This window comes from Massilia sp. ZL223, from assembly GCF_018119395.1.
In the GTDB taxonomy this organism is placed as follows: Bacteria; Pseudomonadota; Gammaproteobacteria; order Burkholderiales; family Burkholderiaceae_D; genus Telluria.
On sequence record NZ_JAGPWD010000005.1, the window covers coordinates 113,364 to 227,416 of the forward strand.

The following is a 114,053-nucleotide window of genomic DNA, read 5'->3' on the forward strand; positions in this document are numbered from 1 at the left end:
TGCATATAAGAAACTCTTTTTTCTTAAAAGAATGCACTTTTATACATACGGGTGATATTCTGTAGGAAGTATCCTACAGAAGCTCCCATGCCAACTCGTCTTGCCTCCCTCGTCGCCAGCGCGGCCGTTTCGTCTACACGAACCAGGCTGACCGCATTCGCCCTGATCGCAGCGGCGGGCGGCGTGGCGTTCTACGCGGCGCCGGCCCGGCAGGCCGCCGTCCAGCCGGCGGCGCAGCAGGCGAGGCCCGCTGTCCTGCCGTTGGCAGCCGCGCCCGTGACCGAGCAGGCGCCCGAGCAGCCCGCAGCGGCGCCGCGCCGGATCTATCCGTATTCCATCGTGCCCGGCGGCGTGGCCGACCGCGCCGAGCTGGCGCAGGCGATCAAGGCCGACAAGGTGGTCGCCGATCACTACGCCGGCTTCGACGTCGACAAGGCGCGTCCGGTGACGGTCGCCAAGCCGCGCGCCGTCTACGTGTCCTACCGCAAGGACGACAAGGTGTACTGGACGAAGAAGAAGCTGATGCTGGCGGAAGGCGAAACCCTGCTGACCGACGGCGTCGACGAGCTGCGCGCGCGCTGCGCGAACCGGATTTCCGATACGCCGATGCTGCCGGTGTCGGCCGACGAGCCGAGGCAGGTGGAGTTCGATTCATCCATCGAGGAAGGCAGCATCGTGAACACCTCGGCGGAAGTCATCGAGGACGAGGGCTTCGACGGCCAGCCTTACCAGCTCAAGACCTTCGCGAGCATCGCCGGCGAAGCGCCTTCCGACGCCACGCGGACGCCTGGCGACCGCTTCCGGTTCTCGCGCATGGGCCAGTGGGAAGGCAGTCCGCTGATGTTCTCGACCTCGCAGCTGAGCACGAGCAGCAGGTCGGAAACCTCGTCCGCGCCTCCGGTCGACACGTCACGCTCCACGACCTCGCCCGAACCCTCGGCCCCGCCAGTGTCCACTGAGGCCGAGCCAGGCCTGCCGAAGCCCGAGCAGCCCCAGGAAGACCCGTCGCCCTTCATTCCCGCGCCGCCGCTGTTGCAGCCAGAGCAGCCCGAGCTGCCCTACGGCGGCGACGAGACCCGCCTGGCCGACGTGCCGGAACCGTCGACCCTGTGGCTCGGCAGCCTGGCCGGCGCGGCCATGTTCCTGCGCCGCCGGACGCGTCGCAGCGCGCGCAGGGACTGATCAGGTCTCGAGGGCCCCGCTGCGCTCCAGGCGCTTGTAGTAGACCAGCGACCACGCTGCCGGCAGCAGCACGGATCCGATCAGCACCGCCAAGCAAGCGGGAGTCGGTACCGGCGCGAGCAGCAGGAGAAGGGAAAGCGCGGCGCCGATGACCATCGAGCGCGCCGCGAGGCGATGGGTCGCATACCAGACACGTTCGCTCGCCAGCGTCCAGGGCGTGCGGATGCCGAGCCAGAAGTTGCGCCTCACCTTGCCCATCACATTGCCGGTCAGCGCGAAGAACAGCGCGATGCCCGACAGCAGCACACGGTCGACCGCCAGGTTGCCGCTGTGCGCCGCCCAGGCCTGCACGCACTGCAGGAAGGCGAGCAGGCCCACTATCGACAGGCAGGTGTAGCCGTAGGTCGGCAGGAAGTCCTCGATCGAGAAGCGCTTGGGCGACAAGGCGGGCAGGGCGTACCACCACACGGCGATCAGCACCGCCATCGCCGCGCTGTGCCCGAAGATCGCCGCGCGCGGCGCATAGCCATCGACCTCGCCCTGCGCGTTCCAGTGCATCGGGATCTGCTGCGGCAGCTCGGGGTAGAGCCAGGCGCAGAATCCCAGCGCGGCAAGCATGACGAGGATGGACGGCAGCAGATAGGGCTTCTTCATCGCGGGTCTCCTTTGGCGCCTTGCGCCAGGTCCAGGGTCCAGGCCAGCACATCTTCCAGCACGGTCGTGTTCAGCGCATACCAGATGGTCTGGCCTTCACGCCGGCTGGTGATCAGGCCGGCCGCTTTCAGCACGGCGAAATGGTGCGACATGGTCGGCTTGGTCATGTCGAAGCGCGCCGCCACGTCGCCCGCGCTCATCTCTTCGTGACGCAGCAGGCGCAGGATCTCGCGCCGGGTCGGGTCGGCGATGGCCTTGAAGACGTCGTTGAGCGGCACGGTCATTCGATGAATATCTAATTAGATGATTGTCTAAATGCTGCGTGCGTGGAAGCGGAATGTCAAGCTGGTCCTTGGCTTTATCCTTATATGCGCGATATACTGAACGTATATGAATCATATATTGGGTGGCCATGGGCATCGTTAACATCGAAGACGAGCTGCACGATCAGCTGCGCAAGGCGACCAAGGTGTCCTGCCGCTCGATCAACGCGCAGGCGGCGTTCTGGATCCGGATCGGCATGCTGTGCGAGACCAATCCAACCCTGAGCTTCAACGAGATCATCCAGCGCGAGCTGCAGTCCGCAGGGGTCTCGGTGCCGCCGCTGGCGGTGAGCGAGCCATGACCAAGCAGCCTCACGAGCTGGCCCTGATGGCCGAAGCCGGGCGGCTGCTGGCCTCCGTCTTCGGGCTGCTGGACCGCACCACGCTGGCCGGCATGTCGACGCTCGCCGTCAACGACATGGTCGAGCGCTACATCGTCGACGAGCTGAAGGCGCGGCCGGCAAGCAAGGGGCAATATGGCTATGCCTTCGCCCTGAATTCGTCGGTGAACGAGGTGGTCTGCCACGGGGTGCCGTCGGCATCCGAGGTGCTGCGCGAGGGCGACATCGTCAATCTCGACATCACGCTGGAGAAGAACGGCTACATCGCCGATTCGAGCAAGACCTATCTCATCGGCGAAGTCGACCTGGCCGCGAAGAAGCTGGTGCAGGCCACCTACGAGGCCATGTGGAAGGGGATTCGCGCCGTGCGTCCCGGGGCGCGGCTGGGCGACATCGGCTGGGCGATCGAACGCCATGCCAGGCGCAATGGTTATTCCGTGGTGCGCGATTACTGCGGCCACGGCATCGGCCGCGAGATGCACGAGGAGCCGCAGGTGCTCCACTTCGGCAAGCCGGGGACAGGCCTGCCGCTGCGTGAAGGGATGGTGTTCACGATCGAACCGATGCTCAATCGGGGCGGGCGCAGCGTGAAGACCGAGGCGGATGGGTGGACCGTGGTGACGCGGGATGGCTCGCTGTCGGCGCAGTTCGAGCATACGGTTGCCGTGACGGCGAGTGGGGTGTCGGTGCTGACCTTGCGGCCCGATGAAGCGGGCATGACAGGCGCGAGGCGGCCTGTAGCCTAGTGAGCGACACGCGTCGAATGGTCCGCTGTCGAGGTAGGGCTGACTTCATGCCTGCTCAATCAACGCCGAATATGCCAACCAGTACCGCTTCGTTTTCTGAGAGGACTTCTTTCGCCAACTCTACAGCGGTGTGATCCATGAGTGCCCTATGCTGCTTTTTCGGGTGGAGTCAGCCTTCGGCCGCGTGACAGACCGCTTCGATGCTGCTTCCACCTGGCGCTTCGACCTCATGGATCAGCTCCAGGAGGTCGGTGACGCCGATATCGACATCCGCTTGGGTCAACAGGGTGCTGGCCTGGCCCCGATGGTGGGTCTGATGGTTAAAAAGGTGCAGGAGCAGGCTTCCAAAACGCTTCTGAAAGCGCAGCCCGCGTGAATTCTGGTACGTCAGCACTTGATCGAGATCCGATGGGCGCAATTCTTCCGCCAGGGCGGTGATGATCTTGTCCAGTCGCGTGCGATGCGCCTGCAGTTGCGGCAGGCTGTCGCCGTAAGACTGCGTCAGGCTGGTAGGCACAGGCAGGCCGCGGAGCGAATCCAGCGCGCGAAATCGAGAGGGATGCAGGGCGAAGCGGCTCAGCCAGATCGTATCTCCGACGATGAGATGGTTCATGGTCCCGAGAAGCGAGCCGAAAAACGCCTTTCGATCGCTACGCAGTTCTTCAGGAGAGAGCTTCGTTGCAGCGTCGTACAGCCTGCGATTCATGGTCTCGTTGTACTGCGCGAGCAGAACGACATCTACACAGTTGGGCATGCGTTTTTCCTTCTTATATAAGCCGTCAGCGTCCTCGGAAAACCCAGGTCACGAGGCGTGACACACGGCTTCGATATTGTGCCCATCCGGTCCGATGACGAAGGCCGCGTAATACGCGCCGCTGTACTGCGGGCGCAAACCGGGGGCGCCGTTGTCCTTGCCGCCTGCCTCCAGCGCAGCGCGATAGAAGGCATCGACCTGGCCGCGCGTCTCGGCCGCGAATGCCAGGTGAAGGTGGGCCGGCTTTTCATCGGTCTGAAACAGGATGAACGAAGCCGGTCCCTGCGCGCACAGTTCGATGCCGTAACGCGGTTCTCCTTCCGCCCCCGCCGTGACGCCCAGCGGCGCGAGCGCCTTCATGAAGAACGCTTTGCTTGCTGCAAAGTCGCTGACACCGATCTTGACGTGGTCGAACATTCACTCTCCTCAGGCCGTAAAGGAATATGACGCGTAGTGTACGACGGTATTTCCGGTCACCCAAGTGGCAGCGGCGTATCGGTGCGCTTGAGCGTGCGCAGCACGAAACTCGACTTGCTGTGCCGGATGCCCGGAATCTTGTACAGCCTTTCGCGCAGCAGGCGTTCATAGTCGCGCGTGTCCTTCACCGCGATGCGTACGAAGTAATCGTAGTCGCCCGAAATCAGGCTGGCCTCCAGCACCTCCGGGATCGACTCCAGCGCGCGGCCGAATTCGTACAGGGTCTCTTCGCTGTGGCTGTCCAGCGTGACCTGGACGATCACGGTGTCGTGGTAGCCGAGGTGGGCCAGGTCGACCTTCACCGTATAGCCCTGCAGCAGGCCGGTGTCGGTCATCCGTTTGATCCGGTTCCAGCACGAAGTGGTGGACAGTCCCACCGTCGCGCTGATCTCCTGTAGCGGTGTGCGCGAGTCCTTCAGCAGGATGGCGAGGATCGCGCGATCGGCCGCATCGAAAATTTTTCTATCATTGTCCTGATACATGGAAAACCTTTCAGGGTTGAGTGCCAAATGACGCAAGATTATGAAGCACTTTCAGCTCCAATGTGAATACCATTTGCTCATGGATACCTTCGCACCCCCACCAGCGGCCGCTGCCGCCTCTGCTCTTCCCGTCATGACCGGCGCCGGCCTGCTGCTCGACCTGCTGGTCCGCGCCGGCGTCGACACCGTCTTCGGCTATCCCGGCGGCGCCGTGCTGCCCCTGTACGACGCCCTCCAGCAGGACCGCCGCCTGCGCCACGTGCTGGTGCGCCACGAGCAGGCCGCGGTCCACGCCGCCGAAGGCTATGCCCGCAGCACCGGGCGGCTGGGCGTGGTCTTCGTCACCTCGGGCCCGGGCATGGCCAACACCACCTCGGGCCTGCTCGACGCCCTGAGCGATTCGATCCCGATCCTGTGCATCAGCGGCCAGGTGCAGACCGCCTCGATCGGCACCGACGCCTTCCAGGAATGCGACGCGCTGGGCATCTCGCGCGCCGTCACCCGCTGGAATGCGCAGGTACGCAGCGTCGCCGAGATCGCGCCCACCGTGCTGCGCGCGATCCGCGAAGCCACGGGCGGGCGGCCCGGACCGGTGCTGGTGGACCTGCCCAAAGACATCCAGGCGCAGCCGGTGACGGCGCACGAGCATACAGACGCGCCGGCACCGGCGCGCGCGCCGGTCTGCACGACTTCGCTGGACCAGGCCGCGGCTCTGATCCGCGCCGCGCGCCGCCCGGTCTTCTACGGGGGCGGTGGCCTGGTCAATTCCGGGGACCAGGCCTGCGCGGCCTTCGCCCAGCTGGTGCGCCTGAAGAACGCGCCCTGCACCCTGACCCTGCTGGGGCTCGGCGCCTTTCCCGCTTCCAGCCCGCAGTGGCTGGGCATGCTGGGCATGCACGGCACGCTGGAGGCCAACCTGGCCATGCACGAAGCCGACCTGGTGATCTGCGCCGGCGCGCGCTTCGACGACCGCGTCACGGGCAAGCTGGCGCACTTCTGCCCGCAGGCGCAGGTGATCCACGTCGACATCGATCCCGGCTCGATCGGCAAGGTGGTGCGGACCGACGTCCGCCTGGTGGGCGATTGCGGAGAGGTGCTGGGCGAGCTGGCGCGCCGCCTGGAGCGCCTGGCGCCGGACCCGGGACTCACCTTGCCGTGGTGGCGCCGCATCGCCGAGTGGCGCCGCGCGCACTGCCTGGCCTTCGGCGGGCAGGGCGAGTCCATCGTGCCGCAGCGCCTGATGCAAGCCCTGGCCGGGCCGCTGGCGTCGAGGAATGCGATCGTGTCGACCGACGTCGGCCAGCACCAGATGTGGGCGGCCCAGCACCTGCGGTTCGAGGCGCCGCGCCGCTGGCTGACCTCGGGCGGGGCGGGGACGATGGGCTATGGCCTGCCGGCCGCCATCGGCGCGCAGATCGCGCATCCCGAGGCCCTGGTGGCCTGCATCAGCGGCGACGCCTCGATCCTGATGAACATCCAGGAGCTGGCCACGGCGGTCCAGCACCGCTGCCCGGTGAAGGTCATCTTGTCCAACAACGGCTGCATGGGCATGGTGCGCCAGTGGCAGGAATTGCACCACGGCGCGCGCTACAGCCACAGCTATTCGGAAGCCTTGCCCGACTTCGTCGCGCTGGCGCGCGCCTTCGGCTGGCAGGCGCGCCGTGTCGAGCGCGCGAGTGAACTGGAGGGGGCGGTCGCCGAGTGCCTGGATTCCAGCGGCCCGTTCTTCCTGGACGTCGTCGTCGAGCAGGCGGAGAACTGCTTCCCCATGATCCCGGCCGGCTGCGGCCACCATCAGATCATGCTGGACAAGGATCGCTGGTACGACGAAGCCTCATAGCCGCGGGCGACCGACGCGGCCGACCGGGAAATCACTGCGCGGCCTCAAAGTCGAAAGCGATTGCGCGAACCCGAAGCCGGGCGTAATGTTCTTATGCTGAGTTGTCATCCGTCCAACCTGAAAGAGACCTTGAAGGAGCTAGCTATGACTGCAGGCAGCACGACCAAACCGATGGAAGAGGGCATGCACACCGTGACGGCGCACCTGGTGTGTGAGCGCGCCGTCGACGCAATCGATTTCTTTGTGCGCGCCTTCGGCGCCGAAGAAGTGATGCGGCTGCCCGACCCCGAGGGCAAGCTGGCCCACGCGGCGGTGCGCATTGGCGATTCGATGGTGATGCTGATGGATGAATACCCGAACTGGGACGCGCGTGGTCCCAAGTCGCTCGGCGGCACGTCGGTGACCCTGCACCTGTCGGTCCCTGACGTGGACAGCGCCTTCAGGCGCGCGATCGAGGCCGGGGCCGTATCGCGCATGGAGCCGGCCGACATGTTCTGGGGCGACCGCTACGGCGTGGTCGAGGACCCCTTCGGCCACCGCTGGTCGATGGCCACCCACATCCGCGACGTTCCGCCGGAGGAAATGCAGAAGGCCATGCGGCAGCAGAACTGTCCCGACGCCTGAAGCGGCCCCGGCAGGACGCCGGCGGTCCCGCTATCATGGCGGTTTCTCACCACTAGAGGGACTGTCCATGAACGCGAATCTCCATCCGCAGCTCGAGCAGGTGCTGCGTATCGCCGCTTTCGACGATGCCGGCCAGGGCGGCAACCCGGCCGGTGTCTGGATCGGCGCGTCGCTGCCTCCGGCTGCCGAGATGCAGGCCCTGGCCCATGCAGTGGGCTTCTCGGAAACCGCCTTCGCCGCGCGCGAAGGCGAGGGCTGGCGCGTGCGCTATTTTTCGCCCGAGTCCGAAGTGCCGTTCTGCGGCCACGCCACCATCGCGCTGGGCGCGGCCCTGGCGCGCCAGGGCGGCGACGGCCGCTTCGCGCTGCAGCTGAATGCGGCCGCGATCACGGTCGAGGGGCATTGCGAAGCCAGGGGCGAGGGCGAGGGCGAGGGTGGGCGCATGTTCGCAGCCCTGCAATCGCCGCCCACGCGTTCGCGTCCGGCGCCAGAGGCGATGCTGGAGCAGGCCCTGGCCCTGTTCGGCTACTCGCGGGCCGATCTCGATCCGCGCCTTCCTCCCGCGCTGGCGCACGGCGGGGCCGATCACCTGGTGCTGGCCCTGAACAGCCGTGCGCGCCTGGCGGCCATGGCCTACGACCTGCAGGCCGGCCGCGCCTTCATGCTCGAACACGGCCTGGTGACCGTGGTGCTGGCCTGGGCGGAAACCGCGCAGCTGTTCCACACACGTAATCCTTTCGCGTCGGGCGGCGTGTACGAAGACGCCGCCACCGGCGCCGGCACGGCCGCGCTGGCCGGCTATCTGCGCGACCTGGGCTGGCCACACGGCGGGCGCATCGATGTCGTGCAAGGCGAGGACATGGGCATGCGCTCGCGCCTGCGAGCAGAGTTCGGTCCGGAGCAGGGCGGGTCGATCCGCGTGTCCGGCTCGGCGCGAATGATGTAGCTATGTTAGGTGGCGCACAGAAGTTTTGCGTTAAATCAAATAGGGGGATAAAAGCACGCCTGCTCAGCAGTTAGATTAATGTATGCCGGATTGATAATTTGAACCAGACAAGTTTTGTTTCATTTAATCAATTAGGAGTACCGTCATGGAGCTGTTCCCTGCAGCCGTCTTCAACCCACCGAAAGCCTCCCGTGCACGCACCGCGCGCGAAGCGGCTGCGGGACGCATCATCGAACGCCTGCCGTTCACCGTCCGCCGCGTGGAGACCGAGGCGGACCTGCTCAAGGCGGTGCAGATCCGCCACGCCGCCTATGCGCGCCACGTTCCGGACTTCGCCCGCACCCTGGCCGAGCCGGAGGCGGCCGATTACGAGGACGACACCATCGTGCTGCTGGCCGAGTCCAAGCTCGACGGTTCTCCGCTCGGCAGCACCCGCATCCGCACCAATCTCTACCGTCCGCTGGGCGTCGAGGAATCGATCGTCCTGCCCGACTGGCTGCAAGGCAAGCGCCTGGTCGAGGCGACCCGCCTCGGCATCGACGAAGGCCGGGTCGGCCGCATGGTCAAGATTGCACTGATCAAGGCCTGCTTCATGTATTGCGAAGACAACGCCATTGACTATTCGGTCGCAACCGGCCGCCCGCCGGTGGATCGCCAATACGAGCAAATGATGTTCGTCGATGTGTTCCCGGAGCAGGGTCCGGTCCCGCTGCGCCACGTCGGCAATATCCCGCATCGCATCATGGCCTTCGAGATCGCGACCTTCGAAGAACGCTGGACCCAGGCGCGCCATCCGATGTTGAATTTCTTCTTCAACACCCATCATCCGGACATCGACATCGGACCGAGCGCGCCGCCGCCGGCCCTGGCCCTGCCTGGCCGCTTTGATACTGAACGCCCGTCCGAACGTTGTGAATTGGCAGTCGCATGAGGTAATTAGACCCCGTCAGGGTATTTATTGCATGACGGCATCAAATTTACGCTGTATCCTTGCGCCTTGAGCCGCCGCGGCGACGCGGTGGCGATTTGTTCGCACTGATACCGCTTATGCCCAATTCCACACCCAAGCTCCGTACTTCTCTGCCGGCGGCCGCGCACGCGGCCGTGGAGCTGGTGTTGAAGCTGTTCGGGTACTACCTGATCCCGATCGGCATCGGCATCGTTTCGCTGATCGCGCTGATCTTCTTCCATGACGAGTACCGTGTCGCCGGCGAAGTGCCGCTGGCGATGCACGTGAGCGTGCAGGACGACACGCGGCAGCTCACGCCGGCCGAGGCCCTGGCCCGCACCGCGCCGCAACCGCTGATCAATACCCACGAAACCCACTTGTCCGAAGCGCCGGTCTGGTTCGCCTTCGAACCGATGCCGCGCAGCGGCGAACAAGTGATCGAATTCCCTTCGCGCCACTCGCTCGACGTCGCCTGCTGGGACGGCGCCACCCTGGCGCCGCTGGGCAGCGCCTCCCGTGCCGGCGCCGCCGGCGCCGTCGAGGCGGCCAAGGCCGGCTTCGTGCTGCGCGCCAGCCCGCTGCCGCGCCAGCTGCTGTGCCGTTCCGGTCTGTCCGGCCCGGCCCGCCTGTCGGTCCTGCAATGGCCGGCCGAGCAGTTCGACAAATCGGTCGAGCAATACCATCGCAAGTCGGGCCTGCTCGACGGCGGCATGATCGTGCTGGCGCTGTTCGTCCTGATCACCGCCCTGATCAACCGCCAGCCGCTGTACGTGCTGTTCGCCGGCTGGCTGATCCTGAACCTGCGCGTCGGCGCGCTGTCGGCCGGCTGGGACATCCAGTGGCTGGGCCAGACCATCCCTTCCGACTGGCTGCTGCGCAGCCGCTCGGTGACCATCACCCTGTACGGCATCGCCACGCTCACCCTGTACCAGGCGCTGCTGAAGGACCACCTGGCCGAGATGCGCTATGTGCTGCCGATGCGCGTCATGCAATGGCTGTGCATGCCGATGCTGGCCGCCGCCATCTTGCTGCCTTACCGCATGTACCTGCCGCTGATGTGGGTGATCGTGGTGTGCTGCTTCGCCATGATGACGATTGGCCTGTTCAAGATCATCGTCGAGTCGCGCAACCGCGTCGCCGCCTGGTTCGCGGCCTCGTTCGCGCTGACCTTCCTGGCCTCGATGGCGGAAGTCGCCGCCGCGGCCCTGGGCCTGCGCGAGCTGCTGGGCATCATCAACAGCGTCACCGCCGCCCTGGCCTCCAGCCTGCTGGCCGCGCTGGCGGTGGCGGAGCAGATGCGCAGCGAAACCGAAAAGCGCCAGGAAGCCCAGGAAGAGCTGGAGCATGCCTACAAGGCAATGCCGGTGGGCTTGTTCACGCTCGACATGTACGGCCACTTCCTGAGCGTCAACCCGGCGCTGCAGAAGATGCTCGGCATCCACGCCTTCGTGGCCGGGCGTACCGCCTGGCGCCAGTTCTTTACCGAAAGCAGCTGGACCGAGCTGCACGAGCAGGTGCATGCCAAGGCCGAGGCCGAGATGGAACTCACCAGCCGCGACGGCAGCCAGCGCTTCCTGGTCAGCGCCACCCTGGCGCGCTCGCGCATCGAAGGCGTGCTGCAGGACACGACCGAAAAGCACAAGGCCACCGAACAGCTGCGCTTCATGGCCGACAACGATCCGCTGACCAAGGTCTACAACCGGCGCGGCCTCGAAAAGGAATTCGTGGCCGCCGCCGCCAGCCTGGCCGTGGGCCGCCCGATGGCGCTGGCCTACGTCGACCTCGACCGCTTCAAGCTGATCAACGACCTGTTCGGCCACGCCGCCGGCGACGAAGTGCTGCGCCAGGTGTGCGAGCGCATCGGCACCATGCTGGCCGGCGGCCAGCAGATCGGCCGCGTGGGCGGCGACGAATTCGTGATCGTGATGCCGGAGACGGCGATCCCGCTCGCATCCATCATCTGCCGCGGCATCGTCGATCGCCTGGGCAACACGCCCTACCGGGTGGGCGACAAGGCTTTCCATGTGCGCGGCTCGGTCGGCCTGATCGAAGTGGTGCCGGACATGGCCATGAAGGATGCGGTCTCGACCGCGGACCGCGCCTGCCGCGAAGCCAAGACCGGCGCCGGCGACGGCCTGGTGGTGTACGAGCGCGGGGCCGACGCCTTCCGCCAGCGCGCCGCCGAGCTCGACCTGGTGGCGCGCCTGTCGGGTCCGAACGCGACCGACAACCTGCTGCTGGAAATGCAGCCGATCATGTCGCTCAAGCACCCGGAAGAGTCGCTGAATTTCGAAGTGCTGCTGCGCATGCGCGAGCCGGACGGCCGCGTGGTGCCGGCCGGCCCGGTGATCGCCGCGGCCGAGAAGAGCGGACGCGCCAGCGTCATCGACCGCTGGGTGCTGTCGACCACCCTGGCCTGGATCGCCGAGCATGCCGACCAGCTGTGCAACACGCGCTTCGTCTGCATGAACTTGTCGGGCGCCTCGCTCAACGACGAGCGTTTCGTCCAGGACACCTTCGACATCCTGGGCCGCTATGTGCACGTGGCGAGCCGCCTGTGCCTGGAGATCACGGAAAGCGTGGCCCTGCACGACCTGGACAACACGCGCCGCTTCATCGACCAGGCGCGCAACTTCGGCGTCAAGGTGGCGCTGGACGACTTCGGCGCGGGCTACACCTCCTTCTCCTACCTGAAGGAACTGCCGGCCGACGTGCTCAAGATCGACGGCAACTTCATCGTCAACATCAACGCGCATCCGGCCAACGTGGCGATTGTCGAGGCGATCGTGAGCCTGGCGGTGAACCTGGGCATGAAGACGATTGCCGAGTGGGCCGAGGACGCGGCCACGGTGCAGACCCTGCACGAGATCGGCGTCGATTACGTCCAGGGCTGGGTGGTGGCGCGTTCGCAGCCGCCGGAGCGCATCCTAGAGGCCAGGTCGTCGGCCAGCTTCATCAAGGATGAGGATTTGCTGGAACTGCTGCGCGAACTGGCGGCGCCGGCGGTGCCGCATCTGGCGAGCGTGACGCGGTTGCACTAAGTACTGTCGATCAGCAGCAAGAAATTGGCGAGCCAGACGCCAGGCTCACAAATGCGGTCACTGAAGCAGCACTGCCGTTACGTGCCGTGTCGTTCAGTGCATTGAAGCGATACATATTTCGCCTTACACAGCTCGTAAGCGCCGTTTTTCGTCACATTCAGCACCTGGATGTGGCGTAGCACCGCCATACGTTGCGATGCACATGAGCATTATTCAGCTGTCGAAGTGGCGCGCATGCAGGGACGCTTCATTGCTGCTGTCGCGCGCTGGTCGCATAGTCCACGATGACGGTATTCGGCTGGGCCGCCTGCACGTAGTCGAAGGTCTAACGTCGCTGCCGCTGAGCGATGTTCGTTCGGCCCAGTTCTGCACCTCGATTGAGCCGCCGACGCACTCGGCTAGCTGTATCAGATGTACCTGTTTCAATATATCCAGCACCTCACGCAAGCATGATTACATATTGGTAGGTGAGCTAGCTGGTAGCAGTGCTAGACTGTAGATAGGGTTGCCGGCAGGATTTTGCTGACGTCAGGGCGGATGGCGAGTCATGTCGCTGGCTATAAACCCGCACTCGAACAGAGCAGCAACTTTTTCCACAGCCGGCGCCCCTGTGATCGCTCGAATTGACGATCAGGCTGAGCTCCTTGATGAGCACCCGTTCGAACTGTGGCAGGAACTAGTGCTCAAAAGATTACTAACATCACTCAATACGCTCTCGCATATGCCTTTCCTACATTGGCCGGCGTCAAGCAGCGTCTTTAAATAATCTATCTTCAGTCGAGTGATTCGCTTGCGCGATTGTGCTGCGCTTTATCAAGCCCAGGCGGTATCTGTGCAGCATCTTTTCAAACGACCAATGGAATAGTTGCCGAGTTTCATCGAGTGGGCGGCGGTAACGCTCCAGCGGCGTGAAAAAGAACTCCACAACTGTTCCGGCGCGATATGAGAGTTTTCCAATTTTCGATGTAATTTGCTCCGCCCGGTTAGCTATACGATACAACACGTGGTCTATCCACTTCCACGCTGGCGGATGGGTTTTCGTGTATTCGCCAAAGGCTTTTAAAGAGGCTGGGCCTAAGTACCAGTCCAGACCTTTTTTTCCGAAGGACCTGCTCATGACCTGTTTCTTTTGTCCAAAGCTTAGACGGTTTACGCCGGCTTCCTCAGCAATTCTCCTGCAGATGGGACGGTCGTAGATACCTCCCACAGTCCATGAAGCCATTTCCTCGCTGCGTGAAATGGCGGCAATTGACTTGTGTGCGCGACAGCCAAAGAAAGGAACAGCAACATGTATAAAACCTACACGCAGTCTGAACTCTTCGAGATCTGCACCACTCGGATCGCCGCGAATAATCTGATTGGAGGTTTTCTTTAAGTTTCTGTCCCATACTTTGTCGCCATGAAATCCTGAAATGAATAGGCGATTAGTGAGAATGGATTCCATTGGGGCAAAGAAGCAGTCTTCTCCGCCGGTTCCCAAAGCGAAAAACTCCCACTCCGTACCCAAAGTCTTATAAGCAACTCGAGAGTATTCGGTGATGCTTAGGCCAAGTTGTGAAGCGATTGCCGTGCCACTGTCGACGGACGGATCTGTTGACTCGGGATCAATCATGGTGAACGCATCTTGGCATCCTACTTCCTTTGCCAATACAGCACACGCAACCGAGTCATAACCTTTAGAGATGGAGACGAGGGGACTAAATTTTTTTGCTCTGCTCGGCAGATTTGCATTGCGAATAAGGCTAGCAAGACCATGACTCAAAAACTGACGATAATCCGAAAAATCCGCAAAAACAGGTGCCTGTTTTTTTGCCATAATCCCGATATTCAGGTTTTTTGTAACTTTCAAATTGCAGTGAAAGTAGAATTTGACCTGTAGTCCGCTCTCCAAGGGAATGAACTTTTTAGACTTGTTCAATCCTTTGATAACTGATGAGATGTCTTCCTGGTAATAGGCGAAGTCGTTACGGATTGCTTCGCCAGAAGCTGCGATAATAAATGCCATCGAATTCGAAATCCAAAGACTATTATCTTTTTTAATGGCGCATAGGCGTCCGATTGTGTTGCTCGAACAGGCTAGGAATAACGCATCCTCACAGGTGCTGGCTCCGGTCGCTGCGCATATATCTGCGGAAAGCATCGCGGCAGGCGTCAGCTCGCCATTCCAGCAGCCTTCGAAGAAGAAGTCATCGAAGCGCTCGACCGCTCTCCCGTGCCAAACCGTTACTTCAGACTGCCCCGCTTCAACTTTTAGACACCACGCCATTGCCGGGAGGGTATTAACTTCCTCAAAGACAAATTTCATTCAAGCTCCACTCGAAAACTATTGAAGCAAGCATTTAGTAATTACAAATCAATCGATTCGTAACTAACGCCGCTCCCAATAAGCTCTTACTCATGTAACGCGTTACGTAAGAATAGTCCTACATATAATACCCAAATCTTTCAATTATGCAATAAGTATATTTAAAGTGTAACTTTTTCGCTACATTTTTTAGAACTAAACGCTAGGTGTGGCGCGTCATCTAGCGACGTGGTTTCCGCAGATTTGGCAGGGTACTCAAGGGAAACGTGGAGGGGCGGGTTTTGTCACAGCCAGTATGCAAGCTCACTTGGTGTTGAGCTGTGAGGACGATTGAAACGGCTTTTTACAACGACATGTCGCCCTTACGGGAGCGTATTGATAGAAGACGACAGAAGAATAGTGTTCAACCGTGATATTTGTAGTAAGGCTTGGATGAGCAATCCCGCCGAACGCTATAAGACGTTGTCCGCACGATCGGGAACGGCCCGGTTTATTCCAAGTCGTAAGGGCGCACTTGGCGCGGCTGCACTAGACGCTAGCGGTGTGCGGCGTGTTATCTACGCCGTCTCCCTGAGCAAGGGCTGTGGCCAAGTTCATGCTCAACTGCAGAAAATGCAAGTTTAGGTCCGATCCTTCGCTGGAACGATGGGCTGATGCAGAGGTACTAACGTGGAGGCGTAATAGCGCTCTCTGGATTACATCCCTCACGCCTGCATTGCAGAAAGTAGCCTACTCAATGCAGCGCAACCACCGTCGACTTGATGCTGCTATCCATCAGCAAGAACTGCGCACGCGCCTCCTTCAAGGTGGCAACATCACGCTGCATCGGCTTCGCCTTGTCGCGCTGCGGCGCCTTGCGCACGGCAGGGCGCGGCGGCGGCACGCTGGCGCGCTCGACGGTGAGCGGGTAGGGCTGGACGGTCGCGTCGCCCTCGGCAGCCGGCATCTTCGCCATCCGTACCGTGGTCGTGCCTTCGCCGCAAGGCTGGTCGGTGAGAGTCACGTGGCCGGTGCTGTCGATGCACTTGACGATCTCGGCTCCAGCGAAGGCCGCGGGTGCGGATGCCGCGGCCGCGGCGATCAGGCTGAGTTGGCACAGAAAACGCTTCATGGTCGGCTCCTTCTTGTGAGCCTTGATTCTGCGCGCCGGTCCCGGCTGCTTCTGTTCGTTGACTCACCGTGTGCGCGGTTTGCTTTTTTACAAGCGCCAAGTGCTTCGCTACAATGCAGGGCGACCCCTCTGACAAGGATGCTTCCATGAATCTGTTTTCGCTCCCCACTTACGATGATGTCGTCCAGGCCGCCGGCCGCATTGCCGGGGCCGCCAACCTCACGCCGGTGCTGACCTCGCGCACCGTCAACGAGGAGTTCGGCGCCCAGGTGTATTTCAAGTGCGAGAACATGCAGCGCATGGGCGCCTTCAAGTTCCGCGGCGCCTACAACGCGCTGTCGCGCTTCAGCCCGGTGCAGCGCAAAGCCGGCGTGGTCGCCTTCTCCTCGGGCAACCACGCGCAGGCGGTGGCCTTGTCCGCACGCCTGCTGGGCATGCCAGCCACCATCGTGATGCCGCATGACGCCCCGGCGGCCAAGGTCGCGGCCACCAAGGGCTATGGCGGCAATGTCGTGTTCTACGACCGCTATACCGAGGACCGCGAGCAGATCGGGCGCGAGCTGGCCGAGAAGCATGGCCTGACCTTGGTGCCGCCCTACGACCACGCGGACGTGATCGCGGGGCAGGGCACGGCGGCCAAGGAGCTGTTCGAGGAAACGGGCCCGCTGGATGCCTTCTTCGTGTGCCTGGGCGGCGGCGGGCTGCTGTCCGGCTCGGCCCTGGCCACGCGCGCGCTGGCGCCGAATTGCGATCTGTACGGCGTGGAGCCGGAGGCGGGGAACGATGGGCAGCAGTCCTTCCGTTCGGGCGAGATCGTGCATATCGATACTCCCAAGACCATTGCGGACGGGGCGCAGACGCAGCACCTGGGCAAGCTGACCTTCCCGATCATCCAGCGGGATGTGGATGACATCCTGACGGTGTCGGATGATGAGCTGGTGCAGTGCATGCGCTTCTTCGCGGAGCGCATGAAGATCGTGGTGGAGCCGACCGGGTGCCTGGGGTTCGCGGCGGCGCGGCGGATGAAGGAGAGCTTGAAAGGGAAGCGGGTCGGGATTCTGGTTAGTGGGGGGAATATTGATTTGGCGAGGTTTGCTGGGTTGATTGCTTGAGCAGGTGGCGGCGGTGCGAACTTGGGTCCCGGCGCAGGCCGGGACCCAAGTTTTGCGTGAGTAGCCGTCAGCCTTCGAGCTCACCCACCAAAATCAGCGACACAGGCTTTCCACTCTCCGGATGCACCGGCTCGCGCATCTCGACGATCCGCAATCCGTGAGCGGCGAATAAAGTCACCCAACTGCCCACCGTCCTGAAGTACCACGGCGGCGCATCCTTGAATTCACTGCTGAACCCCGCCCAGCTCCCCTCGCGCCAGCCATCCACATACGGCTGCTCCCCGCAGGCCGCCAGCGGATGCACCGTTTGCACGATCAGCGCGCCGCCCTTGCGCAGATAGCTCGGCGCCGCCCGGAACAAGCCCTCGACGGCTTCTTTCCCGATCAGCGAGAAATTGCAGACCGCCACATCGGCCGCTAGCGCCAGCCGCCCCTGCGCGATCTCCTCGTAGGACATCACCCGGAACTCCCCGCCGCCGGCTTCGCGCGCCGACTCGACCAGTCCGGGAATCGCATCTACGCCCACCATCTCGACTTCCGGCAGCGCCCGCACCAGCCAGCCTTCGCCGCAGCCCAGGTCGACGCCGGACCGCGGCCGGCGCGCCCGTACCGTGTCCACGATGGCCGCATTGGTCACCAGCACGCGCGAGGCGATCTCGCCGCCGCGCACCGCGCCGACCCAGGGATCGGCATTGTGCGACCACGCATCCAGCACCTGGGCGTCGGATCGGATAGTCATGGTCAGCCCGCCAGCGGCAGTCCGATCTGCAGCAGCAGGCCGCCTTCGTCGCGGTTGCGCACCGTCAGCTGGGCGTTGTGGCGGGTCAGCACGCGTTCGACGATGGCCAGTCCCAGGCCGGCGCCGTTGGCCTGGCCGCGCGCGGTGTCGAGGCGGGTGAAGGGCTTGAGCAGCTGCGCGATCTGGTCTTCCGGCACGCCCACGCCGTGGTCGCAGATGTCGACTACCGCGCAGCGGCCATGGGCGGTCGATTTCACGCGCAGCAGGATCGTGATCTCGGTGTAGTCCGCGCCCGGCGTCTTGCCGTAGCGGCGCGCGTTCTCGATGATGTTGTTGACCACGCGCCGCAGGTCGGTCGCGTTGCCCAGCACGTGCACGCCCGGCATCAGGTCGGTCTTCACGCGCAGGTCGCGGATGCGCGCCGCCTCGCGGCCCACGTCGGCCAGCATCTCCGACAGGTTCACGGACACGAAGGTGGAGGCGTCGGTCGGCTTGGCGTAGTCGAGGAACTGGCCGATGATGGCGTCCATCTGGTTGATGTCCGACTGCATGCCTTCGCGCGCGTCCTGCGACAGGTTGGCCATCTCGACCTCGAGCTGCATGCGCGCCAGCGGGGTGCGCAGGTCGTGCGAGATGCCGGCCAGGATCACGGCGCGGTCCTTTTCGACCTGGGCCAGGTCCTCGACCATCTGGTTGAAGCTGCGGTTGGCCTCGATGATCTCCTGCGAGCCTTTCTCGGGCAGCGGGGTGGGATGCTCGCCCTTGGCGATGGCGCGCGCGGCCGCCGTCAGGCGCGCCAGCGGCAGGTTCACCAGGCTGGAGATCAGGGCCGCGCCCACCAGCGACAGCAGGCCGACCAGGGTCGCCCAGCCCAGCCACTGCACGCGGGTCAGGCCGGCCAGGCGCTCGCGCTCCAGCATCAGCCAGTACTTGTCGTCCTCGATGGTAAAGCTGATCCAGAAGCCCGCCACGCCGTTCACGCGGCTCGAAAAGCGGGTGTCCTTGCCCAGCTTCTCGCGCACCTTGGCGGCGATCTCGGGCATCAGGGGATTGCTGGGCGGCGGCTCGACCACGTCGCTGTCCTCGAGCGTGAAGATGCGGATGCCTTCGTTCGAGACCAGCTCGAACAGCAGCTCGCGGCGCAGGTCCGGCGCAGAGTGGGTGAGGGCGGCCTTGGTGATGGTCACCACCGACACCACCAGCTCGGCGGTCTGCTCCACCTGCGGGCCGCGCTGGTAGACGTTGAGCATGCCGATCCACGAGCCCATCGACAGGGCCGTGAGCACCGACAGCAGGAAGAAGGTCCGCCAGAACAGGCCGCTCTTGTACCAGGCGAAGCGCGCCGCCCGGCGCGCCGCCGAGAATGGTGCGAACACTAGCGCGGCTGCCCTTCCGGAATGAACACGTAACCCAGGCCCCACACGGTCTGGATGTACAGCGGGCTCGAAGGATCAGGCTCGATCAGCTTGCGCAGACGCGAGATCTGCACGTCGAGCGAGCGGTCGAAGACTTCGTATTCGCGGCCGCGCGCCAGTTCCATCAGCTTCTCACGCGACAGCGGCTGGCGCGCATGGCGCGCGAACACCTTGAGCACCGAGAATTCGCCGGTGGTCAGCGGCACGGTCTCGCCGTTCTTCTTGAGGGTGCGGGTGCCCAGGTCGAGCACGAAGTCGCCGAACTCGAAGGTCTGCGGAGTCTCGCTCGGCGCGCCCGGGATCTCGTCCGGGCCCTTGCGGCGCAGGACCGCGCCGATGCGGGCCACCAGTTCGCGCGGATTGAAGGGCTTGGGCAGGTAGTCGTCCGCGCCCATCTCCAGGCCGACGATGCGGTCCACGTCCTCGCCCTTGGCGGTCAGCATGATGATCGGGGTCTGGTCGCCCGCGCCGCGCAGGCGGCGGCAGATCGACAGGCCGTCCTCGCCCGGCAGCATCAGGTCCAGGACCAGCAGGTCGTAGCGCTCGCGCAGCCACAGCTTGTTCATGGCCGGCGCGCTCTCCGCCGTGACCACCTGGAATCCCTGTTCGGTCAGGTAGCGGCGCAGCAGGTCGCGCAGGCGCACGTCGTCGTCGACGACCATGATCTTCGCGGAATGGCCGCCTTGCGCGCCCGGGGCCGCGCTGTTTCCGGTATTCGAAGTCGATGCACTCATTTGGCTTCCAAATTTGTCAGGAGAATGTCGCTATGGTAACGTCTTATGCCTAGGCATTTCGACAACATGCCTCATCCATTACAATGTGTTACAAACTTTACCCAATCAGGCTTACACCTCGGACGGTATGCACCTACACTGGCGGCAAGTGGTCATCACAGCTTATCTGTTTATAAGGCATCACGGAAGAGGAACACCCATGAAAGAAGCGCTCAACAAGACCCAAGCAGTAGCCGGCGGCAAAGGCCGTCTGGTCCGGCTCGTGCGCCACGGTGTGCTCGCCTGTGTGCTGGCTGGTGTCGGCGCCGGTGCGCTGGCCCAGAGCTACGACCGCGGCGCCCAGCGCCAGGAAGCCCAGCAGTACCGCGAGCGTTTCCAGATGCAGGGACAGGATCTGCGCGGCTTCGACGACCGCCAGCGCGCCTACGACGAAGCACGCCAGCGCGCCTTCGAAGACCAGCAGCGCCGCCAGATGCAGATGGACCGCGACCAGCGCGAGCCGCGCGGCGAGCGCCGCATGACGCCGGACGAGCGCAGCGACCTGCGCCGCCAGATCAACGAGGCGCGCAAGGACCTCTACCCCAACGCCCAGCGCCGTTGAACGTAGCAACGCTTCCGTGATCGATACGGCGCCTTCGGGCGCCGTTGTCGTTTACGCTATCGCCCGGCCGGTTTCATTCCAAAATTTCTTTACAGAAAGTTAGTTGCTATATATTTATTTATTATGCACAACGTGTTACGCTAGCCGTCGCTTTACCTTGGCGTCGATACCGATGCCGGCTTCCCTGAGTTGACTGGAGCGTGAACGTGACCGATCCCGCCGCACACCTTGCTGCGCCTGCCGCTGCGCCCGCACCCCGTTTTGCGGGAACCGGACCGGAACACTGCATCGCCAAACGTGCCGACGGCGTCTATGCCGATCCCCAAGTCCTGGGCACGACCCTGGTGGCCGCGATCGACGGCATCCTGCTCGCCAACAATTATTTTCTCGGGCTCGATTATCCGGTCCTGATCAAGGCCTTGTACGGCCACGGTCCCGAGCTGCCGCGCGATGCGCAGGGGCGGGCGCTGGTCCGGATCGCCGACGACATCGTGCCCTTCGACCCGGTACGCCGCGCCCTGTACCGGGCCGTCAAGATCTCGGACGGCGAAGCCGGCTATTACTTCGAGCCGGTGTTCCTGCCGGACGAAGAGGGCAAGGAGGCGCCGACCCGGCTGAGCGTGGACGAGTTCATCGCCGACATGTGGATGAAGGGTATCCGCTTCGGCATCGACGCCGACGCGATCGCCGAGGCCATCGACACCGGCGCGGCCGGCCGCATCGCGGTGGCGCGCCGTCTCGATCCGCGCCCCGGCATCGATGCGCGCGTGGTCGAGGTGTCCAGCGACCTGCACCGCAGCGACGCGCCGCGCCAGCTCGCCAACGGCAAGCTCGACCTGATGAGCTTCCAGAACCGCTTCCCGCAGATCCGCCAGGGCGAGCGCCTGCTGCAAAAGCTGCCGCGCGAAGCGGGCGAGCCGGGCTTCGACCTGTCCGGCATTCCGCTGGCGCCGGACCTGCCCAAGGACCTCGAGCTCGGCGCCTATGCGGGACCGGGCACCAAAGTCGAGCAGATGCTTGACGGCGAATTCCTGGTGGCGCAGCAGGACGGCTTCCTGAATGTCGATCCCAAGACCAGCCGCATCGCGGTGGACGACAAGATCGTCAGCCATGACGGCGTCAGCGCCAAGACCACGGGCAACCTGAACCTGACGGGCGACTACGAGGAATTTGGCGAGGTGCAGGAGCAGCGCATCCTGGAGGGCGAGGGCATCACCGTGCACGCCGACGTGTTCGGGCATGTGGTCTCGCGCGGCGGCGCGATTGTCCTGAACCGCAACCTGGTGGGCGGCAGCGCGCGCAACGCGGGCGGCTCGATCACGGTGCAGGGCGTGGCCTCGCGCGCCGTGATCCAGACCGCGAACGGCGAAGTGCGCATGACGCGCGCCGAGAACTGCATCATCTCCGGCACGCGGGTGGTGGTGGAACAGGCGATCAACTGCGAGATCCTGGCCGAGGAAGTCGAGGTGGAAGTCGCCGAGGGCAGCGCCATCGGCGGCCTCAAGGTGACGATCGGACGCGCCGGTCCGCGCCGCCAGAACGAGATGCTGGTGTTCGTGCTGCGGCCCGACTGCAGCCGCTTCACCGACGCCATGGCCCAGATCCGCGAGCGCGTCGGGGAGTTCGGCGAACTTGCGAGCCGCCGGCGCGCCGAGATCGAGGCACTCGGCGCGCGCGCCGACATGCGCAAGTACCTGCAGCTGGCGCCGCGCATCCGCAAGGGCGAACTGGTGCTCACCGCCGACCAGCAGACGCAGTTCGCCCGGCTGTCGCAAGCCGTGCTGCCGGCGCTGCGCGAGCTGGGCAAGCTGACGCAGGAACTCAAGTCGCTTGAGGCCGAGCAGCAGGGCGGCATGGCGATCCTGGCCCAGCTGGAAGCCCAGCGCAGCGCGCGTGCGGGCGCCTCCAGCGTCGCCGTGGGGCAGCTGGACGGCGACGTGCAGGTGCGTGCGCTGCCCTATGAACCCGACGCGGGCAGCGTGCACGACCTGCCGGCGCGCGACGTCAAGGCGCGCCTGCGCGAGTCGGTCGGCGCCGAGATCCTGTTCGCCGGTTCGAGCGGCGAGTACCGCTGGGACCATACGGCAGCCGAAGCCAGCGCATAGCGACGGGAACACTTGACTGCAGTCAACGGGTCAAGGGCGGTGCGGCCTTAGCATGGAGGTCGCTTCAAGAATCGCCGAAAGGACCGCCATGTATGCACATACCTCTGTGACGCCGCAGGAATTCCTGAGTTTCACCTTGGGTGGCCTCGAGTATGGGCTCGATTGCGCCAAGGTCCAGGAGCTCAAGCCGCTCAAGTCGCTCGAGCGCTTTGCCGCCGACGGCGAGATCATCGGCGGCGTCGCGCTCTCGCGCGGCGTGATCCTGCCGGTGGTGGACCTGCGAGCGGCCTTCGCGCCGGGCGTGGGAGCGCCGCATCCCGATACCGACGTCATGATCGTGCGCCTGGCATCCTGCCTGGCGGGGCTGGTGGTGGAGCAGGTCAAGGAGGTGGTGCAGCTGGCGCCGTCGCAGATCGTGCCGCTGCCGGGGGCGCATCATGCCGATTACCTGATCGGGATGGGGGTGCTGCAGGAGCGGCGGCTGGTGCTGGTGGATATCGACCGGCTCATGTCGCTGGCGCCGAAGCAGCCGAAGCGGGCTGCCTGACGGACATTTGGCCAAGGTGTGAACAAGCGAGGATTTTTGGGGGCGGATTAGCGTTAAGCTGGCGGCACCCTTGATTCCCTATGGATGCCACACATGTTCCGCTCCGGCCCGCTCGTTCTCCTTCCGCTCGTCCTCTCCCTGCTGTCCTTGCCGGCCCTCGGCCAGGCCGAGACCCCGTATCCGAATACCGCCACGTTCGGCGTGCCGTTCTCCGAGGACGAGGCGTGGTACCGGCAATGCAAGCGCGTCGAGCATCGCGGCGCGACCGATGCGGGCGCGAGGGCGGCTGGTGCGGCGCAGTGCGAGGCCAGTGGCTTGTATTACGACGCGCGCAGCCAGGCCAGGGCCTCGGCGGCGCAGTGGCAGGCGGTACGCGAGTGCGCGCTGGCCAGTGGCGACAGGCCGGTCCTGATGATGCTGTATGCGAATGGCTTTGGCGTGGAGCGCGACCTCGACGTCGCCATGCATTACGCTTGCAGCCTCGATTTTTCCGCCAAGGCCGAGATGGAAGCGCGCATCGCCCATCTGGCGTCCATGCGGCCCGGCAGCCCGGTATTCGACCAGTGCGACGATATCACCAGCGGCCACATGGGGACGATCTGCGCGGACATCCGCGAAACGCAGGCCGGCCGCGTGCGCGATGCCCGCCTGGCGCAAATGGTGCGCCAGCTTCCCAAGGCTGCGCGCGACCGGTTCGAAGCGCTGCGGACAGCCGCCGAGCGCTATGCCGGCGCCGGCTCCGCCGAAACCGACATGCAAGGCACCGCGGCGCCAGGTCTCGCCATTGCGCGCCACGGCAGGCTGCGCGAGCAATTCATGCAGGCGGCGCTGGATGCCGCCGCGGGCAAGCTGCCGCCATCGTCGGCGGAGCAGGTGGCGCAACTGGACCGTGAACTGAACCGGGTCTACGGGGAAGTCATGGCGCTGCCCTCGTCGCAGGCGGAGCAGCCGGAGCGGATTGGCGAATCGACCATCAGCCGTGCGGACGTGCGCGAAGCCGAGCGCCGCTGGATCGCCTACCGGAATGCTTTCCTGGCGTTCGGCGCGCAGCGCTCGAGTGGCTCGGATATCCACGCCATCCACGCGCACTTGCTGCGCCAGCGTATCGAGGCATTGCGGCGTATCGCGCGCTACCGGTAGCGTACGCAGCGGCTAGAATGTCGGCATGCCCAAAAAGTCTCCCATCTTTCCCGGTCCCCGAACCGCGCGCGGCGCCGTGCTGGCGGTGCTGCTGTCCAATGCCGACCAGGCGGGCGCCGAGCCGCTGCGCGGGCGCGTGACCCTGGCGGCGATCGTCAGGGCGCTCAAGCGCAAGTACAACTGGCCGATCGAGACGACCAGTTTTCCGTCGAATGCGGTGGATGGAAGGGCGACTTGGGCGACGGTGTATAGCTTGCCGCCGGAGGTGATCGCGGCGGCGATGGATGCGCGTGGGAGGGATTGGTTGAGGAGTGCCCAAGCAAGTAAAGTTTAATCGGTCTCCTCACCACGTCGTTCCGGGACTCGGCGTCCCCCTCGGCCGGAACGACGGTGTGTTTAGGCTGCCAATCCTTCAAGCTGTTCCTGCAGCTCCAGCCATTCCATCTCCAGCTGCTCCAGGTCGCGCGTCGCAAACGCCTGGTCCGCCACCAGGGTCTTGAGCTTGTCCTTGTTCTCCGCCTCGTAAATCACCGGATCGAGCAGCTGGGCGTCGATTTCCGCCTTCTTCGCATTCAGCTTCGCCATCTGTTCTTCCAGCCGCTTGATGCGGTTCTCGATCGGCTTGCGCAGGGCGGCCAGGCGCTGGCGCTCCCCGGCTTCGAGGCGCTTCTGCTCCTTGCGGTCGGCCGGCGCGGCGGCAGGCGCCGATGCGGCCGCAGCGGCTTTGGCCTGGCTCGGCGCCGGCAAGGTGTCGGTACCTTTTCCCAGCTTGGTCTGGAACAGCCATTCCTTGTAGTCGTCCAGGTCGCCGTCAAAGGGCTGCAGCTTGCCGTCGGCGACGATGATGAACTCTTCGGTGGTGGCGCGCAGCAGGTGGCGGTCGTGGGAGACCAGCACCAGGGTGCCCTCGAACTGCGCCAGCGCCATGGTCAGCGCCTCGCGGGTTTCCAGATCCAGGTGGTTGGTCGGTTCGTCCAGCAGCAGCAGGTTGGGGCGCTGCCACACGATCAGGGCCAGCGCCAGGCGCGCCTTTTCGCCGCCCGAGAAGGGCGCGATCTTGCTGGTCACCATGTCGCCCGGGAAGTTGAAGCTGCCCAGGAAGTTGCGCAGCTCCTGCTCGCGCACATTCGGCGCGATCTTCATCAGGTGCCACAGGGGCGATTCGTCGTGGCGCAGCATTTCCACCTGGTGCTGGGCGAAGTAGCCGATCGACAGGCCCTTGCCGAGCGTGGCGGTGCCGTTCAGGGGCGCCAGCTCGCCGGCGATGGTCTTCACCAGGGTGGATTTACCGGCGCCGTTCACGCCCAGCAGGCCGATGCGCTGGCCGATCTGCAGCGAAAAGTTCACGCGGTGCACGATGGTCTTGCCGTCCACCCGGTCGCCGTGGGCGTCGAGGATGGGATAGCCGGCGTCCACGTCTTCCATCACCAGCAGCGGATTGGGGGCCGACAGCGGCTCGCGGAATTCGAAGGAGAACTCCGCGGCGGCGCGCAGCGGGGCCAGTTCTTCCATCTTGGCCAGCGCCTTCATGCGGCTCTGGGCCTGGCGCGCCTTGGTGGCCTTGGCCTTGAAGCGGTCCACGAAGGATTGCAGGTGGGCGCGGGTGCGCTGCTGCTTCTCGTAGGCGGCGGCGGCCAGCACCAGGTGGGCGGCGCGCTGGCGCTCGAAGCTCGAATAGTTGCCGCCATAGCGCTTCAGCTTGCGCTCGTCGATGTGCACGATCACGTTCACGATCTCGTCGAGGAAATCGCGGTCGTGCGAGATGATGATCAGGGTGCCGGGATAGCGCTTGAGCCAGTCCTCGAGCCAGATGATGGCGTCCAGGTCCAGGTGGTTGGTCGGTTCGTCCAGCAGCAGCAGGTCGGAAGGGCACATCAGCGCCTGCGCCAGGTTCAGGCGCATGCGCCAGCCGCCCGAGAAGCTGGCCACCGGCTGCTGCATCTGCTCCAGCGAGAAGCCCAGGCCGATCAGCAGCTGCTCGGCGCGCGACTGCACCGTGTAGGCGTCGGCGTCGGCCAGCGCGCCGTGGATCTCGCCCAGGCGCATGCCGTGGGTGTCGAGGTCCGGGTGGGCTTCCAGCTCTTCGAGTTCGGCCTGCAAACGGCGCAGGTTGACGTCGCCGTCGATCGCGTATTCCAGCGCCGGGCGGTCGAGCGCCGGGGTCTCCTGGGCCACGTAGGCCATGCGCCACTTGGCCGGGAAGTCGATCGCGCCCTGGTCCGGATGCAGCTCGCCGCGCAGCATGGCGAACAGGCTCGATTTGCCGGCGCCGTTGGCGCCGATCAAGCCGATCTTGTCGCCGGGGTTGAGGGTCAGGTCGGCGTCCTCGAGCAGCGGCTTGGTGCCGCGCATCAGGCTGACATTCTGGAATCGGATCATGACGGTACGGGAGGAAGCAGTGAGCGAAGAAGCGGTGGACGCGCGCCGCGGGACGGCGCGCGGAGGGGATGATTACTGTGCGTTCTGCAGCTGTTCGGCGGTCAGGAGGAACACGGCGTCGTCGCCGGTGCTGGTGGTCAGCCAGGTCAGGCCCAGGTCGCCGAAGGCGGCTTCGGCGTATTCGCGCTCGTTGCCGATTTCGACGATCAGGAATCCTTCCGGGGTCAGGCGCTCTGCCGCGCCGGAGACGATCTTGCGCACCAGGTCCATGCCGTCTTCGCCGCCCGCCAGCGCGATCTGCGGCTCGCGCAGGTATTCCGGCGGCAGCTTGCGCATCGAGTCCGAATTCACGTAGGGCGGGTTGGTGACGATGACGTCGTACTTCTTGAAGGGCACGTTCTCGTACAGGTCCGATTCGATCGGGTTGACGCGGCCTTCCAGCTTGTACTCGCGGATGTTGTGCTCGGCCACGGCCAGCGCATCCTTCGAGATGTCGACCGCGTCCACGACCGCATTCGGGAAGGCGTCGGCCATCATGATCGCCAGGCAGCCGCTGCCCGTGCACAGTTCCAGCACGTTCTCGACGCCGTCCGGATCGACGATCCAGGGGCTGAACTGCTGCGGAATCAGTTCGGCGATGAAGGAGCGCGGCACCAGCACGCGCTCGTCGACGTAGAAGTTATAGCTGCCCAGCCAGGCTTCCTTGGTGATGTAGGCGGCCGGCACACGCTCGGTGACGCGGCGCTCGATCACGGACAGCACCTGCAGCACTTCTTCCTGGAGCAGCTTGGCGTCCAGGAAGGGCTCGAGCTTGTCCAGCGGGAGCTTGAGGGTGTGCAGGATCAGGTAGGCGGCTTCGTCGAGGGCCTCGGCGCTGCCGTGGCCGAAGAACAGCTTGGCGCCGTTGAAGCGGGTGACGGCATAGCGCAGCAGGTCGCGCGGCGTGCTGAAGGAGGTCGTAGTCATGGCCTTGTTCTCGTGTTGGTGGGCTCAGGCAGCCAGCAGGCGTTCCAGCGTACGGCGGTAGATGTTCTTCAGGGGATCGATGTAGCGCATTTCGATGTGCTCGTCGATCTTGTGAATGCTGGCGTTCGGTGGGCCGAATTCTATCACCTGGGGGCAGATCCGGGCGATGAAGCGCCCGTCCGAGGTGCCGCCGGTGGTCGACAATTCGGTCTGCACGCCCAGTTCGTCGCGGATCGCGTCGCACAGCGTGTCCGACAGGGTGCCTTTCGGGGTCAGGAAAGGCTGGCCGGACAGGGTCCATTCCAGGTCGTAGTCCAGGCCGTGGCGGTCGAGGATGGCGTGCACGCGCGCTTCCAGGCCGTCGGCGGTGCTGGCGGTGGAGAAGCGGAAGTTGAAGTCCAGGGTCATGTGGCCCGGAATCACGTTGGTGGCGCCGGTGCCGGACTGGATATTCGAGATCTGCCAGCTGGTGGGGGCGTAGTATTCGTTGCCTTCGTCCCAGACTTCGGCGGCCAGTTCCGCCAGCGCCGGCGCGGCCTGGTGGATCGGGTTGCGCGCCAGGTGCGGGTAGGCGATGTGGCCCTGCACGCCCTTGATGACCAGGTGGCCGGACAGCGAGCCGCGGCGGCCGTTCTTGATCATGTCGCCCAGCACGTGGGCGGAGGTCGGCTCGCCGACCAGGCAATAGTCGAGCGTTTCGCCGCGCTCTTCCAGGCGCTCGCAGACGACCACGGTGCCGTCCACGGCCGGGCCTTCCTCGTCGCTGGTGATCAGGAAGGCGATCGAACCCTTGTGGTCTGGGTGCGCGACAACAAATTCTTCACAGGCAACGACCATGGCGGCGATCGAAGTCTTCATGTCCGAGGCGCCGCGGCCGTAGAGCTTGCCGTCGCGGCGGGTCGGTGCGAAAGGCTGCGAATGCCACTGGTCGAGCGGGCCGGCGGGGACCACGTCGGTGTGGCCGGCGAACACGAAGACGGGCGATTCGGTGCCCTTGCGGGCCCACAGGTTGGTCACGCCGTTCGATTCGATGGTCTCGCAGCGGAAGCCCAGCGGCGCCAGCAGCTCGATCAGGCGCTGCTGGCAGCCCTTGTCGTGCGGGGTGATCGAATCGAGGGCGATCAGCTCTTCGGTGAGGAGCAGGGTGCGCGAGGCTTTCATCATGCGTTCCCGAAGATGGCGCGGTACTGGTCGGCGGAGAAGCCGACGTTCAGCGGGCCGGCGCCTTCCAGGACCGGGCGCTTGATCACGGACGGGTTCTCCAGCATCAATTCAAGAGCGCTGGCCTTGTCGACGATCTGGGCCTTGCGCTCGTCGCTCAGGTTACGCCAGGTCATGCCCTTGCGGTTGACCAGGGTTTCCCAATCGAGCTGTTCCAGCCAGCCGTTCACCAGTTCACGGCTCAAGCCCTGCTTCTTGAAGTCGTGGAAGCTGAAGTCGTGGCCGTTGTCGGCCAGCCAGGTGCGGGCTTTCTTGACGGTGTCGCAGTTGGGAATGCCGTAGAGGGTGGTTTTCATGAGCGTAAATCGTTGCGTCCGCGCGGGCGCGCAGGATGATTGAATTTTGGAAACGCGGGAGGATAGCACAAGCTCCGCATTGGGAGATTGTACACAGGGATGGTTTTGGGAGGCGGTACGGTGGAGGGGGCGGGTGTGCGGGCGAACTTGGATTCCAGCCCGCGTCGGAACGACGTCCAAACGTAGCAGGCAGCCACCGCATTCGTCAGTCCGCTCTCCCTGCATGTCGTTCCGGCGACGGCCGGAACCCAAGTTCCTTGCCCAGCCGGCGGTCTGTTTCATCGAAGACGACAGCGTGAACTGGATGAAATGACACCTGTTGAGGTGTTTATTCAGAACTAGCAGCTCACCGTGCCAACACTGTCGCCCGTCCGCAGATCGATACCGATCCAGCAGCGATAAGGTCCTTCTTTGCTAGCCTTGTCCCGGACACTATACGAACAATAAACCCCTTTTTTGTCTCGAACGCGATCACCTTTCTCACCAGAGCAGCTCTCTGGCAAGTCGGGACCGATAGCATCGAACATTTCTTTTGCTGGGGGGCCATCCACCACAATAGATAGCTTACGGTCGCGAACCGTGGCAGGCTGACGATCTGCCAGCGAGCCCCCGTGAATCAGATAAATTGCTCCAGGAATCGATTTCCATCCATGAATTGGTTCAGCCGCAAGCGCCGGCGAAAGTGCGCTCGCACCAATCAGTCCCGCGGACAGCAAAGTAGCGGTACATAGCTTCAGCATGAGTCAGCCTCGCAGTTTCAGGTGGAAGTGGTCGTCGTGACGAACGGCTCTCCTTGCAAACACGATGTCCGGGTCGTTGAAAAACACAGTAACGACCGGCGCGAATGTTCTGAACAGATCGATCAGCTGTGCCGTACCTTCCTTGTCGTATTGCGATTCCCACCAGCGGACCGGTTGTTCGAGTCCGTCCTTGCGCAAGGGCCGGATGTCCACTTCAAGACCGCTGCGATGCGATTCATGGTCCGGCGTCCAAACACCATTTGCGAGACTGATGTCACCAATTCCGAAGCGCCGTTTGTCACGTGCCTGCCACTGCAAGGCGACGCGCAGAATGGCGGTCATCATGATCGGATGAGCATATTGGTACGCGCCTCGCGCAGGCCGCCCGAGGAGATTGCCATAAACATAATAGCCGGAATCTGCAGGTGCTTGCGGGAGCAGGAAAAAGCCCCGGGCGTCCTGAGGTGGGGCGGAACTCGGTTGTTGACAGCCATGACGACCCTCCGTTGATGACGGTGAGTCGCAATTGTTGTCGAGCTTAATGTGACGGCAGTTGCCAGCCGTCAAAACAGGGGGCTGCGCATCCTCAAGCGGAGGGTGCGCAGACTGCCATTCGGTCGAGGAGCTCAGGAGTTCAGCGTAAATTCCGTAAACGACGCCTCCTGCGTCTCCGCAGGCTTGTTCTGCTCATCCTGCTGCGCCTGGCTCTCCGGCCCATTGTTGAGCAGCCAGAGCAGATTGGTCGCCGAATCCGCATTCGCCAGCGCCTCGTCCTGCGTCACCAGCCCTTCGCGCACCAGGCGGAACAGGGCGGTCTCGAAGGACTGCGAGCCCGGCGACAGGCTCTTGTCCATCGCTTCCTTGATCTGGCTGATCTCGCCTTTCTCGATCAGGTCGCCGATGTAGCGGGTATTGAGCATGACTTCGACCGCCGCCTGGCGCTGACCGCCGGCGGCCGACTTGACCAGGCGCTGCGAGACGATGGCCTTGACGCTCGACGCCAGGTCCTGCAGGAGAGCAGGGCGGTTCTCGATCGGATAGAAGCTGATGATACGGTTTAGCGCGTTGTAGCTGTTGTTGGCGTGCAGGGTGGCCAGCACCAGGTGCCCAGATTGAGCGTAGGCGAGGGCGGCCGCCATCGTCTCGCGGTCGCGGATCTCGCCGATCAGGATGCAGTCCGGCGCCTGGCGCATCGAGTTCTTCAGCGCAGTATAAAAACTGGTGGCGTCGCTGCCGATCTCGCGCTGGTTGACGATCGATTTCTTGTTCTTGAACAGGTATTCGATCGGGTCTTCGAGCGTGAGGATGTGGCCGGTGCGCTGTTCGTTGCGGTGGTCCAGCATGGAGGCGATCGTGGTCGACTTGCCGGAGCCGGTGGCGCCGACCACCAGCAGCAGGCCGCGCTTTTCCATGATCAGCTCGGACAGCACGGGCGGCAGGCCCAGTTCGCCCAGCGGCGGGATGTTGGCAGGCACGAAGCGGAACACGGCCGAGATCGAGCCGCGCTGGCGGAAGGCCGACAGGCGGAAGCGGCCCAGGTTGGGCACCGACACGCCCATGTTCAATTCGTTCTCGCGTTCGAGTTCGGCCATCTGCTCGGGAGAGGCGATCTCGGACAGGAGAGAGTGGATGTTCTCGGGTTCGAGACGATGCTGGTTGATCGGGATGAGGTTTCCGTTGATCTTGATGTGGACCGGCGAATTCACCGCGAAGAACATGTCGGACGCGTTCTTCTCCTTCATCAATTGGAACAGGCGTTCCATGGCCATGGCATCGTCTCCAGCGTTATGGTGTTTTAAAGCCGGTTGAACGCGTGGACGGGGGACCCGTCCACCCTACGGCGCATCAGGTAGGGTGGACGGCTTGTCCGTCCACGCGTTCAACCATCCGATGCAATGCCGCGGAATCAGTCGCCGCGCAGCAGCTCGTTGATGCCGGTCTTGGCGCGGGTCTGCGCGTCGACGCGCTTGACGATCACGGCGCAGTACAGGCTGTACTTGCCGTCGGCGGACGGCAGGCTGCCCGAGACCACGACCGAACCCGAGGGCACGCGGCCGTAGGTGACTTCGCCGGTTTCGCGGTTGTAGATCTTGGTCGACTGGCCGATGTACACGCCCATCGAGATCACCGAGTTCTCTTCCACGATCACGCCTTCGACGATTTCCGAGCGCGCGCCGATGAAGCAGTTGTCTTCGATGATGGTCGGGTTGGCCTGCATCGGCTCCAGCACGCCGCCGATGCCCACGCCGCCCGACAGGTGCACGTTCTTGCCGATCTGGGCGCAGGAGCCGACGGTGGCCCAGGTGTCGACCATCGCGCCTTCGTCGACGTAGGCGCCGATGTTGACGTAGGACGGCATCAGCACGACGTTCTTGCCGATGAAGCTGCCGCGGCGGGCGACGGCCGGCGGCACCACGCGGAAGCCGCCCTTGGCGAAGTCTTCGGCGGTGTAGTCGGCGAACTTGGTCGGGACCTTGTCGTAGAACTGCATGCCTCCGCCCGCCGGGACCTGCACGTTGTTTTCGAGGCGGAAGGACAGCAGCACGGCTTTCTTGATCCACTGGTTGACGACCCAGCTGCCGGTGTCCTTCTGCGCCACGCGCAGGCTGCCGTTGTCGAGGCCGGCGAGGACGTGGGCGACGGCGTCGCGCACTTCGGCGCTGGCGTTCGACGGGCTGATCTCCGCGCGCTGTTCCCACGCGGTCTCGATGATGTTCTGGAGTTGTTGAGTCATGATGCTGGTCTGTTTTGGAGGAGGGGGGATTCAGGAAAGGCTCTTGCAGAACTGGACGATGCGGTTCGCGGCTTCCAGCCCTTCGTCGACGCCGGCCACGAGGGCCATGCGGATACGGTTGCGGCCCGGGTTGGCGCCGTGCGCTTCGCGCGCGAGATAGCTGCCCGGCAGGACCGTGACATTATAGTCGGCGTACAGACGGCGTGCGAACTCGGTGTCCGACAAACCGCTTCGGCGCACGTCGGCCCACAGGTAGAAGCCGGCGTCGGGCAGCTCGACGTCCATCACTTCCTTGAGCAGCGGTGTGATGAGCTGGAACTTTTCCTTGTACAGCGTGCGGTTGTCCTGCACGTGGTGCTCGTCGTTCCAGGCCGCGATCGAAGCCGCCTGCACCGGCGGCGACATCGCGCCGCCGCAGTAGGTGCGGTAGAGCAGGAACTTCTTCATCGCTTGCGGGTCGCCCGCCACGAAGCCCGAGCGCATGCCCGGCACGTTGGAACGCTTCGACAGGCTCGAGAAGACGATCAGGTTGGCGTAGGGACGCTCGCCCTCGCTGCGGCCGAGCTGGTGGGCCGCTTCCAGCGCGCCCAGCGGCGGCGTCGAGCCGCAGTAGATCTCGGAATAGCACTCGTCCGCCGCGATCAGGAAGTTCCAGCGGTCGGCGAGCTCGAACAGCTGGCGCCAGTCGTCCAGCGTAAGCGTGGCGCCGGTCGGATTGCCCGGCGAGCACACGTAGAGCAGCTGCACGCGCGGCCAGACCTCGTCCGGCACGCTGGCGTAGTCGCAGGCGAAGTTGCGCGCCGGTTCCGAGTTGACGAACCAGGGCTCGGCGCCGGCCAGGTAGGCCGCGCCTTCGTAGATCTGGTAGAAGGGGTTCGGGCACATCACCAACGCGTTCGGCTTGCTGCCGTCGATCATGCACTGGGCGATGGCGAACAGCGCTTCACGCGAACCGTTCACCGGCAGCACCATGGTCGCCGGGTCCAGGGCCGGCACGCCGTAGCGGCGTTCCAGCCAGCCGGCGATCGCCGTGCGCAGCGGCTCGCCGCCGTGGGTGCTCGGGTAGCTCGACAGACCCGACATCGCATGCATCAGGGCTTTTTCGATGAAGGCCGGCGTCGGATGCTTCGGTTCGCCGATGCCGAGGCTGATCGGCGCATACGCCGGGTTCGGGGTAACGCCGGCAAACAGCTGGCGCAGTTTTTCGAACGGGTAGGGATGGAGTTTGTCGAGATGGGGATTCACGGCTTTATCCAATTGGTGCTTTGCAATAATCTTTTGATTATAACCGTGTTGAACAGCCGGGGTTGGACACTTCCTGAAAGCGTCTGCGGCCTGGGGCAAACGGAAAAACGGCCTGGTCGGTTACCCGACCAGGCCGGCGCTGCGTCAGCTAGAACCAGTCGATGACGAGTGTCTAGTTGGGTAGCAGTCCTGTCGAAGTCACGCTTAGTTGTTGCAGCCCATCGTGGCAATGCGGTCGTAAGCCGCCTTCGCCCTGACCAGGCCATAGCCATATTTGTCGTCGCGGCCTTCGGTGCCGAGATCTTCCGCCGACTTGACGAGCGTATTGCGGATCTGGGCAGCGTTACAATACGGGAAGTAGCTCCAGACCAAGGCGGCCACGGCTGCGGCGTGCGGCGTCGCCATCGAGGTGCCATTGAAGTAGGAGTAATTGCCGACCTTGACCGACAGGTTCGCCATCTGGCCAAGCTGTGCGAGCATCGCTGCGCCTTCCGCCTGCGATGCCGCGACCGAAGGGATCGTCGTGACGGTATCGCCCAGGGTTGGGCTCAGGCTGCCTGCCACGTTGTTGTACAGGATGGCTCCCACGCCGCCGCTGGCCTGGCAATTCGCAACCTTGACGCCGAAAGCCAGGCCCGCACCGCGCGAAATCAGGCAGATCTTGCCCGCCATCGCAGGATTGACCGCGCCGCCGAAGCCGAAGTCGGCCAATGGCGCATTCGCCGCCCCGCGTGGCGAGCCGGTGACCGAACCTACTTCATATGTGCTTGCGCCCACAGTCAGCGAGGATACCAGCGCGGTGCCCATTGGCACGGTCGAGAGAACGCGCACGCCGGGCGCCGACAGTTCGACCTTCGGATTGTAGTTCGAGAACGTTGCCCAGTTCTTGCTGCTGTCGAGCGCACCGACAGAGACGACGCTCTGGTAGCCTGCAGGCCAGCGCGGTGCGGTGGTGCCGGCATTGCTGGACGCGGCAAACGACAGGATGCCCTTGGCCGCAAGCGCGTCGAACACCGCCTGCTCGGTATCGCTCGGTTCCGGGCCGCTCAGCGACATGCTGATGATGTTCGCACCAGCGTCGGCGCAGCGGTTGGCGGCGTCGGCCAGCTCGGACGAATAGGCCCAGCCGTCGGCGCCGAAGACTTTGACGATATGCAGTTTCAGCTGGCGATTGGGGATGACGCCCACCACGCCGACGCCGTTGTTGTTGACCGCAGCAATGGTGCCGGCGACGTGGGTGCCATGGCCGTTCTCGTCGGTGTGCCACCAGCCGGTGCCGGAATCGTATTCGCCGGTGACCACGCCATTGTTGTTCAGGTCCTCATGGCTGCGGTCGTAGCCCGAGTCGATAATGCAGATCTTGCGGTTGCCGGCCTTGGCTCCGCCATTCGGCAACTGGTCCGCCTGCGTCATCGTGATGCCGTAGGGGATGACCTGCCCCAGGTAATAGCTCTTTCCGGACGCCGGGTTCGCCGCAGCGCTGAGTTCGGTCGAGCTCTCATAGCCGGCTTTCATTTCCATCGACGGCAGATAGCGTGGCGGATCGGCCTCGACATACGAAACGTTCTTGTCGGCGCGCAGTGTTTCGACCTGGTCCGCGGCGACTTCGACCGACATCGCGTTCATCCCGTGGATCTTGCGCTTGACGTTACCCCGTGCGCGAACGACCGCGGCACTGACATTATTGTCCGCGCCTGCTTTGAAGCCGACGATATAGCGGGTTTGCGGTGCGGCGCTCGCAGTACTGGAAGCCAGGCTGAGCGCGGCAACCGAGCACAGCATTGCGAGGGCGCTCATCGGCAGCGCGGTAGTGTGACGATTCATGTATGTCCCCAATTTTGTATGGATGAAAAGGCAACTGGATATCGCGCCAGTCATTGCACGCCTGGTAAGCATGCCGGGCTCAGCGCTAACCGATCCTATGTGCATACATGTGGCATCGTCAACAACATTGTTGGCCGTTTTGGAATGACGAGTTTGAAAGCGACACTTATGCAAAGCGATTGACAACAAGTTTTATTCGGGTTACGCCTGCGAGCAGATGGCGCAGCGTGTCGAGCGGGATGGATGCTGGGGTTAGGGATTCACGGCTGGTCCACTTGGTGCATTGAAGTTACCTTTCGATGAACGCCGTGCTGAAACGCCGGGCCACATGCGGCCTGGACCTCACTCGTATAGATGTGCGGTAACATGAACGCAGAAATTCCTGGAGTTTTTCCGCCATGCCGATCCAGTATGCGCGCAGCCTCGCGGGGCACGACCGCACCCCATCCGCCAACCACCACCTGGGCGTGGCGCTCGCGTTCGTCGCGGGCGCGATCAACGCCGGCGGCTTTCTTGCCGTCGGCCAGTACACCTCGCATGTAACGGGCATCGTGTCCGGCGTGGCCGATCACCTGGTGCTGGGCGAGGTGATGTTGGCAATGGCCGGACTGGGCGCCGTGCTCAGCTTCCTGCTGGGGGCGGCCTGCACCGCGGTCATGATCAACTACGTGCGGCGCCGCGGACTGCGTTGCGAGTACGCGCTGCCGCTGCTGGCCGAAGCGGTGCTGCTGCTGGCATTCGGCGTGCTGGGTGCGCGCCTTGCCATCGCCGGCGCCGTGGCGATTCCGCTGACGGTGATGCTGCTGTGCTTCATGCTGGGGCTGCAGAATGCGGTCATCACCAAGGTTTCGCGCGCCGAGATCCGCACCACCCACATGACCGGCACCGTGACCGACATCGGCATCGAGCTCGGCAAGCTGCTGTACTGGAACGCCGACCGCGGCGCCGTGCAGCCGAAGGTGCTGGCCAACCGGCGGCGGCTGGCGCTGCTGGCATCCTTGCTGGTCGCCTTCCTGGCTGGCGGCATGGCGGGAGCGCTCGGCTTCAAGCACCTGGGCTACCTGTCGACCGTGCCGCTGGCGGCGCTGCTTGGCTTGCTGGCCATCGTTCCGACGGTCGACGAGGCGGTGCGCCTGTTTGCCCGGCATTCGCAAGGCTGACGCTACTATGTCATCCACAACATCCGGTAAGTAACGCATATTTGCACATGCCATTCACTCCATTTCACCTCGGCCCGGGAGCGTTGTGCAAAGCCATCGGCGGCCGTCATTTCAGCTTCATGGTGTTCGGCGGAGCACAAGTCCTGATGGATATCGAGCCGCTGATCGGCTTGATACAGAACCGGCCTGTACTGCATGGCTACACGCATACCCTGGCGGGCGCCTTGCTGATCGGTTTGGTAGCCGCACTGACGGGACGCCCTGTCAGCGAGAGGGTATTGCGCGGCTTGTCGATCCCCCATTCCCCGTTGACATGGCGCGCGGCGTTTGCCGGCGCATTCATCGGCACCTATTCCCATGTCTTGCTGGACGCCGTGATGCATTCCGACATGAATCCGTGGTGGCCGCTGGCAGCCGGAAACGGGCTTCTTGGACTGATTCCGCTCGGCTTGCTGCATCAGGTGTGTGCAGGCTTCGGAGCCGTCAGCGCGGTGTTGATTGCATTGGCGGCGCGGCGCCGCGCTGGAAAAGCGCCCTGAGCCGACGCAGGGACCAGGTTGCGTATTGGCAGCGGGAAAGTAACCGCCCGCCGGCCTGCAGGTGTGCTAGCCTAGCCATGCATCGATACCGGATCCACAGGGAGCACCCATGGGAGATTCAGGACGGCATGTATGCCTCGGATTCACGGATGAGCCCTATCCGGAAGGGGCGCATCTCTGCTACCTCTACAACAGCGACGAGGAGCGCCGCCAGATCCTGCCGCTGTACGCGCGCGAGGCCCTGGCCGGGGGCGAAGGATTCAATTACGTGGCCGATGTGCCGAGCCAGGCGGACTTGCCGCGGGTGCTGGAACGGCTCGACCTTGCCTTTGCCCTGCGCGAACGGCCGGGCCAGGCGGAAGCCGTCATTTCGGCAGAAGGATATTTTCCGGATGGCCGCTTCGATCCCGACGACATGATCGCCCGGCTGCGCGAGGCCTACGTGCAATCCCAGGCCAACGGCCTGTCCGGCGCCCGCTTCGCCGGGGAGATGACCTGGGCCCTGCGCGGCATACCGGGCGCCGACCGCATCCTCGAGGCCGAGTCGCGCATCAATGAGCTGATCAAGGAGGCGCCGATGACCATCATGTGCCAGTACGACCTGAACCAGTTCGACGGCAGCCTGATATTCGACGTCCTGAACGTGCATCCGCTCGTCATCATCGGCGGCCACGTGCTGCGCAATCCCTTCTACCAGCGCTACGGGTAGACCGATGAGCACCGTCGAACAGCCGGAAACGGCAGCGCCGGAAGCCACTGTGCTGGGGCGCCTGCTCGTGATCCAGCAGGCGATCGACGCGATGCCGGACGAAAGCCATATCGCCAGTTTCGTCTCGCGCGCCTTGTCGACCTTGCCGGGCGTGGATGAGGCCTGGGTCGACCTCGAGGGTAGCCCGGTTGCGCCGAGCGCACGGATGGCGGCATTGAAGCAGCGTTGCGAACGCGAGATTTCACCGGTTCCGGTACTGAATTTCATGCGCCATCTCGGGTCCGGCGTGCAATGCTTTCCCATCGATGCGCCGGCGCGGCGGCTCGGCTGGCTGCTGCTCACGGTACACGACGAGGACGCGCTGCGGCCCTACGTCGCTTTCCTGGGCAATATCGCCGGCACGATGGCAAGAATTCTGTTGGGACGTCACTACCAGGCGCGCCTGGCCCAGGCCAACGAGGAACTGCGCGAGGCCCGCGACGGCCTGGAGCAGCGCGTGGCCGAGCGCACGCGCGAACTCGAATACCGGGCCACCCATGACCAGCTCACCGGCCTGGCGAACCGTGCGCTGCTGGTCGACCGCCTGCAGGCCGCGATCGGCAATGCGCAGCGCGAGGGGCGCCTGATCGCCGTCGTCTATCTCGACCTCGACAGCTTTACCTTCCTGAACACCGGCCTGGGCAATGCGCTCGGCGACGATTTCCTGCGCGAGACCGCCAGGCGGCTGCGGCGCCTGGTGCGCGACGGCGACACGGTCGCCCGCATCGGCTCCGACGAATTCGTGATCCTGCTTACCGGCCTCGACAGTGTCGAGCGCAGCAGCGTGCGCCTGAGCGCGATGCTGGCGGCCGTGCGCGAGCCGGTGCCGCTGGCGGGCAAGGAAACGGTGGTCACCTGCAGCATCGGGGCGGCGGTCTATCCGCTCGATGGAGAGGAGGGGGAGCTGCTGCTACGCCGCGCAAACTCAGCGATGCTGCGCGCCAAGAATTCCGGGAAGGACAGCATCCAGCTGTATGCAAGCACGCGGGATGCGGCGGTCGCCGAACGCATGGAACTGGAAACCGAGCTGCGCCGGGCCATTCCCGCCGGCGAGCTGGTCGCGCACTACCAGCCCAAGCTCGACCTGGCGACCGGCGAGCTTTCCGGCGCGGAGGCCCTGGTGCGCTGGAATCACCCCAGGCTGGGATTGCTTGCGCCGTCGCGCTTCATCCCCATCGCCGAGGATTCGGCCCTGATCGCCGCGCTGGGAGAGCGCGTGCTGCTGCAAGCCTGCCTGCAGGCCAGGATCTGGCAGGAGGCCGGCCTGGGCAACAAGACCGTGGCGGTGAACCTGGCCGCGCGCCAGCTGCGCGACGACAGCATCATCGCGACGGTCGGGCAGGCGCTGCATTCGACCGGCCTGATGCCGTCCATGCTGGAACTGGAGATCACCGAGAGTTCGATCGTGCACGACATCGGCCACGCGACCTATCTCCTGCATCAGCTGAAAGACCTGGGCGTGGCCATCTCGATCGACGACTTCGGCACCGGCTATTCCAGTCTCAGCACCCTGCGCAACTTCCCCGTGGATAAGCTGAAGATCGACCGCTCCTTCATCCACGAGATCGATACCGTCCCCAGCGCCGCGGCTGTCGTGCTGGCGGTGATTTCCTTCGCCAGGACCCTGGGGATGCGGGTCATCGCGGAAGGCGTGGAAACCGCCGACCAGGCGGCCTTCCTGCACCGCCATGGATGCGACGAGATCCAGGGCTACCTGGTGTCTCATCCGCTTCCGCCCGAGCAGCTCATGCTGCGGCTGCGCGAAGCGACGCCGATGCCGTGGGCGGCGCCGTGACCATCGGTGAGAATTGACCCCATCCCAGTCGATATACTGTTCCGCGCATCCGTTTCGCATGGCCCGGCCTGACGCCGCGCGCCGGCGAACGCGGCGACGAAGCGGCCGTATGCCGCACATAAGACGACTGGGGAAAACATGAAGGAATCGTGGTGCAAGGACGGCGGGGCTGGGAAGGTCCCGGTGACGCAGGCGGCATGGACGCCGGTCGGTGTGCAGGAAGAGTTCGCCAGTGTCGGCGCTGGCGGACAGGACGCTGTCTCGGCTCGAGCCGTGCTCGATTATCCGATGGCCACGCCCTGGAAGCGTTGGTGCGCGCGGCTGTTCGACTTGTGGTGGGAAAACGCCGTCATCGGCATTGTCGCCGTCTATGTGCTTTCCTGGATCTGGCCGGCGTTCCTGATCTGGATCGAGTCGACCTTCGCGAGCAAGCTGTTCGACATCGCCTGCCTTCCGCTGGCCTTGGTGCTGGACGCAGCCGTGCATGCGCTTGCCGGCAACACGCCGGGCAAGGCGATCCTCGGGCTGCGGGTTGGCCTGGTCGACGGACGCCGGCTCAGCTTCGTCCAGCACCTTCGGCGCAACCTGGGTGTATGGGTCAGCGGCCTCGGTTTCGCGATTCCGCTGGTCTGTCTGTTCACCATGGGACGCCAGCATGGCCGGCTGAACGAGGGACAGCCGGCCAGCTATGACGGCGAACGATACCGCGTGCGCGCCAAGCCGATAGGATGGGGCAGGCGCGCCGCATTCGGCGCCGTCTTCATTCTCCTGTTCGCCGCCTTGACGGGCGCGGAGATCGCCGACCGGGTCGAGAGCAGGAAAACCGCGGCGCGGCTGAAGGGGCCATCCTTCAGCTGGACCAATCCGGCGACCGGCCGCAGCGCGAGCGTCTCGCCGCATTGGGAACATACCGAGCAAACCAGCGAGGATGGACTGGTGCTGCACCAGTTCACCCAGCACAGCGACCACGCCGTGGTGATCATCGCGCCCGAAGACAGTGGCGGCATGAGCCTGCCGCAGTATGCCGGCGAATTCACGCGCAGCCGTTCAGCCGACTGGCGGATGCGGGAAGGCTTCCTGGAAGACTTCCGTGGACAAGCGTCGTGGACCGCCATCGGCGAGCAGGACGACGGCAAACTGCGCCTTCAGGTGCGACTGGTGCAAAAGGGAGGCACGGTCTGGCGGGTGGTGGTAGTGCAGTCGGCGCCGATGGAGCATACCGACGAACTGGTGAACGAGTTGACCGGCAAGCTGTGGGATACAGTCGTCCCGGGCCAGGATCAGGCGCCTTAGAGCGCCTGCTCGCGCCAACTGCTGGGATTCATCCCGCTCCACTCGCGGAAGGCGTGCGTGAACGCGCTTTGTTCCTGGAAGCCGAGCAGGAAAGCGATATCCACCAGGCTCAGCTCGCGCTGGCGCAGGTAATCCCGGGCCAGCGTGTAGCGCGCCCCGTCCAGCACCTGCTGGAAGCTCGATCCCGCCTCGGCCAGCTTGCGCTGCAGGGTGCGCACCGACATGCCGAGATCCTCCGCCACCACCGCCAGGCGCACGCCGTTGTTGGGCAGCCGCCGCAGTACCGCGGCGCGTACCTGTTCCACCACGCCGCCGCCTTGCGCACGCTCGCCGAGCAGGCGCTCCGCGTGCTGGCGAAGCAGCGGATACAGGCTGACGTCGGCGTTCGGCACCGGCAGGGACAGGATCGCCGCATCGAAATGGGCCGCGTTGGAGGGCGCGCCGAACTCTGGCGCCACGCCCAGGATGCGCCGGTACTCGCCAAGACTGGCATTGCTCTCGTGCGCGAATGCGACGCGCGAGGGCGTCAGCGGCCGCCCGGCCAGCCAGCTCCCGAACACGCGGATGCCCGCGAACACGCTTTCCACCAGGTGCCGGCTGGCTTGCGGATAGTGGCTATCCCAGCCGTAGACCGCGTCCGCGCCATTCACCGTCACGCGCGTGCGCCCCAGGTCGTGGGCCAGCTGCTCGTAGCGCCGCGTCTGCGAAAGCGCCTGGCCGAAATCGCTGCAGGCCAGCAGCATCATGCCGTAGGCGCTGAAGGTGCCCGGCCTGACCTTTTCCCCGACGTGCAGGCCGAAATGCGGATCGTTGGCCAGGCGCGCGCCGGCGTCGAGCAGGGCGATGTAGTGGCGCGCGGGCAGGGTCTCGGGAAGCACGCCGAGCAGGCTTGGCGCGAGTCCGGCCCCGGCGGCCAGCTCCTCGGCGCCGACCTGGTGCTCGGCCGCGGTTTCCAGCAAGGGCTGGAGATAGGCGCCGGTCACCCGTCCGCTATCGGGCGGGGGCGCAGTGGCACGGGCGGCACGGGGGCGCGCTGGCGTCTTGGAACAAGGCTTTGTCATGAAAGCACAATACGGAGACGGACTTCGGTCTTAAGCTTGCACCATTGAGCTGGCAAGAATGGCAACAACGAGTATAACGGGAAAACAAGCATGCGGCGCTGGAATGGTTGGGGTGAAGAGTCGATAGAAATGGAGCTGGGCGCGGAGGCGCGCGCCTTCCTGGCGCAGCGCGTCGGCAAGGGTACGCCCCCAAGCGACGCCAGCTTCGAGCAGGCCTGCGCGGCGCTGCCGCCGGGACGCCTGCCTGCCCATCCCCTGATCGACGCGAGTGCGCCCACCCGCGTCCTGCACGCGCTCGGACAGAGCCTGCCGGACTGGCTGCGCCTGCGCCACGGGCGCATCGGCAAGGCGCCGGACGGGGTGGCGTTTCCGGAATCCGCCGAGCAGGTGCGCGAGCTGCTGGACTTCGCCGCGCTCTGCCGCGCCGACGTGATTCCCTATGGCGGCGGCACCAGCGTCGCCGGCCACCTGGAAGTGGGGGAGGCGACGCGCCCGGTCCTGAGCATCGACATGCGCCGCATGCGCGCCCTGGTCTCGCTCGACCGCGAGGCCCAGCTGGCCAGCTTCTGCGCCGGCGTGGCCGGGCCGGACCTGGAAGCCCAGCTGCGCGCCCACGGCTACACGCTCGGGCACTTCCCGCAATCCTTCGAATACTCGACCCTGGGCGGCTGGGTCGCCACCCGCTCTTCGGGCCAGCAATCGCTGCGCTACGGGCGCATCGAACAGCTGTTCGCGGGCGGCCGGGTGGAGACGCCGGTCGGCACGCTCGAAATCCCGACATTTCCCGCTTCCGCCGCCGGAATCGACCTGCGCGAGATGGTGCTGGGATCGGAGGGCCGGCTCGGCATCCTGACCCACGCCACGGTGCGCGTCAGTCCCTTGCCGGAGCACGAAGCCTTCCATGCGGTCTTCTTCCCGGACTGGACCCAGTCCGTGGCGGCGGTGCGCGGCATCGCGCAGGCGCGCCTGCCGCTGTCGATGCTGCGCCTGTCGAACGGTCTTGAAACCGCCACCATGCTCACGCTCGCAGGCCATCCGCGCCAGGTCGGAATCATGGAGCGCTACCTGCGCTGGCGCGGCTGCGGCGAGGGCAAGTGCATGATGCTGGTCGGCGTCAGCGGCGCGCGCAGGCAGTGCAGGCAGGCGCTGGACGCGGCACTGGCGCTGGCGCGCGTGCGTGGCGGGGTGCACATGGGACGGATGCTGGGCGAACGCTGGCGCCGCAACCGCTTCCGCAGCGTCTACCTGCGCAATGCGGCCTGGGCCCACGGCTATGCCATCGACACGGTGGAGACGGCGCTCGACTGGCCGCGCGTCACCCCGGCGATGGAGGCGATCGAGCAGGCGGCGGCGCATGCGCTCGAACCCTTCGGCGAAAAGGTGCACGCCTACACCCATTTGTCGCACCTGTATCCGCAGGGCGCCAGCGTGTACTCGACCTTCGTGTTCCGCCTGGACGGCGACTATGGCGTGAACCTGGCGCGCTGGCGCCAGCTCAAGGACCGCGTCTCCGACGCCATCGTGGCCAACGGCGGCACCATCAGCCACCAGCATGGCGTGGGCACGGACCACGCGCCCTGGCTGGCGGCGGAGAAGGGCGAACTGGGACTGAGCGCGATGGCGACCCTGTTCCGTCACTTCGACCCGGACCGCCGCATGAACCCCGGCAAGCTGGTGAACCGGTGAGCGCCCCAATTCTCGACGCTCGCACGCTGGCGGCGCGCGAGTGGGACCTGCTCGTGGTCGGCGGCGGCATCACCGGCGCCGGCATCCTGCTCGAGGCGGCGCGCCGCGGCCTGCGCGCGCTGCTGGTGGAGCAGCGCGACTTCGCCTGGGGCACCTCGAGCCGCTCGTCCAAGCTGGTGCACGGCGGCCTGCGCTACCTGGCCGAGGGCCAGCTGCGCCTCACGCGCGAATCGGTGCGCGAGCGCGAGGCCCTGCTGCGCGAAGCGCCCGGACTGGTCGAGCCCCAGGGTTTCGCCTTCGCCGACCACGGCGCGGGCTGGGCGCAGCGCCTGGGCTTCCTGGCCGTGCTGCGCGTCTACGACCGCCTGGCCGGCCGCCGTGAGCCGCACTGGGAAAGCGCCGACGGCTTCGCCATGCTGGCGCCGAACGTCAGGCGCGAGGGACTGTTGGGCGGCGTGCGCTACACCGACGCCAAGACCGACGATGCGCGCCTGGTGCTGCGCGTCCTGGACGAGGCTCGCTCCCATGGTGCGGCGGCGCTCAACTACGTCGCGGTGCGCGGCCTGGTGCGCGAAGGCGCCCGCGTCATGGGCGCGCGGCTGCTGGACGAGCGCAGCGGCCAGGAGCACGCCGTGCGCGCCAGGGTGGTGGTCAATGCCTCCGGCGCCTGGGCAGGCGCGCTGGCCGGCGCGTTGACCGGGAACGGCGCCGGCCCGCGCCTGCGTCCCCTTCGCGGCAGCCACCTGATCCTGCCTTCGTGGCGCCTGCCGCTGGCGCAAGCCGTCAGCCTGCGGCATCCCGAGGACCGCAGGCCGGTGTTCGCCTTTCCCTGGGAAGGCGCCACCCTGGTGGGCACCACCGACGTCGACCACGGAGAAGGGCTGCACCTGGAAGCGCGCATCACGCGCGCCGAATTCGATTACCTGATGGCGGCGCTGCGGGCGGCGTTCCCGCAGCTGTCCTTGCACGACGAGGACGTGATCGCGACCTACGCCGGCGTGCGGCCGGTGATCGACGGCGGCAGCCACGGCGCGCCGTCGAAGGAAAAGCGCGAGCACGTGGTGTGGTCGGAGCCAGGCCTGGTGTCGGTCACCGGCGGCAAGCTGACCACCTTCCGCGCCATCGCCCTCGATACCCTGCGCCACGCGCTGCCCCAGCTGCCCGGCTGGCGGCCCGACCTGGCGCCGCAGCCCGTGTTCGCGCCGGTCCCGCTGCCGGTGAGCCGCCTGCTTCCGGCCGGCGTGCTGCGGCGCCTGGCCGGGCGCTACGGCGCGTCTGCCCAGGACCTGGTCGACGCCGCCGGCGAGGGCGAACTGGACCCGATTCCCGGCACCTGCACGCTGTGGGCGGAGCTGCGCTGGGCTGCCCGCGCCGAGCAGGTGCGCGCGCTGGGCGACCTGCTGCTGCGCCGCACCCGGCTCGGCATCCTGCTGCCCAAGGGCGGGGCCGCCCACCTCGAGCGCGTCCGCGCCATCTGCCAGCCGGAGCTCGGGTGGAGCGACGACGAATGGCTGGCGGAACAGGCCGCCTACATGGCATCATGGCGCGAGTGCCACGGCATCCCTGCCGCATCTTCATCACCAGAACATCGATGCCTGACCCGCTGATCCTCGCCATCGACAATGGCACCCAGAGCGTGCGCGCGCTCCTGTTCGACCTGCGCGGCGATATCGTCGCCAAGTCGCAGGTCCACCTGCAAGCCTATTTCTCCACCCATCCCGGCTGGGCCGAGCACGACGCCGACGGCTACTGGCAGGCGGTGTGCCAGGCCTGCCGCCAGCTGTGGGACATGCCCGGCGCGGACCGCGCACGCGTGGCCGGCGTGGCCGTGACGACCCAGCGCGGCACCGTGGTCAACCTGGACCGGGAAGGGCGGCCGCTGCGCCCCGCGATCACCTGGCTCGACCAGCGCCGCACCGAACAGGTGCCGCCCATCGGTCCCTTGTGGCGCACCGCCTTCAAGCTGGCGCGGGTGGCCGACACCATCGATTACTTTCGCGGCGAAGCCGAGATCAACTGGATCGCCGCCCACCAGCCCGAGGTCTGGCAGGCGACCGACAAGTTCCTGCTGCTGTCGGGCTGGCTGAACTACCGCCTGTGCGGGCGCTTCGTCGATTCGTCCGGTTCCCAGGTGGCTTACCTGCCTTTCGACTACAAGCGCCGGCGCTGGGCCGCGGCGCGCGACTGGAAGTGGCAGGCGCTGGCCGTCGCGCCGCACATGCTGCCGGAGCTGGCCGAGCCGGGCACGCGCATCGGCAGCGTCACGGCCGCCGCCGCGCAGGAGACGGGTATTCCCGAAGGCCTGCCGCTGCTGGCCGCCGCCGCCGACAAGGCCTGCGAGGTAATTGGCGCGGGCTGCCGCGAGCCGCACGTGGGCTGCCTGAGTTACGGCACCACCGCCACCATCAACACGACGAGCTCGCGCTATGTCGAGGTGACGCCCTTCGTGCCGCCGTATCCGGCCGCGATTCCCGGCGCCTACAGCACCGAGGTGCAGGTCTTCCGCGGCTACTGGATGGTCAACTGGTTCAAGGAGCAGTTCGGCCACCACGAGCAGGCGCGCGCCCTGCAGGAGGATGTGGCGCCGGAGCGGCTGTTCGACGAGCTGGCCAACGCCGTGCCGCCCGGCTCGATGGGCCTGATGCTGCAGCCCTACTGGACGCCCGGCATCCGCGTGCCGGGCAGGGAAGCGAAGGGCGCCATCATCGGCTTCGGCGACGTGCACACCCGCGCCCACGTCTACCGCGCCATCCTCGAAGGACTGGCGTATGCGCTGCGCGAAGGGAAGGAACGCATCGAAAAGCGCAGCGGGACGCCCATCACCGAGCTGCGCGTCTCGGGCGGCGGCTCGCAGAGCGACGCGGCGATGCAGCTCACGGCCGACATCTTCGGCCTGCCGACCTCGCGCCCGCACGTCTACGAGACCTCCGGCCTGGGGGCGGCCATCGATGCGGCGGTGGGACTGGGACTGCATCCGGATTTCACCAGAGCCGTGAACGCGATGACGCGAGTCGGCCGGGTGTTCGAACCGATTCCGGAGAACCGCGCGATCTACGAGCGGCTGTACCGGGAAGTCTATGTGAAGATGTATCGACGCCTGCAGCCGATGTACCGCGACATCGCGCGGATCACGGGCTATCCGCGCCAGGCTTGAGCGATCAGACGATCTTCATCCGGTCGGCCAGCAGGGCCTCGTAGGTCATGTTCTGCAGCATGGTGAAATGCACGGGATCGAGGTCCAGGAACTGCACGCCGTAGCTGTAGATCTCGCCCCGGCTCGCGGCCGACTTGTCGATCGTCACGTTGCGCACGATGGCCATGGTGTCGATCCGGGTCTCCTGGTTGGCGGCCGGGATCGCGATCGTGAACTGCATGCCGACCACTTCCTCGCCGTGCGGGAAGGGCAGGGGCGAATCGACCCTGGCGCCCGTGACCGAGACATTCGTGAGCGTGCAATCGATGGGGGCGGCGGCGGGCTGCGTCGTGCTCCTGACGCGCGCCGGCAGCTCGGTCTTGACGCGCATGGCGCCGCGCAGGCTGGTGCCCTGGATCGAGGTCGGGAAGGACAGGTGCACATAGAGCAGCGGACGTCCGAACACGCGTTCGACCGTACAGGCGAAGGAGCAGACGTTGACGCCGGAGAAAACGCGCACCGTGACCCTTTCGCCTTCGATCAGGCCGATGGGCGTTCCATTTTCGATCGGAATCTTGACGATGATGTACTCGTCCTTTACATAGCCGATCAGCGTCGAGAAGTGGGAAATCGGTTTGACGCTGCGATGCGTCACCACCTGCAGGCGTACGCCGACCTGCAGGTTGAGAGTCTCGAACTGGAATTCCTGGGACTTGAGTTCCTGGGTCGCTGCGCCGGTCATGTCTTTACAGAGAGCAAGTGTTGCAAAAAAGAAATTGCGGCCATGATAACACCGCTTGCATATGCATGGTGCACGCATTCGGGACGAATCCGCCGCTTGACGGGACGAGGGACGGCGGATGGCCGGCATTGCGCTGCTATACTCCGCGCACCATGAACCAAGCTCTTCCACGCGCGCCTCTTCCTCCGGTCGGCAAGACGATCGCGTGCGCCGTGCTCGTGTGGACGGCGATCAGCGCGCTCGGCGCCCTCCAGACCTTCAGCGACAACCTGCGTGCGGGCATGGACAGCCATTATCCCGCGCTGCTGGTCACCTGGTTCATCGAATACGCGGTGCCGCTGATCGTCCTGAGCGCGGGCCTGAGCATCGCCCTGGCGCGCTGGCCGGTCCTGGTGGCGCGCCCGCGCCAGGTGGTCGCCCTGTTCGTCGGCCTGATGGCGGTATTCCAGCCGCTGCAATGGATCTACATGGCCTGGCTGCGCGGCTACCTGCCCATCGCGACCCTGGAGGAAGCCAGGCAGCTGCTGATGAAGATGCTGCTGGTCGGCTGGTTTTCGACCACCGCCACCTTCGCCGCCATCCTGGCGATCCATTACTGGCGCCACGCCATGGAGCGCGAGCTGGCCTGGCAGCGCTCGCAGACCGATATGCTCAACCTGCGCCTGGCGCTGGAGGAGCAGCGCATGCAGGCGCTGCGCGCCCAGTTCGAGCCGCACTTCCTGTTCAATGCGCTGAGCGCGATCAGCGCGCTGGTCCGCGCCAACGACAAAGCATTGGCGCTGGGCGGCATCTGCCGCCTGAGCGACCTGCTGCGCTACGCGCTGTCGGCCAGTGCGCGCAATACCGCCACCGTGGCCGAGGAACTGCAGTTCGTCGAGGACTACCTTGGCCTGCAGCGCCTGCGCTACGAAGACCGGCTGCAGGTGAGCATCGAGGGCGCCGGCGGCTACCTGCACGAAGTCACCTGTCCACCCCTGATCCTCCAGCCGCTGCTCGAAAATGCGCTGCGCCACGACCTCGATTGCCGGGAAGGCCAGGGCGACATCCGCGTGCGCTTCGCGCGCGAGGACGGCGCGCTGTCGATCCGCGTGACCAATCCCGCCAGCGGCCAGGCCTCGCCGAACCGCGGCGCGGGCCTGGGCCTGGCCAACACGCGCGACCGGCTGCGCCTGATGCACCCGGCGGCATCGCTGGCGGCAGGGCTGTACGAAGGCCTGTTCGTGGCCGAGATCCGCCTGCCGCTGGCCGGGCAGGACTAGCGCGATGCCGGTGCGTTACCTGATCGTCGACGACGAAGCGCGCAGCCGCACCAACCTGCGCCTCGCGCTGCTGGATGCCTGCGACTGGGAGCTGGCGGCCGAGTGCGACAGCGCCGCCGGCGCGCGCGGCGCCATGCAGCTTCACGAGGTCGACGTCGTTTTCCTCGACATCCAGATGCCGGGCGAATCGGGGCTGGCGCTGGCGCGCGAGATCGCCGCCCGGCCCACGCCGCCCCTCGTCATCTTCGTGACCGCCTACAGCGAACACGCCATCGACGCCTTCGAGGTGTTCGCGCTCGACTACCTGCTCAAGCCGGTGGGCGACGCGCGCCTGGCGCAGGCGGTGGAGCGGGCCAGGGCCATGCTCGGGCAGCGCCAGCGCGACAGCTACGGCGCGGCCCTGCGCGACTACGCCGATGCCGATGCAGCGCAGCGCATGGACCACGTGAACGTGCGCTCGGTGGGCTCGATCGAACAGATCCGCTTTGCCGAGATCCTGTGGATGCAGGCGGCCAGCAACTACGTCGAGCTGCACCTCGAGGCGCGCACGGTGCTGCACCGGATCACGCTCAACCGCCTGGAGGCGCTGCTGCCGCCCGCGGACTACCTGCGCGTGCATCGCAGCACCATCGTCCGGCGCGACCAGATCGCGCGCCTGGCGACCAGCGGCGACGGCGCCTGGCGGCTGGGCTTGCGCTGCGGCGCCGAGGTGGCGGTCAGCGAACGCTATCTTCCCGCCCTCAAGTCGGCCATGTGACGAAATCCCGCGCGCCTGGGACGGCTGCGCTGTTCGCCTTCCGGGGCTCTCCCTATACTTTTTGGGTCAACCACCAACGGGAGAATTCCTTGCGCATGAAGTTCGCATCCCTGTCACGCATGGCGCTCGCCTGGGCCTGCCTCTTGCCATTTGCCGCTCATGCGGCCGACGATGCGGCCGTCCGCGCCGCCGCGGACCGGGCGATCCGTCCGCTGATGGACGAATACGGCGTGCCGGGCGTAGCGGTCGGCGTGACCGTCGACGGCCGCACCCTGTTCTTCAATTACGGCCTGGCCTCGAAGGAGGAGGGCAAGCCGGTCACGGAACATACTCTCTTCGAACTCGGTTCGATCAGCAAGACCTTCGCGGCGACGCTCGCGCTCTACGCCCAGGCCCAGGGCAGGCTGTCGCTCGGCGATCATCCCGGGAAGTACCTTGCCCAGCTCAAGGGCAGCGCCATCGACAAGGCCACGCTGCTCCATCTCGGCACCTACACGGCGGGCGGCCTGCCTTTGCAGTTCCCCGACGGGATAGCCGGCGAGCGCGGCATGCTGGGCTGGTTCGGCGCCTGGAAACCCGACGCGGCGCCGGGCATGCAGCGCCGCTATTCCAATCCCAGCATCGGCCTGCTCGGCCATGCGACGGCGGCCGCATTGGGTGTGGACTTCGGCGAAGCGGCCGACCGGCAGCTGTTCCCGGCGCTCGGCCTGAGCGAGACCTTTGCGCAGGTGCCGCAGCAGGCCATGGGCCGCTACGCCTGGGGCTACGACCAGCACAACGCGCCGGTCCGTGTCAGGCGCGATGTCGCCGACGTCCAGGCCTATGGCATCAAGTCGACTGCCGCCGACATGATCCGTTACCTGCAGGCGAACATCGAGCCCGCGCGCCTGGCGGGACCGGCGCGTCGTGCGGTAGAAGGAACCCAGCTCGGCTACTACCAGGTCGGCGAGATGGCGCAGGGGCTGGGATGGGAGCAGTACCGTCCGCCCGTGACGCTGGAGCGCCTGCTGGCCGGGAACGCCGCCGGCATCGTCTTCGAGCCGAATCCGGCCACGCCGCTGGCGCCGCAGGCCGCGCCGCCCGGCACCCTGTTCAACAAGACCGGATCGACCAGGGGCTTCGGCGCCTACGCGGCCTTCGCGCCGAGCCACAAGGTCGGCATCGTCATCCTGGCCAACAAGAACCTCCCGATCCCGGCCAGGATCAAGGCGGCCCAGGCGGTGCTGGCCGTGCTTGTGCCGGAGGCCGTGCAATGAGGATCGCGAAGCCCCTCGCCGCCTACCTGCTGCTTGCCCTGTGCGCCCTGGATGGCGCCGCCGCTGCCCCCGCACCGGCCGGCTACGCCCTCGAGAATACCGAAGTGCGCGACATCCGTGCTCAGGCCCTGCGGCGCGATTACCAGCTCTATGTCGCCTTGCCCGACTCCTACAAGGACGGCGCCAGGCGCTATCCGGTGCTGTTCGTGGCCGACGCCAACTATGCGTTTCCGGTGGTGCGCAACATCGCCCAGCGCCTGCACAAGCATGCCGGCATGGAGGAGGTGATCGTGGTCGGCCTGTCGTATGCGAAGGGCGACAACGGCATGCACAGCCGGCGGCGCGACTACACGCCCAGCGTCCCGCGCAAGCAGTCCTACAGCCCGGTCATGCCCGGCCGTCCGCCGGAATTCGGCCAGGCGGCGGCCTATGGCAAGTTCCTGACCACGGAAGTGCTGCCGCTGGTCGCGCGCCACTATCGGGCCGACATGCGGCGCAAGGTCTTCGTCGGCCATTCCTACGGCAGCCTGCTGGGCCTGGAGATGCTGCTGGGCGAGCCGCGCAGCTTCGATCACTACATCCTCGGCAGTCCGTCGCTGTGGTTCGATGCGGGAGTGATGTTCGAGCGCGAGAAGGCCTACGCGGCCCGCCACAAGGACCTGCCGGCCTCGGTGTTCTTCGGCATCGGCGGGCTGGAACGGCTGGCGCCGGGGAAGCAGCGCTCGCGCAGCGAGGAAGACGCGGACATGGTCGAAGACCTGCGCGAGTTCGACGCTGTGCTCAGGACGCACCGCTATCCGAACCTGAAGACGCAGTTGCGCGTGTTCCACGAAGAGGACCATGCGAGCGTGTTCCCATCCGTGCTGACCCACGGCCTGCGCAGCTACCTCAGCTCGTCGAAGTAAGCGGGTGGCGATGCCGCCTCAGTGCGCGACCGCTTCGCGCACCGTATCCCAGGCCGCGCCCGCGCACACCGACACCACCCGGTTGCGGCCGGCCGACTTGGCCTCGTACATGGCGCGGTCGGCGGCGATGAAGAAGGAACGCAGGTCGTCGAACAGGGTCGGGACGATGGTCGCCACGCCCACGCTCACCGTCACCATCTCGGAGGTGGTGGAACGCGGGTTGGGGATCGCCAGGCGTTCGACGTGGGCGCGGATGGCTTCGGCCAGGCCGGCCGCGCCGTCGCCGGCGGTTTCCGCCAGCAGCACCACGAATTCCTCGCCGCCGTAGCGCGCCGCCAGGTCTGTGGGGCGCACCGCGTGCTCCTGCAGGACCTCGGCCACCATCTGCAGGCACTGGTCGCCGGCCGCGTGGCCCAGGCTGTCGTTGTAGCCCTTGAAGTGGTCGACGTCGAGCACGATCAGCGACAGCGGCTGGCCGCTGCGGATCGCGCGATGCCATTCCTTTTCCAGGGCGCTGTCGAAGTGGCGGCGGTTGGCGATGCGGGTCAGCGGATCGACCAGCGCCGCGCGCTGCAGCGCCGTTTCGGACTGCTTGTGGTGGGTGATGTCGTGCAGCAGGGCGACGTACAAGGGCTCGGTGCCGGCCATCGGCGTCAGGCTCAGGTCCATGGCCTTCAGCGCGCCGTCGCGCTGGCGCACCACCACTTCGCGTGTGCCGCGGCAGCGGGCGGCGAGTTCGGGATCGTCGCGGTCGGCGAAATAGGCCGCGTAGTATTCGTCGGAAGGCTCGGCCAGCAAGTCGGCCAGCGCCATGCCCGCCAGTTCCCTGATCGACCAGGCCGCGAAGCGCTCGCTGGCCGGGTTGGCGTAGACGATGCGGCCGTCGCCGTTCACCAGCATCAGGCCTTCCTCCATGCCGTCCAGGATCATCTGGAGGCGGTCGGTCTGCTGCTGCTGGCTCACGCTGTTGCTGCGGAAGCGCAGGTGAGCGCTGACGCGGGCGCAGACTTCGGCCAGGCGCACCGGTTTCGAGATGTAGTCGACCGCGCCCGTATCGAAGCCGGCCACGATGTCCTCGGTCTCGCCGCAGGCGCTGATGAAGATGACGGGAATGTGGGCGGTGTCCGGCTGGCGCTTGAGGCGGCGGCAGATCTCCAGGCCGTCGAGATCGGGCAGGATCACGTCGAGCAGGATCAGGTCGGGCTGGACGCGGGCCGCGATATCGAGGGCGCGCTTGCCGGTATTGGCGACGAAGGTCTGGTAACCCTGCTGGCGCATGATCTCCTGCAGCAGCCCGAGGCTGTCAGGGGCGTCATCGACGATCAGGATCGCGGACTGGCGCACGGGCGCGGAGAACGCGAGGGCAGGGGGAATCATGAGAGTGCTGGTCAAAACGGCATGGGCGACCAGACGATCATACAACTAAAATGAATCCGTGAGGCAACTTTTATTGCCGGTTATTCACGGGCAATGTTTAGTTATAGGCGGGTGTGTTGCGAGTCTGCCACTTCAGTTGCAGATTTGCTACTCCAGGCAGGAGCGGCGGGATGCCGCGGCCGATGGCGGCGCCAAAGCGCCGCCATCGGCCGGGAAGAATTACATCAGATCGGAGATCAGCTTGCCCAGGATGGCAATGCCTTCACGGATGCGTTCCGGCGGCACGGTCACGAAGGACAGGCGCAGGGTGTTGGTTTCCGGCTCGTTGGCGTAGAAGGGCGCGCCCGGCACGAAGGCCACGCGTGCGGCCAGCGACTGGTCGAGCAGCTTCATGGCGTCGATGTGCTTCGGCAGGGTCACCCAGATGAACATGCCGCCTTCGGGCTTGGTCCAGGTCACGCCGCTCGGGAAATGTTCACGCATCGCGTCCAGCATCACCTGGCACTGGTCGCCGTACAGCTTGCGGATGGTCGGGATGTGCTGGTCCAGGAAGCCGTCCTTGACCACTTCGTGCACGACCATCTGGGTCAGCTGGGCGGTGTGGAGGTCGGCGGCCTGCTTGGCCAGCTCGAGGCGGCGCACCAGCGGCAGCGGGGCGCACACGTAGCCGAGGCGGATGCCCGGGGTCAGGACTTTGGAGAAGGAGCCCATGTAGATCACGCCGTCCGGGTTCATCGCCACCATCTTCGGCGACGGCGCTCCCTTGTAGCTCAGGGCGCCGTAGGGATCGTCCTCGATCAGCGGCAGGCCCAGGCGGGCGCAGGTTTCCACCAGTTCCAGGCGGCGCTCGACCGACAGGCTGCGGCCGGTCGGGTTCTGGAAGTTCGGCAGCGAGTACAGCAGGCGCGCGCCTTTGGCGACGGCGTCGATCGACGAAGGCACCAGGCCGTGTTCGTCGGTGTCGACCGATTTGAATTCAGGACGGTAGACCGAGAAGGCCTGGAGCGCGCCCAGGTAGCTCGGGGTTTCCACCAGCACGCGGCTGCCTTCGTCGATCAGGACCTTGCCCAGCAGGTCGAGCGCCTGCTGCGAGCCCGAGGTCATGAGGATCTGTTCCGGCAGGATCCTGGAACCTTCCGTCGACAGCGAATTGGCAATCCATTCCCGCAGCGGGCCGTAGCCGTCGGTCGGGCCATACTGCAGCGCGACCTTGCCGTTATCGCTCAGCACCTTGTCGTAGGCGGTCTTCATGACCTCGACCGGGAAGGTGGCGGGCGACGGCAGGCCACCGGCGAAGGAGATGATCTCCGGACGCTGGGTGATCTTCAGGATCTCGCGGATGAACGAGCTTTGCAGCTGTTGCGCGCGTTCCGAGAACTGCCACTGGATGGGATTGGGATTTTCAATTTTCATTACTGTCTCACATGCTTGCAGGAAGGGAGGGGACGCCGAGTCCCGCGTGGGGTACCGGGCCATTATAAAGCACGCCGGATAGGCGGCTTCGTCAAGGCCGGGCCGGGTAGGCCCAGCCCATCATCAGGTTACTGCAACAGCTCGATCTTCAGGCGACTTCGACGATCATTTCGATTTCGACGCAGGTGCCGCGCGGCAGCGAGGCCACGCCGAAGGCCGAGCGCGCGTGCTTGCCGGCATCGCCGAACAGCTCGCCCAGCAGTTCCGAGCAGCCGTTGGTGACCAGGTGCTGCTCGTTGTATTCCGGGGTCGAGGCCACCAGGCTCATGACCTTGACGATGCGCTTCACGCGGCCCAGGTCGCCGCCCACGGCTTCCTGCAGGGTGCCGATCAGGTCGATCGCGACCGAGCGCGCCGCCGCCTGGCCGTCCGCGGTGGTCTTGTCCTTGCCCAGGATGCCGGTGTTCGGGCTGCCGTCGGCGTTCTTGGCGATGTGGCCCGAGATGAATACCAGGTTACCGGTCTGCACGTACATGACGTAGGCGGCAGCCGGGGTCGCCGGGGCCTGCAGGGTGATGTTCAGTTCTTTGAGTTTGTCGTAGACGGACATGCTATTTCCAGGTTGCGGTGGGTGAAGGCGATATTGTACGTCGTGACACGGGTGCTGGGTATTTTGCTAGCGTTATCAATCGTTTAACGAAGTCGCGCCGGATTTGTAATCACCGGCATTTAACAACGTCTTCCCCGCGAAGGCGGGGACCCAAGTTTGCTCGCACGGCGATTCACGTAGAACTTGGACCCCCGCCTTCGCGGGGGCGACGGAGGGGCGCGGAGAGTAGCTCTGAGAAGAGCGGCGCGTCGACATTCGCGCCAGTCAGCGGGATGCCAACGCGGGCAACGCCAGCCAGCCTTCCTTCCCGCTTCATCCGCATCGCCCCCGCCAGCGCCGCCGCCCCGGCCCCTTCCGCCACGTTATGCGTGCAGGCATACATCACCCGCATCGCCTCCGCCACCTCCTCGTCGCTCACCGCGATCACATCCTCCGCATACCGCAGCACCACCTCCAGCGACGCCGCATCCGGCGCCCGGCACGCCATCCCATCCGCCAGCACCGTGCTCACCGGCGCCTCGACCGCCTTCCCGGCCTGCCACGACAGCAGGTAGGCCGGCGCGTGCGCCGACACCACCCCCACGATCCGGGTCCGCAGCCCGAGCGCCTCGCGCGCCGCCACCGCCGCCGCGAAACCCGATCCCTGCCCGATCGGCGCCAGCACCAGGTCGAGCTCCGGCTGCGCGCGGAACAGCTCCAGCCAGTAGCTGGCCACGCCCGCCACCAGGTCCGGATGGTAGGAGGGCACCATGTGCAGCCGTTCGCGGTCCGCCAGCGCGTACGCGAATTCGCGGCTCTCCTGGAAATCCTTCCCGTGCTCGATCAGCCGCGCCCCCAGCGCCCGCATGGCCGCATTCTTCTCGCGGCTGTTCCCGTGCGGGACCACGACCGTCGCTTCGAGCCCGTTCCGGCGCGCCGCGAAGGCGATCGACTGCCCATGGTTGCCGCGCGTGGCCGCCACCACCCCGCGCAGCCCAGGCTCGCGGCGCAGCAGGCGTTCCATGTACACCACGCCGCCGCGCAGCTTGAAGGCGCCGGCCGGGCCGTGGTTCTCGTGCTTGACCCAGGTTTCCAGGCCGAGCGCCTCGTCGAGCAAGGGCCAGCGGTACTGCGGCGTCGGCGGCATGGCGGTGTAGACGGTGCGGGCGGCGTTCTCGAGGTCGGCCAGGTCGGGCAGCATCATGGGAGATCCCTTCTATATAGTGGATTAGTGGCGAACCTGCATGCGGCGCGCCGCGAACACGACGCCGACCACGGCCAGCGCGAACAGGCAATTGACGAGGGTGAGCGCTTCGCCGAGCAGGACGGCGGCGCCGATCAGGCTCAGGAAAGGCTGCAGCAGCTGCACCTGGCCCACCCGCGCCACCCCGCCCAGCGCCAGGCCACGGTACCAGAAGAAGAAGCCGGTGAAGGTCGAGCCGAAGGTCACGTAGCCGAACGCGGTCCAGGCATGGAACCCGACCTGGCCGAGTTGGGCGAGCTGGGGCGCGCACAGCCAGGCCACCAGCGGCAGCAGGACCGGCACCGACAGCAGCAGCGCCCAGCAGATGACTTCCGGCCCGCCCATGCTGCGCGCCAGGCGTCCGCCTTCGGCGTAGCCCATCGCCGCCAGCGGCACCGCGGCCAGCACCAGCAGGTCGGCCAGGTGCAGCGAGCCGCCGCCCTGGGCGAGCGCGAAGGCGATCACCAGCCCCGCGCCGGACAGGGCCATCACCCAGAAGCCCTGCGACGGGCGCTCGTAGCCGCGCAGCGCGGCGTAGAGGGCGGTGGCGAGCGGCAGCACGCCGACCAGCAGCGCGCCGTGCGAGGCGGGCAGGGTGCGCAGGGCCAGCGAAGTCAGGAGCGGAAAACCGACGATGCAGCCGGCGACGACCAGCGCCAGCGGCCACCACGCGGCGCGCGGCGGCGCCGGCACGCGCTTCCACGCCAGCCAGGCGCCCGCCAGCACCGCCGCGCCCAGCGCGCGCCCCAGCGCGACAAAGACCGGATTGAGCTCGGCCACCGCCATGCGCGTAAAGGGAATCGTCAGGCTGAAGATCGCGACACCAGCCAGGCCGAGCAGCATGCCGCGGGTCTCGTCGAAAGCGATGGGTCTGGCTGGACAGGTGGTGGCGGTGTTCATGAAATTCCTTGCAGTCTGGCTAACGGTAGGTCTATGCTATCCCGGCAAACCAGTACAGTCCCAGTACACTTGCGCACATACTTTTTGCACTGTGATGGCGAAATGACCAATACGCACCTACCCATGCTGCTGAGCCGTGAATCCGGCGAAGCGCTGGCCGACCAGATCGTCCGCTCGGTGGCCGCGCGCATCGACGAGCGCCTGCTGCGCCCCGGCGCACGCATGCCCTCGATCCGCCAGTTCGCCACGGCCCACGGCGTGTCGGCCTTCACCGTGGTGGCCGGCTACGACCGCCTGGTGGCCCAGGGCTACCTGGAATCGCGCCGCGGCGCGGGCTTCTTCGTGCGCGAGCGCGCGGTGGCCGAACAGCGCACACCCGCGCCGACGCCGGCCCGGGAGCGGGCGCCGGCGACGCTGGACGTGGCCTGGCTGATCCGCAGCATGTTCCGGCAAGCGCCGCTGCACCTGTCGCCCGGCGCCGGCGTGCTGCCCAGCGACTGGCTGGACGGCGCGGCGGTGGCCAACGCCTTGCGCGCGCTGAGCCGGCAGAACAGCAGCTCGCTCATGAACTACGGCGCGCCGCAGGGCTTCCTGCCGCTGCGCCAGCAGCTCCAGCTCAAGCTGGCCGAAATCGAGATCGAGGCCAGCCCGGAGCAGCTGGTGATGACGCTCGGCGTGACCCAGGCGCTGGACCTGGTGGCGCGCGAGTTCTGCCAGCCGGGCGACACGGTGCTGGTCGACGACCCGGCCTGGTTCCTGATGTTCGGCTCCTTCGCGGCGATGGGCCTGAAGGTGGTGGGCGTGCGGCGCCTGGCCGACGGCCCGGACATCGCCCAGCTGGCCCAGCTGGCCGAGCTGCACAAGCCGCGCCTGTTTGTCCTCAACTCCGTGCTGCACAATCCCAGTTCCACTTCGCTGTCGGCGGCCAAGGCCTTCCAGGTGCTGCGCCTGGCTGAGCAGCACGGCTTCACGGTGGTCGAGGACGACATCTACAGCGACCTGCACCCGGGCGGCGCCACGCGCCTGGCCGCGCTCGACCAGCTGCAGCACGTGATCTACCTGGGCGGCTTTTCCAAGTCGATGGCGGCCAACCTGCGCGTCGGCTACATCGCCACCTCGAGCGAGCGCGCCCAGCGCCTGGCCGACCGCAAGATGCTGGCCACGCTCACCACCAGCGACATCGGCGAGCGGGTCGTGTACAAGGTCCTGTCCGAAGGCCACTACCGCAAGCACCTGGACCGCATCCGCACCCGGCTCGACGCGGTGCGCCCGCGCGCCCTGCGGCGCCTGGAACAGCTGGGCATGCGGCCCGATCCCGCGCCGGCCGCCGGCATGTTCGTGTGGGTCGACGCCGGCCGCGACACCAACCTGCTGGCCGCCCAGGCAATGCAGGAAGACCTGCTGCTGGCGCCCGGCAGCCTGTTCTCGCCGAACCAGTTGCCGTCCACCTACATGCGCCTGAACGTGGCGACCTTGCAGGAGGAGGGCGTGTGGGCCTTCTTCGAAAAGGCCATGAAGCAGGCATGAAACATTTGCCGGTTTGCTTTCGGTGCCGAAATTCCTTTTGCGCAGGAAGCTATTGTGCAAATTTTGTTAGTCCGTCAACAATTTCATGTTGCCGGCCCTTGAAATTCTTACCCTTCGCCCAATATGCGCTCGGTCTGAATCAACCCTGACCACCATTCACGAGGAACAAGATGGCTGTCGCCGAAAAAGAAACCCTTGGCTTTCAAGCAGAAGTAAAGCAACTGCTGCAACTGATGATTCACTCCTTGTATTCGAACAAGGAGATCTTCCTACGCGAACTCATTTCGAACGCATCCGACGCGGCCGACAAGCTGCGCTTCGAGGCGATCAACAACGACGCCCTGTACGGCAACGACCACGAACTGAAGATCAAGGTCCTGTTCGACAAGGACGCGAAGACCATCACCATCTCGGACAACGGCATCGGCATGAGCCGCGAAGAGGTGATCTCGCACCTGGGCACCATCGCCAAGTCGGGCACGAAGGAATTCTTCAGCAAGCTGTCAGGGGACCAGCAGCTTGATGCGGCCCTGATCGGCCAGTTCGGCGTGGGCTTCTATTCGGCCTTCATCGTGGCCGAGAAGGTGATCGTCCACACCCGCCGCGCCGGCGCCTTCGCATCGGAAGGCGTGCGCTGGGAGTCGACCGGCGAGGGCGACTACAGCGTCGAGCCGATCGAGAAGGTCAACCGCGGCACCGACATCATCCTGCACCTGCGCGCCGGCGAGGAAGACCTGCTGTCCGCATGGAAGCTCAAGTCCATCATCCGCAAGTACTCGGACCACATCTCGCTGCCGATCGTGATGCAGAAGGAAGAGTGGGACGAGGAGAAGAAGCAGACCGTCCTGAAGGACGAGTTCGAGACCGTCAACCAGGCCAGCGCGCTGTGGGCGCGCAGCAAGGCGGACATCACCAAGGAACAGTACGACGAGTTCTACAAGCACATCTCGCACGACTTCCAGGAGCCGCTGACCTACACCCACAACCGCGTCGAGGGCCGCAGCGAATACACCCAGCTGCTGTACGTGCCGAGCCACGCGCCGTTCGACCTGTGGGACCGCAACAAGCGCGGCGGCATCAAGCTGTACGTGAAGCGCGTCTTCATCATGGACGACGCCGAGCAGCTGATGCCGACCTACCTGCGCTTCATCAAGGGCGTGATCGACTCGGCGGACCTGCCGCTGAACGTCTCGCGCGAGATCCTGCAGGAGTCGCGCGACGTGCGCGTGATCCGCGAGGGCTCGACCAAGCGGGTGCTGGGCATGCTGGAAGAACTGGCGAACGCGGATGAGCAGGAAACCAAGGACAAGTACGTCACCTTCTGGAAGGAATTCGGCCAGGTGCTGAAGGAAGGCATCGGCGAGGACGCGACCAACAAGGACCGCATCGCCAAGCTGCTGCGCTTCGCCTCGACCGCGAACGAGTCGGATGAGCAGACCGTGTCTTTCGAAGACTACGCCAAGCGCATGAAGGAAGGCCAGGACAAGATCTACTACGTCACCGCCGACAACTACACCGCCGCGAAGAACAGCCCGCACCTGGAGATCTTCCGCAAGAAGGGCGTGGAAGTGCTGCTCATGACCGACCGCGTGGACGAGTGGATGCTGTCCTTCCTGAACGAGTTCGACGGCAAGGAGCTGGTGTCGGTCGCCAAGGGCGGCCTGGACCTGGGCGCGCTGGAAGACGAAGCGGAGAAGCAGGAACACGCCGAGACCGAGACCCAGTACAAGGAACTGGTCGAGAAGATGAAGGGCGCGCTGGGCGACAAGGCCAAGGACGTGCGCGTGACCTTCCGCCTGACCGATTCGCCGGCCTGCCTGGTGGCGGACGAAAACGAACTGTCGGGCAACCTGCTGCGCATGCTGAAGGCGGCCGGGCAGAATGCGCCGGAATCCAAGCCTATCCTCGAGATCAATCCGAATCACCCGCTGGTGATGCGCTTGAAGTACGAGGACGCGGCGGGGCAGCGCTTCGGCGACTGGTCGCATATCCTGTTCGACCAGGCGATGCTGGCGGAGGGCGGCAGCCTGACCGATCCGGCGTCGTTCGTGAAGCGCTTGAACGAGATGCTGCTGGCGACGACCAAGTAATTGGTGGTCAGCGGAGTGAAAGGCCGGGGCAGCGATGCTCCGGCTTTTTTATTGGTGTGCACCTAAACTTGGCCGGAACCTAAGTTCACATGAACACCAACAACCCGCCTCTCAAAGATGCCGCGTCTCTTGCGGCGGCGTCACCCAGTTGTCGTTGCGCCCGTCGAACACGCGCAGCGGCGCCGCCATCAGGTCCTCCACCGGCATGTCGTCCAGGCTGTTCACGGTAACGGCCACGAAAGGCCCCAGCGCGCTGGATTCTCCGGTCGAAAACAGATTGATGCCGCATTCGCCGCAGAAGTTGTGACCGTCGCGGCGCAGGTGGAAGCGGTATTCGCGCAGCGCTTCCCGGCCTTGCAGCAGGCGGAAGTGCGCGGCCGGCAGCTGCACCGCCCAGAAGCGCATCTTGGTACAGATGCTGCAGTTGCACTTGATAGTTCCGCGCGCCAGGTCGAAATCCGCCTCGTAGCGCACCGCGCCGCAATGGCAGCTGCCGTGATAGGTCTTCATGCCGCGCCTTGCCGCCAGCCGGCGCGGTCGATCTGGTAGACCGAGACCTCGCGCTCGTGCCAGGTCTCCACGCCCTTGTAGCGCATCCCGAGCTTCTGCATCACGCGCGCGGACGCGGCGTTCTCCGGATCGCAGACCGCGCACAGCAGCGGCGCGTCCAGCTCCTCGAAGGCGAAGCGCGCCATGCGCCGCGCAGCCTCGATCGCGTAGCCCTTGCCCCACTGGTCCTGGCGCAGGCGCCAGCCGATTTCGTGCGGGTTGGCGGGATCGTGCCCCAGGTTCTGGATGCAGCCGGCGCCCACCAGTTCGCCCGTCTCGCGGTCGAGGAAGCTCCACCACGAATAGCCGAACCGCTGCCAGCGCCCCTGCACGCGCTCGATCACGGCGCGGGTCTCCTCGGGCGTCTCGGCCGCTCCGGTGATGTAGCGCATCACGACCGGATCGCTGTTCAGCGTCCTCAGGCCTTCGTAATGGGCGGCGTTCATCGGCTCCAGCCGCAGCCGTTCGGTGGTCAAGACGGTCATTGCATCCTTTCGTTCATCTGCGCCACAGGCCCCAGCAGCGGCGCGGTTCCCTGATCGCGTCCCCAAGCACGTTGTACGCCGCGGCCACGCCGCACAGGACGAGGGTCATGCCCATCACCAGCGAGAAGGGCATGTGCATCCAGCGTCCGACGAAGGAAGCGAAGCCGAAAGGGCAGAGCATCAGCACGCTTCCAACGAAGAAGTAGAGATCGCGCTTCCAGGTGGTGGCCATCGTCACCTGTCCCCACAGCAGGACGGCGAACGGCGTAGCCAGCAACAGCGACACGACGACGCTGCCGGCCAGGTGCGCGCGCACGTTTTCCAGCGAGAGGTTGAACGCGACAGCGTACAAGAACACTCCCGCCACCGGCAGGTCACCCAGGCGCAGGGAGCACGGGCGCATGCGCGGACTACTGCGACACCTGGTCGCAGAACCCGGTCAGCAGCCGCTCGCCTTCCGGCCAGGCGCCGTGTCCGGATTCGGTGTTGACGTGTCCCGCCTTGCCGATGTCGACCAAGCGGCTGCCCCAGGCGCCGGCAAGCGCGCGCGAGCGCTCGGGCGTGGCGTAGGGATCGTCGCTGCTGGCCAGCACCATGCTGGGGAAGGGCAGCGGCTCCATGGGAACCGGCGCGAAGCCGTTCGGATCGACAGGATAGGAGGACGCTTCGACATCGCTCGGCGCCACCAGGAAGGCGCCGGCCACCTTGAGCGGCGAGCCGCAGCGCGCCCAGTGCGCCACCAGGATGCAGCCCAGGCTGTGGGCGACCAGGATGGGTGCGCCCTTGCAGGCGGCGACCGCGGCGTCGAGCTCGGCCACCCACTCGTCCTTTTCCGGATTGGTCCAGTCGCGGTGCTCCGCGCGCAGCCATTGCGGATAGCGCTCGCGCCACAGCGATTGCCAGTGGCGCGGACCGGAATTCCACAGGCCGGGCACGATCAGTACGTCACACTTCATCTTCCCTCCAGCGAGAAAAATCATTCGAGCCGGCCGCCGCTGGGCGCCACCTTGCCGCCCGCAAGCTGGAACAGCCGCTCGAAAGGCGCGCGGAAGCTGTCCTTGCGCTGCTCGGTCAGCATCCCCAGCACCCAGGTCGCCACGGCCACCGCCACGGCCGCCGCGATCCAGTCGGCCGGGCTGGCGGCATGGTGCGGATACAGCGCGGGCCAGGCGGCCAGCACCAGCGCATGCGACAGGTAGAGCGTGAAGGTGTACGACGCCAGCCGGCGGATCGGCCTTGCCATTCTTATCATAACCTCGAATCCGGCATGGCGTGCGCAGGCGAAGTTGAGGCAGACAATCACGGCGACCGCATAGTCGGCCAGGAAGCGGTCCGCATTCCCGAGCGGGAAGGCTTGGGCGAGCGTCCAGGAGCGGCCGATCAGGCGCAGCTGCAGTTCGGCATTGCTCAGCTCATAGGCCGCCAGCAACGCGATGCTGAGCACCCAGCCGATGCGTGCGAGCGTGCGCGGCATGGTGTGCCGCGCCTGCCAGTGGTAGAGCAGCACGCCGCTCAGCCACACCGGCAGCAGCAGCCACAGCTTGATGCCCATGATGGCCAGCACCAGCGCGCCCACGGCCAGGCGCGCCGCGCCGCGCATGTAGGACACGACGCCGAACAGGACGTAATACCAGGCTTCGTAATTCAGCGACCACCAGGGCGCAAGCAATGGCGGCACTTCGGACAGGGTCCACACGTCGCCCAGGAACAGCAGGTGGAAAGGAATGTACAGGTAGGGCCTGGTCAGCCGGTAATCTTGCGACAGGTCCATGCCGCCCGCGCCGTGCTGCAGGGCGGCGGCCGCGAAGGCCAGCAGCAGTACCGGCAGCGCCACCGAGTACAGGCGCGCGCAGCGGGCGACCACGTAGTCGCGCGCGGTCGGGCGGCGCTGGTGGGTGGTATAGGCAATGACGAAGCCGGACAGCACGAAGAAGGCGACCACCGCTTCGCGCCCCAGCATGGTCAGCTGTCCGGCCCACGGCGCCTTCAGGATCCCGAGCTGGGCGAAATGCATCGCCACCACGGCCAGCGCCGCGAGAAAGCGGACCAGGTCGAGGTAGATCGAGAATGCGCGGTCGAGGGAAGGGGCGGCGCCCATGGCGATGTGATTGGTTGCAACAATCTCATCATAGTAGAGCCGTTGGCGGCTTGGCGCAACGCAGAGCGCCGCGCCAAGGCGTCATAGAAAACGCGACTTTACAGCTCGGTGCGCAGGGCGAACAGCTCAGGGAACAGCACCACGTCGAGCATCTTGCGCAGATAGCTCACGCCCGCCGTGCCGCCGGTGCCGGTCTTGAAGCCGATGATGCGCTCCACCGTGCTCACGTGACGGAAGCGCCAGAAGCGGAAGGCGGTCTCCATGTCCACCAGCTTTTCGGCCAGCTCGTACAGCGCCCAGTGGTGCTCGGTGTCCTTGTAGACTTCCAGCCAGGCGGCCTTGACGCTGTCGTTCATGCGGGTCGGCTCGGCCCAGTCGCCGTTGAGGCGATCTGCATCGATCTTCAGGCCGCTGCGCGCCAGCAGCATCACCGCTTCGTCGTACAGCGAAGGCGCATGCAGCTCGCGCTCCAGCAGCGCGTGGGCTTCCGGCGACTTCTCGTGCACCGCGAGGAGATTGCGGTTCTTGTTCCCCAGGATAAACTCGAGTTCCCGGTACTGGAAGGACTGGAAGCCCGAGGATGCGCCCAGGTAGGGGCGGATCGCCGTGTATTCGGGCGGCGTCATGGTGGCCAGCACGTCCCAGGCATGCACCAGCTGGTCCATGATGCGCGCCACCCGGGCCAGCATCTTGAAGGCCGGCGGCAGGTTGTCTTCCCTGATGTGGCGGCGCACGGCCTGCAGCTCGTGCAGCATCAGCTTGATCCACAGCTCGCTGGTCTGGTGCTGGACGATGAACAGCATCTCGTTGTGGTTGGGCGAGAGCGGGTGCTGGGCCGTCAGGATCTGGCCCAGGCCCAGGTAGTCGCCGTAGCTCATGGACTCCTTGAAGTCCATCTTGGCGCCGTGCCACTCGGCGCCGGCTGGTTTGGTCTTGTCGTTCATGCGTGTGTTCTCAGGTGACGGCGCTGCGCTCGGCGGCAATATCGTAGGAGGCCTGGTCCAGGATGGTGTTCAGGATCTCCACCGCGTCCCAGACGTCGGCGAAGCTGGTGTACAGCGGCGTGAAGCCGAAGCGCATGATGTGCGGTTCGCGGTAGTCGCCGATCACGCCGCGCGCGATCAGCGCCGCCATCACTGCGTAGCCGTGCGGATGGGTGAAGCTCACCTGGCTGCCGCGGCGCGCGTGCTCGCGCGGCGTCACGAGTTCGAGCGGATGGGCGGCGCAGCGGCTTTCCACCAGTTCGATGAACAGGTCGGTCAGGGCCAGCGACTTGGCGCGCAGTGCGTCCATGCTCGTGGCTTCGAAGATCTCCAGGCCGCATTCGACCATGGCCAGCGAGACTACCGGCTGAGTACCGCACAGGGCGCGGCCGATGCCTTCGCAAGGCGAGAAAGCCGGCGCCATCGCGAAGGGCCGGGCGTGGCCCCACCAGCCCGAGAGCGGATGGTTGAACCGGGCCTGGTGGCGCTGCGGCACCCAGATGAAGGCCGGGGCGCCCGGACCGCCGTTCAGGTATTTATAGGTGCAGCCGACCGCGAAGTCGGCTTGCGCCGCGTGCAGGTCGAGCGGGACGGCGCCGGCCGAGTGGGCCAGGTCCCAGACCACCAGCGCGCCCTGCGCATGGGCGTGGCGGGTCAGGGCCGCCATGTCGTGCTGGTAGCCGGTGCGGTAGTTCACGTGGGTGAGCATCAGGACCGCGCAGTCGCCGTCCACGGCCGCCGGGATTTCGTCGACGCTGTCGACCAGGCGCACGGTGTAGCCGCGCTCCAGCCAGTTGGCCAGCCCTTCGGCCATATAGATATCGGTCGGGAAGTTGCTGCGCTCGGTGACGATGACGCGGCGCTGCGCTGTCTCGCCTTGCGCCTGGAGGTGCAGGGCTGCGGCCAGGGCCTTGAACAGGTTCAGCGAGGTGGTGTCGGTGACCGCCACTTCGCCGGCGCGGGCGCCGATGAGCGGAGCAAGGCGGTCGCCCAGGCGCTTGGGCATGTCGAACCAGCCGGCGGTGTTCCAGCTCTTGATCAGGTCGACGCCCCATTCCTGGGCCACGACCTGCTGGGCGCGCGCCAGTGCGGCCTTGGGGCGGGCGCCGAGCGAGTTCCCGTCCAGATAGATGACGCCGGGCGGCAGCTCGAAGCGTTCGCGCAGGGAGGCCAGCGGGTCGGCCGCATCGCGGGCCAGGCAATCGGCGCGGGTAAGTTGGGTCATACGGATTCCTTCGGGGGGAGGGCGCGCAGGATGGCGCGCACGGGGCTGGCATCCATGCCGGCGAATTTCAGGGGCAGGGCGATCAGCTCGTAGTCGCCCTCGGGGACCTCGTCCAGCACCACGCCCTCCAGGATAGCCATGCGGTTCGCGCGCACGGCGTGGTGGGCGTCGAGGGTCTTGGAGTCTTGCGGGTCGAGCGAGGCGGCGTCGGTGCCGACCAGGACCACGCCGCGGCTGGCGAGCAGCTCGATGGCGGCCGGGGTGATGGCGGCGAAGCCGGGGTCCCACTCGGTCTGGGGAGCGCGCGCGTAAGTACGCAGCAGCACGCGCGGCGGCACGCCGTCCAGGCGGCCGGCCAGGTCGGCCGCGTCCACGGCGCGGGCGCCGATGCAGTGGATCACGCGGCAGGGGCCGAGGTAGGGCGCCAGGCCGACCTGGTCGATGCTGGCGCCTTCCGGATCGTAGTGGGAAGGGGCATCGGTATGCGCGCCCAGGTGAGTGCTCATGGTCATGCGGCTGACGTGGACCGGGCAGCCGTTCCCGATCTGCCAGGTGGGGCCGGCCTCGAATGGCGTGTCGCCGGGCCAGACCGGGATGCCGGCCGAGATCGTCGGGCTGATATCCCAGAGTTGCGGAGCTTCCATGCGTACCCTCGTGGAAAAGATTGAAGCTTCAAGTAAATGCCTAGCCTCGCAGTGTAGCAAGTTCCGGCCCCGGCCGCCGGGCTCGATGCCGTTTTGCCAACACTTTTATGCAAGCAAAAAAAATCAAAAATTTTTTGTGCCGGCCCCTAAAGTTCCCGGAAAGCCGTCCGATAACGATCTCAGATAGGCAGCAATGGGTCGAAAAAAAATTTTCAAAACACCCTAAAGTTCCTTCCCGATGCGCCGATAACGATATGGAAGGGACAACAAAGGGCGAAAAAATTTTCAAAACAAGCCTAAAGTTTCCCTAAAGCCTGACGATAACGTGTCAGGGATGCGACAGATCAAGTCTGACGCGACTCACAATTCAGGGTGTTTTCCAGCACCGTCTCCATCCCCTTCTTCATAGGGGAATCAGAGTGATTCGGAAGGGTTTGTCAGACAAACTCCTACGGGTCATGTCCGTCGTTCGCGGACGAAAAATACAGCGTTTCTCCGATTTCTAAAAAGTTGCCCCACGGCGAGAATCTATCTCAACGGCAACACACAAGTCGCCGGTTCAACGAACGAACGGAGAGAGAAAATGACTGCGAACGACATGATGGCTGAAATTCGTGATGCTAACCTGAGCTACCTGATGCTGGCCCAGCAGATGATCCGCGCCGACAAGGTCACCGCAATCTTCCGTCTCGGCATCTCGGCCGACATCGCCGACCTGATCGAAGGCATGAGCAACGCCCAGATCCTGAAACTGGCAGGCGGCAATATGATGCTGGCCCGCTTCCGCTTCGACGACACCGCCATCCTGGGCATGCTGACCAGCCACACCAAGGAGCGCAGCCTGGCCCAGTCGCACGCCGCCATCCTGATGGCCGGCCAGCCGGTCGAAGAGATCGTATAATCCGCAGTACGGCCTGTCGAGGCCGGTTGTTGAACAGGCCGCGGAGCAGTCATGAGCAAAAAAAGCGTCGTATCGGAAGCCCAGGAAATCCAGCTGGCGATCGAGCTGATCAACCTCGGCGCCCGGCTCCAGCTGCTCGAGACCGAAGTCTCCCTGTCGCGCGAACGCCTGCTCAAGCTGTACAAGGAACTCAAGGGTGTCTCTCCACCCAAGGGCATGCTGCCGTTCTCCACGGACTGGTTCCTGACCTGGCAACCGAATATCCATTCCTCGCTCTTCATCAATATCCATAACTTCCTGGTCGAACATGCCGGCGCTACCGGCATCCAGGCGGTGATGAAGGCCTACAAGCTCTACCTCGAACAAATGCCGCCCGAACCGGGCGAAGAGCCGCTGCTGTCGCTGACCCGCGCCTGGACCCTGGTGCGCTTCTTCCAGAGCGGCATGCTGGTGCTCGTGCCTTGCAGTAAATGCAAGGGCAAGTTCATCGTCAATTCCCTGGACCTGAACGCCGATTACCAGTGCGGTCTGTGCCATATGCCTTCGCGTGCGGGCAAGACCCGCAAGGCCAAGGATGCGGCGAATTCGCAGCAGGCCTGATCCGGCTGCGTGAACCGCATCCTGCGCGCGCCGGCGGCCCAGGCGCTTCTTCTCCAGGTTGCCGCTTTCCCGCCGACCCTGGCCGCCGTCTACCTGCTTGCGCGCGCCGGATTCAAGCCTGACTATCTCCACGCCGCCCTGATCCAGGGCTTGTTCGCCGCCGGCCTGACCTGGTGGCGCGGCCTGGCCAGCTGGTGGCGGGCGATCCAGTTCGCTTTTCCCCTGGCGCTGCTCGGCGCCGGCCGCCTGGCCATCCCGCCCGGTGTCTTCCTGGGCCTCTTCCTCTTTCTATTACTGCTGTACTGGTCGACCTACCGCACCCAGGTGCCGTATTACCCGTCCGGCCGCAAGGTCTGGGATGCCGTGGCCCAAGCGCTGCCGCAGGGCAGGGCGGTCAGGGTGATCGATATCGGCAGCGGCCTGGGTGGCCTGGTGCTGGACCTGCAGCGCCGCCGGCCGGAATCGCGCTTCGAGGGCATCGAGCTGGCGCCCTTGCCCTGGCTGGCCAGCCTGCTGCGCGCGAAACTGGCCCGCAGCCCGGCCCGTTTTATCCGCGGCGACTACGAGCAGCTGGATTTCGGCGCTTACGACGCCGTATTCGCCTACCTGTCTCCCGCCGCCATGCCGGCCCTGTGGAACAAGGCCGCGCGCGAGATGCGGCCCGGCTCTGTACTTTTTAGTTACGAATTCGTCATCGCCGACCGTCCACCGAGCCGTATTGTCACTCCGTACAGAGAGGGGCCGAAGCTCTACCAATGGGACTTTTAGGCGACAAAGCACAGTGAAATAGGGCTGTTTTACTTGCCCGTAGGCCATTCTCAAGCTATTGTAGTTCCCTAGGTAAATATTTTCTTAAATCACTGTTTTTGATGTGTGGGAATGGTGATTTAGGCATTTTCGGAGTGGAATTCCCTTGCTAGTCATTATTGGTTACATCGTCGTCTGCGCTTCCGTGTTCGGCGGCTTCGCCCTGAGTGGCGGCCACCTGGCATCGCTGTTCCAGCCGCTCGAGCTGCTGATGATCGGCGGCGCCGCGGTCGGCGCATTCTTTGTCGGTAACAATGGCAAGTCGATCAAGGCCACGATGAAGGCCTTCCCGACCATCTTCAAGGGTTCCCACTACACCAAGGACATGTACATGGAGCTGATGGCGCTCCTGTTCGACGTGCTGTCCAAGGTCCGCAAGGAAGGCCTGATGTCGATCGAAGGCGACATCGAGCAGCCGGAAGCCTCGCCCCTGTTCTCGAAATACCCGGCGGTGCTGGCCGACCACCATATCGTGGAATTCATGACCGACTACCTGCGCCTGATGGTGTCGGGCAACATGGACGCCTTCCAGATCGAAAACCTGATGGACAACGAGATCGAGACCCACCACCACGAAGGCGCGGTCCCGGCCCACGTGATCGCCAAGCTGGGCGACGGCCTGCCGGCCTTCGGTATCGTGGCGGCGGTGATGGGCGTGGTGCACACCATGGAATCGGTGGGCATTCCGCCGGCCGAGCTGGGCATCCTGATCGCGAAAGCGCTGGTCGGTACCTTCCTGGGTATTCTGCTGGCCTATGGCTTCGTCGGTCCGCTGGCGAGCGTGCTGGAACAGAAGCTGGAAGAGTCGACCAAGATGTTCCAGTGCGTGAAGGTCACCCTGCTGGCCAGCCTGAACGGCTACGCCCCGGCCCTGGCCGTCGAATTCGGCCGCAAGGTGCTGTACTCGACCGAGCGCCCGAGCTTCGCCGAACTCGAAGAGCACATCAAGAAGAAGAAGTAAGCGCACGATGGCTCAGCATTCCAATCACATGAACGCGGGAGGTGCGCATGGCTGACGACGGCATGCGCCCCATCGTCGTCAAGCGCATCAAGAAGGTGGCCGGCGGCCACCACGGCGGTGCGTGGAAGATCGCGTACGCCGACTTCGTGACCGCGATGATGGCCTTCTTCCTGCTCATGTGGCTGCTGGGCTCCACTTCGAAGGGCGACCTGGAAGGCATCTCGGAATTCTTCAAGAATCCGCTCAAGGTGGCGATGCAGGGCGGCTCGGGTTCGGGCGACTCCTCGTCCGTGATCAAGGGCGGCGGCACCGACCTGACCCGCCGCAACGGCCAGGTCAAGAAGGGCGACATCGACCCGACCTCGAAGACCTACGACCTGCAGGCCGCCAAGGCCGCGCTCGAGCGCCAGGAAGCCGTGCGCCTGGAGTCGCTGAAGGCCAAGATCGAATCGATCATCGAGGTCAACCCGCTGCTCAAGAAGTACAAGAACCAGCTGCTGCTCGACATCACCAGCGAAGGCTTGCGCATCCAGATCGTGGACGAGAAGAACCGTCCCATGTTCGCGCTGGCCAAGGCCGAGCTGCAGCCCTACACCCGCGAGATCCTGCACGTGATCGGCATGGTGCTCAACGAGGTGCCCAACAAGGTCGGCCTGTCGGGCCATACCGACTCGACCCCGTATTACAGCGAGGCGGGCTACAGCAACTGGGAATTGTCGGCCGACCGCGCCAACGCCTCGCGCCGCGAAATGGTGCAGGGCGGCCTGGGCGAAGACAAGGTGCTGCGCGTGGTGGGACTGGCATCGGCCGCCCATCTGGACCGCAAGGACCCGTTCAACCCGATCAACCGGCGCATCAGCATCATCGTGATGAACAAGCGCACTGAAGAAGCGGTCATGCGCGACGCGGCCACCCTCGAGGTGCCGGCGCAGGATGCCCAGACCGCGGCGGCCAGCACGGCAGCCGCTGTTGCCAAGTAGCCCGGCCAGGACTGGAGGACTAGAATGACAAGAAAAAAGATACTCGGATCGCACGTGAAGCGCCTGCTGTCGGGCGTGTCCGTCCACGGGCGCCGGCATCTGAACGAGGTCGAGACCGACCTGCTGCAGACCGAATTGCTGCTCGAGGAAGCCATCGACAAGCTGACCGGCAGCTTCATGGCCATCCACTCGGCCGTCGGTTCGCGCCAGGAGACGATCAACCGCCTGCTGGCGGGCGACACCCCGAGCCCGGAGGACAGCGAGAAGCTGTCCGCGATGTCGGGCGAGATCGGCCAGCACGTGAACTCGGCGATTACGAGCATGCAGTTCCAGGACATGACCAGCCAGCTGCTGGACCGCACGCTCAAGCGCGTCGCCGGCCTGCGCGATTTCCTCGGCACGCTCAGCGAACATGGCGCCGACATCGCACCGGAAACGGACAGCGAGGAAATCGTGGAACGGCTGGGCAAGGTCAGCATGGCGCTGGCCATCCAGTCGCTCGAGCTGCGCAGCATGCTGCGCAAGTCGGTCGAGCAGCGGCATCTCGAAAGCGGCGACATCGAACTGTTCTGAGTTCGGCGAACCCCTCAACCCATTATTTGAAGACCGGCGCAGTCCGGACATAAAACAGCAGGAGCAAAAATGGCAAAAACGATTCTCGCGGTCGACGATTCCAGTTCGCTGCGCCAGATGGTGGCCTTCAGCCTCAAGGCTGCCGGCTACAACGTGGTGGAAGCCGTCGACGGCCAGGATGGCCTCGACAAGGCGAAGCTGCAGGCCGTCGACCTGGTCCTCACCGACCAGAACATGCCGCGCATGGACGGCCTGGCGCTGATCAAGACCCTGCGCACCTTGCCGACCTACGCCAAGACGCCGATCCTGATGCTGACCACCGAATCGTCCGACGAGATGAAGGCCAAGGGCCGCGCCGCCGGCGCCAACGGCTGGCTGGTCAAGCCTTTCGATCCGCAGCGCCTGATCGAGGTGGTCAAGAAAGTGATCGGCTGATGCGCCTCGGCGCATCGCTTAACCGTCCGGACTGACATATGACCATCGACATCAGCCAGTTTTACCAGGTCTTTTTCGACGAAGCAGAGGAACTGCTCGCCGAAATGGAGCGGCTGCTGCTGGGCGTCGATGTTGCCGCGCCCGACGCGGAAGACCTGAATGCGATCTTCCGTACGGCCCACTCGGTCAAAGGCGGCGCCTCGACCTTCGGGCTGACCGACATGAGCGAAGTGACCCACGTGCTGGAGTCGCTGCTCGACCGCATCCGCAAGGGCGAGATGGCCCTGACCTCGAACCACGTGGACGCCTTCCTGGCCGCCAAGGACAGCCTCAAGATGCTGCTCGACGGCCACCGCCACGGCGCGGCCGTGGACCAGGAAGCGGTGGCCAACGTGCGCATGGTGCTGCACGACCTGGCCGAAGGCCTGGTGCCGCACGCGCCGGTGGTCGCGCCGTCCTTCCTGACCGCGGAGACCAAGGCGCACCACCCGACCGAGGGCGCGCACCGCTACAAGATCGAGTTGCCCGACGTGGCGCAGCGCGACGTCAACGCGCTGGTCGACGAGCTGGGCCTGATGGGCCGCGTCAAGGTGACGCCGCTCGACGGCGGGCGCAGCGCCATCATCATCACCACGCACGAGAGCCTGGACGACATCATCGCGATCTGCTCCTTCGTCCTCAACCCGGACGACCTCAAGATCTTCGAGGCGCCGGCCCTGACGCCGGAGCAGCGCGCCATCGAGGCCGCCGAGCGCAAGCGCATCGAGGACGGCCAGGGCTACGGCTTCTTCGACTTCGACGACGAGGCGGCGGGCGCCCAGCAGGAAGACGAGCTGTCCGACGACGAGCGCGGCTACGGTTTCTTCCAGCCGATCGAGCAGATCCGCGCGCAGGCCGGCATCGTGGCCGAGGCCGCGCCTGCGCCAGTCGCGCCGCAGCGCCCGGACCCGATCGAAGTATCGGAACTGGCGGCCGAGAAGAAGGCCGCCACCAGGAAGGATGCGCAGGGCGAATCCTCGTCGATCCGCGTCTCGGTCGAGAAGGTCGACCAGCTGATCAACCTGATCGGCGAGCTGGTGATCACCAACGCCATGCTCGAGCAGCGCAGCAGCAACCTGGATCCGATCGGGCACGAGCGCCTGATGTCCTCGATCAGCCAGCTGGGCCGCAACACCCGCGAGCTGCAGGAAGCCGTCATGTCGATCCGCATGATGCCGATGGACTTCGTGTTCTCGCGCTTCCCGCGCATGGTGCGCGACCTGGCCAGTAAGCTGGGCAAGAAGGTCGACTTCATCACCCATGGCGCCGCGACGGAACTGGACAAGGGCCTGATCGAGCGCATCGTCGATCCGCTCACCCACCTGGTGCGCAATTCCATCGACCACGGCATCGAAATGCCGGCGGCGCGTGTCGCCAGCGGCAAGTCGGAAGCAGGGCGCCTGTTCCTGTCGGCCGGCCACCAGGGCGGCAACATCGTGATCGAAGTGGCCGACGACGGCGGCGGCCTGAATCGCGAACGCATCCTGGCCAAGGCCGCCCAGAACGGGCTGGCCGTGTCCGAGAACATGAGCGACTCGGAAGTCTGGCAGCTGATCTTCGCGCCGGGCTTCTCGACCGCCGAGCAGGTGACCGACGTGTCGGGGCGCGGGGTCGGCATGGACGTCGTCAAGCGCAACATCACGCAAATGGGCGGCACGGTCGACATCCGCTCGGCGCGCGGCTTCGGCACCACGATCTCGATCTCGCTGCCGCTGACCCTCGCCATCCTGGACGGCATGTCGATCCGCTGCGGCGACGAGATCTACATCCTGCCGCTGTCCTTCGTGGTCGAGTCGCTCCAGCCTCTGCCTTCCGACGTGCGCGAGATCGCCGGCCGCGGCCGCGTGCTCAAGGTGCGCGGCGAATACCTGCCGCTGATCCCGCTGTACCAGATGTTCGGCGTCACTCCGCGCATCACCGATCCCTGCGAAGGCATCGTGGTGATCCTCGAGACCGAAGGCCGCAAGGCGGCCCTGTTCGTGGACGAACTGGTGGGCCAGCAGCAGGTGGTGGTGAAGAACCTGGAAGCGAATTACCGCAAGGTGGCGGGCATCTCCGGCGCCACCATCATGGGCGACGGCGGCGTCGCCCTGATTCTCGACGTTGCCGCGCTGGTGCGTTCTTCGCGCCAGCTGGCGGACGACCCCGTCGTTCTACAACAATCTTGACCCTGACTTGAAAAAAAGGACCTGAACATGTCTAACGTACAGACCAACAAACCGGCCGACGGGACCGCGCGCGACGGCGCAGGCAGCGAATTCCTGGCATTCAAGCTGGGCGCCGAGGAATACGGCATCGACATCCTGAAGGTGCAGGAAATCCGCGGCTACGAAGCCGTGACCCGCATCGCCAACGCCCCCGAATTCATCAAGGGCGTGATCAACCTGCGTGGCATCATCATCCCGGTGGTGGACATGCGCATCAAGTTCAAGCTGGGCACCCCGGTGTACGACCAGTTCACCGTGGTGATCATCCTGAACATCGGCGGCCGCATCATGGGCATGGTCGTGGACAGCGTGTCCGACGTGACCACCCTGACCCCGGACCAGGTCAAGCCGGCCCCGGAAATGGGCACCGCCTTCAATTCCGAGTACATGATCGGCCTGGGCACGGTGGACGAGCGCATGCTGATCCTGGTCGACATCGACAAGCTGATGTCGTCCAGCGAAATGGGCCTGATGGACAAGATCGCGGCCTAAGCAGGACAGCAAGGCACGGAGCACAACACCGGCCGTCCCGCCATGCGGGCAGGCCGGTCAACGAGACAAGAGGCAGGCAAAGTGCCGCAGCAAAAAGCAGACACCGTCAAGGAGTTCGATTTCACGCGCCGTGACTTCGAACGCGTGCGCGCGCTGATCTACCAGCGCGCGGGCATCTCGCTGGCCGACAGCAAGCAGGAGATGGTCTACAGCCGCCTGGCGCGGCGCCTGCGCGCGACCGGCATCCAGTCCTTCGGGCGCTACCTGGACGACCTGGAAGCGGGGCGCATGGCGTCCGAGTGGGAGTCGTTCACCAACGCGCTGACCACCAACCTGACCTCCTTCTTCCGCGAGGCCCACCACTTTCCGCTGCTGGCCGAGCACCTGCTGGCCTTGCACAAGCGCGAGCGCCGCACCCTGACCGTGTGGTGCTCGGCCGCCTCCACCGGCGAAGAACCGTATTCGATCGCGATGACGGCCTGCGAGGCCTTCAACACCCTGACGCCGCCGGTGCAGATCGTCGCCACCGACATCGACACCAACGTGCTGGCCACCGGCGCCAACGCGGTCTACCCGATGGAGCGCGTGGACAAGCTCGATACCGCGCGCCTGAAGCGCTTCTTCCTGAAAGGGAAGGGCGGCCACGAAGGCATGGCGCGCGTGCGCCCGGAGCTGCGCAACCTGGTCAGCTTCAAGCAGCTCAACCTGCTGGCCGACGGCTGGCCGGTGGAAGGGCCCTTCGATGCGATCTTCTGCCGCAACGTGATGATCTACTTCGACAAGGATACCCAGCGCAAGATCCTCAGCCGCTTCGTGCCGCTGATGAAGCGCGACGCGCTGCTGTTCGCCGGGCATTCCGAGAATTTCCTGTACGTGTCGGACTCGCTGCGCCTGCGCGGCAAGACCGTGTATGAGCTGGACCAACGGGGCGCCTGATCCCCACTAGGTGAATCACCATGAACAGCCAGTTCGCCACCAACGTCTATTACGACCGCACCTTCGACGTCGAAGCGGCCAAGATCCTGCCGGGCGAGTACTACTACACCGGCAAGAACATGCTGATCGTGACGGTGCTCGGCTCCTGCGTGTCGGCCTGCATCCGCGACCGGCTCACTGGCCTGGGCGGCATGAACCACTTCATGCTGCCGGACGGCGGCGACGCCTCCAGCCCGGTGTCGGCCTCGATGCGCTACGGGAGCTTCGCGATGGAGGTCCTGATCAACGACCTGCTCAAGGCGGGCGCGCGGCGCGAGCACCTGGAAGCCAAGGTGTTCGGCGGCGGCGCGGTGCTGCGCGGCTTCTCGGCCATGAACGTGGGCGAGCGCAACGCGGCCTTCGTGACCCAGTTCCTCAAGACCGAGCGCATTCCGGTGCTGGCCGAGGACCTGAACGACATCTACCCGCGCAAGGTGTATTTCTTCCCCAAGACCGGCAAGGTGCTGGTGAAGAAGCTGATGCAAACCCAAAACGATACGCTGGCGAAGCGCGAGCTCGATTACGCCAAGCGACTCAAGGTCGAGCCGGTCGGCGGCGACATCGATCTGTTTTGATCTGAAAGGGACGAACAATGAAGACCAAGGTGCTGATTGTCGACGACTCCGCACTGATCCGCAGCGTGATGAGCGAGATCGTCAACTCCCAGCCCGACATGGAAGTCGTGGCCACCGCCCCCGATCCGCTCGTCGCGCGCGAACTGATCAAGAAGCACAATCCGGACGTGCTGACCCTGGACGTCGAGATGCCGAAAATGGACGGCCTCGACTTCCTGGAAAAGCTGATGCGCCTGCGCCCGATGCCGGTGCTGATGGTGTCCTCGCTGACCGAGCGCGGTTCGGAAATCACGATGCGCGCGCTGGAACTGGGCGCGGTCGACTTCGTGACCAAGCCCAAGCTGTCGATCCAGACCGGGATGCGCGAGTATGCCGACATGATCGCCGACAAGATCCGGGCCGCCGCGCGCGCCCGCATCGCCCCGCGCAAGGCCCAGCCGGCGGCGCCCGGCGCGCCCCTGTCGGCCCTGCGCAGCCCGCTGATTTCGTCTGAGAAACTGATCATCATCGGCGCCTCGACCGGCGGCACCGAGGCGATCCGCGAATTCCTGATGCAGATGCCCTCGGACTGCCCGGGCATCCTGATCGCCCAGCACATGCCGGAAGGCTTCACGTCCTCCTTCGCCAAGCGCCTGGATTCGCTGTGCAAGATCAGCGTGATCGAGTCGCAGGGCAACGAGCGCGTGCTGCCGGGCCACGCCTACATCGCCCCCGGCCACTCGCACCTGCTGCTGACCCGTTCGGGCGCCAACTACATGACCCGCATCGAGCAGTCGCCGCCCGTGAACCGCCACCGCCCCTCGGTGGACGTGCTGTTCCGTTCGGCTGCGCAGGCCGCCGGCAAGAATGCGGTTGGTGTTATCCTGACCGGCATGGGGAAGGACGGCGCCGCCGGCATGCTGGAAATGCGCCAGGCCGGCGCCTGGAACGTCGCCCAGGACGAGGCGACCTGCGTCGTGTTCGGCATGCCGCGCGAAGCGATCGCCATCGGCGCGACCCACGAAGTGGGACCGCTGCAGGCCTTGCCGCGCATGGTCATGGACCAACTGGCGGCCCAAGGCAGCCGGGCGTTGCGCGTTTGATCCGCACGAGCTGCTTTTCAGACCATTTTATCGCCGTAGGGCAACAAAAATGCTATTCTTGAGCCTGTAAAAGTGCAGCGCTTACCATCTAACCAGAGTAAAGATTCAAACGGAGTAATTCATGGCTGATCCAAAGATGCGTTTTTTGGTTGTTGACGATTTCTCGACGATGCGCCGCATCGTGCGGAATCTGTTGAAGGAACTGGGTTATGCCAACGTCGACGAAGCCGAAGATGGCGTGATGGCGCTGGCCAAGCTGCGCAGCGAGCAGTTCGACTTCGTGGTGTCGGACTGGAACATGCCGAACATGGACGGCCTGACCATGCTGCAAAACATCCGTGCCGATCCCGCACTGGCCAAGCTGCCGGTGCTGATGGTGACCGCGGAAGCCAAGAAGGAAAACATCATCGCCGCCGCCCAGGCGGGCGCCAGCGGCTACGTGGTCAAGCCCTTCACGGCCGCGACCCTGGACGAAAAGCTGAACAAGATCTTCGAAAAACTCGACAAAGCCGGAGCCTGAGATGCTTGAGCAGAACGCCGACCAGGGCTCCCACGAGGAGGTCCTGAGCCGGATCGGCCACATGACCCGCGCGCTGCATGAAAGCCTGCGCGGGCTGGGCCTCGACAAGCTGATCGAAAAGGCCGCCAGCGACATCCCGGACGCGCGCGACCGCCTCGACTACGTGGCGCGCCTGTCCGAGCAGGCCGCCAAGAAGGTGCTGGACGCGACCGACACCGCCTCGCCGCTGCAGGACGCCATCGAGACCCGCTCGGCCGAACTCGGCAAGAGCTGGCAAGCCCTGATCGACAATGGCGCAAGCGAAGCCGACTGGCGCGCGCTGGCCGCGCGCACCATCGCCTCGCTCGACGAGTCGCGCGCCGCGGCGGTGACCACGCGTGGCGAGCTGATGAACATCATGATGGCCCAGGACTTCCAGGACCTGACCGGCCAGGTGATCGGCCGCATCACGGGCATCGCCCAGAACCTCGAGAAGCAGCTGGTGCAGGTCCTGATCGACTTCGCCCCCAGCGAAATCAAGCGCGAACTGGATAATGGCCTGCTGAACGGCCCGCAGATCAATCCGGAAGGCAGGAGCGAAGTCGTGGCCGACCAGGGCCAGGTCGACGATCTGCTGGACAGTCTCGGATTCTGAGCGCCGCGCCGCGCAACTTTGCAGGAGCAAGGGTAGTCATACCATTGGTTGATCCCACCACGGCGCATCATGCATCAAACAAACTTCATCGTTCGTGAACCGCTGCTGGATCCCAAGCAGCGCGTCATCGGCTACGAACTCTCGTGGCAACAGCAGGCCGGCCAAGCCGTGACCGACCAGCAGCTGGAAGACCTGGTCGGCTTTGTCGCCGAGCACGTCCAGCACGAGGAGCACGGCTGGCTGCTGCGCGACAAGCTGCTGTTCCTCGGCGCGGTGCCGGCCATGCTCAGCACCGACGCGCTGCACGCGCTGCCGCCCGAGAAGACGGTGCTGACCCTGAACATCCGCGACCTGACCGACACCAGCGTGCGCGCCGCCGTGCAGGCCGTGCGCGCGGGCGGTGTCGGGATCTCGATCCGCGGCGCCGACCTGAACATCCTGGCGCGCAACCTGTCGCCCTATGCGTCCTACGTCGAGGTGCGTTTCACCGGCGCCGACGTGGGCGAGCAGGCGCGCACCTATGCGGCCGCCAAGCATTCGGCGATGCGCATGGTGGGCCGCCCGGTGGCCACCTGGGCCGACTTCGACGCCTGCGCCGCGCTGGGCCTGGACGCCTTTGTCGGCAAGCTGCACCTGACGCCGCGGCCGGGCAATCCGGTCAAGGGCATGAACCCGACCCAGAGCGTGATCCTGCAGCTGATGCAGATGGTGCAGAACAACGAGGACGTGCCCAAGATCGAGGACGTGCTCAAGCGCGACCCGGCGCTGACCTACAAGCTGCTGCGCTTCATCAATTCCGCCGGCTTCGGCGCCGGCCGCGAGGTGAACTCGCTGCGCCAGGCGATCGCGCTGATGGGCTATGCGCCGCTGTACCGCTGGCTGGTGCTGCTGCTGGCCACCGCGAGCCAGAGCGGCTATTCGCCGGTGCTGATGGAAACCGCCGTCGTGCGCGGCCGCCTGGCCGAGCTGCTGGGCGAAATGCGGTTGGGGCGCGGGGAAGGGGAGAACCTGTTTGTGGCGGGCATGTTCTCGCTGCTGGACCGCCTGCTCGGGCTGCCGATGCAGGAGGTGCTGGAGACCATTCCGCTGCCGGAAGAAGTGGTGCTGGCTTTGCTCAAGCGCGAGGGCAAGTACGGGCCCTACCTGGCGCTGGCGGAGGCCTGCGAGCTGAATTCGAACCTGGTGGCGTCGCTCGCGGAATCGCTGGATATCAGTCCGCTGCAGGTGAACAAGGCGCATCTGTCGGCGCTGGCTTGGGCGCAGAGCGTGGCGGTGTAGGTCTGCGGGCAAGCTTGGGTTCCGGCCTTCGCCGGAACGACGTGCTAATGCACGTGTCCGAATCTCGCTAAACGTCTTCTTTGCGTTAACCTAAAAACCGTCGTTCCGGGACTCGGCGTCCCCCTTGGCCGGAACCCAAGTTCCTCGGCTAAATCGTTAGCGCAAGACGCCTAACGCGCCCGTCTCTCCGGCACCCCGCTGGTCACAAACCTTTCCAGCGTCTGCTGCATCTGCAGCGAAATACTCGCAAAACTGCACCCCACCTGCACCTGCTCCCCGAGCAGGAAGGTCTTGAACGGCCGCAGCAGCCGCACTTCCAGGTCGGCGATCAGGGTCAGCGCCGGTCCCAGCTCCAGCCTCGCCCCGGTAATCTTCTTCCCGACGGTCAGCCCGAAGCACTGCTCCGGCGTCGCGCGCAGCCCCACGCCACTCTGCGAGAAGTCGTACAGCGGCAATTCATACTGCCGGCCCTGCAGCGCAAAGCTGGCGGTGTAGTTCACGCCGACGGGTGTCTCGACGCGCCGCGCGGCGCGGCGATTCAGCACCAGGCAGCTTTCCGGGAATTCCGCGTGCACCATCCACGGCCGCCCGGCCAGTTCCGGCCACTCGCCTTCCAGGTCGAACTGCAGCTTGGCATTGCCCCCGATCGAGGCCACGAAGGTCAGCTTCCCCGCCGGCGGCAGCTCGCTGCCGGTGAAGTCCAGCACGAAATGCGGCAGCTCCGGATCGACCGATTCGACCCGCGCCAGCAAGGGCTCGAGATGCCCGGCCGGGAACACGGTGATGGCGTCGCCCCGCTCGGCCAGGGTGGTCAGCGCTTCCCCGATGTCGAAGGGGTCGCGCATCTCGTGCGGCTCGACGTTGCCGCCGATCCGGCTGACCGCGTCGGCGGGTTTCGGTGGGCCCTTGCGGGCAATGGCAATGACAGTATCGTTCACGGCGGATCCTGGGGCGTGAGCAGTAGGTGAAACACCTAATATACGCCCGTTCTGATCGTGTTGCAATTTCGCAAGCTTCAGTGTTGTTTTGATATCACTCAGCAAAACAACAGCGTCAAATCTCGAGGTTGTCGATGAGGCGGGTCGTGCCCAGCTTGGCCGCGGCCAGCACCACGAGCGGCTCGCCGCGCTCCAGGTCGGCGGCGCTCGGAGCCTGCAGGTCGATGCGCTTGCGGATCGAGACGTAGTCCGGCTGCCAGCCGCGTCCGGCCAGATCAAGCATCGCACGCTGTTCCACGGCGGCCACGTCGTGCTCGCCGCCGCGCACGGCGTCGGCCACGGCGTTCAGGTTGCGGTACAGGACCGGCGCCTCGGCGCGCTCGGCTTCCGACAGGTAGCCGTTGCGCGAGGACAGGGCCAGGCCGTCTTCCGCGCGGAAGGTCTCGGCGCCGATGATCTCGGTCGGCAGGGCGAACTGGCGCGCCATGTTACGGACGATCATCAGCTGCTGGTAATCCTTCTTGCCGAACACGGCCACGCGCGGCTGCACGCAGGAGAACAGCTTGGTCACGACGGTGCACACGCCTTCGAAGAAGCCGGGGCGGAATTCGCCTTCCAGGGTGTTGCCCAGGCCGTTCGGCGGCGTGACGCGGTATTCCTGGGGTTCCGGGTACATGTCCTTCTCGGTCGGCGCGAACAGCACGTAGACGCCTTCCTTTTCCAGTTTGGCGACGTCGTCCTGGAAGGTGCGCGGGTACTTGTCGAAGTCCTCGTTGGGGCCGAACTGCAGGCGGTTGACGAAGATCGAGGCCACGACCGGGTCGCCGTGGCGGCGCGCCAGGCGCATCAGGGACAGGTGGCCTTCATGCAGGTTGCCCATCGTCGGCACGAAGGCGGTGCGCAGCTGGCCGCGCAACTGGTCGCGCAATTCGTCGATGGAGGAAATGATTTTCATGGGCTGACAGAGAGTAAGAGGCCGGCGCTTCAGGCCGGCGAATAGGCCAGGCGCACGTAGATCGGCGCAAACGGTTCGGCCTGGGTGATTTCGATGAGCGTTTCTTTCGCGAGTTCCAGCATGGCCACAAAGTGTACAACCACAATCGGAACCCCGTGCTGGCCCGCGAATAATTCGCCGAACTCGACGAAGCGCTGCGACTGCAAGGTGCGCAGGATGGCGGACATGTGCTCGCGCACCGAGAGTTCCTGGCGGCTGATCCGGTGGTGCTGGGTCAGCTTGGCGCGGCGCAGGACGTCGAGCCAGGCGCGCTGCAGGTCCCAGGGGTCGACATCGGGCCAGCTAGGGGCCAGGCCCTGCTCGACGAACAGGGAAGGGCGCAGGAAATCGCGCCCTTCCTGGGGCAGGTTCCCGAGCTGGACGGCGGCGGTCTTGATCTGCTCGTAGTCCAGCAGGCGGCGCACCAGCTCGGCGCGGGGATCGCCCACGTCCTCGACCAGGTCGTCCTGGCGCCGCGGCAGCAGCATGCGCGACTTGATCTCGATGAGCATGGCCGCCATCAGCAGGTACTCGGCCGCCAGCTCCAGGTTGTGCTGGCGGATCTGCTCGACGTATTCCAGGTATTGCAGGGTCACCTGCGCCATCGGGATGTCGAGGATGTTGAAGTTCTGCTTGCGGATCAGGTAGAGCAGCAGGTCGAGCGGACCTTCGAAGGCGTCGAGGAAGACCTCGAGCGCGTCCGGCGGGATGTACAGGTCGTTCGGCAGGCGCGTGATCGGCTCGCCGTACAGGCGAGCGATCGCGCCGGCGTCATGGCCGGGATCATCCGGGGGGAGTGGCGGCGCCTCTGCGGTGACCGGCGTCGGTTCGGCCGGCTCCTGCGCGGCCTGCTCGGGCTGCATTGGCGTCTTCTACGCTCAGACCTTGGTCTGGTAGGGGTAGGCGTTCTGGCGCAGGCGCGATTCCTTGATGCGGGCCTGTTCGTCCAGCGACAGCGGAGCCTTGTCCCACAGCAGGGAACGGCCAGCCACCTGGCGCTCTTCCATGCCCGGCAGCTGGTTCTTCAGCTCCTTGATGAACTTGGTGTGCTCCGATTCGTACATCGAGTGTTGTTTCTTGAAGATCATGATTCTTAAGAGAAGTAAACGAGAGACGGGGCAGATTCTTCTGCCCCGCGCCTCCGACGTCAAGCTTATTTGTGCAGCTCGTTCAGCTGACGGGCGATGATGTCGTGGCTGAGCCACAGCACCGGTGCGATTTTCTCCGACGCGCCATGGAACATCAGCGGGCCGGCGCCTTCCAGCACCAGGCTTGAGAGGTGGTCGGTGATCAGGGCCTTGCGGTCCTTGTGCAGGGAGGTGATCTCGTCCGAGGTGCCGATCATGACGTCCGCCAGTTCCGGGGTGTTGTCCATTGGCCAAGCCTCGAAGTTGCGGAAGTGGACGCTGGTGGCGTCCTGGTTGTAGCCTTCCAGCTTGTCCAGCACGCTCTGCAGCGACACGCCGTCGTTCAGCAGGCTTTCGCAGATGCGCCACTGCTCATCGGCCCAGGCGCCGCCGCCTTCGCGCTTGAGTGCGTTCAGCAGCGGGATCAGCGGCAGCTCGACGCCGACGAAGATGTCGGACGAGTTGGTGCGGATTTCCGGGCAGTTGAACACGGTGGCCCACACGCCCTGGTTCCAGGCGGCTTCGGCGACCGATTCCAGGCGCTTCTTGGCGTAGCCCTGGGTGTAGTTGGTGTAGGTCTGCCACACATACTCGCCGCCGATCAGGACTTCAGTGCCGTGGTAGCCGTAGGCCGTGTAGCGGACTTCGCCGCCGGCCTTGGTCACGCGCTCGCGGATCTTGCTTGACGCATCGATCAGGTACTTGAGCGTGTTGGCGGTGACTTCATCGAAGTTCATCAGGATCAGCTTGCCCAAGTCGCTGTCGAGCAGGGCGCGCGAGGACATGAAGCGCTCGCCGCGGCCCTTGTAGATGCGGTTGGCGATGGCCAGGAAGGCCTTGATCTTCGGGATGCCGCCGGCCATGGTGTGGGCGAAGAAGACGTTGGCGCCTTGCGGGATCAGCTTGTCGATCTCGCCCATGACGCTTGCTGCCGAGCTGGTGAAGCGGCGCACGCCGGCTTCGCGGCAGCGCTCGATCTTGGCCCAGTCCAGCTTTTCTTCCTGCCAGTTCTTCAGGGTGATCCCCGACAGCATTTCGGTCGGGTTCTGTTCGCCTTCCGGCGCGTCCATGTCGAAACCGGCCATCAGCGGCACATTGATGATGCGGCCGCCGAGCTTCTCTTCCGCTTCGGCGTGTTCTTCGGCGGTCAGCGCGCGCAGAGCGCCCGACTCGTCGCGGCGGCCCACGGTGATGCCCACGATGGTCATGCCGGCGGCGCGTGCCTCGTCGATCAGGCCATTCACATAGCCGCGGCCGAACAGTTCGCCGAACAGGACGAACACGTCGCCCTTGCGGAACACATTGGCTTGCGGGATGTGGCGGAGAGGTTTGAATTCGGTCATATTATTAGCTACCTATCAAAGAGTATGTAGGGGCATTTGTTCTGCACAAAAAGCGTGTCATTGTAACACCCGCTACCAGGCCGGGAATCGCTTTCCTGGCCTTTGCTTGTAGTCATTCTGGCCCAGTTCGCAGGGCTTAGTTAGCCCTCGATCCGTCGCTCCGGCGAAGGCCGGAGCCCAAGTTTAGCGTTTCGTTAGCTCATGCAAACTTGGGTTCCGGCCTTCGCCGGAACGACGGTCTACAAGCTAACGAACTGAAGGCCGTTTGGGCTGCTCAGCCTCAGCGGATACGCATACCTGGCGCCGCGCCCGGCATCGGATCCAGCAGGTACAGGCCCGGATTCGCCTTCTCGTCGGCAGCCGAGGCGCACAGCACCATGCCTTCCGAGACGCCGAACTTCATCTTGCGCGGGGCCAGGTTGGCCACCATCACGGTCAGCTTGCCGACCAGGTCTTCCGGCTTGTAGGCCGACTTGATGCCCGAGAAGACATTGCGGTAGCGGCCTTCGCCCACGTCCAGGGTCAGGCGCAGCAGCTTGCCGGCGCCTTCCACGTGTTCGCAGTTGACGATCTTCGCCACGCGCAGGTCGATCCTGGTGAAATCGTCGATCGAGATTTCCGGCGCCAGTTCCTCGATGTCGCCGGCAGCAGCGGCTTCAGCGGCCGGGGCTGCGGTCTCGGCCGCAGCAGGGACTGCAGCCGGAGCGGCCGGAGCAGCCGGCTTGTCGAACAGGTTCTCGACCGTCTTCGCATCCACGCGCTGCATCAGGTGGCTGTAGGCGCCGATGGTACGGCCCAGCATGGTCTCGTAGACCGCCGCGCCGTGGGTGTCGGCCCAGCTCAGCTCGGCGTCGCCCAGGAATTCGGACACGCGCGCCGCCACCTGCGGCAGCACCGGCGACAGCATGATGGTCAGCTGGCGGAACAGGATCAGGGCGGTGGTGCAGACGTCGTGCAGCTCGGCGGTCTTGGCCTCGTCCTTGGCCAGGATCCAGGGCTTGTTCTCGTCCACGTACTGGTTGGTGACGTCGGCGATCTCCATGATCTCGCGCAGCGCCTTGCCGTATTCGCGCGCCTCGAAGCTGGCCGCGATGCTGGCCTGGCGCTCCACGCCTTCGCTCATCAGGGCCTTGCAGATCCAGCCCTTGGCGTTATCCGACAGCGTATCGGCCAGCTTGCCGTCGAACTTCTTGGCGATGAAACCGGCGCAGCGGCTGGCGATGTTCACGTACTTGCCGATCAGGTCGCTGTTCACGCGGTTGACGAAGTCTTCGCCGTTGAAGTCCAGGTCCTCGACCCTCGCGTTCAGCTTGAAGGCCAGGTAGTAGCGCAGCCATTCCGGGTTCATGCCCAGTTCCAGGTAGCGCAGCGGCGAGATGCCGGTGCCGCGCGACTTGGACATCTTTTCGTTGTTGACGGTCAGGTGGCCGTGGACGGCGACCCTCAGCTTGTCGATGATCGGGTGGCCCGAGAAATTCAGCATCGCCGGCCAGAACAGCAGGTGGAAGGACACGATGTCCTTGCCGATGAAGTGCAGCTGCTCGGCGCCCGGGTCCTTCAGGAAGGCCTCGAAGTCCAGGCCCTGCTTGTCGAAGTAGTTCTTGAGCGAGGCCAGGTAGCCGACCGGCGCGTCCAGCCACACGTAGAAGAACTTGCCCGGTGCATCCGGGATCGGGATGCCGAAGTAGGGCGCATCGCGCGAGATGTCCCAGTCGGCCAGCTTTTCGCCGGCTTCGCCCAGCCACTCGGAGACCTTGTTGACCATTTCCGGCTGCAGGCGGCCCGGGGTGTTCAGCCACTCCTTGAGGAACTGGAAGCAGCGCGGGTCGGACAGCTTGAAGAAGTACTGCTCGGACGGCTTCAGGATCGGGGTCGAGCCGGTGAAGACCGAGAACGGGTTGATCAGTTCGGTCGGCTGGTAGGCGGCGCCGCAGACTTCGCAGTTATCGCCGTACTGATCCTTGGCGTGGCAGACCGGGCACTCGCCCTTGATGTTGCGGTCGGCCAGGAACATGCCCTTGACCGGGTCGTAGAAGCGGTCGACGGTCTTGGTGACGATCAGGCCGGCATCGCGCAGCTTGCGGTAGATGCCCTGGGACAGCTCGACGTTTTCCGGGGAGTCGGTCGAATACCAGTTGTCGAAGGCGATGTGGAAACCGTTCAGGTATTGCGGGCGGCCGGCGGCGATCTTGGCCACGAATTCCTGGGGCGTGATGCCTTCCTTCTCGGCCGCGATCATGATCGGGGTGCCGTGGGTGTCGTCCGCGCAGACGAAATGCACCTCGCGCTGCATGCCGTTGTCGCGCTGCATTCGCTGGAAGCGTACCCAGATGTCGGCCTGGATGTATTCCATCATGTGGCCGATGTGGAAGGCTGCATTGGCGTAGGGCAGGGCAGTGGTGACAAACAGCTTGCGGGTCATGGTCGAAACGCTCTGGTTATATAAAAAGAAGCATTTTAACAGCGGATGGGGCTGTGCGCGCAGGGGCTTTTGCCGCCTCCGCGAGCGCTTTTGCCAATCCGGCAAGAGGCGGAAGTGCATTTTGCGCTACACTTTCGGCCATCACATTCGGAGAAACACATGAGCATCACTGAGAACGACGTCAAGCAGGCGCTGTCGGCGGTTATCGATCCTAACACCCAGAAAGACTTCGTCGCATCCAAATCGGTCAAGCACGTCCAGGTCAGCGGGGCCGACGTCAGCTTCGAGATCGAGCTGGGCTACCCGGCGGCCAGCCAGATCGCAGGCATCCGTGAACAGGTGGTGGCGGCCGTGAAAGCGCTGCCGGGCGCTGGCAATGTCAGCGCCAAGGTGTACAGCAAGATCGTCTCGCACGCGGTCCAGCGCGGCCTCAAGGTGATGCCGAACGTGAAGAACATCATCGCCGTCGCCTCCGGCAAGGGCGGCGTCGGCAAGTCGACCACGGCGGTCAACCTGGCCCTCGCCTTGTCGAGCGAAGGCGCCAGCGTCGGCATCCTCGACGCCGACATCTACGGCCCCTCGCAGCCGATGATGTTGGGGATTAACGCCCGTCCCGAAAGCCGCGACGGCAAGACCATGGAGCCGCTGGAGAACCACGGCGTGCAGGTCTCGTCGATCGGCTTCATGATCGATCCGGACGAGCCCATGGTCTGGCGCGGCCCGATGGTCACCGGCGCGCTGCAGCAGCTGCTGGAGCAGACCAACTGGCGCGACCTCGATTACCTGATCGTCGACATGCCGCCGGGGACCGGCGACATCCAGCTGACCCTGTCGCAGAAGGTGCCGGTCACCGGCGCCGTGATCGTCACGACCCCGCAGGACATCGCGCTGCTGGACGCACGCAAGGGCCTCAAGATGTTCGAGAAGGTCGGCATCCCGATCCTGGGCGTGGTGGAGAACATGTCGACCCACATCTGCTCCAACTGCGGCCATGTGGAACACATCTTCGGCGAAGGCGGCGGCGCCAAGATGTGCGCCGACTTCGGCGTCGACTTCCTGGGTTCGCTGCCGCTGACCATGGCGATCCGCGAGCAGACCGATTCCGGCCGCCCAACTGTAGTGGCCGATCCGGACGGCGCCGTGGCCGCGGTCTACAAGCAGATCGCACGCAGGATCGCGATCAAGGTGGCCGAGAAGGCGAAGGACATGAGCGCCAAGTTCCCGAGCATCGTCGTCAAGAATGACTGATCGCGGCAGGGTGGACGATCATGGTGCGTGAGGCCTGGAGCCCACAGCTCAGTGTCTAGGAATATTCCTAATTTGCAAAATCCATGCGTGCGCACGACACATAGTGTTATGATGCCAAATGTATTTCGCTTGTCTTTTGGAAATATTTTTTTGTGGGTGAATCCACTAGACCGCCTCAGCACCAGGACCTGCGCAAGCCGGACCTATGAAAGTTCACATTGTCGACCAGTATGCCGGGCTCAGTACGGGAAGACGCGTCCGAGCCGTCCCATTTCGTCCGTTTTTATCACGACGACGCAGTCCTGCTGACTGAAGTCGCCGACTTCCTCGACCGGGGCCTGCGCGGCGGCGGCTCGGCGATAGTGATCGCCACCCAGGAACACCTCGATACGCTGCGGCAGCAGCTGATGGGCTTCGGTTCGCTGAAGGGCCAGCCGGCCTGGTTCCCGGGCGAGCTCATCATGCTCGACGCGGCCGGCACCCTGGCCCGCTTCATGGTCGACGGCTGGCCCGACGAAGGGCTGTTCGACGAGGTCGTCGGCAATACGGTGCGCAAGGCCTGCGCTTCGGGGCGCGCCGTCCACGCCTTCGGCGAGATGGTTGCGCTGCTGTGCGAACAAGGCTTGTACGACGCGGCCGTACGGCTCGAGGAATTGTGGAACGGGCTCGGCGAAGCCTGCCGCTTCTCGCTGTTCTGCGCCTATCCCTGGAACCTGTTCCCGACTCAGGAGCTGGCCGCGGACTTCCGCCGCGTCTGCTGCGCCCACGACCACGTCCGCCCCGAGGGGCAGGAAGTGAAGGACGGGCAGCAGGAGCTATGCCTGCAGCTGGCGCTCATGGAGCAGAAGAACCTGGCCCTGCGGGGCGAGCTCGTGCGGGCCAGGGAAGCCGAGCAGACCCTCCGGCACCGCGAGCGCGAACTGGCGGACTTCGTCGAGAACGCCGCCGAAGGGCTGCACCGCGTCGGGCCGGACGGCACCATCCTCTGGGCCAACAAGGCCGAGCTGAGCCTGCTGGGCTACCGCTGGGAAGAATACGTGGGGCGCCACATCGGCGACTTCCACGCCGACGCGATCGTGATCGACGATATCCTCCGGCGCCTGACGGCAGGTGAAACGCTGTACGACCAGCCGGCCCGCCTGCGCTGCAAGGACGGGTCGATCAAGCACGTCGTCATCAATTCCAATGCTTGCCTGGAAAACGGCCAGCTGCGCTACAGCCGCTGCTTCACCCGCGATGCGACCGAGCGCCACCTGCTGGAACAGGCGCACCGCGAGCGCGAAGTCCTGGTGGCCGAGCTCTCGCACGCCAACCGCGCCAAGGACGAATTCCTGGCCATGCTCGCCCACGAGCTGCGTAATCCGCTGGCGCCGGTGAGCGCGGCCGCCCAGCTTCTCACGGTGGCGGCCGAGGATCCGGCCCGCGTGCGGCAGGCCGCCGCCGTCATCGCGCGCCAGGTCGGCCACATGAAGGCGCTGATCGACGACCTGCTCGACGTGGCCAGGGTGACGCGCGGGCTGGTGGTCTTGAACCGGAGTCCGCTCGACCTGCGCGACATCGTCGCCGAAGCGGTCGAGCAGGCGGCGCCGCAACTGCATGGGCGGCGCCACCAGCTCGAACTCGACCTGCCGCACGAGCCGGCCTGGATCAGCGGCGACCGCAAGCGCATCCTGCAGGTCGTCGCCAACATCCTCACCAACGCCAACAAGTTCACGCCCGAGGGCGGCCGTATCGGCGTGCGCATGCGGCTTTCCGGGAACGAGGTGGCGCTGACCGTGTCGGACAGCGGCATCGGCATGGACCCCGAGCTCGCGGCGCGGGTGTTCGACCTGTTCGTGCAGGGCCACCGCACCCTCGACCGGGCCCAGGGCGGCCTGGGCATCGGCCTGGCGCTGGCGAAGAGCCTGGTGGAATCGCACGAGGGCGCCATCTCCGCGCACAGCGGCGGCCCCGGGAAGGGCAGCAGTTTCACGGTGAGCCTGCCGCGCCTGGCGAGCGATCCGCTCGACCCCGGGGCGCCGGCCGTCCCCGCCGTGGCAGGCATGGCGGGGCAGCCGCTGCGGGTCGTGGTGGTCGACGACAACCGCGACGCCGCCGACGCGCTGGTCGGGCTGCTGGCCGCCTGCGGCCACGATGCGCGCGCACTGTATTCCAGCGGCGCGGCGCTGGAGCTGGCCGGGGCCGACTGTCCCCAGGTGTTCGTGCTCGACATCGGCCTGCCGGAAATCGATGGACTGGTGCTGGCCGGCCGCCTGCGCGCGCTGCCAGAGGCGGCGGGCACGGTGCTCATTGCCGTCACCGGTTACGGCCAGCAGCGCGACCGGGAACGGGCCTTCGCCGCGGGCTTCGACCATTACCTGGTCAAGCCGGTGGACGGAGCCGAGCTTCTCGAGCTGCTTGGACGGAGCGCCTTGCGGGCCTGAGTCCAGGCCCGCCGCTTTGGCGTGCGCGCAGCGTCAGGCGCCGCGCAGGCTGCTGACCGCCTGCGCCACCGACGACGCGTGTTCGCATATGGTGCCCGCGGCTGCCGAGCTTTGCTCGACCAGCAGGACCGTCTGGCGGGTGGTCTGTTCGATATCCTGGATGGTTTCCCTGACCTGCTCGATGCCGTCGCGCTGCTCGCGGCTGGCGCCGGAGATCGAGGCCATGATGCCGGCCGCCTGCCTGACCGACTCCACGATTTCGCTCATGGTGCGCCCGGCCTGGTCGACCAGCTGCCCGCCGGCGTCGACGCGCACCACCGAGTCGCCGATCAGGCGCCTGACTTCCTGGGCCGCCTGGCCGCTGCGGTGGGCGAGGCTGCGCACTTCGGCGGCCACCACGGCGAAGCCGCGGCCTTCCTCGCCCGCGCGCGCCGCTTCCACGGCGGCGTTCAGCGCCAGGATATTGGTCTGGAAGGCGATGCCGTCGATGACCCCGATGATGTCCTCGATCTTGCGCGAGCTGGTGCGGATCGACGCCATCGTCTGCACCACGTCGGCCACCACTTCGCCGCCCTTGACGGCCATCGCGGAAGCGGACTCCACCAGTTCATTGGCCAGCGCGGCGTGATCGACGTTGTGCTTGACCGTCGCGGTCAGCTTGTCGACCGCCTGCGCCGCCTGCTCCAGGCGCGCGGCCTGGGCGGTGGCGCTCGCGGACAGGTCGCTGCTGCCGCTCGCCACCGCATTCGAGGTGGCGGTAATCAGCTGCATGTCGCGCGCCACCTTGTCGGCGCTGGCGTGCATGGTCTGCAGGGTGTGCTGCAAGGTGGCCGCGCTGGCGCCGACCGCCGCCGTTTCGCGCTGCAGTCGCAGCGCGAGGAACAAGGTGTCGTGCCAGAACGAGAGGGCGACCGACAGCGCCAGCAGGCTTCAGAGCACAAAGAGGAACAGCCTGTCGGCGCTGAGCGCGTGCTTCTCCGCAGGGAGACCGGAAATCTGTTTCATTCTGGTTTAGTCCGTGTAACTGTTGGTTGGAAAATATTAATCCAACATTATTGGTTGTCACATGGAATTATTTTTTTCATGACAAGGCGGCCCTGTCGCGGTGTTTGCAAGAGGCGACGGCGCGGCTTTTCCGACGCCTTTCTGTCCGGCATTAAGACTGTGAAGAAATTTCCTACCTAAACTCAGTTCTTGGAGCGTCTTGCCAAGGCGCCAGGTGCGCGAAAGTGCGGGATAGGAACCATGGACGACAACAGCGTGGGGTGGGGCGGACGTTACCTGAGGCTTGCCCACCGTTTCATACCGGCGCCGCTGCAGCAGGATGCGGCAGTGATGGCGCGCGCCAAGAACGTCGTCAATGCCGCCGTCATGGCCGGCACCGCGGGGCCGCTGTACGCGCTGGCCTACTGGCTGCTCGGACTCCGGACGGCCGCCCTGGAAATCCTGGCGTGTTCGGCCTGCATGCTGCTGGCGCCGGCCGTGCTGCGCGCCACCGGCTGCATCCTGGCCGCGCGCGAGCTGTTCCTGTGCGCGCTGTTCTTCAACTTCTCCTGGCTGACCTGGCACCTGGGCGGCATCAGCGCGCCCACCGCGAGCTGGCTGATCACCGGCCCGGTGGTGGCGATGTTCCTGGGCGGCGTGCCCTCGGCCGCGTTCTGGCTGGGGATGAGCTGTGCCAGCGCCGCCGCCATCTACGGCATGCAGGTCTCCGGGCTGGGAACGCCGCCGGTCCCGGCGGCCGACATGGCGCTGCTGCACCTGGTGTGCGACATCGGCCTGTACGTGGTGGTGCTGGTGTTCGTGCTGTTGTTCGAACTGACCAAGACCGAGGGCTTCGTCAAGCTGCAGCAGGCCCTGTCCACCATCAACGAGCTGGCCATCCGCGACGAACTCACGGGCAGCCATAACCGGCGCTTCCTGCTCGGCCTGATCGACAAGGAGAAGGAGCGCAGTGACCGCAATGGGCGGGTATTCTGCCTGTGCCTGTTCGACATCGACTTCTTCAAGCGCATCAACGACACCTACGGGCACAGCGCCGGCGACGTCGTGCTGCGCGCCTTTGCCGAGGCGGTGCAGGGGCAGATCCGCGCCACCGATACCTTCGGGCGCTACGGCGGCGAAGAATTCCTGCTGCTCCTGCCGGAGACGCCCGCGGCGGACGCGGTGGTGCTGGCCGAGCGGGTGCGCGGCGTGATCGAGGGCCTGCGCTGCGAGGAGGGCGACAGCGTGATCAGCCTGACCGTGTCGGTGGGCGTGGCCGAATACCGGCTGGGCGAGCCCTGCGCCCAGGCCATCGTGCGCGCCGACGAGGCGCTCTACCTGGCCAAGTCGCTGGGCCGCAACCGGGTGCTGTGCCACGGCGAGGACGAACGCGGCGAGGTGGCGCAGGCGCACAATACGGGCAACATGAGCGACATGGGCGCGAGCGTGGGCCGGGTGCTGGACGGCGTGCACTGCGACCAGCTCACCGGCCTGCTGAACCGGCGCCTGCTGCGCGACCGCCTGCGCCACGCCATGGACCGCGCCAACCGCAACCGGCGCCCGATCGCGCTGCTGCTCCTGAACATCAACCGCTTCAAGGAAGTCAACGACGCCCTTGGCTACGAGGCGGGCGACGCGCTGCTGGCCCAGGCCGGCGCGGCGATCCGGCGCTGCCTGCGCGACTCGGACACCGTGGCGCGGTGGGGCGGCGACGAATTCATCGCGCTGCTGGAAGACCTGGGCAGCGAGGCCGACGCCCAGCAGGTGGCCGAGAAGATCCTCGACCGCTTCGCCCTTCCCATCGTCGTCGGCGGGCGCGACTGCTTCGTCAGCCTGGCGGCCGGCGTGGCCCTGTACCCGGCGGCCGACTGCGACCTCGATGCGCTGCTCAAGCGCGCCGATCTCGCCATGCGCTGCGCCAAGGAATGGGGCGAGAACAGCGTGCAGGTCTACCGCGGCATCCAGGCCCAGGCTCCCAGCGAGCGCCTGGCGCTGAAGAACGGCCTGCGCGACGCGCTCGCGCGCGGCCAGCTGTTCCTGGAATACCAGCCCCAGGTCGACCTGGCCAGCAGGCGCGTGATCGGGGTCGAGGCGCTGCTGCGCTGGCAGCATCCGGTGTACGGCCGCATCGATCCGGGCCGCTTCATTCCGCTGGCCGAGGAGACCGGCATGATCGTGCCGATCGGCGAATGGGCGCTGCGCACCGCCTGCCGCCAGAACCGCGCCTGGGTGGCCGCCGGCCTGCCCGAGATCAAGACCGCGGTCAACCTGTCGGCGCGCCAGCTCAAGGAGCCAAGCCTGGCGGGCCGCGTAATGGCCATCCTGGCCGACACCGGCATGCCCGCGCACTGCCTGGACCTGGAGATCACCGAGGGCATGCTGATCGACGACCTGGGCGCGAACTGCGCCGTGATGAGCCGCCTGCGCCAGGCCGGCGTGGTGGTGTCGATCGACGATTTCGGCACCGGCTACTCGAGCCTGAACTACCTGTGTGAGCTGCCGGTGGACATCCTCAAGATGGACGGCCTGTTCGTGCGCCGCCTCGGCAACGGCGGCGGGCGCTCCTTCGCGATCGCCGAGACCATCGTCGCCATGGCGCACCGCCTGGGCCAGTCTGTGATCGCGGAATCGGTCGAGACCCAGGAGCAGCTGCGCGACCTGTGCGCGATGGGCTGCGACGCCGCCCAGGGCTACCTGTTCGACCGTCCGCTGGCGCCGGAGAAGATCGCCGCCTTGCTGGCGCGCCAGCCCCAGGCGGCCGCGCTGCACGCCTGAACCATTCCCAACGCACTCCCTGGAGGACGCCGTGCTGAATGAATATCTTCCTTTCGATCCCGCAGAAGACTTGCCCCTCTTGTGCGCTTCCGGCGCCCTGGACGGCAACGTGGCCCAGTTCGCGCAGCCGCGCGGGCCCGACCTGCTGCGCCGCAGCGCTCCGCTGGACGCCTGGTGCGCGCTGCGCGCCCGCCACGGCGTGTGGCCCTACGCGCGCGTCCTGGAAGGTCCGCCGGAGCCGCTTGCCACCGTCGGCGGGGAAGCCGGCGCCGGGGAAGCGGTGCGCGGCATCAACTTCGCCTCCCAGGACTACCTGTCGCTGGCGGCGCATCCGGCGATCGCCGACGCCGCGCTGCGCGCGCTGGGGGAGGCCGGGCCGCACAGCGCCGGTTCGGCGGTCCTGCTAGGGAACACGCGCTACTCGCTCGAGCTGGAACAGGCGCTGGGCGAGCTGCTGGGACTGGGCCAGGTGGTGCTGTTCCCGACCGGCTGGGCCGCCGCCTTCGGCGCGCTCACCGCGCTGGTGCACAGCGCCGACTACGTCGTGATCGACCAGCTGGCCCATGCTTCGCTGCGCCAGGGCGCCCAGGCCGCCACCCGCAACGTGCTGGTGCATCGCCACCTGGATTGCGACCACGTGCGCGAGCTGCTGGCCGGGATCCGCTCGCGCGACAGCGCCAACGCCATCCTGGTGGTCACCGAAGGCCTGTTCAGCATGGACGCCGACAGTCCCGACCTGCCGCTGCTGCAGCACCTGTGCCGCGAATACAAGGCCACCTTGCTGGTGGACGTGGCGCACGACCTGGGCGCGATGGGGCCGGGCGGCTTGGGTGTGATCGGCGCCCAGCGCATGCAGGGACGGGTCGACATCGTCGTCGGCGCGTTTTCCAAGAGCTTCGCCGCCAACGGCGGCTTCGTCGCCTGCGCCGAGCGGCCGGCGCGGCGCCAGCTGCAGATGTACGCGGGGCCGCACATGTTTTCCAATGCGCTGTCGCCGGTGCAGGCGGCGGTGGTGCTGGAGAGCCTGCGCATCGTCACGTCCGGCGAGGGGGACGGCTTGCGCGCCGACCTAATGCGCAACGCGGTGGAGCTGCGCGCACTGCTGGGCGAGGCGGGGTTGCGCTGCCTGGGCGAAGCTTCGCCGATCGTGCCGGTGTGGATGGGGACGGAAGCGGCGGCGCGGGTGGCCGGCATGCTGCTGGCGCGCGACGCCGTGTTCGTCAATCCGGTCGAGTATCCCGGCGTGCCGCTGGGCGCGGCGCGCCTGCGCCTGCAGCTGATGGCGAACCACACGCCGGCCCAGGTGCGGCGTGCGGCGCCGCTGGTGGCGGCAGCCGCGGCGCGTGCCGGAGCAAGCCGTCCGCAGCCGGAGCGCCGCCGTGGCTGACCGCGAGCCGCGCCGCACCGCGCCGGTGCTGGAGAATCTGCGGCGCCACGCGCGCGACACGCCGGAGCGGATCGCCTTCACTTTCCTGCACGAGGACGGCCGCGAGGAATCGCTGGCCTTCGGCGAGCTGGCCGCGCGGGTCGACGCTCTGGGCGGCGCCCTGGCCACCCTGGCCGGACCGGGCGCGCGCGCCATGCTCTTGTATCCGCCCGGCCTGGGCTTCGTGGTGGCCTTCTTCGCCTGCCTGCGCGCGGGCCTGGTGGCGGTGCCGGCGCCGCTGCCGCGCAAGCACGGCAACCGGCAATTCGCCGCGCTGTTGCGCGACGCCTCGCCGGCGCTCGTGCTCAGCACCCGCGAGGCCGCAACCACGGTGGCGCCCCAGATGGAAGGGCAGGCCGCTTGCCTGATCTGTACCGACGGGTTCGAGGCCGGCTATGCCGCGCCCAGCGTGCCACCCAAGGTTAACAATGCGGCTGTAGCCTTTATTCAGTACACCTCGGGCTCGACCAGCGCTCCCAGGGGCGTGGAAGTCAGCCACGCGAACCTGGCCGCCAACGTGGAAGCGATCGGCGAGGCCTTCGGCTTCCACCGCGGCAGCGTGATGGTGAGCTGGCTGCCGCCTTTCCACGACATGGGCCTGGTGGGCAGCATCGTGGCGCCGGCGGCGCTGGGCTTCCGGTCGGTGCTGATGGCCCCGGCGACCTTCCTGCGCCGGCCCCTGCGCTGGCTGGAAGCGATCGCCGCCTATGGCGCGACCTGCGCCGGGGCGCCGGATTTCGCCTGGGACCTGTGCGCGCGCCGCTGGCAGGCCGGCCCCCGGATGCCGCTCGACTTGTCGCGGCTGGAACTGGCCTACAACGGCGCCGAGCCGGTGCGCGCCGCCACCCTGCGCCGGATGATGGAAGCCTTCGCGGGCTGCGGCTTGCGGCCGGAAGCCCTGTTCGCCTGCTACGGCCTGGCCGAGCACACCCTGCTGGTCTCCGGTGGACCGCGCGGCCGCGCGCCGCGCATCCTGGGCGTCAGCAAGGCGCGCCTGGAAGCGGGGCAGGTGCGTGAAGCGGGAACGGACGATCCCGACGCGCGGGAGCTGGTCAGTTGCGGACCGCCCGCACCCGGCGTGACCGTGCTCGCCGTCGATGCCGACAGCGGCCGTCCGGCCGGGATGGGACGGGTGGGCGAGATCTGGCTGGCGGGGGACTCGGTGGCGCGCGCTTACCACGGCGCGCACGCGGCCTCGGGGCCCATATTCGGCGCCCGGCTGGCGGATGGCGGCGGGCCCTGGCTGCGCACCGGCGACCTGGGCTTCGTGCGCGAGGGCGAACTGTACGTCACGGGGCGATTGAAGGACCTGGTGATCATCAACGGGCGCAATATTTATCCGCAGGACGTGGAGGCGCTGGTCGAGGAGACGGCGCCATTCCTGGAGCCGAACCGCTGCGCGGCCTTCGCGCTGGAGGAGGGCGGGCGCGAACGCCTGGCGATCGTGCTCGAAGCCGACCGTCACCTGGTGCGGGTGGCGCGCCGCGGCCTGCTCGAGGGCGCCAGCATTGCCCAGCTCGACGCCCTCAGCCAGCGCCTGCGCACCGCTGTCGCGCGCCGGTTCGGCGTCGCGGCCGGCCTGCTGGCCTTCGTGCGGCCCGGCAGCTTTCCGCGCACGACCAGCGGCAAGGTGCAGCGCGCGCGCTGCAAGGCGCTGGCCCTGGAGGGCGCACTCGACGTCGTGTATGCCTCGCGCGAGATGATGATTCGGCCGCAGGACGCTTCCCGTCCGCAGCGGCGGCGCAGCGATCCGCCGGCGCCGGACGACAGCCGCGAGCGCGCATCCGCGCTGCTCGCCTGGCTGCGCCAGTATGCGCAACGGCGCCTCGATTCGCGCCTGATGGATGAGCGGCGCGCCATGCCGCCCCATGTGCTGCTCGATTTCGGCAACCAGGGCCTGCTCGGCCTTCAGGCGCCGCCCTCGCTGGGCGGGCGCGGGCTGGCCACCACCGACCTGCTGCGCGTGATGGAGCAGCTGGCCGCCATCGACCTGACCCTGGCCACCACGGTGGGTGTGCACAACGGCCTGGGCTTGCGTCCGCTGCTGCGCTTCGGACCGGACGCCCTGCGCGCCAGGCTGGCGCCCGGACTGGCTGCCGGGCGCCAGTTGGCGGCCTTTGCCCTGACCGAGCCCGCGGCGGGCGCCAATCCGCTGGCGATGCGGACGCGCGCGCTGCGGGTGGCGGGCGGCTGGCGCCTGAGCGGGGAGAAGCACCTGATCGGGCTGGCCGGCTGGGCCGGCTGGATCACGGTGCTGGCGCGCGCCGTGGCCGAAGACGGCGCCGCGCTCGGGACCGTGGCGCTGCTGGTGCCGGAAGACGCGCCGGGGCTGCGCCAGGAGGCCGAAGCGCTGACCATGGGCATGCGCGCGATGGTGCAGAACGCGCTGCGTTTCGAGGACGTGTTCGTGCCTGACGCCCAGGTGCTGGGCCGGCCCGGCAGCGGGATGGAAGTAGCGCGCGACGCCATGGCCTTCGCGCGTTTGGGCATCGGGGCGCTGTGCGTGGGCGCGATGAAGCGCTGCGCCCAGCTGATGCTGCGCTATGCCGTGCGGCGCGATGTCGCCGGCGGGCGTCTGGCCGACAATCCGGTCACGCTGGCGCGGCTGGACGAATTGAGCTGCGCGATCGCGGCGCTGGAAAGCCTGGTGCAGGCGATCGGCGCCCTGGACGCGGGCGGGGCGCTGCCCCAGGAAGCCTGCATGGCCTGCAAGTGCGTGGCCTCGGAACTGCTGTGGGAAGCGGCCGACCGCCTGATGCAGCTGCTGGGCGGACGCGGCTACCTGGAGCCGAACCTGGCGCCGCAGCTGCTGCGCGACGCGCGCGTGATGCGCATCCTGGAAGGGCCGACCGAGGCGCTGTACGCGCACCTTGCGGCGGCGGAGCAGGCCTGCCTCGGCTTCGTCGACGAGATGCTGGGCGCGCCGGCGTTCGCGGAACCGGTGCGTGCCGCGCTGCGCGTGGCCGGACCGGATGCCGCGCATGCGGCGGGCGAGCTGTGCGCATGGACGATGCTGGCTGCCGCGGCGCCGCGAGGCAGTGCCGCCGCTGCGTGGGCGCGCGGGCGGTTCGAGTCCATGCTGGCGGCGTTCATGGCGCAGGGGAGGCGGAGCGCGCCCTTCGAGGAACTGGCGCAGCGGGTGGCGGCCTACGCCGCGGCCATCGGGGAGCCGGACCAGGACGGTGCGGGCGAGGCGCATGGCTGCGATCCGCTCCTGGCGCGCGAATGGGCTGCGGCGGCGCCGGCGGCGGCGGCGGAGCCCGCGGCCGCCCTGGCGACGCGCGAGCTGGTGCGCGAGTGCGTGCTGAACGGCCTGCGCGAGGCCGGCGTGAACGAGATCGGGGACGACACCTCGTTCGCCGAGGCTGGCCTGGATTCGCTGGCGGCGATGCCCGTGGCGCTGGAGCTGGAGCAGCGCACCGGGCTGGCGGTCAACGCCGAGCTGCTCTACGAATTTCCGACGGTGGCCCAGCTCGCAGCGTATGTCGATGCAAGGCGCGATGCAAGGCGCGACGCCGGGAAGCCGGCGCGGCAGACGGATGCCGGAGAGGGTGGCGACGCGGTAGAATAGGGGCTTTACCTTTTCGTTTCCCCTGCTATGACCGTCCGCACCCGTTTCGCTCCGAGCCCGACCGGCTACCTTCACCTGGGCGGCGCGCGCACCGCGCTGTACTCCTGGGCCTATGCCCGCCACTTCGGCGGCACCTTCATCCTGCGCATCGAGGACACCGACCTCGAACGTTCGACCCCGGAAGCCGTGCAGGCGATCCTGGACGGCATGCAGTGGCTGGGCCTGGAGCACGACGAGGGCCCGTTCTACCAGATGAAGCGCATGGACCGCTACCGCGAGGTGGTGCAGGGCATGCTGGCCGCGGGCACGGCCTACCTGTGCTACTGCTCGCCGGAAGAAGTCGAGGCGATGCGCGAGCGCATGCGTGCGGCTGGCGAGAAGCCGCGCTACGACGGCACCTGGCGCCCGGAACCGGGCAAATTGCTGCCGCCCGTGCCGGAAGGCGTCAAGCCGGTGGTGCGCTTCAAGAACCCGCTGGACGGCGAAGTCACCTGGACCGACGTGGTCAAGGGCCCGATCACCATCGGCAATAAGGAGCTCGACGACCTGGTCATCGCGCGCCCGGACGGCACCCCGACCTATAACTTCTGCGTCGCGGTCGACGACTGGGACATGAAGATCACCCACGTGCTGCGCGGCGACGACCACGTCAACAACACCCCGCGCCAGATCAACATCCTGCGCGCGCTGGGCGCCGAGCTGCCGCAGTACGGCCACCTGCCGATGATCCTGGGCGCCGACGGCCAGAAGCTGTCCAAGCGCCACGGCGCCGTCAGCGTGATGGAATACCCGGAGCAGGGCTACCTGCCGGAAGCGATGCTGAACTACCTGGCGCGCCTGGGCTGGAGCCACGGCGACGACGAGATCTTCTCGATGCAGCAGTTCACCGAGTGGTTCAACCTGGAGCACCTGACCGCCTCGGCGGCGCAGTTCAATCCGGAAAAGCTGGCGTGGCTGAACAACCACTACATCAAGCAGGCCGACAACGAGCGCCTGGCGCAGCTGGCGCTGCCGAAGCTGGAGCGCGACGGCGCTGTCTTCGACGGCGCCCCGGCGCTGCCTGCGGTGCTGGCCCTGATGAAGGAGCGCACCAACACCATCAACGAGCTGGCCGACGCCGCCATGCTGTTCTACCGCGAGCCGAAGCCGGATGCGGCCCTGCTGCAGCAGCACCTGACCGACGCGGTGTGCCCGGCGCTGGCCCAGTTCGCCGAGCGCTGCGCCACGGTGGAGTGGAACAAGGCGGCCCTGGCGGCGACGCTGAAGGAAGTGCTGGCCGCCCATGGCCTGAAGATGCCGCAGATCGCCATGCCGCTGCGCCTGCTGGTCACCGGCCAGCTGCAGACCCCGGCCATTGACGCGGTGCTGGAGTTGTTCGGCCGCGAGGTGGTGGTGGCCCGCGTAAATAAATATCTTTGAAGTGAAAAAGGATATTTGCGTAATGCAAGGGCGCCCGCTATAATGCTCGCACTTCAGCGCTGCGGGGGTATAGCTCAGCTGGGAGAGCGCTTGCATGGCATGCAAGAGGTCAGCGGTTCGATCCCGCTTACCTCCACCAACTCTGAAGTGTAGTACGGTTGTTTCCAGGTCCCCATCGTCTAGAGGCCTAGGACATCACCCTTTCACGGTGAGTACCGGGGTTCGAATCCCCGTGGGGACGCCAGGTAACTGGTTGGAACAAGCGAACGACGCAGCGACAACCCCAGCGATGTCGCTCTAGTCGGAGCAGTAGTAGCAAAATGTTGTTGCAGTATGTTAGAATCTTGTTTTTCCCGTAGGGGGGTATAGCTCAGCTGGGAGAGCGCTTGCATGGCATGCAAGAGGTCAGCGGTTCGATCCCGCTTACCTCCACCACGTTGGAAAAAACAGGTTTTAGCAGTCCAGGGTCCCCATCGTCTAGAGGCCTAGGACATCACCCTTTCACGGTGAGTACCGGGGTTCGAATCCCCGTGGGGACGCCAAGAATTTGGTAAAGGTTTCATCGCAGAGCGCGCGATTCTGAAAAGAAGACGCGGACGACGCGAGTAGTTCGGTAGCAGAGCAGTTTTAGGTCCCCATCGTCTAGAGGCCTAGGACATCACCCTTTCACGGTGAGTACCGGGGTTCGAATCCCCGTGGGGACGCCAGCTTAAAGCCGGAGTAGACCAACGCGCTTGCGCGGAGAGGTGCTCCGGTTTTTCTATTTGTGCGGTAGTATTTGTTGCAGCATCGTTTTAGGTCCCCATCGTCTAGAGGCCTAGGACATCACCCTTTCACGGTGAGTACCGGGGTTCGAATCCCCGTGGGGACGCCAGATCAGAGCCGGAGCAGACCACTTGTGGTGCTCCGGCTTTTTCTTTTGAAAAAACAAATTGGGTCACATGGCGGTTGCCACATTGTTAGCGGCCGCTGCACACGGTTAGCGGTCCACGCCAAAACCGATGCCGATGCCCACGCCGGAACCACGGCCCCAGCCGCGCGAGCTGCCAAAGCTGCCAAAGACGGACGTCGATACACCGCTATTCCTGCCATCTTTCGTGGCCAGCTGAACAATACAGTTCCGCCAGGGGTCGGTATTCGCTGCAAAGCCCAGCCGGGCGCACACTGGTCCGTACTCTGCCATCATCCGGTCCATTTCAGCTTGCTGTTTGAGTGCCTGTTCTTGAGGGGTCGTACACCCGAGCAAGCAAAGGGCGCTTGCCGTCGACAATATGAAAGCGCGCATAGCTGTTCTCCTTGAGAAAGAGATCGACTCAGCCCAGGCCCTGCGGGCTATGGAACGATCATACATCTCAATCGGATCGGGAGCTTTCTTCGGCTCCGCCAGAGTGAGTAGGTCTCTACCTCATCCGATTGTCGGACCAGGTGCGGTTCTGCCGGGCGCCAGGCAGCACGGCCTGGCTAAAGCCTGTGGAAAAAGCGCTTGTGAAATCAGGTAAAATGACCGCCCTGCCACCCGGCCCCGCGCCATCGCACATGTCCCTGCATCCCTCCGCCACTCCCACGCTCGCGATCTTTTGCAAGGTAGTCGACAACTTCGGCGACATCGGCATCTGCTGGCGCCTGGCGCGCCAGTTGAGGCACGAACACGGCGTGGCGGTGACCCTGTGGGTGGACGACCTGGCAAGCTTCCGCCGCATCTGCCCGGAGGTCGACACGGCGGCGGCCCTGCAGGACGTGCGCGGCGTCACGGTGCGTCACTGGGCCAGCCAGGACGGGAGCTTCGAGCCGGAAGAAGTGGCCGACATCGTGATCGAGTTCTTCGGCTGCGACCTCCCGCCCGGCTATATCGAGGCGATGGCGCGCCGCACGCCGCGTCCGGTCTGGCTGAACTACGAAGGCCTGACGGCGGAAGACTGGGTCGAGGGCTGCCACCGCTTGCCATCCATGCACCCGCGCCTGAAGCTGACCAAGCATTTCTTCTTCCCGGGCTTTAACGAGCGCACCGGCGGCCTGCTGTGCGAGCGCGACCTGGATGCGCGCCGCCAGGCTTTCCAGGCCGACCCGGCTGCGCAGTGCGCCTTCCTCGGCCGCTTCGGGCTGACCGAGCGGGAGCTGGATGCCCGCAAGCTGTCGCTGTTCTGCTATCCGCATGCGCCCGTGGCCGAGCTGTTCGGGATCTGGGCCCAGGGCGATGAGCCGGTGGCCTGCCTGGTGCCCGAAGGCGTCGCGGCGGACGCGGTGCGGGAATTCATCGGCGCCGACCCGGTGCCGGGCGCGACGGCCACGCGCGGCGCGCTGAGCGTGCGCGTGCTGCCTTTCGTGGCCCAGCCCGACTACGACCTGCTGCTGTGGGCCTGCGACCTGAACTTCGTGCGTGGCGAGGATTCCTGGGTGCGCGCGCAATGGGCCGGCCGTCCTTTCGTCTGGCACATCTACCCTCAGGATGAAAACCTGCATCACAAGAAACTGCGCGCTTTCCTGGCGCGCTTTGCCGAGGACTTGCCGGCCCTGGGCGCGTTTTCGCTGGGCTGGAATGGCGCACAGGACATCGAAAGCTGGCCCCAGGCCTGGGCCGCGCTGCGCGAGGAAATGCCGCGCATTGTCGAACGCACCAGCTCCTGGCGCGAGGAGGTGCTGGCGCATGGCGATTTGGCGACGAAGCTGCTCGATTTCGCACGCGAGCTGGGGCGCGCCCAGGAAAATCGGATATAATGCGCGGTTAGTCTGTTACGGATTCTCCCTGAATCCCCGAGGATCAAACGTAGGCTTCACGGCATTTGCCTCACCAGCCACCGATGATTTAATGCAACTACTTTTTTACGTACACATACTATGAAATTCGCAAAAGAAATTCGTGTTGGTAACATCATCATGGTTGATGAAAAGCCGTTCATCGTTCTGCGTTCCGACGTCAATGGTTCGAGCCGCACCGGCTTCACCTACAAGTGGAAGATGAAGAACCTGCTGACCAACGCTCCGCTGGAAAACGTGTTCCGCGGCGATGACAAGTTCGACGTCGTCGTCCTGGACAAGAAGCCGGTCACCTACTCGTACTTCGCCGATCCGCTGTTCGTCTTCATGGACGAAGAGTACAACCAGTACGAAATCGAAGAAGAAAACATGGGCGACGCCATCAACTACCTGAAAGACGGTATGGAATGCGAAGCCGTGTTCTACGACGGCAAGGCGATCTCGGTCGAACTGCCGACCATCATCGCACGCCAGATCGTGTACTCGGAGCCGGCCGTCAAGGGCAACACCTCGGGTAACGTCCTGAAGGAAGCCAAGATCGAGAACGCCATCGAAGGCCGCCAGCACACCGTGATGGTGCCGCTGTTCGTGAGCCAGGACGACACGATCGAAATCGACACCCGTACCAACGAGTACAAGAAAGTCGTGCGTAACTAAGCACCGGCTTGCCAAGAAAAGCGCTGCCTCGGCAGCGCTTTTTTTTTGCGCTGTAAGGACAGCGCAGCACCATGCCGCGCTGCTATCCTATTGCTTTAAATAAAACAAAAGGAGCGCGCATGGACCGGAGGGATTTCGTACGATTGGGTGTGGTGGCCGGCGCCGTTGCCGGCGTGGCGAACACGGCATCGGCGGCAGCGCCGGACGCCGGCGACATCCTCGACGCCGGGGTGAGGGAACAGCAGGAGGCCATGCGCGCCGGCAAGCTGACCTCGCAAGCCCTGGTGACGCGCTACCTGGAACGCATCAAGGCCGTCGACCAGGGTGGTCCGCGCATCAATTCCGTCATCGAGACCAATCCCGACGCACTCAAGATTGCGGCCGAGCTCGACCGTGAGCGCGCGGCCGGCAAGCTGCGCGGCCCGCTGCACGGCATTCCCGTCCTGCTGAAGGACAACATCGCGACCGGCGACCGCATGAGCACCAGCGCCGGCTCCCTGGCCCTCGACGGCGTGCGCGCCAGCAAGGACGCCCACGTGGCCGGCCTGCTGCGTGCGGCCGGGGCCGTCATCATCGGCAAGACCAATTTGTCCGAGTGGGCCAACATGCGCTCGACCCGTTCCACCAGCGGCTGGAGCGGACGCGGCGGCCAGACCAGGAATCCGTATGCGCTCGACCGCAACACCAGCGGCTCCAGCTCCGGCTCGGGTGCGGCGATCGCGGCCAGCCTGGCCACGCTCGCGGTCGGCACCGAGACCGACGGCTCGATCGTCTCGCCCTCGTCGAGCTGCGGCATCGTCGGCATCAAGCCTACCCTGGGCCTGGTCAGCCGCAGCGGCATCATCCCGATCGCCCACTCGCAGGACACGGCCGGGCCGATGACGCGCAGCGTGGCCGACGCCGCGCTGCTGCTGCAGGCGCTGGCCGGCGAAGATCCGCTGGATGCCGCGACGCGCGGCAGCGGGGCGCGCAAGCTGGACGCCGCCGCGGCGCTGCGCAAGGATGGCTTGCAGGGCAAGCGCATCGGTGTGGCGCGCAATTTTTTCGGCTCCCATGACGCCGTCGACGCGCTGATCGAGAAGGAACTGGCCGTGCTCAAGGCCCAGGGCGCGGTGCTGGTCGACGTCAAAGTGCCGAACACCGACAAGTACAACGAGAGCGAGCTGGCGGTGCTGCTGTACGAGTTCCGCCCGGACCTGGAAGCCTACCTGGCCGCCTATGCGCCGCACGCGCCGGTCAAGACCATGGCCGACATCATCGCCTTCAACAGCAAGCTGGCCAACAAGGAAATGCCTTACTTCGGACAGGAGCACCTGGTCGCGGCCCAGGCCAAGCCGGGCCTGGATGCGAAGGAGTACAAGGAAGCGCTGGCCAACAACCTGCGCTACTCGCGCGAAGAGGGCATCGACCAGGTGCTGCGCGAACACAAGCTGGATGCGCTGGTGGCGCCGACCGGCGGCCCGGCCTGGCTGACCGACTACATCAATGGCGACCACTACGGCGGCAGTTTCTCGTCGCCGGCCGCGGTGGCGGGCTATCCGCACGTGACGGTCCCGGCCGGCTACACGCACGGCCTGCCGGTCGGCTTGTCTTTCGTGGGCACGGCCTGGAGCGACGCGGACCTGATCGGCATGGCCTATGCCTACGAGCAGGCAAGCCGCCGCCGCCGCGCGCCGACTTTCCCGGCCACGGTCAAGGTCTAGCCGTCGTCAGCGGCTCGCGGCCTGCCTGGCCTGGGCGAACACCGGGCCCCACAGCGGGTGGCCGTGCTCGCCCTGGCCCAGGTCGAAGTCCGGATCGAGCTTGAACGCGCGGTCGAAGGTCTGGCGGCACTGGGCCTGGCGCCCCGTCACGCAATAGCTGAAGGCGGTGTACTTCAGTGCCGTCAGGCGGTTGCGCGTGGAGCCGCCGTTCATGTCGCTGGAAGTCAGGCGCTTGATGGCGGCGTTGTATTCGCCTTCGTTGTAGAGGCGGATGCCGTCGCGCAGCGCGGTTTCGTCGCGCACCGGGCTGGGCCGTTCCTGGCGCACCGGGCGCTCGGTTTTCTCCTGCCGTTCCCCGCGATCGGCGCGCTCGGAATGGGCGCGCGACTTCTCTTCCACGCGTGGAGGCGTGCGGCGCGGCTCGGGTTTGTCGAGCAGCTGCTCGAGCTGGGCGCAGCCCGACAGGATCATGATCATCAGCCCCGGCAGGGCAAAACGGTGCAGGTGGCTGAACTTCACTCACTATCCCCCTCGGTAAAATCGAGCTCGATGATTGCGTTCGCGCCCTTGACCGAGTTCACCGTCACCGTGTGTTCCGGGAAGCTCGGGTTGATGATGCGGATCGTATGCTGGCCGGCCGGCAAGGTCAGGCGCTTGAGCGGCGGACTCACACCCCGGTTGACGCCATTCACGAGGATCGTGCCCCAGGGTTTGATCTGGAGTTTGTAGGTCGCGCCGGGCTTGGCGGCGGCCGGCAGCACCGTGACCGCCGTCGGCGGCGCCACGCCGGGACGCGGCGCCGGGAGCGCAGCCGCCGGAGCTTCGGGCGTGACGGCCACGCCGCTTCCCAGAGCGGCCGGGGCGGGTGTCAGCGCCGGCGCCTGATCCATGCCCCCTTGCGCTGCGAATGCGGGCGCCGGGGGCGCGGCCGCCTGTTGCTGGGCGCCCGGTTCGGGCAGGGTCAGGGTCAGGGCGTCGCGCGAATCCGATGCATGCAGCAGCGCGAGCAAGGCCGCCAGGCCGCCCAGCAGGACGGTAGCGGCGAGCCCCAGCAGCAGCCAGCGCTGCACGCGTGCCGGCTGCCTGGCGCGCAGGAAGTCCGGTTCCGCCTCGGCGCTGAACTGCGCCACCGGCGGTGCCGCGGACGGGGCCGTGGCGGCAGCCGGCGGCACCGGGTTGGCCATCGGCGGGCCGAGCACGACGATGCCCAGCAGGTTGCGTAGTTGTTCGATGGTCTGGGGACGTTCCTGCGGGTCGGGAGACAGGCAGCGGTCGATGGCGCCGACGAAGCTGTCGCTGTAGCCGCCCGGCGCGCGGCCGCGCAATGGGGCATCGGGCGCCGCTTCGCGCGTGATGGCGAAGTGCACGACCGCCGCCAGGTCATGGATGTCCTGCGCCTCGGTGTCGCCGGGAACGGTGGACTGGGCGGGCAGCAGCATCGGGTCGCCCGAATCCAGCACCAGGACGGTATCCGGGGTGATCGGGCGATAGGGCATCTGCATCGCGTACTGCAGCTCGAGCGATTGCAATACCTGGCGGATAATGCGCCGGCACCAGGGCTCGTTCACCATCTCCTGGTTATGCTCGACGATTTCGCGGACCGTCCGGCCTTCGGTCTGCTGCTGTGGCGTGCTGAGTGTGTCCGTCATCATGGCGTTGTGCCGGGCCATGACAAGCTGGTGATGCCGGCCTGACCCGGTTAGTCTGGTTTGTTGCAAATAATGCCAGAATTGCCGAAATGACGACGCGGATGAGTCAACCGTGCGCGACTGTTACGTTCGCTTACAAGTTGATGAAACGCATCTTGAAGTAGCGCCCCTTGATGGCGCCGAATTCCGGACCCATCGGGTTGCCGGCGCTCAGCCGTTCGACGGCCTGGTGCGCCACGCGGCGGTCGAGCGCCACATAGCTGCTGAACTCGGAGATAGTGATCTTGCCGACTTGTTCCTTGGTCAGGCCAGCGTCTCCGGTGAGGGCGCCCAGCAGGTCGCCCGGGCGCAGCTTGGCCTTCTTGCCGCCGGCGATCAGGAGCGTCACCATCGGCGCAGGGCGCCCGGCTTCGGGATGCTCGCCGAGGGAGTCCAGCGCTTCCCAGACGGCGTCCTGCTGCTGGTATTCCTCGATCAGGCGCACCCATTTCTTTTCATTCGGCGCACATAGGGTGTGGGCCATGCCGGTGCCGCTGCCGCGCCCGGTGCGGCCGATGCGGTGCACGTGCACTTCCGGGTCCTTCGACACATCGACGTTGATCACGGTGTCGAGGTCGGCGATGTCCAGGCCGCGCGCGGCCACGTCGGTCGCCACCAGCACCGAGCAGCTGCGGTTGGCGAACAGCACCAGGATCTCGTCGCGTTCCTGCTGTTCCAGCTCGCCATACAGGGCGAGGGCCGAGAAGCCCTGGTCGCGGAGGTAGTCCGCCAGTTCGCGGCAGCGCGCCTTGGTGTTGCAAAAGGCCAGGGCGGACACCGGGCTGTAGTGCTTGAGCAGGCGGCCGACCGCTTCGTCGCGGCCTTCGAAACCGATCTCGTAGAAGCGCTGGTTGATCTTGTCTGCCTCGTGGCGGCTCTCGACGGCGATCTCGAGCGGATCGCGCAGGAAGCCGGCGGTGGCGAAGCGGATGTCGTCCGGATAGGTGGCCGAGAACAGCAGGGTCTGGCGGCGCTGCGGCGTGGCGCGCACGATGTTCTCGATCTCGTCGTAGAAGCCCATGTCGGTCATGCGGTCGGCTTCGTCCAGCACCAGGGTCTGCACGTTCGACAGGTCCAGGGTGCCGCGGCCCAGGTGGTCGCGGATCCGGCCCGGGGTGCCAACCACGATGTGGGCGCCATGCTCGAGCGAGGCCATCTGCGGACGCATCGAGACGCCGCCGGTCAGGGTCAGGATCTTCACGTTGCCGACGCCGCGCGCCAGGCGGCGCAGTTCGTTGGCCACCTGGTCGGCCAGCTCGCGCGTCGGGCACAGCACCAGGCCCTGGACGGCGAACCAGGCCGGATTGAGCTTGTGCAGGATGCCGATGCCGAAGGCCGCGGTCTTGCCGCTGCCGGTCTTGGCTTGCGCGATCAGGTCGCGTCCCTCCAGCACCGAGGGCAGGCTTTCGGCCTGGATCGCGGTCATCTGGTGATAGCCGAGGGTCGCCAGGTTGGCGAGGAAGGGCGGCGTGAGGGGCAGGGCGGTGAAGGCTTGCATCGTGGGCTCCAGCATCCGGCCGTGCGCCTCAGGCTTCCGGCGTGGCCGGCGCCCAGACGGGCAGGCCGGTCAGGTCGAGGTTGTCGTCGCGGCGCCAGACTGGCAGGCCGGTGGTGTCGGTTTCTTCGAGCAGCTGAAGCTGCTCTTGCTTGAGGGTAGCACGGCGGGGACGAGGACCACGTTTCGGTTCGGTAACAAGCGTGGGAGCAAGCGCAGGATCGAGCGGTGCGGCCGGCTCGAAGCCCGGCAGATCGAACGTTGCGTTGTCTTTCTTGTCTCTCATCTGCCTTTGCTGCCGCAGAAAACAAAAGCCCGGCTCGATGAGTCGGGCTTTCGATATCGGTATTCTGGTTGCGGGGACAGGATTTGAACCTGTGACCTTCGGGTTATGAGCCCGACGAGCTGCCAGACTGCTCCACCCCGCGTCTGAGAACGATAGTATAGCGCGATATGAGCCGATACGCAATGCGGGTCGGTCAGGCCGCCCGCAAACGCCACAGCGAGGTGACTTCCTTCGACCTTGCCGCATGCAGCGGATCGTCCGGATCGCTCGCCTTGCCATGCACGGGGCGCGTATCGTGGCGCGTGATCACTTCCAGCCCGGCCGCGGCGATCCAGCCCAGCAGCTGCTCGCGCGAACGCAGGCCCAGGTGCTCGGCCAGGTCGGACAGGATCAGCCAGCCTTCGCCATCCGGCACCAGGTGGGCCGCCAGTCCGTTCAGGAAACCCTTAAGCATGCGGCTGTCCGGATCGTAGATCGCGTACTCGATGGCCGAGCTGGGCTTGCCCGGCAGCCATGGCGGGTTGCAGACCACCAGCGGCGCGCGTCCTTCCGGAAACAGGTCCGCCTCGACGATGTCGACCTGCTGCGCCAGGCCCAGGCGCGAGATGTTTTCGCGCGCGCAGCCCAGCGCCCGCGCGTCCATGTCGGTGGCGAGAACCTGCAAGCCGCGCCGCGCCAGCACGGCCGACAGCACGCCGGTGCCGGCGCCGATGTCGAAGGCCAGCTTGGCGCCGGCGGGCAGCGGGGCCTGGGCCACCAGCTCGACGTACTCGCCGCGCACCGGCGAGAACACGCCGTACCAGGGGTGGATGCGTTCGTCCAGCGCGGGGATGTGTACGCCCTTGCGGCGCCATTCGTGCGCGCCGATCACGCCCAGCAGTTCGCGCAGCGAGGCCACGTAGGGTTCGTCGGCGACGCCGTAGGCTTCCAGGCACGCCAGGCGCGCATCGGGCGCGCGGCGCAGCGGGATCGTGTGGCCGGCCTCGAAGGGAACCAGGAGCATGGCCAGGGTACGGGCGCGCTGCAGCTGCTGCAGGCGGTGGCGGTGGAAGGCCTCGAGCGGCGGCACCGGCGTCTTGGCAGCCTTGGCGCGCCTGGCGCGATCGCCCTTGTGCTCGACGCGGCGCACCAGGGCCTGCAGCAGCTGGCGCGCGTTCTGGAAGTCGCCGCGCCACAGCAGGGCGGTGCCGTCCAGCGCGAGCCGGTAAGCGGTGTCCGCGTTCATGGTGTCGTCGGCGACCACGATCTTCTTCGGGGCCGGCCAGCCGCTTTCGGAACGCCAGCGCGCAGTATGGGCCGCGCCGCCTTCAGTCCACTCGATGTGCGTCATCAGTGATGGTGGTGCCAGTTACCGTCGGTGGATTCCAGGTAGGACTTGACCGCGTCCGGGCTGCCGGTCGCGTGGCGCTTGACCTCGCCGCAGTCGCAGATGCCCTGGTAAGGCTGGATGTGCGAGCAGGCCGAGACCTTCTGGAGGAAGACCTTGACCGGCTTGGCGCACTTGGCGCATTTGAAAGTGAGGATACGTGCGGGCTTCATGATTGCTCTAAAAATCGGTTCGGAAAAAGCGGCATTCTACCGCTACTCGACGATCACGAGGCTACTGCCGCCCCCGGCCGGGCGCACCAGCACCTTGGTGGCGATGCGGTCCGTCATCTCCTGCACGTGGGAAATCACGCCCACCTTGCGGCCCATGGACTGCAGCGCGTCCAGCGCGTCCATCGCCACGCCGAGCGTCTCGGTATCCAGGCTGCCGAAGCCTTCGTCGATGAACAGCGACTCCACCCGCACCCGGTTCGAGGACAGCGAGGCCAGGCCGAGCGCCAGCGCCAGCGAGACCAGGAAGGATTCGCCGCCCGACAGCGAATTCACCGAGCGCACTTCGCCACCCATGTCCTGGTCGCGCACCATCAGCGCCAGCGAAGGGCCGCTGCCGTAGGTGACCCGCTCCAGGCGGTAGCGGCGCGCCAGCTGGGCCAGGTGGGCGTTGGCATAGCCGAGCAGGACGTCCAGGGTGAACTGCTGGGCGTAGTTGCGGAATTTCTTGCCGTCGGCGGAGCCGATCAGTTCGGACAGCTTGGCCCAGCGCTGTTCGACTTCCTGCTGGCGTTCGATCTCGGCCAGCACCGACTTGGCCTGCTCGCGGCGCTGCTCGTCCTGCGCGACCTGCAGGCGCAGGGCGGTGGCCAGGTCGTGGGCGGCGCGCCGCTCGGCGCTGAGCGCTTCGAAGGCCTGGGCCACGGCTTCGTGGGACTGGCCGCCCGGCGGGGCGCTGGCCAGGTGGGCCTCGCGCTGGGCGCGGCGCTCGGACAGCACGGCGGTGGCGCTGGCGACCTGGGCGTCGAGCCCGGACAGCGCCGCGCGCTCCTGGGTGAGCCAGGTGGCGCCGACCGCCAGCAGCTGGGCCAGCTCGGCGCTGTCCGCCACAGGATCGAGGTCTTCCTGGTTGCGCCTGTAGTCTTCCAGCCAGTCGGAGAGCGCCGCGGCAGCCTTGGCGCCGGCGCTCTCGAGTTCCACGATGCGTTCCGAGAGCTGGGCCAGGGCGGCGCGGGCACGGGCCTCGCTTTGGGCGACGTCGTTGGCCGCGGCCTGGCGTGCGCTCAAGCGTTCGCGCGCGGCGGCCAGGGTGGCGCCCAGCTCGCGTTCCACTTCGCGTGCGGCGCGGCCTTCCCACAACGCGGCGCGTTCGCCGCGCATGCGCGCCAGCTCGGCCTCGATGCGGGAGAATTCCGCCGCCGTATGCGTGCCGCTGCGGTCGATCTGGGCGATGCGTTCCAGTGCGCCCGCCGCCTCCGCTTCCAGGGTGGCGATGGCTGCGCCGGCGCGCGTCTGGAGTTCGGTCTGTTCGCGCCATTGCGCAGCCTCGGCGGCGCGCATCTGGCGCCAGTCGGCCGGTGCGCGCCTCCAGGCGGCTTGCCAGCCGTCGCCGGCGGCGTTCGACAGCACCGGGTCGAGTTCGGCGAGCAAGGCATCCAGCTGGGCCGCCGCCGCTTCCTGGCGTGCCGCCTGGGTTTGCAGCTCGGCCGCCAGGCGGGCGCTGGCTTCGCGCTCGGTATCGAGGGCCTGCTGCAGGCGCTGGCGCGCAGCCTGCGCCTTGTCGAGTTCCGCCTGCGCGGCGTCGCGCGCCCCGGTCGCCTGGCGCCAGGCCAGCTCGCGCTGCGCCAGCAGGTCGGCTGCCTTGCGCAATGCCTCGCGCTGTTCGCCGAACCAGTCCGCACGCGCTTCTTCCGCGGGGGCGTCGGCGGCGACCGGGTGGCCCTCCCATTGCGATGCCAGCGCGTCGGTGCGCGCGGCAAGCTCGGACCGCTGGCGTTCGAAGGCCGCCAGGCGTTCGCGCGCCGTCTCGAAGGCGGCTTGCTGCGAGGCCTGCCGGGCGGCGTTGGCGCGCACCGCCGCGCGCGACTGTTCCACCTCGCCGCGCAGCCCGGCCAGCATCGCATGCAGGCGGTCGTCCTGCTGGTGGTAGGGGTGATCGAGGCCGCCGCAGACGGGGCAGGGCGCATCGTCCGTCAAGGACGCGCGCAGCTGTTCCACGCTGGCCGCGCAGGCCAGTTCGGCAGCGGCCAGCGAGCGCTCGGCTTGCGCCATGGCGGCTTCCAGGGCCGGCGCGGATGCGCGCGCTTCGTTCAAGCTGCGCTCGGCGGCGGCGCGCGCCGTGTCGCTGTGATCCAGGTCGCGCGCCAGCTGCGCCATGGTGTGGCGGGCGGTGCTCAGTTCCGACCAGACGCGCTGCGCATCCAGCAGGCGTTCGCGCCGCTGTTCGAGCTGCGCCCGCTCGGCCGCCATGGCGCCGCTGTCGAAACCTTCGAGTGCGGCCAGCGCCTTGCTGCGCGCGGCGTCGAGCGCGCTCACGTGTTCGGCGGCCTGGGCCAGCGCGGCCACGGCGCCCGCTTCGCGCTCGCGCGCCTGCGCCACCGCACGCTGGGTGCCGTCGATGGCGGCCTGATTCGCCCGGATACCGCTCTCTGCCTGCTCGGCCTGGGTCAGCAGCCTTTCCCAGCGCGGCCACTGGCCGGCCATTGATTCCAGGCGAGCCTGCGCCGCCAGCCAGGCGGCGGCGGCATCGCGCGACTGGCGCTGGCGCTCCAGCTCCGCCGCCTTGGCGTGGTGCTCGGCGCGCGCATTGCGGGCCTCGGTCCGTGCCGCTTCGAGAGCGGCCTGGGTCTGCTTGTGGGCCGGCGCCAGCGTTTCCAGGGCGGCGTCCAGCGCTTTGGCCTGGTCCAGCCGGGGCGTGGCGCTGCGCAGGGCTTCCTCCGCGATGTCGACCTGGGCCAGGGCGGCGTCGACTTCGCCGGTGGTCTGGCGGCGCGCTTCGAGGGCGGCGGCCAGGTCGGCTTCGGACTTGGCGATCGAGGCCAGGGCCTGGCGCCGTTCGCCGTCCAGGCGCGCCACGTCGGCCACCAGGGAGCGCGCCGGCTGGACCGCGTCGAGGGTGGCCAGGCGCCGGCGACGCTCCGCCGCCTCCTCGCGCGCGGCGACGGCCTGGGCCAGCGCTTCGGAAGCCTGGGTTTCGCCGCGCTGCAGCTTCTCGGTTTCCTGGTGCCAGCGCAGCTCCTGTTCCAGCACGGCCTGGCGCGCCTCCAGCGCCTGCAGCGCCAGGTCGGCGGTGCTGCGTTCGGTATCGAGCGCGGCGCGGGCTTCCGGCGCCAGCGGGGCCTGGTTGGCCAGCTTTGCGGTAAGGGACTGCGTGCGCGCCTGTTCAAGCTTGGAG

102 protein-coding genes and 7 tRNA genes (1 of these 109 only partly in view) are annotated in these 114,053 nt (G+C 66.1%); 58 read left to right on the forward strand and 51 right to left on the reverse strand.

What is annotated here, in order from left to right; all coding sequences use genetic code 11:
- Nucleotides 1–87: 87 nt before the first annotated feature.
- On the forward strand, nt 88–1,182 hold the full coding sequence (locus KBW95_RS05605) for a PEP-CTERM sorting domain-containing protein (RefSeq protein WP_211527685.1): 1,095 nt from the start codon (nt 88–90) through the stop codon (nt 1,180–1,182).
- Here the strand turns inward: KBW95_RS05605 and KBW95_RS05610 are convergent, their stop codons facing one another.
- Together KBW95_RS05610 and KBW95_RS05615 are read right to left on the reverse strand one after the other, a co-directional pair.
- The gene (locus KBW95_RS05610) at nt 1,183–1,836 is read right to left on the reverse strand and encodes an SdpI family protein (protein WP_211527686.1); all 654 of its coding nucleotides are present in this window, start codon (nt 1,834–1,836) and stop codon (nt 1,183–1,185) included. It lies immediately after the preceding gene.
- Nucleotides 1,833–2,120 carry an autorepressor SdpR family transcription factor gene (locus KBW95_RS05615; protein ID WP_211527687.1) on the reverse strand — a complete coding sequence of 96 codons (288 nt, stop codon included), beginning with the start codon at nt 2,118–2,120 and terminating at the stop codon, nt 1,833–1,835. The genes KBW95_RS05610 and KBW95_RS05615 overlap by 4 nt, the downstream gene beginning before the upstream one ends.
- Before the next feature lie 128 nt (nt 2,121–2,248).
- Here KBW95_RS05615 and KBW95_RS05620 point away from each other — a divergent pair, with 128 nt between their 5' ends.
- Both KBW95_RS05620 and map read left to right on the forward strand, forming a co-directional pair.
- A complete protein-coding gene (locus tag KBW95_RS05620) occupies nt 2,249–2,461 on the forward strand; it encodes a ParD-like family protein (protein ID WP_211523206.1) in 213 nt (70 codons plus the stop codon).
- Nucleotides 2,458–3,246: a type I methionyl aminopeptidase gene (map, locus tag KBW95_RS05625; RefSeq protein WP_211527688.1), complete on the forward strand. Its 789-nt coding sequence runs from the start codon at nt 2,458–2,460 to the stop codon at nt 3,244–3,246. The genes KBW95_RS05620 and map overlap by 4 nt, the downstream gene beginning before the upstream one ends.
- Nucleotides 3,247–3,415: 169 nt before the next feature.
- Here map and KBW95_RS05630 read toward each other — a convergent pair whose 3' ends face one another.
- From KBW95_RS05630 to KBW95_RS05640, 3 genes are read right to left on the reverse strand one after another with little or no spacing between them, the layout of a single operon-like run.
- Nucleotides 3,416–4,000, reverse strand: a complete 585-nt coding sequence (locus KBW95_RS05630; RefSeq protein ID WP_211527689.1) for a DinB family protein — start codon at nt 3,998–4,000, stop codon at nt 3,416–3,418.
- A gap of 48 nt (nt 4,001–4,048) precedes the next feature.
- On the reverse strand, nt 4,049–4,417 hold the full coding sequence (locus KBW95_RS05635; RefSeq protein ID WP_211527690.1) for a VOC family protein: 369 nt from the start codon (nt 4,415–4,417) through the stop codon (nt 4,049–4,051).
- Between the two features lie 56 nt (nt 4,418–4,473).
- A complete protein-coding gene (locus tag KBW95_RS05640) occupies nt 4,474–4,959 on the reverse strand; it encodes an Lrp/AsnC family transcriptional regulator (protein WP_211527691.1) in 486 nt (161 codons plus the stop codon).
- Between the two features lie 79 nt (nt 4,960–5,038).
- Between KBW95_RS05640 and ilvB the strand changes: the two genes are divergently transcribed.
- The 5 genes from ilvB (at nt 5,039) to KBW95_RS05665 (ending at nt 12,359) form a co-directional block, all read left to right on the forward strand.
- Entirely contained in the window at nt 5,039–6,799 is a 1,761-nt protein-coding gene (gene ilvB / locus KBW95_RS05645; protein ID WP_211527692.1) for a biosynthetic-type acetolactate synthase large subunit, read from the forward strand.
- A gap of 144 nt (nt 6,800–6,943) precedes the next feature.
- Nucleotides 6,944–7,423 carry a VOC family protein gene (locus tag KBW95_RS05650; RefSeq protein ID WP_229429567.1) on the forward strand — a complete coding sequence of 160 codons (480 nt, stop codon included), beginning with the start codon at nt 6,944–6,946 and terminating at the stop codon, nt 7,421–7,423.
- Nucleotides 7,424–7,490: 67 nt separating this feature from the next.
- Nucleotides 7,491–8,369 carry a PhzF family phenazine biosynthesis protein gene (locus tag KBW95_RS05655; protein ID WP_211527693.1) on the forward strand — a complete coding sequence of 293 codons (879 nt, stop codon included), beginning with the start codon at nt 7,491–7,493 and terminating at the stop codon, nt 8,367–8,369.
- Nucleotides 8,370–8,514: 145 nt separating this feature from the next.
- The gene (locus KBW95_RS05660) at nt 8,515–9,300 is read left to right on the forward strand and encodes a hypothetical protein (protein ID WP_211527694.1); all 786 of its coding nucleotides are present in this window, start codon (nt 8,515–8,517) and stop codon (nt 9,298–9,300) included.
- Between the two features lie 116 nt (nt 9,301–9,416).
- Nucleotides 9,417–12,359 (forward strand): bifunctional diguanylate cyclase/phosphodiesterase, encoded by a 2,943-nt coding sequence (locus KBW95_RS05665; protein ID WP_211527695.1) that lies wholly within the window; start codon nt 9,417–9,419, stop codon nt 12,357–12,359.
- Between the two features lie 745 nt (nt 12,360–13,104).
- On the opposite strand, the gene KBW95_RS05670 is transcribed toward KBW95_RS05665, so the two are convergent.
- Together KBW95_RS05670 and KBW95_RS05675 are read right to left on the reverse strand one after the other, a co-directional pair.
- Complete coding sequence (locus KBW95_RS05670) at nt 13,105–14,664, reverse strand: hypothetical protein (protein WP_211527696.1); 1,560 nt, start codon at nt 14,662–14,664, stop codon at nt 13,105–13,107.
- Between the two features lie 733 nt (nt 14,665–15,397).
- Complete coding sequence (locus KBW95_RS05675) at nt 15,398–15,775, reverse strand: DUF4124 domain-containing protein (RefSeq protein ID WP_211523196.1); 378 nt, start codon at nt 15,773–15,775, stop codon at nt 15,398–15,400.
- A 146-nt stretch (nt 15,776–15,921) separates the two neighbouring features.
- On the opposite strand from KBW95_RS05675, the gene KBW95_RS05680 reads away from it, so the two are divergent.
- On the forward strand, nt 15,922–16,887 hold the full coding sequence (locus tag KBW95_RS05680; protein ID WP_211527697.1) for a threo-3-hydroxy-L-aspartate ammonia-lyase: 966 nt from the start codon (nt 15,922–15,924) through the stop codon (nt 16,885–16,887).
- Nucleotides 16,888–16,954: 67 nt separating this feature from the next.
- Here KBW95_RS05680 and KBW95_RS05685 read toward each other — a convergent pair whose 3' ends face one another.
- The 3 genes from KBW95_RS05685 to ompR are packed head-to-tail and all read right to left on the reverse strand — an operon-like array spanning nt 16,955 to nt 19,703.
- Entirely contained in the window at nt 16,955–17,626 is a 672-nt protein-coding gene (locus tag KBW95_RS05685) for a methyltransferase domain-containing protein (RefSeq protein ID WP_211527698.1), read from the reverse strand.
- Between the two features lie 2 nt (nt 17,627–17,628).
- Nucleotides 17,629–19,002 (reverse strand): ATP-binding protein, encoded by a 1,374-nt coding sequence (locus KBW95_RS05690; RefSeq protein ID WP_211523193.1) that lies wholly within the window; start codon nt 19,000–19,002, stop codon nt 17,629–17,631.
- Nucleotides 19,002–19,703, reverse strand: a complete 702-nt coding sequence (gene ompR / locus KBW95_RS05695) for a two-component system response regulator OmpR (protein WP_051306146.1) — start codon at nt 19,701–19,703, stop codon at nt 19,002–19,004. The genes KBW95_RS05690 and ompR overlap by 1 nt, the downstream gene beginning before the upstream one ends.
- Before the next feature lie 271 nt (nt 19,704–19,974).
- On the opposite strand from ompR, the gene KBW95_RS05700 reads away from it, so the two are divergent.
- From KBW95_RS05700 to KBW95_RS05720, 5 genes are all read left to right on the forward strand, one after another.
- Nucleotides 19,975–20,376: a hypothetical protein gene (locus KBW95_RS05700; RefSeq protein WP_211527699.1), complete on the forward strand. Its 402-nt coding sequence runs from the start codon at nt 19,975–19,977 to the stop codon at nt 20,374–20,376.
- 206 nt (nt 20,377–20,582) lie between these two features.
- Nucleotides 20,583–22,481: a flagellar assembly protein A gene (locus KBW95_RS05705; RefSeq protein WP_211523190.1), complete on the forward strand. Its 1,899-nt coding sequence runs from the start codon at nt 20,583–20,585 to the stop codon at nt 22,479–22,481.
- Between the two features lie 88 nt (nt 22,482–22,569).
- Nucleotides 22,570–23,028, forward strand: a complete 459-nt coding sequence (locus KBW95_RS05710; RefSeq protein ID WP_211527700.1) for a chemotaxis protein CheW — start codon at nt 22,570–22,572, stop codon at nt 23,026–23,028.
- A 93-nt stretch (nt 23,029–23,121) separates the two neighbouring features.
- Nucleotides 23,122–24,168, forward strand: a complete 1,047-nt coding sequence (locus tag KBW95_RS05715; protein WP_211523188.1) for a lysozyme inhibitor LprI family protein — start codon at nt 23,122–23,124, stop codon at nt 24,166–24,168.
- 25 nt (nt 24,169–24,193) lie between these two features.
- Nucleotides 24,194–24,502, forward strand: coding sequence for a hypothetical protein (locus KBW95_RS05720; RefSeq protein WP_211523187.1), 309 nt, complete (start codon nt 24,194–24,196; stop codon nt 24,500–24,502).
- Between the two features lie 62 nt (nt 24,503–24,564).
- Here KBW95_RS05720 and KBW95_RS05725 read toward each other — a convergent pair whose 3' ends face one another.
- The 10 genes from KBW95_RS05725 to KBW95_RS05770 form a co-directional block, all read right to left on the reverse strand.
- Nucleotides 24,565–26,547 (reverse strand): ATP-binding cassette domain-containing protein, encoded by a 1,983-nt coding sequence (locus KBW95_RS05725; RefSeq protein WP_211523186.1) that lies wholly within the window; start codon nt 26,545–26,547, stop codon nt 24,565–24,567.
- 72 nt (nt 26,548–26,619) lie between these two features.
- Entirely contained in the window at nt 26,620–27,513 is an 894-nt protein-coding gene (gene prmB, locus KBW95_RS05730) for a 50S ribosomal protein L3 N(5)-glutamine methyltransferase (RefSeq protein WP_211527701.1), read from the reverse strand.
- 24 nt (nt 27,514–27,537) lie between these two features.
- On the reverse strand, nt 27,538–28,674 hold the full coding sequence (gene dapE / locus KBW95_RS05735; protein ID WP_211523312.1) for a succinyl-diaminopimelate desuccinylase: 1,137 nt from the start codon (nt 28,672–28,674) through the stop codon (nt 27,538–27,540).
- On the reverse strand, nt 28,674–29,030 hold the full coding sequence (locus KBW95_RS05740; protein ID WP_211523184.1) for an ArsC family reductase: 357 nt from the start codon (nt 29,028–29,030) through the stop codon (nt 28,674–28,676). Before KBW95_RS05740 ends, dapE begins: the two co-directional genes overlap by 1 nt.
- Before the next feature lie 338 nt (nt 29,031–29,368).
- Nucleotides 29,369–29,770: a hypothetical protein gene (locus KBW95_RS05745; RefSeq protein ID WP_229429568.1), complete on the reverse strand. Its 402-nt coding sequence runs from the start codon at nt 29,768–29,770 to the stop codon at nt 29,369–29,371.
- Between the two features lie 3 nt (nt 29,771–29,773).
- The gene (locus KBW95_RS24690) at nt 29,774–30,337 is read right to left on the reverse strand and encodes a penicillin-insensitive murein endopeptidase (RefSeq protein ID WP_267875416.1); all 564 of its coding nucleotides are present in this window, start codon (nt 30,335–30,337) and stop codon (nt 29,774–29,776) included.
- A gap of 59 nt (nt 30,338–30,396) precedes the next feature.
- The gene (locus KBW95_RS05755; protein ID WP_211523182.1) at nt 30,397–31,539 is read right to left on the reverse strand and encodes a PilT/PilU family type 4a pilus ATPase; all 1,143 of its coding nucleotides are present in this window, start codon (nt 31,537–31,539) and stop codon (nt 30,397–30,399) included.
- Nucleotides 31,540–31,676: 137 nt separating this feature from the next.
- Nucleotides 31,677–32,504, reverse strand: coding sequence for a 2,3,4,5-tetrahydropyridine-2,6-dicarboxylate N-succinyltransferase (gene dapD / locus KBW95_RS05760; RefSeq protein ID WP_211523181.1), 828 nt, complete (start codon nt 32,502–32,504; stop codon nt 31,677–31,679).
- Between the two features lie 30 nt (nt 32,505–32,534).
- Nucleotides 32,535–33,749, reverse strand: a complete 1,215-nt coding sequence (gene dapC / locus KBW95_RS05765; protein WP_211523180.1) for a succinyldiaminopimelate transaminase — start codon at nt 33,747–33,749, stop codon at nt 32,535–32,537.
- Nucleotides 33,750–33,953: 204 nt separating this feature from the next.
- The gene (locus KBW95_RS05770; RefSeq protein ID WP_211527702.1) at nt 33,954–35,573 is read right to left on the reverse strand and encodes a S8 family serine peptidase; all 1,620 of its coding nucleotides are present in this window, start codon (nt 35,571–35,573) and stop codon (nt 33,954–33,956) included.
- Between the two features lie 398 nt (nt 35,574–35,971).
- On the opposite strand from KBW95_RS05770, the gene KBW95_RS05775 reads away from it, so the two are divergent.
- The 5 genes from KBW95_RS05775 (at nt 35,972) to KBW95_RS05795 (ending at nt 41,108) form a co-directional block, all read left to right on the forward strand.
- Nucleotides 35,972–36,733, forward strand: coding sequence for a YoaK family protein (locus KBW95_RS05775; protein ID WP_211523179.1), 762 nt, complete (start codon nt 35,972–35,974; stop codon nt 36,731–36,733).
- 47 nt (nt 36,734–36,780) lie between these two features.
- Nucleotides 36,781–37,272 carry a metal-dependent hydrolase gene (locus tag KBW95_RS05780; RefSeq protein ID WP_211527703.1) on the forward strand — a complete coding sequence of 164 codons (492 nt, stop codon included), beginning with the start codon at nt 36,781–36,783 and terminating at the stop codon, nt 37,270–37,272.
- Between the two features lie 109 nt (nt 37,273–37,381).
- Nucleotides 37,382–37,981: an MEDS domain-containing protein gene (locus KBW95_RS05785; protein ID WP_211523177.1), complete on the forward strand. Its 600-nt coding sequence runs from the start codon at nt 37,382–37,384 to the stop codon at nt 37,979–37,981.
- Nucleotides 37,982–37,985: 4 nt separating this feature from the next.
- The gene (locus KBW95_RS05790) at nt 37,986–39,815 is read left to right on the forward strand and encodes a bifunctional diguanylate cyclase/phosphodiesterase (protein WP_211523176.1); all 1,830 of its coding nucleotides are present in this window, start codon (nt 37,986–37,988) and stop codon (nt 39,813–39,815) included.
- A 138-nt stretch (nt 39,816–39,953) separates the two neighbouring features.
- Nucleotides 39,954–41,108, forward strand: a complete 1,155-nt coding sequence (locus tag KBW95_RS05795) for an RDD family protein (protein WP_211527704.1) — start codon at nt 39,954–39,956, stop codon at nt 41,106–41,108.
- Here KBW95_RS05795 and KBW95_RS05800 read toward each other — a convergent pair.
- Nucleotides 41,105–42,091 carry an AraC family transcriptional regulator ligand-binding domain-containing protein gene (locus KBW95_RS05800; protein ID WP_373888757.1) on the reverse strand — a complete coding sequence of 329 codons (987 nt, stop codon included), beginning with the start codon at nt 42,089–42,091 and terminating at the stop codon, nt 41,105–41,107. The two genes, KBW95_RS05795 and KBW95_RS05800, sit on opposite strands and share 4 nt — an antisense overlap.
- Before the next feature lie 168 nt (nt 42,092–42,259).
- Between KBW95_RS05800 and KBW95_RS05805 the strand changes: the two genes are divergently transcribed.
- Genes KBW95_RS05805 through KBW95_RS05815 form a run of 3 tightly spaced genes read left to right on the forward strand, consistent with a single transcriptional unit; the run spans nt 42,260 to nt 47,009 of the window.
- Nucleotides 42,260–43,855, forward strand: coding sequence for an FAD-binding oxidoreductase (locus KBW95_RS05805; protein WP_211527706.1), 1,596 nt, complete (start codon nt 42,260–42,262; stop codon nt 43,853–43,855).
- Entirely contained in the window at nt 43,852–45,462 is a 1,611-nt protein-coding gene (locus KBW95_RS05810; protein ID WP_211527707.1) for a glycerol-3-phosphate dehydrogenase/oxidase, read from the forward strand. Before KBW95_RS05805 ends, KBW95_RS05810 begins: the two co-directional genes overlap by 4 nt.
- Nucleotides 45,447–47,009, forward strand: coding sequence for an FGGY-family carbohydrate kinase (locus KBW95_RS05815; protein ID WP_211523171.1), 1,563 nt, complete (start codon nt 45,447–45,449; stop codon nt 47,007–47,009). Before KBW95_RS05810 ends, KBW95_RS05815 begins: the two co-directional genes overlap by 16 nt.
- Nucleotides 47,010–47,013: 4 nt before the next feature.
- Here the strand turns inward: KBW95_RS05815 and KBW95_RS05820 are convergent, their stop codons facing one another.
- Complete coding sequence (locus KBW95_RS05820) at nt 47,014–47,730, reverse strand: flagellar brake protein (protein WP_211523170.1); 717 nt, start codon at nt 47,728–47,730, stop codon at nt 47,014–47,016.
- A gap of 152 nt (nt 47,731–47,882) precedes the next feature.
- On the opposite strand from KBW95_RS05820, the gene KBW95_RS05825 reads away from it, so the two are divergent.
- From KBW95_RS05825 to KBW95_RS05840, 4 genes are all read left to right on the forward strand, one after another.
- A complete protein-coding gene (locus KBW95_RS05825; RefSeq protein ID WP_211523169.1) occupies nt 47,883–48,989 on the forward strand; it encodes a sensor histidine kinase in 1,107 nt (368 codons plus the stop codon).
- A gap of 4 nt (nt 48,990–48,993) precedes the next feature.
- On the forward strand, nt 48,994–49,746 hold the full coding sequence (locus KBW95_RS05830; RefSeq protein ID WP_211523168.1) for a LytTR family DNA-binding domain-containing protein: 753 nt from the start codon (nt 48,994–48,996) through the stop codon (nt 49,744–49,746).
- 95 nt (nt 49,747–49,841) lie between these two features.
- A complete protein-coding gene (ampC, locus tag KBW95_RS05835; RefSeq protein WP_211523167.1) occupies nt 49,842–51,002 on the forward strand; it encodes a class C beta-lactamase in 1,161 nt (386 codons plus the stop codon).
- Nucleotides 50,999–51,907: an alpha/beta hydrolase gene (locus KBW95_RS05840; protein WP_211527708.1), complete on the forward strand. Its 909-nt coding sequence runs from the start codon at nt 50,999–51,001 to the stop codon at nt 51,905–51,907. Before ampC ends, KBW95_RS05840 begins: the two co-directional genes overlap by 4 nt.
- Nucleotides 51,908–51,925: 18 nt before the next feature.
- Here the strand turns inward: KBW95_RS05840 and KBW95_RS05845 are convergent, their stop codons facing one another.
- From KBW95_RS05845 to KBW95_RS05865, 5 genes are all read right to left on the reverse strand, one after another.
- A complete protein-coding gene (locus KBW95_RS05845; RefSeq protein WP_211523165.1) occupies nt 51,926–53,284 on the reverse strand; it encodes a diguanylate cyclase in 1,359 nt (452 codons plus the stop codon).
- Between the two features lie 219 nt (nt 53,285–53,503).
- Nucleotides 53,504–54,697, reverse strand: a complete 1,194-nt coding sequence (locus KBW95_RS05850) for a PLP-dependent aminotransferase family protein (RefSeq protein ID WP_211527171.1) — start codon at nt 54,695–54,697, stop codon at nt 53,504–53,506.
- 148 nt (nt 54,698–54,845) lie between these two features.
- The gene (locus KBW95_RS05855; protein WP_211527172.1) at nt 54,846–55,307 is read right to left on the reverse strand and encodes a RidA family protein; all 462 of its coding nucleotides are present in this window, start codon (nt 55,305–55,307) and stop codon (nt 54,846–54,848) included.
- 172 nt (nt 55,308–55,479) lie between these two features.
- Nucleotides 55,480–56,490, reverse strand: a complete 1,011-nt coding sequence (locus KBW95_RS05860; RefSeq protein ID WP_211527709.1) for a threonine dehydratase — start codon at nt 56,488–56,490, stop codon at nt 55,480–55,482.
- A 24-nt stretch (nt 56,491–56,514) separates the two neighbouring features.
- Entirely contained in the window at nt 56,515–57,429 is a 915-nt protein-coding gene (locus KBW95_RS05865; protein ID WP_229429570.1) for a DMT family transporter, read from the reverse strand.
- Between the two features lie 102 nt (nt 57,430–57,531).
- Between KBW95_RS05865 and KBW95_RS05870 the strand changes: the two genes are divergently transcribed.
- Both KBW95_RS05870 and htpG read left to right on the forward strand, forming a co-directional pair.
- On the forward strand, nt 57,532–58,956 hold the full coding sequence (locus KBW95_RS05870) for a PLP-dependent aminotransferase family protein (RefSeq protein WP_211527710.1): 1,425 nt from the start codon (nt 57,532–57,534) through the stop codon (nt 58,954–58,956).
- 170 nt (nt 58,957–59,126) lie between these two features.
- Nucleotides 59,127–61,046: a molecular chaperone HtpG gene (gene htpG, locus KBW95_RS05875; protein WP_211525781.1), complete on the forward strand. Its 1,920-nt coding sequence runs from the start codon at nt 59,127–59,129 to the stop codon at nt 61,044–61,046.
- Between the two features lie 111 nt (nt 61,047–61,157).
- On the opposite strand, the gene KBW95_RS05880 is transcribed toward htpG, so the two are convergent.
- From KBW95_RS05880 to kynB, 8 genes are all read right to left on the reverse strand, one after another.
- Entirely contained in the window at nt 61,158–61,556 is a 399-nt protein-coding gene (locus tag KBW95_RS05880; protein ID WP_211525782.1) for a GFA family protein, read from the reverse strand.
- A complete protein-coding gene (locus KBW95_RS05885) occupies nt 61,553–62,080 on the reverse strand; it encodes a GNAT family N-acetyltransferase (protein WP_211525783.1) in 528 nt (175 codons plus the stop codon). The genes KBW95_RS05880 and KBW95_RS05885 overlap by 4 nt, the downstream gene beginning before the upstream one ends.
- Before the next feature lie 13 nt (nt 62,081–62,093).
- A complete protein-coding gene (locus KBW95_RS05890; RefSeq protein ID WP_211525784.1) occupies nt 62,094–62,483 on the reverse strand; it encodes a hypothetical protein in 390 nt (129 codons plus the stop codon).
- 7 nt (nt 62,484–62,490) lie between these two features.
- The gene (locus KBW95_RS05895) at nt 62,491–63,036 is read right to left on the reverse strand and encodes an alpha/beta hydrolase (RefSeq protein ID WP_211525785.1); all 546 of its coding nucleotides are present in this window, start codon (nt 63,034–63,036) and stop codon (nt 62,491–62,493) included.
- Between the two features lie 20 nt (nt 63,037–63,056).
- Nucleotides 63,057–64,178 carry an acyltransferase gene (locus KBW95_RS05900; protein ID WP_211527711.1) on the reverse strand — a complete coding sequence of 374 codons (1,122 nt, stop codon included), beginning with the start codon at nt 64,176–64,178 and terminating at the stop codon, nt 63,057–63,059.
- Between the two features lie 98 nt (nt 64,179–64,276).
- Entirely contained in the window at nt 64,277–65,122 is an 846-nt protein-coding gene (kynA, locus tag KBW95_RS05905) for a tryptophan 2,3-dioxygenase (protein WP_211527712.1), read from the reverse strand.
- A gap of 10 nt (nt 65,123–65,132) precedes the next feature.
- Complete coding sequence (kynU, locus tag KBW95_RS05910) at nt 65,133–66,386, reverse strand: kynureninase (protein WP_211527713.1); 1,254 nt, start codon at nt 66,384–66,386, stop codon at nt 65,133–65,135.
- Nucleotides 66,383–67,030: an arylformamidase gene (gene kynB / locus KBW95_RS05915; protein WP_211525789.1), complete on the reverse strand. Its 648-nt coding sequence runs from the start codon at nt 67,028–67,030 to the stop codon at nt 66,383–66,385. The genes kynU and kynB overlap by 4 nt, the downstream gene beginning before the upstream one ends.
- Nucleotides 67,031–67,613: 583 nt before the next feature.
- Here kynB and flhD point away from each other — a divergent pair.
- The 15 genes from flhD (at nt 67,614) to KBW95_RS05990 (ending at nt 80,089) form a co-directional block, all read left to right on the forward strand.
- Entirely contained in the window at nt 67,614–67,931 is a 318-nt protein-coding gene (gene flhD, locus KBW95_RS05920) for a flagellar transcriptional regulator FlhD (protein ID WP_078030895.1), read from the forward strand.
- 51 nt (nt 67,932–67,982) lie between these two features.
- Nucleotides 67,983–68,531: a flagellar transcriptional regulator FlhC gene (gene flhC / locus KBW95_RS05925; RefSeq protein ID WP_211525790.1), complete on the forward strand. Its 549-nt coding sequence runs from the start codon at nt 67,983–67,985 to the stop codon at nt 68,529–68,531.
- A 9-nt stretch (nt 68,532–68,540) separates the two neighbouring features.
- Complete coding sequence (locus KBW95_RS05930) at nt 68,541–69,299, forward strand: class I SAM-dependent methyltransferase (protein ID WP_211527714.1); 759 nt, start codon at nt 68,541–68,543, stop codon at nt 69,297–69,299.
- A gap of 145 nt (nt 69,300–69,444) precedes the next feature.
- Nucleotides 69,445–70,299 carry a flagellar motor stator protein MotA gene (gene motA, locus KBW95_RS05935; RefSeq protein ID WP_211525792.1) on the forward strand — a complete coding sequence of 285 codons (855 nt, stop codon included), beginning with the start codon at nt 69,445–69,447 and terminating at the stop codon, nt 70,297–70,299.
- Between the two features lie 47 nt (nt 70,300–70,346).
- Complete coding sequence (gene motB, locus KBW95_RS05940; RefSeq protein WP_211525793.1) at nt 70,347–71,279, forward strand: flagellar motor protein MotB; 933 nt, start codon at nt 70,347–70,349, stop codon at nt 71,277–71,279.
- A 24-nt stretch (nt 71,280–71,303) separates the two neighbouring features.
- Nucleotides 71,304–71,852 (forward strand): chemotaxis protein, encoded by a 549-nt coding sequence (locus KBW95_RS05945; protein WP_211525794.1) that lies wholly within the window; start codon nt 71,304–71,306, stop codon nt 71,850–71,852.
- Nucleotides 71,853–71,921: 69 nt separating this feature from the next.
- A complete protein-coding gene (locus tag KBW95_RS05950) occupies nt 71,922–72,287 on the forward strand; it encodes a response regulator (RefSeq protein ID WP_211525795.1) in 366 nt (121 codons plus the stop codon).
- Nucleotides 72,288–72,325: 38 nt separating this feature from the next.
- Nucleotides 72,326–74,494, forward strand: coding sequence for a chemotaxis protein CheA (gene cheA, locus KBW95_RS05955; protein ID WP_211525796.1), 2,169 nt, complete (start codon nt 72,326–72,328; stop codon nt 74,492–74,494).
- Nucleotides 74,495–74,521: 27 nt separating this feature from the next.
- Entirely contained in the window at nt 74,522–75,025 is a 504-nt protein-coding gene (locus KBW95_RS05960) for a chemotaxis protein CheW (RefSeq protein ID WP_211525797.1), read from the forward strand.
- Nucleotides 75,026–75,106: 81 nt separating this feature from the next.
- Nucleotides 75,107–75,961 (forward strand): CheR family methyltransferase, encoded by an 855-nt coding sequence (locus KBW95_RS05965; protein WP_373888758.1) that lies wholly within the window; start codon nt 75,107–75,109, stop codon nt 75,959–75,961.
- 20 nt (nt 75,962–75,981) lie between these two features.
- Nucleotides 75,982–76,575, forward strand: coding sequence for a chemoreceptor glutamine deamidase CheD (gene cheD, locus KBW95_RS05970; protein ID WP_211525799.1), 594 nt, complete (start codon nt 75,982–75,984; stop codon nt 76,573–76,575).
- Nucleotides 76,576–76,592: 17 nt separating this feature from the next.
- On the forward strand, nt 76,593–77,657 hold the full coding sequence (locus KBW95_RS05975; RefSeq protein ID WP_211525800.1) for a chemotaxis response regulator protein-glutamate methylesterase: 1,065 nt from the start codon (nt 76,593–76,595) through the stop codon (nt 77,655–77,657).
- A 121-nt stretch (nt 77,658–77,778) separates the two neighbouring features.
- On the forward strand, nt 77,779–78,177 hold the full coding sequence (gene cheY / locus KBW95_RS05980) for a chemotaxis response regulator CheY (protein WP_211525801.1): 399 nt from the start codon (nt 77,779–77,781) through the stop codon (nt 78,175–78,177).
- A 1-nt stretch (nt 78,178) separates the two neighbouring features.
- Nucleotides 78,179–78,811 (forward strand): protein phosphatase CheZ, encoded by a 633-nt coding sequence (cheZ, locus tag KBW95_RS05985; protein WP_211525802.1) that lies wholly within the window; start codon nt 78,179–78,181, stop codon nt 78,809–78,811.
- A gap of 69 nt (nt 78,812–78,880) precedes the next feature.
- Nucleotides 78,881–80,089, forward strand: a complete 1,209-nt coding sequence (locus KBW95_RS05990) for an EAL and HDOD domain-containing protein (protein WP_211525803.1) — start codon at nt 78,881–78,883, stop codon at nt 80,087–80,089.
- Nucleotides 80,090–80,259: 170 nt separating this feature from the next.
- Here KBW95_RS05990 and KBW95_RS05995 read toward each other — a convergent pair whose 3' ends face one another.
- The 6 genes from KBW95_RS05995 to metG all read right to left on the reverse strand — a co-directional run bounded on the left by KBW95_RS05995 (nt 80,260) and on the right by metG (nt 86,913).
- A complete protein-coding gene (locus KBW95_RS05995) occupies nt 80,260–81,027 on the reverse strand; it encodes a flagellar brake protein (RefSeq protein WP_373888759.1) in 768 nt (255 codons plus the stop codon).
- Nucleotides 81,028–81,142: 115 nt separating this feature from the next.
- The gene (gene panC, locus KBW95_RS06000; RefSeq protein ID WP_211525804.1) at nt 81,143–81,982 is read right to left on the reverse strand and encodes a pantoate--beta-alanine ligase; all 840 of its coding nucleotides are present in this window, start codon (nt 81,980–81,982) and stop codon (nt 81,143–81,145) included.
- A gap of 29 nt (nt 81,983–82,011) precedes the next feature.
- Nucleotides 82,012–82,884: a ScpA family protein gene (locus KBW95_RS06005; protein WP_211525805.1), complete on the reverse strand. Its 873-nt coding sequence runs from the start codon at nt 82,882–82,884 to the stop codon at nt 82,012–82,014.
- A gap of 15 nt (nt 82,885–82,899) precedes the next feature.
- Nucleotides 82,900–83,109 (reverse strand): DUF3460 family protein, encoded by a 210-nt coding sequence (locus tag KBW95_RS06010; protein ID WP_211525806.1) that lies wholly within the window; start codon nt 83,107–83,109, stop codon nt 82,900–82,902.
- A 65-nt stretch (nt 83,110–83,174) separates the two neighbouring features.
- Complete coding sequence (locus tag KBW95_RS06015; protein ID WP_211525807.1) at nt 83,175–84,491, reverse strand: hypothetical protein; 1,317 nt, start codon at nt 84,489–84,491, stop codon at nt 83,175–83,177.
- 280 nt (nt 84,492–84,771) lie between these two features.
- A complete protein-coding gene (gene metG, locus KBW95_RS06020; protein WP_211525808.1) occupies nt 84,772–86,913 on the reverse strand; it encodes a methionine--tRNA ligase in 2,142 nt (713 codons plus the stop codon).
- 159 nt (nt 86,914–87,072) lie between these two features.
- Between metG and apbC the strand changes: the two genes are divergently transcribed.
- Together apbC and KBW95_RS06030 are read left to right on the forward strand one after the other, a co-directional pair.
- Nucleotides 87,073–88,161: an iron-sulfur cluster carrier protein ApbC gene (apbC, locus tag KBW95_RS06025; RefSeq protein ID WP_211525809.1), complete on the forward strand. Its 1,089-nt coding sequence runs from the start codon at nt 87,073–87,075 to the stop codon at nt 88,159–88,161.
- 218 nt (nt 88,162–88,379) lie between these two features.
- The gene (locus KBW95_RS06030; protein WP_229429571.1) at nt 88,380–90,584 is read left to right on the forward strand and encodes an ATP-binding protein; all 2,205 of its coding nucleotides are present in this window, start codon (nt 88,380–88,382) and stop codon (nt 90,582–90,584) included.
- Nucleotides 90,585–90,617: 33 nt separating this feature from the next.
- Here KBW95_RS06030 and KBW95_RS06035 read toward each other — a convergent pair whose 3' ends face one another.
- The gene (locus KBW95_RS06035) at nt 90,618–91,469 is read right to left on the reverse strand and encodes a methyl-accepting chemotaxis protein (RefSeq protein ID WP_307727636.1); all 852 of its coding nucleotides are present in this window, start codon (nt 91,467–91,469) and stop codon (nt 90,618–90,620) included.
- A 360-nt stretch (nt 91,470–91,829) separates the two neighbouring features.
- Here KBW95_RS06035 and KBW95_RS06040 point away from each other — a divergent pair, with 360 nt between their 5' ends.
- The 10 genes from KBW95_RS06040 (at nt 91,830) to KBW95_RS06085 (ending at nt 101,633) form a co-directional block, all read left to right on the forward strand.
- The gene (locus KBW95_RS06040) at nt 91,830–94,343 is read left to right on the forward strand and encodes a diguanylate cyclase (RefSeq protein WP_211525810.1); all 2,514 of its coding nucleotides are present in this window, start codon (nt 91,830–91,832) and stop codon (nt 94,341–94,343) included.
- Nucleotides 94,344–94,374: 31 nt separating this feature from the next.
- The gene (locus KBW95_RS06045; RefSeq protein WP_211527715.1) at nt 94,375–95,730 is read left to right on the forward strand and encodes an aminotransferase class I/II-fold pyridoxal phosphate-dependent enzyme; all 1,356 of its coding nucleotides are present in this window, start codon (nt 94,375–94,377) and stop codon (nt 95,728–95,730) included.
- Nucleotides 95,723–99,340, forward strand: a complete 3,618-nt coding sequence (locus tag KBW95_RS06050) for an AMP-binding protein (protein WP_211527716.1) — start codon at nt 95,723–95,725, stop codon at nt 99,338–99,340. The genes KBW95_RS06045 and KBW95_RS06050 overlap by 8 nt, the downstream gene beginning before the upstream one ends.
- A gap of 27 nt (nt 99,341–99,367) precedes the next feature.
- On the forward strand, nt 99,368–100,759 hold the full coding sequence (gene gltX / locus KBW95_RS06055; protein WP_211525813.1) for a glutamate--tRNA ligase: 1,392 nt from the start codon (nt 99,368–99,370) through the stop codon (nt 100,757–100,759).
- A 63-nt stretch (nt 100,760–100,822) separates the two neighbouring features.
- A tRNA-Ala gene (locus KBW95_RS06060) sits at nt 100,823–100,898 on the forward strand.
- Between the two features lie 29 nt (nt 100,899–100,927).
- A tRNA-Glu gene (locus KBW95_RS06065) sits at nt 100,928–101,003 on the forward strand.
- Nucleotides 101,004–101,118: 115 nt separating this feature from the next.
- A tRNA-Ala gene (locus tag KBW95_RS06070) sits at nt 101,119–101,194 on the forward strand.
- 31 nt (nt 101,195–101,225) lie between these two features.
- A tRNA-Glu gene (locus KBW95_RS06075) sits at nt 101,226–101,301 on the forward strand.
- Between the two features lie 89 nt (nt 101,302–101,390).
- Nucleotides 101,391–101,466: transfer RNA gene (locus KBW95_RS06080), tRNA-Glu, on the forward strand.
- Between the two features lie 91 nt (nt 101,467–101,557).
- Nucleotides 101,558–101,633, forward strand: a tRNA-Glu gene (locus KBW95_RS06085).
- 105 nt (nt 101,634–101,738) lie between these two features.
- Here the strand turns inward: KBW95_RS06085 and KBW95_RS06090 are convergent.
- On the reverse strand, nt 101,739–102,044 hold the full coding sequence (locus KBW95_RS06090; protein ID WP_211527717.1) for a hypothetical protein: 306 nt from the start codon (nt 102,042–102,044) through the stop codon (nt 101,739–101,741).
- 251 nt (nt 102,045–102,295) lie between these two features.
- Between KBW95_RS06090 and earP the strand changes: the two genes are divergently transcribed.
- From earP to KBW95_RS06105, 3 genes are all read left to right on the forward strand, one after another.
- Complete coding sequence (gene earP / locus KBW95_RS06095) at nt 102,296–103,474, forward strand: elongation factor P maturation arginine rhamnosyltransferase EarP (protein ID WP_211527718.1); 1,179 nt, start codon at nt 102,296–102,298, stop codon at nt 103,472–103,474.
- A gap of 120 nt (nt 103,475–103,594) precedes the next feature.
- Nucleotides 103,595–104,170, forward strand: a complete 576-nt coding sequence (locus KBW95_RS06100; protein ID WP_211525816.1) for an elongation factor P — start codon at nt 103,595–103,597, stop codon at nt 104,168–104,170.
- A 119-nt stretch (nt 104,171–104,289) separates the two neighbouring features.
- Nucleotides 104,290–105,873, forward strand: a complete 1,584-nt coding sequence (locus KBW95_RS06105; RefSeq protein WP_211527719.1) for an amidase — start codon at nt 104,290–104,292, stop codon at nt 105,871–105,873.
- Nucleotides 105,874–105,879: 6 nt separating this feature from the next.
- Here KBW95_RS06105 and KBW95_RS06110 read toward each other — a convergent pair whose 3' ends face one another.
- The 8 genes from KBW95_RS06110 to KBW95_RS06145 form a co-directional block, all read right to left on the reverse strand.
- Nucleotides 105,880–106,392 (reverse strand): TssQ family T6SS-associated lipoprotein, encoded by a 513-nt coding sequence (locus KBW95_RS06110; RefSeq protein ID WP_211525818.1) that lies wholly within the window; start codon nt 106,390–106,392, stop codon nt 105,880–105,882.
- Entirely contained in the window at nt 106,389–107,525 is a 1,137-nt protein-coding gene (locus tag KBW95_RS06115) for a hypothetical protein (protein WP_211525819.1), read from the reverse strand. The genes KBW95_RS06110 and KBW95_RS06115 overlap by 4 nt, the downstream gene beginning before the upstream one ends.
- Before the next feature lie 130 nt (nt 107,526–107,655).
- Entirely contained in the window at nt 107,656–109,059 is a 1,404-nt protein-coding gene (gene dbpA / locus KBW95_RS06120) for an ATP-dependent RNA helicase DbpA (protein ID WP_211527720.1), read from the reverse strand.
- Nucleotides 109,060–109,087: 28 nt separating this feature from the next.
- On the reverse strand, nt 109,088–109,342 hold the full coding sequence (locus tag KBW95_RS06125) for a hypothetical protein (RefSeq protein ID WP_211525821.1): 255 nt from the start codon (nt 109,340–109,342) through the stop codon (nt 109,088–109,090).
- A gap of 65 nt (nt 109,343–109,407) precedes the next feature.
- Nucleotides 109,408–109,484: transfer RNA gene (locus tag KBW95_RS06130), tRNA-Met, on the reverse strand.
- 51 nt (nt 109,485–109,535) lie between these two features.
- Nucleotides 109,536–110,672 (reverse strand): class I SAM-dependent methyltransferase, encoded by a 1,137-nt coding sequence (locus KBW95_RS06135; RefSeq protein WP_211525822.1) that lies wholly within the window; start codon nt 110,670–110,672, stop codon nt 109,536–109,538.
- A complete protein-coding gene (locus tag KBW95_RS06140; protein ID WP_020656338.1) occupies nt 110,672–110,881 on the reverse strand; it encodes a hypothetical protein in 210 nt (69 codons plus the stop codon). The genes KBW95_RS06135 and KBW95_RS06140 overlap by 1 nt, the downstream gene beginning before the upstream one ends.
- A gap of 42 nt (nt 110,882–110,923) precedes the next feature.
- Nucleotides 110,924–114,053, reverse strand: the 3' portion of a protein-coding gene (locus tag KBW95_RS06145) for an AAA family ATPase (protein WP_211527721.1). It continues 620 nt past the right edge of the window; 3,130 of the gene's 3,750 nt are visible here — the last part of the coding sequence; its start codon lies beyond the right edge, outside the window; its stop codon occupies nt 110,924–110,926.

Coding starts and splice junctions, on each gene's coding strand:
- KBW95_RS05895 (WP_211525785.1), bottom strand. CDS start 63,036: ATGAAGTGTGACGTACTGATCGTGCCCGGCCTGTGGAATTCCGGTCCG.
- KBW95_RS05845 (WP_211523165.1), bottom strand. CDS start 53,284: ATGATTCCCCCTGCCCTCGCGTTCTCCGCGCCCGTGCGCCAGTCCGCG.
- KBW95_RS06135 (WP_211525822.1), bottom strand. CDS start 110,672: ATGACGCACATCGAGTGGACTGAAGGCGGCGCGGCCCATACTGCGCGC.
- dapE (WP_211523312.1), bottom strand. CDS start 28,674: ATGAAAGCCTCGCGCACCCTGCTCCTCACCGAAGAGCTGATCGCCCTC.
- apbC (WP_211525809.1), top strand. CDS start 87,073: ATGAGCATCACTGAGAACGACGTCAAGCAGGCGCTGTCGGCGGTTATC.
- KBW95_RS06010 (WP_211525806.1), bottom strand. CDS start 83,109: ATGATCTTCAAGAAACAACACTCGATGTACGAATCGGAGCACACCAAG.
- KBW95_RS05755 (WP_211523182.1), bottom strand. CDS start 31,539: ATGGCCATGGAACGCCTGTTCCAATTGATGAAGGAGAAGAACGCGTCC.
- earP (WP_211527718.1), top strand. CDS start 102,296: ATGTCCCTGCATCCCTCCGCCACTCCCACGCTCGCGATCTTTTGCAAG.
- KBW95_RS05610 (WP_211527686.1), bottom strand. CDS start 1,836: ATGAAGAAGCCCTATCTGCTGCCGTCCATCCTCGTCATGCTTGCCGCG.
- cheZ (WP_211525802.1), top strand. CDS start 78,179: ATGCTTGAGCAGAACGCCGACCAGGGCTCCCACGAGGAGGTCCTGAGC.
- metG (WP_211525808.1), bottom strand. CDS start 86,913: ATGACCCGCAAGCTGTTTGTCACCACTGCCCTGCCCTACGCCAATGCA.
- cheA (WP_211525796.1), top strand. CDS start 72,326: ATGACCATCGACATCAGCCAGTTTTACCAGGTCTTTTTCGACGAAGCA.
- motB (WP_211525793.1), top strand. CDS start 70,347: ATGGCTGACGACGGCATGCGCCCCATCGTCGTCAAGCGCATCAAGAAG.
- KBW95_RS05740 (WP_211523184.1), bottom strand. CDS start 29,030: ATGAAAACCACCCTCTACGGCATTCCCAACTGCGACACCGTCAAGAAA.
- KBW95_RS05790 (WP_211523176.1), top strand. CDS start 37,986: ATGAGCACCGTCGAACAGCCGGAAACGGCAGCGCCGGAAGCCACTGTG.
- cheD (WP_211525799.1), top strand. CDS start 75,982: ATGAACAGCCAGTTCGCCACCAACGTCTATTACGACCGCACCTTCGAC.
- ampC (WP_211523167.1), top strand. CDS start 49,842: ATGAAGTTCGCATCCCTGTCACGCATGGCGCTCGCCTGGGCCTGCCTC.
- KBW95_RS05675 (WP_211523196.1), bottom strand. CDS start 15,775: ATGAAGCGTTTTCTGTGCCAACTCAGCCTGATCGCCGCGGCCGCGGCA.
- KBW95_RS05725 (WP_211523186.1), bottom strand. CDS start 26,547: ATGATCCGATTCCAGAATGTCAGCCTGATGCGCGGCACCAAGCCGCTG.
- KBW95_RS05685 (WP_211527698.1), bottom strand. CDS start 17,626: ATGACTATCCGATCCGACGCCCAGGTGCTGGATGCGTGGTCGCACAAT.
- KBW95_RS05775 (WP_211523179.1), top strand. CDS start 35,972: ATGCCGATCCAGTATGCGCGCAGCCTCGCGGGGCACGACCGCACCCCA.
- KBW95_RS06105 (WP_211527719.1), top strand. CDS start 104,290: ATGGACCGGAGGGATTTCGTACGATTGGGTGTGGTGGCCGGCGCCGTT.
- KBW95_RS06015 (WP_211525807.1), bottom strand. CDS start 84,491: ATGACCGAATTCAAACCTCTCCGCCACATCCCGCAAGCCAATGTGTTC.
- KBW95_RS05640 (WP_211527691.1), bottom strand. CDS start 4,959: ATGTATCAGGACAATGATAGAAAAATTTTCGATGCGGCCGATCGCGCG.
- flhD (WP_078030895.1), top strand. CDS start 67,614: ATGACTGCGAACGACATGATGGCTGAAATTCGTGATGCTAACCTGAGC.
- cheY (WP_211525801.1), top strand. CDS start 77,779: ATGGCTGATCCAAAGATGCGTTTTTTGGTTGTTGACGATTTCTCGACG.
- KBW95_RS05975 (WP_211525800.1), top strand. CDS start 76,593: ATGAAGACCAAGGTGCTGATTGTCGACGACTCCGCACTGATCCGCAGC.
- dapD (WP_211523181.1), bottom strand. CDS start 32,504: ATGACTCAACAACTCCAGAACATCATCGAGACCGCGTGGGAACAGCGC.
- flhC (WP_211525790.1), top strand. CDS start 67,983: ATGAGCAAAAAAAGCGTCGTATCGGAAGCCCAGGAAATCCAGCTGGCG.
- KBW95_RS06115 (WP_211525819.1), bottom strand. CDS start 107,525: ATGATGACGGACACACTCAGCACGCCACAGCAGCAGACCGAAGGCCGG.
- KBW95_RS05700 (WP_211527699.1), top strand. CDS start 19,975: ATGAAAGAAGCGCTCAACAAGACCCAAGCAGTAGCCGGCGGCAAAGGC.
- KBW95_RS05880 (WP_211525782.1), bottom strand. CDS start 61,556: ATGAAGACCTATCACGGCAGCTGCCATTGCGGCGCGGTGCGCTACGAG.
- KBW95_RS05825 (WP_211523169.1), top strand. CDS start 47,883: ATGAACCAAGCTCTTCCACGCGCGCCTCTTCCTCCGGTCGGCAAGACG.
- KBW95_RS05795 (WP_211527704.1), top strand. CDS start 39,954: ATGAAGGAATCGTGGTGCAAGGACGGCGGGGCTGGGAAGGTCCCGGTG.
- map (WP_211527688.1), top strand. CDS start 2,458: ATGACCAAGCAGCCTCACGAGCTGGCCCTGATGGCCGAAGCCGGGCGG.
- KBW95_RS06125 (WP_211525821.1), bottom strand. CDS start 109,342: ATGAGAGACAAGAAAGACAACGCAACGTTCGATCTGCCGGGCTTCGAG.
- KBW95_RS05680 (WP_211527697.1), top strand. CDS start 15,922: ATGAATCTGTTTTCGCTCCCCACTTACGATGATGTCGTCCAGGCCGCC.
- KBW95_RS05805 (WP_211527706.1), top strand. CDS start 42,260: ATGCGGCGCTGGAATGGTTGGGGTGAAGAGTCGATAGAAATGGAGCTG.
- KBW95_RS05900 (WP_211527711.1), bottom strand. CDS start 64,178: ATGGGCGCCGCCCCTTCCCTCGACCGCGCATTCTCGATCTACCTCGAC.
- KBW95_RS06140 (WP_020656338.1), bottom strand. CDS start 110,881: ATGAAGCCCGCACGTATCCTCACTTTCAAATGCGCCAAGTGCGCCAAG.
- KBW95_RS05660 (WP_211527694.1), top strand. CDS start 8,515: ATGGAGCTGTTCCCTGCAGCCGTCTTCAACCCACCGAAAGCCTCCCGT.
- ompR (WP_051306146.1), bottom strand. CDS start 19,703: ATGGTCGTCGACGACGACGTGCGCCTGCGCGACCTGCTGCGCCGCTAC.
- ilvB (WP_211527692.1), top strand. CDS start 5,039: ATGGATACCTTCGCACCCCCACCAGCGGCCGCTGCCGCCTCTGCTCTT.
- KBW95_RS06090 (WP_211527717.1), bottom strand. CDS start 102,044: ATGCGCGCTTTCATATTGTCGACGGCAAGCGCCCTTTGCTTGCTCGGG.
- gltX (WP_211525813.1), top strand. CDS start 99,368: ATGACCGTCCGCACCCGTTTCGCTCCGAGCCCGACCGGCTACCTTCAC.
- dbpA (WP_211527720.1), bottom strand. CDS start 109,059: ATGCAAGCCTTCACCGCCCTGCCCCTCACGCCGCCCTTCCTCGCCAAC.
- KBW95_RS05745 (WP_229429568.1), bottom strand. CDS start 29,770: ATGCTGAAGCTATGTACCGCTACTTTGCTGTCCGCGGGACTGATTGGT.
- KBW95_RS05870 (WP_211527710.1), top strand. CDS start 57,532: ATGACCAATACGCACCTACCCATGCTGCTGAGCCGTGAATCCGGCGAA.
- KBW95_RS05830 (WP_211523168.1), top strand. CDS start 48,994: ATGCCGGTGCGTTACCTGATCGTCGACGACGAAGCGCGCAGCCGCACC.
- htpG (WP_211525781.1), top strand. CDS start 59,127: ATGGCTGTCGCCGAAAAAGAAACCCTTGGCTTTCAAGCAGAAGTAAAG.
- KBW95_RS05720 (WP_211523187.1), top strand. CDS start 24,194: ATGCCCAAAAAGTCTCCCATCTTTCCCGGTCCCCGAACCGCGCGCGGC.
- KBW95_RS05945 (WP_211525794.1), top strand. CDS start 71,304: ATGACAAGAAAAAAGATACTCGGATCGCACGTGAAGCGCCTGCTGTCG.
- KBW95_RS05665 (WP_211527695.1), top strand. CDS start 9,417: ATGCCCAATTCCACACCCAAGCTCCGTACTTCTCTGCCGGCGGCCGCG.
- kynU (WP_211527713.1), bottom strand. CDS start 66,386: ATGACCCAACTTACCCGCGCCGATTGCCTGGCCCGCGATGCGGCCGAC.
- KBW95_RS05865 (WP_229429570.1), bottom strand. CDS start 57,429: ATGAACACCGCCACCACCTGTCCAGCCAGACCCATCGCTTTCGACGAG.
- KBW95_RS05850 (WP_211527171.1), bottom strand. CDS start 54,697: ATGAAAATTGAAAATCCCAATCCCATCCAGTGGCAGTTCTCGGAACGC.
- KBW95_RS05630 (WP_211527689.1), bottom strand. CDS start 4,000: ATGCCCAACTGTGTAGATGTCGTTCTGCTCGCGCAGTACAACGAGACC.
- KBW95_RS05815 (WP_211523171.1), top strand. CDS start 45,447: ATGCCTGACCCGCTGATCCTCGCCATCGACAATGGCACCCAGAGCGTG.
- KBW95_RS06040 (WP_211525810.1), top strand. CDS start 91,830: ATGGACGACAACAGCGTGGGGTGGGGCGGACGTTACCTGAGGCTTGCC.
- KBW95_RS05990 (WP_211525803.1), top strand. CDS start 78,881: ATGCATCAAACAAACTTCATCGTTCGTGAACCGCTGCTGGATCCCAAG.
- KBW95_RS05950 (WP_211525795.1), top strand. CDS start 71,922: ATGGCAAAAACGATTCTCGCGGTCGACGATTCCAGTTCGCTGCGCCAG.
- KBW95_RS05635 (WP_211527690.1), bottom strand. CDS start 4,417: ATGTTCGACCACGTCAAGATCGGTGTCAGCGACTTTGCAGCAAGCAAA.
- KBW95_RS05770 (WP_211527702.1), bottom strand. CDS start 35,573: ATGAATCGTCACACTACCGCGCTGCCGATGAGCGCCCTCGCAATGCTG.
- KBW95_RS05855 (WP_211527172.1), bottom strand. CDS start 55,307: ATGTCCGTCTACGACAAACTCAAAGAACTGAACATCACCCTGCAGGCC.
- KBW95_RS06005 (WP_211525805.1), bottom strand. CDS start 82,884: ATGCAGCCCGAGCAGGCCGCGCAGGAGCCGGCCGAACCGACGCCGGTC.
- KBW95_RS05715 (WP_211523188.1), top strand. CDS start 23,122: ATGTTCCGCTCCGGCCCGCTCGTTCTCCTTCCGCTCGTCCTCTCCCTG.
- KBW95_RS05670 (WP_211527696.1), bottom strand. CDS start 14,664: ATGAAATTTGTCTTTGAGGAAGTTAATACCCTCCCGGCAATGGCGTGG.
- kynA (WP_211527712.1), bottom strand. CDS start 65,122: ATGAACGACAAGACCAAACCAGCCGGCGCCGAGTGGCACGGCGCCAAG.
- KBW95_RS05710 (WP_211527700.1), top strand. CDS start 22,570: ATGTATGCACATACCTCTGTGACGCCGCAGGAATTCCTGAGTTTCACC.
- KBW95_RS05605 (WP_211527685.1), top strand. CDS start 88: ATGCCAACTCGTCTTGCCTCCCTCGTCGCCAGCGCGGCCGTTTCGTCT.
- panC (WP_211525804.1), bottom strand. CDS start 81,982: ATGAAAATCATTTCCTCCATCGACGAATTGCGCGACCAGTTGCGCGGC.
- KBW95_RS05650 (WP_229429567.1), top strand. CDS start 6,944: ATGACTGCAGGCAGCACGACCAAACCGATGGAAGAGGGCATGCACACC.
- KBW95_RS05785 (WP_211523177.1), top strand. CDS start 37,382: ATGGGAGATTCAGGACGGCATGTATGCCTCGGATTCACGGATGAGCCC.
- KBW95_RS05860 (WP_211527709.1), bottom strand. CDS start 56,490: ATGATGCTGCCCGACCTGGCCGACCTCGAGAACGCCGCCCGCACCGTC.
- KBW95_RS05655 (WP_211527693.1), top strand. CDS start 7,491: ATGAACGCGAATCTCCATCCGCAGCTCGAGCAGGTGCTGCGTATCGCC.
- KBW95_RS05890 (WP_211525784.1), bottom strand. CDS start 62,483: ATGCGCCCGTGCTCCCTGCGCCTGGGTGACCTGCCGGTGGCGGGAGTG.
- KBW95_RS05780 (WP_211527703.1), top strand. CDS start 36,781: ATGCCATTCACTCCATTTCACCTCGGCCCGGGAGCGTTGTGCAAAGCC.
- KBW95_RS05840 (WP_211527708.1), top strand. CDS start 50,999: ATGAGGATCGCGAAGCCCCTCGCCGCCTACCTGCTGCTTGCCCTGTGC.
- KBW95_RS05885 (WP_211525783.1), bottom strand. CDS start 62,080: ATGACCGTCTTGACCACCGAACGGCTGCGGCTGGAGCCGATGAACGCC.
- prmB (WP_211527701.1), bottom strand. CDS start 27,513: ATGACTACGACCTCCTTCAGCACGCCGCGCGACCTGCTGCGCTATGCC.
- KBW95_RS05820 (WP_211523170.1), bottom strand. CDS start 47,730: ATGACCGGCGCAGCGACCCAGGAACTCAAGTCCCAGGAATTCCAGTTC.
- KBW95_RS05615 (WP_211527687.1), bottom strand. CDS start 2,120: ATGACCGTGCCGCTCAACGACGTCTTCAAGGCCATCGCCGACCCGACC.
- KBW95_RS05620 (WP_211523206.1), top strand. CDS start 2,249: ATGGGCATCGTTAACATCGAAGACGAGCTGCACGATCAGCTGCGCAAG.
- kynB (WP_211525789.1), bottom strand. CDS start 67,030: ATGGAAGCTCCGCAACTCTGGGATATCAGCCCGACGATCTCGGCCGGC.
- KBW95_RS05960 (WP_211525797.1), top strand. CDS start 74,522: ATGTCTAACGTACAGACCAACAAACCGGCCGACGGGACCGCGCGCGAC.
- KBW95_RS06100 (WP_211525816.1), top strand. CDS start 103,595: ATGAAATTCGCAAAAGAAATTCGTGTTGGTAACATCATCATGGTTGAT.